Consider the following 113,461-nt stretch of genomic DNA (forward strand, 5'->3'; position numbering starts at 1 on the left):
ACCGGACGCCGCTGACGTCCGTCAGGCCCCGATCCGCGGCGCGCACCTGTCCGGACCGCGGGAGCGGCGGCCGGGCCTCGGGGCCCTGGCGCGGAACCCGGTGGGGCGCCAGGCCCGAGCCGCCCCACCGCCAGCCGTAACGCCGGGCGAAGCGGTCGGGGGTGGTGAGCGTGCCGATGTTGCCGCCCAGCCAGAGGACGGGTCCACGGCCGGCGAGCACGTCGTGGCGCAGGGCCGATGGGAGGCGCTGGACGTTCGACATGCCCACGTACACCAGGGCCCTGTGTCTGCCGAGCATGCCGGCCCGGTAGGCGCTCGTCCCGATCACCCGTACCGGGCCGAAGTGGGACACCAGGTTGGCGGCGCGGGTCGCGTACACCTGGAACGCGGCGGGGCCGTCGGCGTCGTCCACGGCGATCAGCGTCGAGGTCGCGGCTCTCCCGCCCGGGACGGGCCGGTGCACGCCCTTCCCCTCCATGCCGCCGCGCACCGCGGCGGCCACCGCCGGGACCGTGTCCTGGCCGCCCGGTGCTGCCGGGCCGTCCGTGCTGCACGCCGGCCAGGTACGGGGGCCCGGCAGGGTCGCCTGCTCCTTGCCGGAGAAGATCCCCAGGCTGGCGCCCGACACGACGAGGCCGCTCATCAGCAGCGCCGCCAGCCACCTGAGACCGGTGTGCCGCCGGGGCCCGTCCGGCCGGCCGTTGCCACCGCCCATCGCGTGATCCCTCGCCGCACGCCCCGGACCGCCCATCGCGTGATCCCTCGCCGCACGCCCCGGACCGCCCATCGCGTGATCCCTCGCCGCACGCCCGGGACCGCTCGTCTCCCGATCGCCCTTCGCGCGCCCCGGATCGCTCATCGGGCCACCACCCTTGAAGCGCTTCGGGCCGCCGCGGTCTCGGTCCGATCGTGCTGTTCGGGCAGCACGCCGAACGGAACCGGCCGCGGGCCGAGGCCGAAGAGGTGGGCCAGCGCCGCCAGCACCCGCTCGGTGGCCCGCCCGTCGCCGTAGGGGTTGCGCGCCCGCGCCATGCGCCGGTACTCCTCGGGCGAGTGCAGCAGGCCGCTGACACCGGCCACGATGCCGTCCTCCTCGGTCCCCACCAGCCGTGCCGCACCGGTGCGGATCGCCTCGGGACGTTCCGTGGTGTCGCGCATCACCAGCACCGGCTTGTCCAGGCTCGGCGCCTCCTCCTGGATCCCGCCGCTGTCGGTGAGCACGAGGTACGAGCGGCGCAGCAGGCGGGCGAAGTCGCCGTAGTGCAGCGGCTCGGTGAGGGTGATGTTCGGATGCCGGCCGAGGCGCGGGAGCAGGGTGCGCCGCAGCTCAGGGTTCGGATGCATGGGGAAGACGAGGCGCACGTCCCGCCGGCCGGCCGCCGCCAGCCGTGACAGGGCCCGCGCGATGCCCTCCATCCGGTGTCCCCAGGACTCCCGGCGGTGCGCGGTGACCACGATGACGCGCCGACCGTCGTCGTCCAGCCCGGCCAGCCTCGGTTCCCTGTACCCGTGAACCGTGGAGGTGCTCTTCAGGAGCGCGTCGACCACCGTGTTCCCGGTGACGACGACCGACTCCGCGGGCACGCCCTCACGGAGGAGGTTGCCCGCGCTGTCGGAGGTCGGCGCCAGGTGAAGGGTGGCGATCCGGCTCGTCAGGCAGCGGTTCGCCTCCTCCGGGAACGGCGAGAACAGATCACCGCTGCGCAACCCGGCCTCCAGGTGCACGACCGGCACCTGGTGGTAGAAGGCCGCGAGCGCTCCGGCCAGCGTGGTCGTCGTGTCCCCCTGCACGACGACCGCGTCGGGACGGCACGCGGCCACGAGCCCGTCCAGCCCGGACACCGCCCGGCTCGTCAACTCGGCGAGCGTCTGTCCCTGCCGCATGATCCCGAGATCGGCGTCCGGTTCGATGCCGAACGTCTCATGAACCTGGTCGAGCAGCTCGCGGTGCTGCCCTGTGACGACGACGACCGGCTCGAAGAGCGCCGCCTCGGCGAGCCCGACGACCAGGGGGGCGATCTTGATCGCCTCTGGCCGCGTGCCGTAGACCACCATGACGCGACGCACGCCCGGCCCCGCACGCCCGGCGCTCACGAGCCTCGTTGAGGAACACATAAAACGACATTTCGCACCCGAACGTTCAGCAATCCTCAAGACCACCTCAGCACTGCCTCAATTCCCGCACCGACACCCCGGACGTGGAACAGCAACGGCCCGGGACTGGGCGCGGGCCAGGGCCTGGGCCTGGAGCAGAGGCGAAGGCAGGACTCAAGGCCGACCGCTTGGGACGGGGCGGGGCGAGGAACAGGCTGGGCGCGCCTCAGGGGACCGGGCGTGCCTCGAAACCGGACGCAGCTCGAAGCCGCACATGCCTCGGGACGGAAGACCTAGGAGCGGGACGCACCTCGGCGCCGGGCGCACCTCGGACCGGACCCACCTCGGGAAGGGACACCTCGGAGCCGGAGGCGCCTCGGGACCAGACGCGCCTCGAAACAGGCGGAACGTGAAGCCAGGCGGATGCGAAGCCGAGCAGGACGCGGAGCCGAGCAGGACGCGGAGCCGAGGGAGACGCGAAGCCGGGCGGGGTGGGCGATGGGAGGACCGGGACGCGGATCCCTCGTCCTCCGGGATCGGTACGCGTTCGGGCGCTGCCGACGTGGAAGGCCTCCCGCAAGACCACGACGAAGCCGCGACCCCGACCTCCCCCTGGAAGCCGACTACGAGGTCAGGTCGAACACCAGCTGAGGCGCCACCGAGAACATCACCGTGATCGCGACCGCCAGCCCGACGGCCACCCAGGTGGCAGGGACCGCGCGCCTGCCGATCGGCGCCGGCGCCGGGGTCAGGACCCGGGCGGCCCACGCCACGTAGTAGTAGAGCCCGATCACCGTGTTCACGGCCATGACCACCGCCAGCCACCCCGCCCCGCCGTTGACGATCTCGCGGAAGACCACCACCTTGGCGAACAACCCAGCCAACCCGGGCGGCAGACCCGCCAGGCACACGAGGCAGAACGCCAGCGACAGACCCGCGACCGGGCTGCGATAGGCGAGGCCGCGATAGTCGTCCAACTCGTTGCGCGCGGACGTCCGGGACACGAGCATGACGACGGCGAACGCGCCGAGGTTCATGGCGGCGTAGATGACGAGATAGGCCAAGGACGCCCCGACCGGCCCGCTCACCAACACCTCACCCCCCTGCGCCCCCACCGACCCGAACACCCCGGCCCCCGGCACACCCGCCGCCCCGAACACATGGCCCGTCCAGGAACCTGCCCCGGGCACCTGCCCCACCCCGGACACCTGACCCGCCCAGGAACCCACTCCAGACACCGGACCCGCCCACGGACCCACCCCGGACACCTGACCCGCCCACGGACCCACTCCAGACACCGGACCCGCCCACGGACCCACCTCGGACACCTGTCCTGCCGCCCCCGTCCAGGAGCCGGCTGCGGACACATGACCCGCCACGCCCATCAAGGAGGAAGACCCCGACGACCCCGCCGCGGCGACTCTCTCGGTGGCCTGGGCGGCGACCGCCAGCGGGGCCAGGATGTACCCGGACTGGGCGACCGACGACCACGCCAGTAGGCGTACGGCGGAGCGCTGTCGCAGGGCCAGCAGGTTGCCCACCGTCATGGTGAGCGCCGCGATGACGGCGACGACCGGCGTCCAGGTCACGGACTGTCCGGAGAGCGCGGTGGTGAGCAGCAGGATCAGCCCCGCGAACCCCGCCGCCTTCGAGATCACCGACAGCAGCGCGGCGACCGGCACCGGGGCGCCCTGGTAGACGTCGGGCGCCCAGGCGTGGAAGGGCACCGCGGCGATCTTGAACGCGAACCCTGCCAGCACCAGCACGACCCCCACCGTGATGACGCCGGACGCCGGGGACGCCGCCAGGGCTTCCGGGGAGGACGAGCCCGCCAGCCCCGGCGCGGGGACGGCACCGCTGAAGATGTCCGCCAGGCGGGAGAGGTACACCGTGCCGCCGATGCCGTACAACAGCGACACACCGAACAGCATGATCGCCGTGGACACGACCGAGACGACGAACAGCTTGACCGCGGCCTCCGAGGCCCGCCCGTCGTACCGTTTCAGCGCCGTGAGCGCGAAGACCGGCAGCGACACCAGCTCCAGCGCGACCACCAGCATGACCAGATCGCGCGACGCGGGCAGCGTCACGGCCCCGATGATGACGCAGAGCAGGAGGAAGTACCACTCCCCGGCGGGTATCGCTCCCGCGGCCAGCTCCGACATGGACATCAGCACGACGACCAGCGCCGCGACCAGGACCAACCCGGCGACGACCAGCGTGAACCGGTCCGCCACGAACGAGCACAGGGCCGCGGCCTGCCGCGACGCCCCGGCCACCTGCGACGCGTCGCCGGTCTGGGACGCGCCGGTGGGTCCCGTCCCGGACACTGCCCGGACCAGGCTTCCGGGTACGCAGAACGTGGCCAGCCCCTGGCCGTCCTGTCCTGTCTGCCCGAGCCGTACGGACTGGGCCACGACGAAGCCGAGCGCCACGACCACGCCCCCGATGGCCGTCAGGCCCAGCCCCGTCCTGACCCTCGGACCGGCGGGCAGGAAGGCGTCGAGGAGAAGCACGAGCCCGGCCACGACCGCGAGCACGAGCGGCGGGGCGATGACGAAGTAGTCGATCTGCTGGATCATGACAGGGCTCCCAGGAGCGTCTGCACGGCCGGCGTCGTGAGCGACAGCAGCAATCCGGGCCAGAGCCCGAACAGCAGGATCAGGACGATCAGCGGCACCCAGGCGACCAGCTCGTACGGCCGGATGTCCCGCGGCGGCCCACCGCCCGCACCAGCCTCGTCACCACCGAACCCGCCGGTGACCGCGGGCCTGCCGCGGCCGCCACCGAGGGCGCCGACCTCTCCGCCGGGCCCCTCAAGTCCGCCGGGCCTCCCCTCAAGCCCGCCAGAGCCTCCCGCCGCCCCGCCTGAGCCTCCCTCCGGCACGTCCCAGGCTCCCACCGGCACGTCCGGGCCTCCCGCTGGCCCACCAAAAGCTCCTTCCGGCCCGCCCAAGCCTCCCACCGGCCCACCAAAGGCTCCCTCCGGCCCGCCCGGGTTTCCCGTCAGCCCGCCTTGGCCTCCCATCAGCGCGTCCGCATCCCCCGCCTGCGCCTCCGCGGCCAGGGCCGTGCTCTCCCCCGGGCCACCCGGGGCCCCCGCCGTCGCTCCCGCCCCCACCAGGACCGGACGCGGGCGGGAGGGACGGCCGTGGGTGACGCGCGAGAGCATGACGAGGAAGTACGCCGCCGTCAGCACCGCGCCCAGCCCGCCGATCACCATGTACGTCAGGAACAGCCCCCTCGGTAGCCCGTCCCCGGGCCGGAACGCCCCGAGCAGGGCCAGCATCTCGCCCCAGAACCCGGCCAGCCCCGGCAGGCCCAGCGACGCGATCGACGCGAACGTCAGCACCGCGCCCAGGTGCGGAAGCGTCGCGAGCATGCCGCCGCCCAGGGACGGCATGTCGGCTGTGCCGTACCGGTCCTTGATCGAGCCGGCGAGGAAGAACAGCAGGCCGGTGATCAGTCCGTGGGCGACGTTGGCGAACAGGGCCCCGTTGACGCCCACCGTCGTCAGCGTCGCGAACCCCAGCAGCACGAACCCCATGTGACCCACCGACGAGTAGGCGATCATGCGTTTCAGGTCGCGCTGGGCGAGGCAGGCCAGGGCGCCGTACACGATGCCGACCACGGCCAGCGCCCCGAGCCAGGGCGCCGCGGCCACCGCGCCCTCCGGCAGGACCGGGATGGCGATCCGGGCGAAGCCGTACGTGCCCATCTTCAGCAGCACGCCGGCCAGCAGGACGGAGCCGGCCGTCGGCGCCTCGGTGTGGGCGTCCGGGAGCCAGGTGTGCAGCGGCCACATCGGCGTCTTGACGGCGAGACCGAGCCCGACCGTCGCGAACGCGACGATCTGCGCACCGCGCGACATACCCGCGCCGTGCGCGCGGGCGAGGGCGACGATGTCCAGCGTGTCGGTCTGCGACCAGATGAACAGCAGGCCGACCAGCATCACCACGGAGCCGAGCAGGGTGTAGAGGATGAACTTGGTCGCCGCCCCGCGACGTCCCTTGCCGCCCCAGACGGCGATGAGGAAGTACATGGGGATGAGCACGATCTCGAAGAACACGAAGAACAGCAGCAGGTCGAGTGCCAGGAAGGTGCCGACCATGCCGACTTCGAGCACCAGCAGCGTGAACACCAGCGCTCTCGGCCGCGTCCTCATGAGTCGTCCGGGCCCCCGCCCCCGGCCCCACCCCAGGTAGGCGAAGCAGAGGAACGTGAGCAGGGCCGTCAGCGCGACCAGCGGCAACGAGATCCCGTCCACGCCGAGGTGGAAGCGCAGGCCGAGCCCGGGGATCCATGGCAGGTCGACGGTGTACTGCGGTGTCGCCGTGCGCCCGTAGTCGAACGCCGCCACCATCACCACGGCAAGCACCAGCGCGAGCCCCGAGACCGCCTGCCCGTACAGCGGCAGCGCCGGGCGGAGCGCGGCCGGGGCGACGAGCAGGAGCAGCGCGCCGAACAGCGGCACCGCGAGCAGCGTGACGGGAAGCCAGCCCATCATGGGGACACCACCGCCGCATCACCCCGACCAGCGACGCCGGATCCGCACCCGATCGGACGACCCGTCATGGGGACACCACCGCCGCATCTCGTCGGCCCGCGACGCCGGGTTCGACCTGGAGCCGGTCCATCATGTGAACATCACCGCCCCCACCGCGATCAGCAGCAGCCCGGCGAGCAGCCCGCTCACGTAGAGCTGGACGTTGCCGTTCTGGGCGAGGCGGAGCAGCCCCGACAGCCCGCGCGCCGCCTGGCCGGAGCCGCGTACGGCGCCGTCGACCACCACGTCGTCGGTCCTGACGACCAGGCGGGCCATGGCCAGCACGGGCCTCGCGAACACGGCGGCGTACACGGTGTCCACGTAGAACGCGCGCTCGCACGGCACGCGCAGCGGCCCCAGCAGCCGGGCCGGATCGGCGAGCGGCGCCGAGCGCCAGACCGCGTACACCACTCCGGCGCCGAGCACGGCCAGTGCCACCCCGACCGCCGCCACCCCGAGGTCGACGTGGACGCTGCCGGCGAACCCGAGCAGCAACGCCGGCACCGCGAGCAGCGCGACCGGCACGAGCATCGTCGGCGGCCCCTCCCGCACGTCGATGACGTGAGCCGTGCCCGGTTCGGGCTCGGGGAGGGCGACGACGGCTCTGCTCTCGCCGAAGAACGTGCGCAGCCACGCTCTGGTGGCGTACGCGCCGGTGACGGCGACGGTCGCGAGCGCGCAGCCGTACAGGAGCAGGGCGGCGGCGTCGGTGAGCCCGCCGCCGGCGAGCGCGCCGTCCATGGCCGCCAGCACGGCGTCCTTGCTGAAGAAGCCGCTGGCCGGCGGCAGGCCCATCAGCGCGGCGAATCCCACGGTCATCGCCGCGAACGTCACCGGCAGCGATCGCCGCAGGCCGCCCATCCGGCTCATCAGGTTGGAGCCGATGTGGTGGATGACGACGCCCGCGCACAGGAAGAGCAGCGCCTTGAACGCGCCATGGGTGAGCAGGTGGAAGATCGCGGCTTTCGCCGAGCCGGCCGCCAGGCCGCCCGCCATGTAGGCGAGCTGGCTGATCGTGGAGTAGGCGAGCACGCGTTTGAGGTCGTCCTGGGCGAGCGCCGCCAGGGCGGCGCCGAGCATGCCGAGGGCCGCCATGACGGCCAGCACGTCGAGGGTGGGCCGGGCGGCGAGGAACGCCGGGAAGAGCCGGGCCACGATGAAGATGCCGGCGGCGACCATGGTGGCGGCGTGGATCAGTGCGCTGATCGGCGTGGGGCCGGCCATGGCGTCGGGCAGCCAGGTGTGCAGCGGCACCTGGGCGCTCTTGCCCGCCACCCCCGCGAGCAGCAGCATGGTGGCGGTCACGAGCGTGGCCGTGGACATCTCGGGCACCCTGGACAGCACGTCGGAGACGCGGAAGCTGCCCGCGGCGACGCCGAGCGTGAACAGCCCGAACAGGAACCCGACGTCGCCGAGCCGGGTGACCAGGAACGCCTTGACCGCCGCACGGGAGTTGGCGCGCTCCTCCCACCAGTGGCCGATGAGCAGGTACGAGCAGAGCCCCATGATCTCCCAGCCCACGTAGAGGACGAGGAGGTCGCCGGCGTAGACGACGAGCAGCATCGCGCTGGTGAAGAGGCTGACGAACGCGCTGTAGGAGGGGTAGCGCGGGTCGTCGTGGAGGTAGCCCACGGAGTAGACCTGTACGGCCAGCGCGACCAGCGTGACCAGGACGCCCAGGACGGCGGAGAGGTCGTCGGCCTGGAGCGTCAGGGAGATGGGGATGCCGCCGGTGACGATCGTGCCGTAGGTGTGGCCCACGGGCCGTCCGGGAGCGGCGTCCGCGAGATACGCGAAGCCTGGGGCCCAGGCGAGCGCGATGGCCAGCACGGCGGAGGCGGCGGTGGGCAGCACGGCGAACCAGGCCGCCCGCCGATGCGCTCCCCGGTCGTCCGGCTCGCCGGCCTGGCCGATGGATGCTGTGCGGCGGCTCGGCCGACGGGCGCGGGAGAGGAGCAGGCCGGCCGCGGCGGCGACGAACGGCAGGAGCACGGCAATGAGCGGGAAGGTCGTCATCGGTTGCCTCCTCGCTTGGCGTCGCGTTCTTGCTGGGTTGCCGGGTCGCCGTTTTGCGGCGTGGCGGGCTGATCGGTCGGCCGGGTGGTCCCGTCAGCGTCTTCGGGCTCGGCGCTCGACGCGGCTTCCGAAGGGCGGGCGCTGGATGCGACCTCCGAAGAGGAAGAGTGCTGGGCGCTGGATGCGGCTGGTGGGGTGTAGGCGCTGACCGTGGTCTCCGGGGCGGCGCTCGCGGCAGCCTGCGGGTACTTTGCGCTCGTTGCGGCTGGCGGGGACTGAGCGGTGCGTGCAGCCTTCGGGGAGCCGGCGCTCTGTGCGGCTTGCGGAGAAGGGGTGGTCGGTCCGCCTTTCGGGGACGGGACGCTCTCCGCGGCTCCCGGGGAAGGGGTGGTCGGTGCGGCTCCGGGCGAGTTGGTGGATGGGGTCATGCCGTAGGTCGGCGGCTCGGACAGGTCGCGAAGGCGGTCGATGTCCACGGTTCTGCGGTTGCGGTAGAGCGCCAGGATGATGGCCAGGCCGAGGCCCACCTCCGCCGCCGCGATGACGATGACGAACAGCGTGAGCACCTGACCGCTGTGCAGCCGGTCGCGCAGCCACACGTCGAACGCGACGAGGTTGAGGTTGACGGCGTTGAGCATCAGCTCGACGGACATCAGCACCAGGATCGTGTTGCGACGGGCGAGCACGCCGTACACGCCGATGGAGAACAGGAGCGCCGACACGACGGCCGGGTAGACGATGTGCATCAGCGCTCCCCGGTCCGGTGCGTCGGCGACTCAGGGCTGCTGGACGGTTGGTCTGTCGCGTGGGGCTCGTTTCCGGGCCCGTGAGGGTGGAGCGGAGGAGAGCCGGGCGGTCGGATGGAAGCCTCCCGATCGGCGGACGGCGCCGCCGAGGACGGGGAGCCACCGCCCGGGATGTCCGTGCGGGACAGGACGATGGCGCCGATCAGGGCGGCCAGCAGCAGCACCGACAGCGCCTCGAAGGGCAGCACCCACGTGCTGAACACGCTGGCGCCGAGTTCCTTGGCCGCGCCCATGCCGGGCTTGAGGGGCGCGTAGGCCGTACGGAAACCGTCGATCACCACCGTCACCAGGACGGCGGCCGTGGCCACGGCGACCAGCGCGGCGACGAGCCGGTTGCCGCTGTCGAGGTCGGCGGAGCGGCCGATCGGGGCCCGGGTGAGCATGATGCCGAACAGCATGAGCACCACCACGGCGCCCACGTAGATGAGCACCTGCACCCAGGCGACGAACTCCGCCGTCAGCACGAGGTAGCACCCGGCGAGCGCGCCGAAGCAGACCACGAGCCACAGGGCCGCGTGGACGAGCTGGCGCGTCGTGACGACGAGCAGCGCCGATCCGACCGCCACCGCACCCAGCAGCAAGAACACGATCTCTTGCCCGGTGGGTGACAGATAGGAGGGCACCGCCTCGGTCACTACTCCTCCTCAGGCTCCCTTGGGTCGTCAGGGTCGAGACGCCCGGGCGGGCGGATGGAGCGAGGATCGGCCATCCGGCGCCTGCGCGGCCTCGGGCCAGAAGTCTGCTCTTCTGGATCGGGGTTCGGCTGCGGCTCGCCCGAGCCTGTGGACAACTCTTCGCCGGATGAAGGGGCTGTGGATGACGGCTCCAGGGCCGCCCCGCCTTCCCCTTGGGCGCCTTGGGCGGTTTCCGCGCTTGGACCGTTTTCTTCCGTCTGTGCGGGCTTTGGGGAGGCAGGATCATCGCTGCCCGACCCAGCAGACTTCTGGGGCTTCTGGGGGGTCGCTGCAGAAATGTCGCCCTCGGATGCCTCTGCGGGGTTCTCTTCTGGGATGGGTTGCGGGACCGGCTTGTCCGCAGGCGAGGGACGTGACGGCAGGGCGCCAGGCGGGCGGATGCCACGGATGTTCGCCATACGTGTTCTGCCCGCGGCTCGGGCCGGCCGCTCAGGGGCCCCCGCCGAGCGGCCCGGCTTGTCCGCTCCTGTTGCCGACTCGTCCGCTCCTGTTGTCTGTCCTGGCTCCTGGGTCTGAGACGAGGGTCCGGGGGTCCCGGGGGTCCCGGGGGTGGGCTGCGTCGATTCGGTGGCCGCGCGGGGCTCAGCCGTCGGAGCGCCCTGCGCGGGACCGGCGGAACTCGACTCGGGCGTCGGCGTGGTCGGCGCGATATCGGCGGAGCGCGACTCGGGCGTGGGCGTGGCCTGAGCGGGATCCTCGGAGCCGGACTCGGGGGTGAACGTGGCCGGCGAAGGTCCGGGACCCTGCGTCTCGGCGGTGCGGACGTCCTCCCTGGGGGCGTCTCCCCTGGCAACGTCCTCCCTGGAAACGTCCTCCGTGGTGGGAGTGGCACGTGACTCCGCAGTACGGGGAGCGGAGGGACGTTCCGATTCGTCCGAATCCTCCGCAACAGCCGGGGGTCGGACCCCCTCTCGGGCGGGGGTGCCGACGCCGAGCGCGTCCGACGGGCGGACTTCGGAAGGCGTGTCGGAAGGCGTACCTGCCGCAGAGGCTTCGGGCGACGTCCCCGGTGCTGGGGTGGTGGAGGTCGTGCCCCCTGTGCGGGCAGCGGCGGGCGTATCCCCCGTGCGGGGAACGGTGGGAGTGCCTGCCGCGCGAGGACCGGCAGGTGCGCCTGCCGCCCGGGGGCCTGCGGCGGGGCGGCGGGGGGCGGCGGCGAGTTCCTTGGGGGGTTCGGCGCCGAGGTCGTGGGCCGGAGGGGGCGGCACCGTGGGCACCCAGGCGGCGAGACGGTCCTTCTCGTGCAGCAGGTTGCGGATGTCGCCCTCTGCGTACTCGAACTCGGGAGACCAGAACAGCGCGTCGAACGGGCACACCTCGATGCAGATCCCGCAGTACATGCACAGGGAGAAGTCGATGGCGAAGCGGTCGAGGACGTTGCGCTGACGCGGGCGGCCGCCCTCCGGCGCCGGGAGGGTCTCCTTGTGCGAGTCGATGTAGATGCACCAGTCGGGGCATTCGCGGGCGCAGAGCATGCAGGAGGTGCAGTTCTCCTCGACCAGGGCGATGACGCCGCGGCTACGCGGAGGCAGATCCGGCTTGACCTCGGGATATTGCTGGGTGACGGATTTGCGCAGCATGTGCCGGAGGGTGACGGAGAGTCCCTTCGCCAACCCAACACCCGGTATCCGCGCCATGGTCATCATCATTGCGCACTTGGCCGCGCACGTGAATGCGCCGGTCGCGTTGTCCCCAGTTTTTCCACAGCTATCCACAGGTTATCGGGAGGTTATCCACAAGATGGCTCCACAGCCGATATGAGCCAGAGTGGGGCGATAGCCTTCCGGCATGTTGAACAGCCGGACGCGCGGTCCCAGCGGCCTGGCATGGGCCGCTGCGGTGCTGTGGGCCGCCCTGCCGCTGTTGACGTGCGGGATGCTGACGCCGCTCACCATCGGGTTCGCGGCGTTCTGGCTGCGCAGCTTGTGGCAGATGATCGCCGCCGCGTTCTACACCGTGTGCGCGGGCTCGTTCCTCATCTTCATCTTCGCGTACGACAACTTCGAGGACATCCCTGAGCCGATGTCCTCGCTCATCTCGCTCGCCCTGGTGGTGACCTGGCTGGGCGGCGTCATCCACTCCGCGATCCTCGTGCCGCGCATGGTCAGGGCGCGCCACCTGAGCCAGCCTCAGTTCATGGCCAAGACCCATCACCCCGGTCCGCCGCCCTCGTACATCCCTCCGCCTGACCTGCGACAGAGCCCGGCCTCACGCCATTCCGCGCCCGACCTCCACCAGAGCCCGGCCCCGCGTCAGACCCCGCCCGACCTGCGCCGGAGCCCGTTCGGGCACACTCCCGTTCCCGACATCCACCACCGCACCACCGCGCCGACGCACCATCAGCGGAATCCCGGGGAGCCGGAGTGGATCGGGCATTACCGCGTGCTGCGATCGCTCGGCCGAGGCGGGCAGGGCGCCGTCTACCTGGCGCAGGCGCCCAACGGCGCGCGTGTGGCGGTGAAGGTGCTGCACGACCTGGTCGACGAGACGGCTCGCGCCCGCTTCGCCCGCGAGGTCGAGGTGGCGCGGCGGGTCGCGACGTTTTCCACAGCCCGGGTGCTGGACGTGAACATCAGCGGGCAGCACGCGTACATCGTCAGCGAGTACGTGGAGGGGCCGTCGCTGGAGCAACTCGTGCGCAACCACGGGCCGCGCGACGAGGACAGCCTCACGCGGCTGGCGTTATCCACAGCCGGGGCGCTCGCGGCCATCCACAAGGCCGGAATCGTGCATCGTGACTTCAAGCCGAGCAACGTGCTGATCGGCAACGACGGGCCGCGGGTGATCGACTTCGGCATCGCTCGGGCGCTCGACCAGACGACGGTGACGTCGGGGAAGATGGTCGGCACCCCGCCGTACATGTCGCCCGAGCAGTTGACGGGGGCAGTGGTGGGGGCTTCGTCGGACGTGTTCAGCTGGGGGGTGACGATGATGTTCGCGGCCACGGGACGGCCGGCGTTCGGCGAGGACACGGTGCCGGCGGTTTTCCACAGGGTGCTGACGTTCCATCCGGACCTGTCGCCGTTGCCACCGGGCTTACGGAAGATCGTGGGGGCGTGCCTTCAGAAGGCTCCCGAGGATCGTCCGGTGGCTGCGGATGTGATGTTGGCGATCATTCATTGATGGAGTGAGCGGACATTCTCACCTCGTCAGCGATTGATCTGATCCGCAACCGCTTCCTGTGGGTCATCCGTTCCCTCCGGGTCCGGGTCCAGGTCCGGGTGCGGGTGCGGGTCGTCCGCGGCACCCACTTTCCTGTCGCACCCCAGGGCTACAGCGCGCGGCAGGTCGACGCTCTGATCAACCGGATCACCGCAGGGCTGGAGGGGCGGGGCCCCTGTCCGCGCGGGGACCTCCTCGAACGGAATCAAGATCTTCCCCAGATTCTCGATCACCTCCCCGAGCCTGGACACGAGCGCGGTCGACAAGTTCCTTGTGGAGCTGGACGACGCGATGGACCGGCTCTGAGCCGGGCGACAGCAGCCCGCCGGCACCGCCGCGTCCCCGGCCCGGAAAAGCACGGCCCGGAACAGGAGGCGCTCGGCGTACCGGCCATCGAGGTCGAACTCCTCCAGCCCGCCACCTGGCCCGTGTACCGCGTGGTCGCCGGAGGTCGATTCCTCCGCGTGGCCGACCACGCCCGTCGAACTCACGGTCAGAGGGGCAGGCGCCAGGTGTTCCACTCGTCCAGCAGCTCGAAGCCCATCGCCTCGTTGATCGCCAGCATGTGGGCGTTGGACCTGGCGTTCCATGTGATGACCCGCTCAAGCTGCGGTTCGCGCTCCCGCATGCACAGCAGGTTCGCCAGCTTGAGGAGGAGGCCGAGGCGGTGGCCGCGGTGCGGGCGGAGCACGGCGGTGTCGGTCTGGAGCGCCCAGCCGTCCTGCCTTTCCGCGTCGAGGAAGATGCGGGTGAACCCGGCCGGCGCGCCGTCACTGACTCGCCGGGCCATCGCGGTGTAGCAGTCGAGCCCACCCGGCACGATCTGTTCCTCATGGGCGCGGACGCGCTCCGTGTCGAAGTGGGCGTGCTCCATGCTCGCGTCCGTCGGGGCGTCGTTCATGCCGGCCATCACCGCGCCCAGGTCGGCCAGGCGTTCCGGCGCGGTCGGGCCGGTCCAGAGCTCGACCGCGTAGCCCTCGACCTGGGGCAGCATCCGCTGGAAGCCCGCCCAGTCGGCCGTACGCAGGTCGAGGGTGCGGCGGGCCTCCGCCACCGACACCGTGAAGCCGTGCGCCACGGCGAAGCGGGCACCGGACCCCTCGGTGGGAGTCTCCACGAACAGCAGGCTGCGGCCGTTGACGCGCACCCGCTCGGCCGCCTCGTCCAGCAGTCGGGTGCCGAGGCCGCGTCCGCGCCGGTCCGGCCGTACGAACAGCGGATCCAGCCAGGCGATGTGCGTGTTGTCGTACTCGGGGAACCGCAGCCGGTAGCAGCCCACAAGCTCGCCGTCCTCCTCGACCACGCGAATCTCCTGTCGCTGGCCGGGCGAGCCGTGGGTGAACATCCACTGGAAGCGCCGCCGGCCGAAGAGGGGGCCGGGTTGGTCGGCGAACGCCTGAAGGTAGGCGTCGTGGAGGCGGGCCAGGGTCAGGTCGTCGAGGATCGTCATGCGGGCAGGTGTCCCATCGTCAGCATGCCGGACATGTAACAGGACCGCGTCGGGTGGATGCGACGGATTTATCGCCGGGCCGAGGGAGGTCACGGGTCGAGGGACGGTGCAGATCAAGGCGGAGGGGGGCTGTCTCCGGGGGCGCATGTCCAAGAAGGGCGCGTTCCCGGGCGAGCGATCGCCTCCCCGGCGCCCGCCCGCCCGTCAGGTGAGGACCTTCACCACGCCCGTCAGCGCGAGCTGCACCAGGGCCAGCGGCACCAACCCCACCCAGGCCAGCTTCTGCAGCTGATCCTCCCGCAGCCGGGGAAAGCTGACCCGCAGCCAGATCACCACGAACGCCAGCGCGAACACCTTCACAAGGGTCCACAGCCAGCCCGGCAGCAGCGGGCCGTGCCAGCCGCCCAGGAAGAGCACCGTCGTCAGGAACGACAGCACCACGATCCCGACGTACTCCGACAGCATGAACAGGGCGAAGCGCATGCCGGTGTACTCGGTCATCGGGCCCATGATGATCTCGGACTCGGCGATGGGCATGTCGAACGGCGGCCTCCGCAGCTCGGCGAGCCCGGCCAGGAAGAAGACCACGCCGCCGATGGCCTGCCACGGCAGCCACCACCACTGCCACGCCTCGACGATCCCGGGCAGGGACAGCGTGCCGGCGGCCATCGCGACGGACGAGGCGGCCAGCACCAGCGGCAGCTCGTACGACATGAGCTGCGCGGCCGCGCGCATGCCGCCGAGCACGCTGTACTTGTTGGCCGAGGCCCATCCGGCCATGATCGAGCCGAGCACGCCGATGCCCATCACCGCGAGCACGAAGAACAGGCCGAGGTCCAGGTCCACCGCGACGCGGCCCCGGTCGATCGGGATGACGATCATCACGACGAGGTACGGCACCAGCGCCACCCCGGGGGCGATCATGAAGATGCGCCGGTCGGCGGCGGCCGGGATGACGTCCTCCTTCTGGGCGAACTTCACCCCGTCGGCGATGAGCTGCGCCCACCCGTGGAAGCCTCCCGCGTACATCGGCCCGAGGCGCGACTGCATGTGGGCCATCACCTTGTGCTCGGTCTGCCCCACGATCAGCGGCAGGACCAGGAACACGGCGAGGATCACGACGAAGCTGATCACCACGTCAAGCATCGGGCGCGCCTCCTAGTCGGACGGGTCGGGCATCACATGATCAACATCCGGCGACCGATGTCCCGGCTCGGACGTCGTCCACCGCTCTCTCCCCGCCTCGGGCGTCGCCCGCCGTGCTCCTCACGCATCAGGAGCCGTCCCCCAGTCGGCCGGCACCCCGGGCGGGAGGGTCCTGCGGCGGCTCGGCGCGCCGTGGCCCGACTCTCCCGGCTCCTTCGCCCCCGGCCACGCCTTGGCGACCCGGGCGGCGAGGATGAAGTCCTTGCGCAGCGGGTATCCCTCGAACCCGTCGGGCAGCAGGAGCGGCACCAGGTTCGGGTGGCCGTCGAAGACGATGCCGAACATCTCGTACGTCTCCCGCTCGTGCCAGTCGGCCCCCCGGAACACGCCGACGGCCGACGGCAGGTGCGGTTCGGCGCGCGGCACGCTCGTGCGCACGAGCACGCGACGGCAGGCGACCGGGTCGTACAGGTGAGCGACGATCACGAACGTCTCGGGCGGCTCGTCCACGCCGGTCAGCCAGTCGAAGAAGACGTAGCCGGAGTCCCTGAGCGCGGTCAGGACCTCGATCCAGTCGCCGGGGCCGGTGACGTCGAGGGTCGTCTCGCCGTACGACTCGGTGGTCCGGACGCGGTCGTCGCCGAAGCGCGCGGCCGTCTCCTCGGCGGGCCGGCCGGCGCTCACGCCTCCCCCTCCGAAGAGCCGGGCCTCTCCGCAGAACGGGGCCCTTCCGAAGAACCAAGCCCCTCCGAAGAACCGGGCCCCTCCGAAGAACCGGGCCCCTCCGTAGAACCGGGCCTCTCCGTAGAACCGGGCCTCTCCGTAGAACCGGGCCTCTCCGTAGAACCGGGCCTCTCCGTAGAACCGGGCCTCTCCGTAGAACCGGGCCTCTCCAGGGAACCGGACTCGGGCGCGCCGTGGGCGCGGGACCAGAGGTAGCGGTCGCCGAGCTTCTCTCCCGCGATCTTCTCCTGAAGCTTCATGATCCCGTACAGCAGCGCCTCCGGCCGCGGCGGGCAACCCGGGACGTAGACGTCGACCGGGATGATCTGGTCCACGCCGTTGGTGACGCAGTAGGAGTCCCAGTACGGGCCGCCGCTGTTGGAGCAGGCGCCGAAGGAGATCACGTACTTGGGGTCGGGCATCTGCTCGTACAGGCGCTTGACGGCCGGCGCCATCTTGTCGGTCACGGTGCCCGAGACGATCATGAGGTCGGCCTGCCGGGGGCCGTTGGCGAACGGGATGACCCCGAACCTGATGAAGTCGTGCCGGCTCATCGACGTGGCGATGAACTCGATGGCGCAGCACGCCAGCCCGAAGTTGAACACCCACAGCGAATAGCGCCGCCCCCAGTTGAGGACGAAGCGCATCGGCTTGGGCGCCAGCCGGGAGACCGGCCCCACGGTGGGCATCGGGAGATCCGTCGCTGCCATGTCTCCATTGTCCCGCCTGATCGGCCTCAGGTGTAGATCCGGCCCGCGAGCGGGTGGTCAGGTCCAGGTGAGGACGCGTTTGCGCCAGGCGTACAGGATGCCGAGCGCGATGAAGCCGAGGAAGACGAACATCTCGACGAGCGTGGTCAGCCCGAACCCGGGCGCGTCGAACACCGTCGCCCACGGGAACAGGAACACCGCGTCCACGGCGAAGACCACGTACAGGTACGTGAAGACGTAGTAGCGGACCTGCGACTGCGCCCAGCCCTCGCCCACGGGATCGACGCCGCACTCGTACGAGGTCAGCTTCTCGGGGGTCGGCCGGGTGGGCCGCAGCAGCCGGTTGGCCATGAGGGCGCCGGCCACGATGGCCACGCCGATCGCGAACAGCGCGGCGACCAGCGCGTAGGACCCGAAGTAGCCGTCCACATGCCGATCGTAACCCAGTCAAACCTCCGGACCTATCCCCCCAAATCGGTGTAAAAGGGATGATCGCCACCATAACCTGGCAGCTATGCACAAATTGCGCCTCCTTGGTGGACTCGCGCTGCTCGCCCTCGCGACGGGCGGGTGCGGCCTGAGCTCGGGCTCCCATGAGCGCAACATCGTCGTGCCCGCGGACCCCACCCTCCTCGACTACGTCAACCCCGCGACGGTGAACGGGCTCACCTCCCAGTCGCTGAGCGAGGGCGAGAGCGCACGCCGGTATGTGCACATCACCTATCCGCAGCTCAAGGACGCCCCGGCGCTCGGCACCGCGCTGCACAAGGAGGCCGAGCGGCAGCTGCACGCCTTCCGCGCCGTCGTGTCGGCCGCCTCCTCCGACGCCCTCCGCCCCCGCGACCCCGGCACGGGCTACAAGGACCAGGACTCCGGAGCCGGCTACCGGACGGGCTCCACCGGCCGCGGCGACGGCTTCAAATCGAGCCGGCCGCCGGCCAGGGGCTTCAAGTCCAGCCGGCCGCCGGCCAAAGGCTTCAAGTCCAGCCCGCCGCCGGCCAAGGGCGGCACCCGCGCCCTCTCCCTCGGCGGCCACCTCAGCGAGAGCGCCTTCACCAGCCCCTCCCTGCGCCGCCCCGAGCTGAACGTGCAGTGGGAGCTCACCGCCGCCTCCCCCGACGTGGTCGGGGTACGGCTGCGCAGCGGCGAGTACGTCGGCGCCGGCTGGGCCCGCTCCACCCGGACCTTCTGGTACGACCGGCACCGCGACCAGGTCGTCGGCGCGACCGGCCTGCTCGCGGGCAAGCCGGCGGTCCAGGAGGCGGCCCGGCTGGTCCGGGAGGGCCTGGAGCCGCGCGGCGCGGCCGTGGACCGCTCCGCCGTGACGGCCACCCCGGACCGGCTCGACTCGATGGCCTTCAACCGGATGGGCGACCTGGTCGTGGAGTTCGACGACTGCGAGATCGGGTCCTGCTCGCTCGGGCGTGTCGCGGTGGCCGTCCCGGCGTGGCAGGTCCAGCCGCTGCTGTCGCCGACGGGCCGGCTCGCCCAGGCCGCCGCCGTCGCGGCGTCCGGCAAGACCGCCCTCCCCCCGCTCGGTTCCGAGGACGGACCGGCCCAGGCTCCCCCGATCACGAGCCCCGCGCGGCCGGACGACAAGCCGCCGGTCGGCGCCGGGACCCGGGCCGGCTCCGGCGTCCAGGCCGCCGCCCCCGCGGGCCCGCCGTACCGGCACGTGGACTGTTCCAAGGCCAAGTGCGTCGCCCTGACCTTCGACGACGGGCCCGGCCCCCAGACGCCGCGCGTGCTCGACGCGCTGCGCGACGGCGGCGCGCGGGCGACGTTCTTCGCCGTCGGCACCAATGCCGAGGCCAACCCGTCCGTGCTGCGCCGCATGCACGACGAGGGCCACCTGATCGGCAATCACTCGTGGGCGCACCGCGACCTGACGAAGCTGCCGCTGAACCGGATCATCGACGGGCTCAGCCGCACCCAGGAAGTGATCACGGACGGCTCCGGGCGGATGCCCGCGCTGGCGCGCCCGCCGTACGGCGTGGCGAGCCCCGACGTGCTGGAGGCGGCGCACCGCGTGGGCGTGGCGCTGGTCGGCTGGGACGTGGACACGCGCGACACGCCCGAGGATCCGGAGGGCCGCGGAGAGGACCCGGCGACGATCACCCACCGTGCCGTCAGCGGCGCCCGGCCCAACGCGATCATCCTGCTGCACGACACCAACGGCGCGACCGCGGACGCGGTTCCGGACATCCTCAAGGAGCTGGGCGCGAAGGGTTACACCTTCGTCACCGTTCCGGAACTGTACGGCTCACCAGGCATGGAGCCGGGGCACTTCTACCGCTCCGCGACGGCCACCCAGGTGAACGGCCCCTGAGGCGGCGCACCCCCAGGGGCCACGTATAGTTGGCCCTCGTGACCCGAACAGTCCTCTTCGCCCGCCTGCACGTCGACCTCGGCAGGCTCGCGTCGGCGCTGTGTCACCCCTAGCGGTTCAACAACCTCCCCCTGAATCCCACCGCGTTTACCCGCGTTATGCGCTGAGGAAACGTGTTGAACCTCGCGAGGATCTAGCATGGAACTGAGAACGCGCCCCAAGCGACCGCGCATTGGCGCGTCGAGGAGGACTGAGCTGTGACTAAGCAGGTCCAGCAACTCGACCGCGTGATCATCCGCTTCGCCGGCGACTCCGGCGACGGCATGCAGCTCACCGGTGACCGCTTCACCGCCGGCACGGCGGAGTTCGGCAACGACCTGTCCACGCTGCCCAACTTCCCGGCCGAGATCCGCGCGCCCGCCGGCACCCTGCCCGGCGTGTCCAGCTTCCAGCTCCACTTCGCCGATCACGACATCCTCACGCCCGGCGACGCGCCGAACGTGCTCGTCGCGATGAACCCGGCGGCGCTGAAGGCCAACCTGGGCGACCTGCCCCGCGGTGCGGACATCATCGTCAACACCGACGAGTTCACCAAGCGCAACCTGCAGAAGGTCGGCTACGAGACCAACCCGCTGGAGGACGACAGCCTCGCGGAGTGGCGGGTCCACGCGGTCCCGCTGACGTCGCTGACGGTCACCGCCCTCGAGGGCTTCGACCTGTCGAAGAAGGACGCCGAGCGCTCGAAGAACATGTTCGCCCTCGGCCTGCTGTCGTGGCTCTACCACCGGCCGATCGAGCACACGATCACGTTCCTGCAGCAGAAGTTCGCCAAGAAGCCCGAGATCGCCAAGGCCAACATCGCGGCCTTCCAGGCGGGCTGGAACTACGGCGAGACGACCGAGTCGTTCTCGGTGTCGTACGAGGTCAAGCCGGCCCGGCTGGCCCCGGGCGTCTACCGCAACATCTCCGGCAACCAGGCGCTGGCCTACGGCCTGATCGCCGCCTCGGTGCAGGCGAAGCTGCCGCTGTTCCTCGGCTCGTACCCGATCACGCCGGCCAGCGACATCCTGCACGAGCTGTCGAAGCACAAGCGGTTCGGCGTGCGCACCTTCCAGGCCGAGGACGAGATCGCGGGCGTCGGGGCGGCGCTGGGCGCGGCGTTCGGCGGCGCGCTGGGCGTGACGACGACCTCGGGCCCGGGCGTGGCGCTCAAGGCGGAGACCGTGGGGCTCGGCGTCACCACCGAGCTGCCGCTGATCATCGTGGACGTGCAGCGGGCCGGTCCGAGCACCGGCATGCCGACCAAGACCGAGCAGACCGACCTGCTGATGGCGATGTACGGCCGCAACGGCGAGTCGCCGGTGCCGGTCGTGGCGCCGATGTCGCCGAGCGACTGCTTCGACGCGGCGATCGAGGCGGCCCGGATCGCGGTGAAGTACCGCACGCCGGTCATGCTGCTGTCCGACGGCTACCTCGCCAACGGCTCCGAGCCGTGGCGGCTGCCGGAGATCTCCGAGCTGCCCGACATCTCGCAGGCGTTCACCACCGAGCCCAACGGCGAGGACGGCGCGTTCCTGCCGTTCAAGCGCGACGAGGAGACGCTGGCGCGCCCGTGGGCGATCCCCGGCACGGCGGGCCTTGAGCACCGCATCGGCGGCATCGAGAAGGCCGACGGCACGGGCAACATCTCCTACGACCCCAACAACCACGACCTGATGGTCCGGCTGCGCGCGGCCAAGATCGCCGGGATCGACGTGCCCGACCTGGAGGTGGACGACCCCGACGGCGACGCCCGGGTGCTCGTGCTGGGCTGGGGCTCGACGTACGGACCGATCGCGGCGGCGGTGCGGCGGATCAGGAAGGCCGGCGGCAAGGTCGCGCAGGCCCACCTGCGCCACCTCAACCCGCTGCCGGCCAACACCGGCGAGGTCCTCAAGGGCTACGACAAGGTGCTGCTGCCCGAGATCAACCTCGGCCAGCTCGCGCTGCTGCTGCGGGCCCGCTACCTCGTCGACATCATCAGCTACAACCGGGTGCGCGGCCTTCCGTTCAAGGCCGAGGAGCTGGCCGGGGTGATCCAGGACGTGATCGACAGTGACTGAGCTGCTCAACGGGAAGGGCCTGTCCCTCATCCCCAAGACCGACGCCAAGCAGACCCTGAAGGACTTCAAGTCCGACCAGGAGGTCCGCTGGTGCCCCGGCTGCGGTGACTACGCGATCCTGGCCGCGGTGCAGAGCTTCCTGCCGGAGCTGGGGCTGCGGCGCGAGAACATCGTGTTCGTCTCGGGCATCGGCTGCTCCTCGCGCTTCCCGTACTACCTCGACACCTACGGCTTCCACTCGATCCACGGCCGCGCGCCGGCGATCGCGACGGGCCTGGCCGCGAGCCGGCCGGACCTCAGCGTGTGGGTGATCACGGGTGACGGCGACGCGCTGTCGATCGGCGGCAACCACCTGATCCACGCGTTGCGCCGCAACGTCAACCTCAACATCCTGCTGTTCAACAACAGGATCTACGGCCTGACGAAGGGGCAGTACTCCCCGACCTCCGAGGTCGGCAAGATCACCAAGTCGACGCCGATGGGGTCGCTGGACAAGCCGTTCAACCCGATCTCGCTGGCCCTCGGCGCCGAGGCGTCGTTCGTGGCCCGCACCATCGACTCCGACCGCAAGCACCTGCAGTCGGTGCTGCGCGAGGCGACCGCCCACCGCGGCACGTCGCTGGTGGAGATCTACCAGAACTGCAACATCTTCAACGACAACGCCTTCGAGCCGCTGAAGGACCCCGAGGTCCGCGACGACATCACGCTGCGGCTGGAGCACGGGCAGCCGATCGTGTCGGCGTCCAAGGCGGTCGTGCGGGGCGACGACGGCCGCATCGCGGTGGTGCCGCGGGCCGACGTCGCGGCCGAGCGGATCCTCGTCCACGACGCGCACTCGCCCGACCCGTCGCTGGCGTTCGCGCTGTCGCGGCTGGACGAGCCGGCGTTCGAGCACGTGCCGATCGGCATCTTCCGCCAGGTGGACCGGCCGGCGTACGACGTGCTCATGGCCGAGCAGCTCGATGAGGCCGTGGCGCAGCAGGGGCCGGGCGACCTGTCCGAGCTGCTGATGGGCGGCGACACCTGGCGCATCGGTTAACAGCGGCGGTGAGGGGGCGGCGGTGAGCCGCCCCCTTCGTCATGTCCGGACAACCTATCGGGGGATGTCATGTCGGGCTCACTGGTGACGGGCGCCACCGGCTTCATCGGCTCGCACCTGCTGCGGCGGCTCGGGGCGGCGGGCGAGGCGCACGGGGTGAGCCGTTCGCCGCGGCCGGAGGAGCCGGGCGTGGTGTGGCACCAGGTTGACCTGCGCGACGCGCGGGCGGTGGAGGAGCTGTTCGCCGCCGTGCGTCCGGAGGTGGTGCACCACCTGGCGGGCGAGGTGGACGGCGCCCGCGAGGTGGACGTGGTGCTGCCGACGCTGACGGGCAACCTGACGAGCACGGTCAACGTGCTGGCGGCGGCGGCCCGGTCGGGGAGCCGGGTGGTGCTGGCGGGGTCGAGTGAGGAGCCGCGGCCGGGCAACGGGCACGCGGCGCCGCCGTCGCCGTACGCGATGGCCAAGGCGGCCGCCTCGGGGTACGCGGACCTGTTCCACCGGCTGTGGGGGGTGCCGTGCACGATCGTGCGGCCGACGATGGTGTACGGGCCGGGCCAGCGTGACGCGACCAAGCTGGTACCCTACGTGACGCTGTCGCTGCTGCGGGGCGAGGAGCCGCGGCTGACCAGCGGCGCGAAGGTGGCCGACTGGGTGTTCGTGGACGACGTGGTGGAGGCGTTCGCCGCGGCGGGCGCGGGCGGGCGGGCCGTCGGGCACGCGCTCGACGTGGGCACGGGGCTGCGGGCGTCGGTCCGGGAGGTGGTGGAGCTGCTGTACCGGGTCGTCGGGGCCGGCGGCGGGCCGCGGTTCGGCGCGGTGGCCGACCGGCCGCTGGACGTGCCGCAGTCGGCCGAGACGGGGCCGGCGCGGGAGCTGCTCGGCTGGGAGGCGCGGGTCGGGCTGGAGGAGGGCCTGCGGCGGACGGTCGCCTGGTACGCCGCCCGTCAGGGTGTGATCTTGTAGATGTGGTAGGTGCTCTCCTCGGCGAAGGAGTCGGTGAAGGCGCCGCCGGTGACGGGGATCCGCCGGTTCTCGAAGAGCGCCTCGACGTGCCCGGCCGGGACGCCGGGGGGCAGCGTGAACGTGCGCGACCCGGGACCGCCGTCGGCGCCGGGCATGGCGAACAGGTAGAAGGCGCCGCCGTGCCGCTTGAGCATCGTGTCGACGCCCTTGCCGAAGTCGTGCCGGAGCGACTGGGTGTTGAGGACGGGGGCGAGCTCCTTGATCTGCCGGTTGACCTCGGCGACGGCGGGCCGGGTGGCCGCGCCGCAGGCGTCGCGCAGGACGTGCTGGCTCTGGCACCGGCCGCCGAAGCTGTGGTTGAAGTAGACGACGCCGCGGGCGCCGTGGATCAGTGAGCTCATGACGGCGCCCTTGAGCTGGTCGGGGCCGATCGCCCGCCGGTCCTCGGGCGCGGGCTGCCCGACCTCGACGAAGGCGTAGATGGGCTGCCGCTTGCCGTCGAGGGCGTCGAGCTTGCGCTGGCGGTCGATGAGCAGCCCGTAGTTGGCGGCCCTGGCGCACTGGTCGGCGCGGAACTTCAGCGAGTTCTGGGCGTCCAGGCAGGCGTAGTAGCTGGTGTACCAGTAGACGTCGAGGGAGACGAGGTCGGTGTAGTCGTTGACGAACCGGCCGGCCTGCCGGTCGTTCTGCCAGATCATGACGCCCTTGCCGTAGTTGGCGTAGTGGGGGCGGCCGTCGTTCTTGGGCAGGCGGTCCTTGAGGGTCCTCATCACGGTGTAGCCGCAGCGTTCCTTGTGCGGGTCGTCGGGGACGCACAGGGGGCCCTGGCCGGGGAAGTTGCCGGTCCAGCCGTCGTCGCCGGGGCCGGCCCACATGTCGGCCTCGTCGGTGACGAGCCAGGCGACGGTCTCGGGGCCGTACCCGGCGATCGGTTTGCCGGTGATGGCGAACATCCCGTTCTTCCTGATGAGCGCCATGTCGCTGGTCTCGGTCAGCTCGACGTAGGTGTTGATGCCGGCTTCGCGGTCCTTGTCCACGTCGTCCTGGGTGATGACGGACTCGTACCAGACGCCGACGGGGAAGAACGACGGGTCGGTCCAGCCGGCGGCGGCGGTGGCGGGGAAGCGGGCGTAGTAGGCGGGGCCGCCCTCCCAGTCGACGGGCGCGAGGGCCGGGGCGGACGCGGCCGGGCCGGGGGGCGGGGTCTCCCGCGGCCCGGACCCGGCGCGGCGCAGGTCGAGCACCACCCACACGAGGGCCGCCGCGGTGAGGAGGACCAGCGCGGCGAGCAGCGGGCGGGGGACCCGCATCAGCGCTCGCCCTCGGCCAGCGCCATGAGCTCGCGGGCGCGGGCGGACCAGGAGGCCTCGCGCACGGACGCGCGCAGCTCCTCGGGTGTCGCCGGGCCGCCCGTGTCGAGCGTGCGCCTGACCGCCTCGACGAACCCGGCGTGGGTGGCGGCGCTCCTGACCAGGTCGGTGTACGCGGCCAGCTCGGCGAACTCGGTGCTGACGACGGGCAGGCCGAGCGCGAGGTACTCCTTGAGTTTGATCGGGTTGGCGTGGCGGATCCAGGCGTTGTCCCGCCACGGCATGATCGCCACGTCGAAGCCCGACCCGTACGCGGGGATCCGCTCGTAGGGCCGGAAACCGAGCCAGTGGACGTTGGGGTACTTCGTCAACCGCTCCATGGGCGCGGTCGAGTCGCCGACGAGCACCAGCGACGCCTCCGGCAGCTCGACGGCGAGGCGTTCGAGCAGCTCGAAGTCCACGACGAAGTCGTCCAGGGCGCCGAAGAAGCCGATCCGGGGACCCGGTATGTCGGCCAGGTCGGGCGGCAGGTCGGCGGTCCTGGTGAAGTGGCGCAGGTCCACGCCGTGGTCGAGGAAGTGCGCCCGCTCGCCGGTGAGGGGGCGTTCCTCGGCCATGAGGGCGCGGCTGACGTAGACGACGCGGTCGGCGCGGGCGAGCAGGGCGCGTTCCATCGCGCCGATGGTGGCGGCGTCGGCCTCGGGGAACGCCGAGTGCCGGTCGGAGCGGTTGAACACCAGCGACCGCCTGGCCATGGGGCGCACCACGTCCCAGGCCGTGGGGAGGGTGACGACGACGGCGGGGCGGCGCATGCCGAGCGCCCGGCACACGGCCCGCACCTGGGCCCGGACGAGCGTCGCGTTCAGGGCGCGGAGCAGGGGCGAGCCGTAGAACGGCAGCGGCAGCGGCGACATGACGTGGAAGCCGGGCAGCGGCTCGCGCACGAGCTTGGCGACGCTGCGCAGCTTGCGCGCGATCCGGCGGGCCACCTGGGTGGACTTCCCGGGAGTGGGCATGCGCATGCCGATGCTGTTGACCACGAGCACCTCGCGGTGCGCGGCGATCGAGCGCATGAGCTGGAAGTCTGAGTGCGCCTGGTTGTGGTACCACCAGTCCTGGGCGGAGAAGCAGACGTAGCCGGGCGCCGGCCGCGCGGTCTCCCGAGGCCAGCGCGGCAGGGGCCACAGGGCGCGCAGGGCGGCCCGATGGCGCTCTCCCCCAGCCCGGCCGCGGGCGGCGGCGCGCAGCGCCTCGTTGAGCGTGACGGCCAGGCGCATGAGCAGGGCGCCGGAGAGGCCGTGGAGCTGGCGGTGGAGCCGGACCCGGTTGGCCGCGGACAGCGCCCAGAGGCGGCTGGAGGTGGACTGCTCCCCGCCGAGGTGGACGGCGCGGGCGGCCGGCACGTAGCGGACGGCGAAGCCGTGCTCGCCGGCGCGCAGCATGTACTCGGTCTCCTCCGAGTACAGGAAGTAGCGCTCGTCGAGCGGGCCGGTGGCGTCGAGGCACCGGCGGGAGACCAGCCAGGCGGCGCCGGTCGCCCAGTCGTGCGTGCCGGGCCGCTCGTACGCCTCGGCGGCGACGACCAGCTCGCCCAGGGCGGGGACGCGTCCGGCGCGGTGGCCGCCGAGCAGCGCCTCGCCGAGCGCCCGCAGCACGGTGGGGCGGCGCCGCAGCGAGAGGTGCCGGTGGCCGGAGTCGTCGGTGAGGCGCGGGACCGTGATGCCGGTGCCGGGCTCGGCCAGCGCCTCGCGCAGCGCCGTGACGGCGCCCGGGGCGAGCCGGATGTCGGGGTTGAGCACGAGCACGTCGCAGCCGGGTGCGGCGGCGATCCCGGCGTTCACGGCGGCGGCGAACCCGGCGTTGCGGCCCGTGGGGACGATCTGCACGGCGGGCAGCGCCTCGCGGGCGCGGTCGAGGGTCGCGTCGGCCGAGTCGTTGTCCACCACGATCACCCGGGCGTCGCCCGCTCCGGCGGCGGCCAGCGAGCGCAGGCAGTCGCCCACGACCCGCTCACTGAAGTAGGTGACGATCACTATCGCGAGCATGCGGGCACGGCCTCTCGGGAGCGTCGGGACTCAGGAGTGTCGGAACCGGCTGAGCAGGGCGCCGGCGAGCAGCGCGAGGGCGAAGGGGGCGTCGTCCCGGAGGTAGCGGCGGGCCAGGCGGCGCGGCTCCAGCGCGAGGCGGTGCAGCCACTCGCCGCCCGCGCGTTGCAGGGCGCGCGGGGCCCGGCTGAACTGGCCGGCGGCCATGGGGATGCCCGCACCGCAGCCGAGGAACCAGGCGGCGGGCAGGTCGGGGCGCAGGTCGCGGATGAGCCGTTCCTGCTTGGGGAAGCCGAGACCGACGAGCACGAGGCCGGGGCGGGCGGCGACCACCTGCCCGATCACCTCGCGGTACGCCACGGGGTCGGTGTCGAAGCCGTACGGCGGGGACAGGGCGCCCGCGATCCGCAGCGCGGGGCTGCGCGCCGCGAGCGCCTCCGCCGCGGCCTCGGGCACGCCGGGGTCGCCGCCCAGCAGGTAGACGGAACGGCCGGCGCGCGCGGCCCGCGCGGACAGGGTGTGGACGAGCGAGGAGCCGGTCACCCGCTCGGGGACGGCGGTGCCGGCCAGGCGGCCCGCCCACACCACGGGCATGCCGTCGGCGACGACCAGCTCGGAGCCGGCGACCAGCTCGGCGAGGGAGGGGTCGCGGGTGGCGGCCCGGACGATGTCCACGTTGGCGGTGACGATCGCGCCGCCCCGGCCGGCCGCCCACGCGCGGGCGACGTGCTCGGCGACGGCGGCCTCGGTGAGGGCCATGACGTGGACCGCGCCGACGCGCACCCGCGCCGGGGGATCGGTCGTGAGGAAGGGATCCGCCGGAATGGTGTCGCTCCTTCGCGCCGCCGACCTAACTTCACGACCTTTCACGAAATAATCGGCATAGGAGATAAACCCGTTACCCGGGATCCGGCAGAGGCCCCGCGCGGCGGGCGCCTGAGGGTTTCCGGCGCGCCGGTCGAGGATGGCTTGACCAGATCGGGCGAGGGCTTCCGGCAGGGCGGGCGGGCGGCGATCATGGGCGCATGAGAGTGGAGAGAGGCGCGTTCGACGGGGTCCTGATCTTCGTCCCGACCCCCCACCACGACGACAGGGGCTTCTTCACCCGCACGTTCGACACGGCCCTGGCCGCCGCGCACGGGCTCGACCCGGCGGCGTTCGTCCAGGACAGCCAGTCCCGCTCGCGGCTCGGCACCCTGCGGGGCATGCACTGCCGGCTGGGGCGGGGCGAGGCCAAGCTGGTCAGGTGCGCCCGTGGCGCGATCCACGACGTGCTGGTGGACGCCAGGCCCGGCTCGCCGACGTTCGGCGAGAGCTGGAGCGTGGTGCTCGACGACAAGGAGTTCGCCCACCTGTACGTCCCGCCGGGGCTCTTCCACGGCTACCAGGCGCTCACCGAGCAGGCCGACGTGTGCTACCGGATCGACCGGGAGCACGACCCGGCCGAGGACCTGACCGTGCGCTACGACGACCCGGACCTCGGCATCGGCTGGCCACTGCCGGTCACCGCGATCAGCGCGCGGGACCTGGCGGCGGGCTCGTGGAAGGAGGCGCGGGAGCGTCTGCTCGGCTGAGCCCGGCCTCCCCTGCGCCGCCGGCCGGCCGGGCGCGATCCGCCGGCCCACCGGGCGGAGCGGCCCGGGCGTCGCGGGCCTCGCGCAGGAGGGCGCCGGCCGCGCCCACCAGCAGGAACGACAGGCCGGTGATCACCGCGTACGCGCGCAGGTCGAACGTGGCGGCGCCGATCAGCGGCACCACCAGGCAGGCCGCCAGCGTGAGCCCGAGGTCGCGGGAGGCCGCGTCGGCCAGCAGGCGCCGGGCGCGCAGCGCCGACCAGATGCCGGCGGCGAACAGCCCCGCGAAGGCCAGCACGCCGATGATCCCGGTCTCGACGGTCGTCAGGATGTACTGGTTGTCGAAGACGAGGTACTTCGGGGCGTACCAGGTGCCGAGCCCGCGACCCAGCCAGGGGTGGCGGCCGATCTCGGTGGTGGCGGCGGCGTAGTCCATGGTCCGCCAGCGCAGGCTGGAGTCGTTCGAGATGTTGGTGAACAGCGCGACGATGGCCCCCAGCACGCCCGGCACCACGAGCTTCACGGCCCCGAGGAAGACCAGCACGGCCCCGGCCGCGAGCAGCCGCCGCACCTTCGGCCAGCCCGCGAGCAGCACCACGGCGGCGCCGGCCAGCCCGACGAAGGCCGAGCGCGACACCGAGAACACCATCCCGGCCCCGATCAGCCCCGCGCACACCCACCAGCGCAGCGCGGGCCCGCCCCGCTCCCGTGCCTGGAAGGCGAAGTGCAGCGCGATCGGCAGGATCATCGCGCACATCACCGCGAACTCGATGGGGTGCCCGGTGGTGGCCGCCACCCGGCTCAGCCCGTTGCGTTCCAGGATGAACAGCTCCTCCTGGGTGTAGCGCAGGCCGGGCAGCACCATGTACTTCGTCGGGTCGAAGGTGAAGAGGAACTGCACCGCGCCGACCACCCCGAGGACCGCGCCCATCACCGCGACCGTCTTCAGCACGAGGTCGAGCCGGTCGCGGCCGCGCACGCCGTCCACGACGAGCAGCACGACGCCGATCATGGCGAACGCGGTGACGAGCATGTGGTCGGCCAGCTCCACCTCGTCCCTGGGCAGCGGGCCGGCCGTCGCGTAGGCGTAGGTGGCCAGCAGCGAGGCGGCGTGGACGAACACCGCCGAGCGGACGAGCGTGCGGCCCTTGGCGGCGCCGAGCGTGCTGGTGAAGTGCGCGCACAGCCACCACACCAGCGCGAACAGGCCGATGGACTCGGCCGGGGTGATCGCGAACGACAGCCCCCGGTACACCAGCCGAGCCGGGACGATCATGAGGACGACCACGAACACGACGCCGACCGTGGCCCCGTCGGCGCGGTGCGGCCTCGGCAGCGCGGACGCCTCCAGCAGCGCCCGCGTCCGGGCGGCCGCCGCCCTGGAATCCGTCGCGGTCATGCCGGGCGCCGCCTCAGCCGCAGGCCCGGCAGCCCGTCGAGTCTCCGTCTCAACGCGGGGGCGACGCTCTCGGCCGCGAATCCGGCCGTCAGGGCGGCGAACAGGCCGAGCACCAGCACGGCCGCCGCCGACCGGCTCTTGCCGCCGCGCTGCTCCAGCGGCGCGGTCGGCGCGACCATCTCGGTGATCTTGATGTACGTGCTCGGCGGCGCCTGGAGCACCTGCTGGCGGGCGGCCATCTCCAGCTTGGCCCGCGCCACCAGCTTGACGACGAGCTCGTGCGCCGCCTGCGCCGACGGGCTCTTGGCCTCGATGATGACGAAGGGGCCGTTGGCCAGCAGCTCGGGGTTGGAGCTGCCGTTGTGGACCACGTACGAGGTGTCGCCGCCCGGAGGCGCGCCGAGCGTGGCCGCGGTCTCGGGGGCGCTGAGCGCCTGGAGCAGGATCGAGGCGGAGACGTTGAGCGCGCCGTCGTAGTTGAGCAGCGGGTTGACCCGGGGGTTCGGGTAGTCGGGGTTGGCTGGAACGCTCCCGCCCGTCACCGGGACGGTCAGGACGAGCACCGCGCTCGACTGGTAGACGGCCGGGATCGTCCGGTAGACGCCGAAGGCCACCGCGAGGGAGAGCAGAAGCGCGGGCAGCGTGACGTACCACCTGCGGAACACGACCAGGACCGTCCCCCAGAAGTCCAAGACGCTTTCCTTCCCGTATCAGAAAACGGGTGTCTCCCCCACAGATCATCGTTTTTCCCGGTATCCGGCGTTACCAGCTATTTGTAACGAGACAACGGTGCACCGCGATGTCACTGCCGGGCCATTTCGCCGACATTCAGGGTGGGGAGCACCGATGCAGCAAGCGCTGAGCTTTACCTTCCACCGCGACGAACTCCTTCCGCTCGCCGACAGTCACCGCGAAAGCTTCCTCAAGGCCACGCCGTTCCGCCACGTCGTCATCGACGACTTCCTGCCCGCCGAGGTCCTGGAGCCGGTCCTGGCCGAGTTCCCCGAGCCCCGCGACATCGAGTGGCAGCGCTTCGACAACGCCCGCGAGGTCAAGCTCGCGCTCGCCGACACCGAGCGGATGGGACCGGCCACCCGCCACCTGCTGGCCGAGTTCAACGGCCAGGTGTTCATCGACTTCCTGGAGCGGCTCACCGGCATCGAGCACCTGGTGTCCGACCCGCACTACGACGGGGGCGGCCTGCACCAGATCCGGCCCGGCGGGTTCCTGAAGGTGCACGTCGACTTCAACCGGCACCGCCGGCTCGACCTCGACCGGCGGCTGAACGGGTTGCTCTACCTCAACAAGGACTGGGAGGAGTCGTACGGCGGCCACCTCCAGCTCTGGAACAAGGACATGACCACCTGCGAGCACCGCATCCTGCCGGTGTTCAACAGGTTCGTGCTGTTCGCCACCACCGACGAGGCCAACCACGGCCACCCGGAGCCGCTGACCTGCCCCGACGACCGCGCCCGCCGGTCGATGGCGCTGTACTACTACACCAACGGCCGCCCGGAGGAAGAGGTGCTGGACGAGCACGACACCAAGTTCAAGCAGCGGCCGGGCGAGGAGTGGAAGACCTCCTTCCGGCAGACGGCCAGGCGCTGGGTGCCGCCCGCCCTGGCGGACCTGGCGAGCCGCCGTAAATAGGGCGACGCAAGTAGACAAGTAGCCAGGTCAGCGGCCGTTGAGCCGCACCGCGTCGATGGGGCCGGTCTCGTCCAGATCCTTGGCCGGGCCCGGCCCCGAGCCGTTCCCGCCTGCCTCCGGGGCCTGCGTGACCGGCTCGTCCTCGTCCTCGTCCTCGGCGTCGGGGACGGGGACGGGGACGGGGACGGGGGTGCGCGGGAACAGCCTGCGGCGCACGACCGCGTACGCCACCCCGAACCCGGCCACGAGGCCGAGCAGCAGCCCGCCGACGGCGCCCTGGAGCTTGGCCGACCCGTCGGCCTCCGGCCCGAGCCGCACGACGTCCTCGGCCTGCACGAACGTGATCGGGTGCGCCTTCAGCTCGTTCTGCCGGTCCTCCAGCTCCTGGCGCAGCCGCTCCTGGGTGGCCGACAGCACCTTGGCGGCCGTGCCCGGCGAGTCGCTCTCGACCTGGACGTAGATGAACGGGCCCGTGGTGCCGACGCCGAGCAGCGTCGGGTTGCTGCGGCCGTCGTCGATGGTCAGGTCGGTCGGCCCGTCCTCGGTGACGCCGACGGAGGCGAACACGTCCGAGGTGTTCAGGGCCAGGATGAGGATGCTGGCCGTGGTGCGCAGGTCGTCGGTGAACTGCAGCAGCGGGTTGGTCTGCGCGACGGGCTTGGTGCCGTCGATCGAGCCGCCGCCCGAGGGGGTGACGAGGACCATGGACGCGCTCGTCACGTACCGCTCGGGCATCAGGAGGTATCCGGTGAACGCCAGGGCGACGGCGAGGACGGCGACCGGGACGGCGATCAGCTTCTGCCGGGCAAGGCCGAGAATGGTCTTCCAGAATTCCATATATCCCCTGCCCGATACCCACAGCAAGGGGGCGCGATAATCCCCCCGAAAAACCGTTCCAAAAAGGCATCGCGCTTTCCCATCCACCCGTTACATCCGCTTTGTTACGCGGACCGGTGCTGAACCGATGAACCTCACGGTGGCCGGAAACCGGCCGGTGCGGGGGTGGGAATGGAACCGGGGGCCGCTGGTTTCCCTGAACGGTCGGCGCAGGTGGCCCCCGGACGGCCCGCGCGGCTGGGCGGGCTCGACGGCATCCGCGGCCTGGCCGCGCTGTTCGTGGTGCTGCACCACTGCCAGCTGCTGTCCTTCCCCGGCTTCCCCGCCGACACGGGCCCGGTCTGGGCGAGCTGGCTGCTGTACGGGCACTTCGCCGTCGTCGTCTTCATCGCCCTGTCCGGGTTCTCGCTGGCCGTCAAGCCCGCCCGGTCCGGCTGGCGGCTCGGCGGCCTGCGCCGCTTCGCCCGCCGCCGCGCCTGGCGGATCCTGCCGCCGTACTGGGCGGCGCTGGCGTTCAGCCTCGCGGTCGCGTGGACGCTGGTGCCGCAGCCGGGCCAGGGGCCGCCCACCGCCAAGAGCGTCGTCTTCTACGGCCTGCTCGTGCAGGACCTGTTCGGCTCGCCGAGCCCCAACGGGGCGTTCTGGTCGATCGCCGTCGAGGCGCAGCTCTACTTCGTCCTCCCGCTCCTGCTGCTGGTGGTGCGGCGGCTGGGCGCGGCGGTGATGGCGGCGGCCGTCACGGTGGTCGTGGTGGCGGTGGGCCTGCTGGCCGGCGGGGTGCCGGTGGTGGGGTTGCTGATGCGGCTGACCCCGCAGTTCGCGGTGCTGTTCGCGGTGGGCGTGCTGGCGGCCGGGGTGCTCCGCGCGCCGGTGCGGGCGCCCCTGCACTGGGCGGCGCTCGCCGCGTTCGCCCCCGTGGTGGTCCTCGTCGCCGTGCGCGGGCCGGCCTGGACGGTCGCGCACTTCTTCTGGGTGGACCTGGCCCTCGCCCCGGCCGCCGGGCTGTTCCTGGCGGCCGTGGCGGGCGGGCGGCCGCGGCCGCTGGTGCGCGTGCTCGACAGCCGGCCGCTCCGCTCGCTCGGCTCGTTCTCCTACAGCCTCTACCTGGTCCACGCGCCGATCGTGGTCGCGCTGCACCACTTCGTGGTCGCCCCGCTCCTCGGGCCCGGCGTGGCCGGATTCCTGGCGCTGCTCGTCCTGGCCGGGCCCGCCTCGGTGCTGTTCGCGTGGGGGTTCGCCGCGGTGTTCGAGCTGCCGTTCCAGCGTTACCGGGGGATGGCGGAGCTGCGCGCGGCGACCCGCTCGTGGGCGCCGGCCAGTAGGAGGTAGGCGGCGGCCGTCCAGGTGTAGGCGCGGTCGCGCAGCCCCGCCCCGGTGCGGGCGTCGAAGTTCTCGGCGAAGCCGGACTTCTCGCACAGGGCCCGGAAGCGCGCGCCGATCTCGTCGGCCAGGCCGGTATGACCGGCGCGGCGCAGGCCGTCCTCGACGAGCACGGTCGAGGGCGCCCAGATCGGGCCGCGCCAGTAGCCGTCGTCGCGGTAGTGCTCCGACGTGGGCGGCTCGGTGGCGAGCCCGTACTCCGTCAGGTGCGTCTCGATCCGCGCGGCCAGCGCCGCGCTGACGGGCTCCGGCAGCTCCTCCCCCAGCACGATCGGCATGAGGTCGAGCAGGCTTGAGCTCGACCAGGTACGTCCCGAGCGCACCCCCCGGGCGACGAACCGGTCGCCGCGCCACAGCTCGGCCAGCATCGCCCCGCGCATCCGGTCGGCCGCCGCCGTCCACCGGGCCGCCGCCGGCCGGTCGTCGAGCTCCCCCGCCAGGCGGGCCAGCTCGCGCATCTGCAGCACGAGGAAGGCGGCCAGGTCGGCGGTCTCGACGACCCGCTCGGGATCGAAGGTGGTGGCGTTGTCCCAGCCGCTGTCGTTGCCGTGCTGGTAGTGCGCCAGCTCGCGGCCGGGGGCGCGCCGGGCGGTCAGCCAGAAGGCGGTCCAGCGCTCCAGCAGCCGGTACGTCCCGGCCGGGTCGCCGCCGGCCGCCGGGCCGAGGCGGCGCAGCGCCCAGCCGTGGATGGGCGGTTTGACGAAGTTGTGCAGGACCTCGGAGTGCGCGACCGAGTCGGGCAGCGCGCCGGCGGCGTCCTGGTGGTCGAAGGGCAGCCGGAACTGGTCCCACGCCAGGCCGGGCAGGCCGTCGCCGAGCGCGAGGGCGTTGAAGCAGTGGTCCCAGCTCCACACCTTGTCCATCCAGTGCTTGGACATGAGCACGGCCTGCCGGGTGACGAACCCGGCCGGGCGGACCGTGGCCGACCACAGCACGTACGCCGCGAGCTCGGCCGCCGGAGTGCGCTCGCCGCGCCAGGGCGCCACGGCCCCGGCGAAGGCCGCGAACCGGTCGCGCGCCGCCTCGGCCACCTCCGGGAAGGCCGCCCGGCTCGCGTAGGGGGCGCGGGCGGTCTCGTACTCCTCGACGGCGATCTCCCACGCGTCGTCCGGCAGGACCACGCCGCGCTCGGCGGTGCCGAGCGCCTGGTCGCCGAGCGGTTCGGCGCACCCGCCGAGCGGCGTGATCCGGTAGCGGCGGCCGGTCTGGTAGACGGTGAAGACCGACGACCCGTCGGTGGGGTCCTGGTAGAAGTACGGGCCGCTGAACGGGGTGAGCACGGGATCGGCGGCCAGCACCCGCAGCCCGAGGCCGCGGCCGCGCACCCGGACGGTGTCCGGGCTCTCGTAGACCAGGTCGATCCGGCCGTCGCCGTGAGCCCAGGTCAGCCGGTGCGGCGTCGCGGTCACCGCGGCGCCGGCCCGCTCGTGCCCGGCGGTGGGGACGAGCCGCAGGACGGGGTGCATGCCGGTCTGGTGCGACACCAGGTGCACGTCGTCGGCCCAGACTCCCTCGGCCACGACGGGCGAGAAGCCGAACCAGGAGCCGGAGGAGCTGAACGGGATCTCGCGCGGGGAGAAGGACGTCATGGCCGCGGGGCCCCGTCCACGGGCAGCCACACGCGCATGCTCGTCGGCCCGCGGTGCGCCCACGAGTGGTAGGGCCGCAGCGGCACGTCGAACCATCCTCCTTCTTCCGCGAGTTCCGCGAGTTCCGCGAGTTCCGCGAGTTCCGTGAGAGGAGCCGGACGGGCGGGCGCGTAGGCCCAGCCGCGACCGGTGTGGGCGGGAATCCGGCCGCGCACCCGCGCGCCCCCGCCGTCCGGCTCCGGTCCTGTCCCGGCGTCGACCACCAGGGCGTCGAGCCCGCCGGGCTCGGGCAGGTCGCGCGACTCGGCGCACAGCACCTCCGGGCCGCGCTCGACGGCCACGCAGCCGCGCACGGCGTCGATGCGCGGGTCGGGCCAGGTGAGGCGGGGCCGCATCGGCAGGTCGAGGACGACGACGTCACCGGCCTGGAAGGCCCGCCGGACGGTGAGCATGCCGGGCTCCACCGGCCGCGTCCGCCCGTCCTCGGTCACGGTCGCGCCGTCCGCCCACGCGGGCACCCGCAGCGAGAGGGTCCACGGTGAGGACGCGCCGGCCGCGACCCGGACCCGGACGGTGCCACTGGCGGGGTAGTCCGTCTCGACGTCCACGGCCACCGGCCGCCCGTCCGGCAGCTCGGCGCGGATGGCGCACGGGGCGTACTGGTGGATCTGGAGGCCGTCGTCGTCGGTCGTGGCGAGGTAGCCGGCCAGGGCGGCCAGCGTGCGGGCGACGTTGGTGGGGCAGCAGGAGACCTCGAACCAGGCGGCCCGGGTGCCGCCCTCGGCGCGCGGGCTCACCTCGGACGGGTCCGCCGGGCGGCCGGGGCTGCGCTGGTGGAGGGGGTTGGCGTAGAAGAAGGCCCGGCCGTCGGGGCTCGGGGAGGCGGCGACGACGTTGTAGAGCGTCCGCTCGATCAGGTCGGTGTACCGGACGTCGCCCGTGGCCAGGTGGAGCCGCCACGACACCATGATCGAGGCGACGCCCGCGCACGTCTCGCAGTAGGCGCGGTCCGGCGGCAGCTCCCAGTCCTCGCCGAAGCCCTCGTCCTGGTGACGCGAGCCCATCCCGCCGGTGATGTAGGTCCGGCGCTCGACCGAGCGCTCCCACTGCCGTTGCACGGCGCGCAGCAGCTCGTCGTCGCCGCGTTCGACGGCCACGTCCACCGCCGCGGCCGTCAGGTAGAGCGCCCGCACGGCGTGGCCGCGCCACACCTCGGCCCGCCGGATCGGGACGTCGTCCTGGAAGTAGGCGCGTCCCAGCGGGATGTCGCGGAGCGTTCCATGGCCGCGACGGTCGAGGAACAGCCGGGCCTGCTCGACGTAGCGGTCCTCGCCGGTCGCCCGGCCGAACTCGGCCAGGCCCACCTCGATCTCGGGGTGCCCGCAGATGCCGGGCAGGCCGTCCGCGCCGAAGGTCCGGCACACGTGGTCGGCCGCCCGCCGCGCGACGCGCACCAGGTCGTCCTCGCCGGCCGTGCGCAGCCGCGCCACCGCCGCCTGGAGCAGGTGCCCCGTGTTGTACAGCTCGTGCCCCATCTCCAGGTCGCTGTAGCGCGGCTGCTGCCCGGCGTGCCCGAAGCACGTGTTGAGGTAGCCGTCCGGGTCCTGCGCCCGGGCCACGCGCGCGGTCAGCCGCTTGATCGCGGCCTCCGCCCCCTGGTCACCGGTACGGCCCGCCTCCCAGGCCAGGGCCTCCAGGAGCTTGTAGACCTCGGAGTCGGAGAACGACCAGCCGGGACGGTCGGGCGAGGTCGTGCCGTCGGCGACGCGGTCGAAGTTGGCCAGCCAGCCGAGGCGCTCCATCCACGACTCGCAGTGGGCCAGCGTGGCCGCGGCGTTCACGCTCTGCCTGACGCCCCAGAACCCGCCGGTGAGCGAGACCTGGCCGAGCCCGAGGGGGCGCACCGGCCCGCTCGTGGGCAGCACGGGGACGGCGCGGGCGGCGGCCGGCGCCTGAGGTGTGATCGTCACTGGCTGTTCAGTCCTTTACTGCGCCGGCGGTGACCCCGGCGGCGATGTAGCGCTGCGCGAGAACGAGCAGGAAGGCGGCGGGGACGGACGCGATCACCGCGGTCGCCATGATCGAGTTCCACTGGGTGGTGTTGTTGCCGATGTAGCGGAAGATGCCGAGCGTGACCGGGATCGTGTCGCTGCTGCGGTTGAGGGTCGAGGCGAAGATGAAGTCCGACCAGGCCCACAGGAACGCGAACAGCGACACGGTGATCACCGAGTTGCGGCTCAGCGGCAGGACGACCGACCGGAACGTGCGCCAGGTGCCCGCCCCGTCGATCTGCGCCGCAGCCATGATCTCCCCGGGGATGCCGGCCATGAACGCCCGGAACAGCAGCACCGCGAACGGCACGGCCAGCGTCGAGTCGGCGACGATCAGCCCCGTGACCGTGTTCAGCATCCCGAGCCTGATGTAGATCGCGTAGAAGCCCATGGCCATGACGACGGCCGGGATCATCTGCGCGACGAGCAGCAGGAAGTCGACCACGCCGGTGCCGCGCGGCAGCAGCTTCGCCAGCGCGTACCCGGCGGGCAGGGCCACCAGCAGGGTGATGGCGACCGTCCCGAGGCCGATGAACAGGCTGGTGGCCAGGGCCGGGAGCTGCTGGCCGAGCGCCGCCGCGTACCCCTCGAAGGTGGGGTTCCAGGGAAACCAGTGGGGCGGGTCGGCCCGCATGTCGCCGGTCCTGGTGAGGGAGACGTTGACCATCCAGTAGACCGGGAACAGCATCACCCCGGTCAGGACGACCCCGACGGCGGTCCTCCATCTGCTCACGAGATTCCCTCCTTCCGCTGCATCCGGACGTGGAGAAGGCCCGCGGCGAAGGCGATCAGGATGAGCAGGTTGCCGACGGCCGCCGCCGGGGAGAAGTCGGGCTGCCCCGTGCCGAACGCCTCGCGGTAGGACCAGATCGCCAGCGTGGTCGAGGCGTCCGCGGGCCCTCCCCTCGTCATGATCCAGATGATGTCGACGACCTTGAGCGTGTAGATGAGGCCGAGCAGCAGCGTGATCGCCGACACCGGACGCAGCAGGGGGAAGGTGATGCGCCAGAACCGCTGCCAGGCGTTCGCCCCGTCCAAGCCGGCGGCCTCGTACAGGGAGGCCGGGATGTTCTGCAGCCCGGCGTACAGGATCACCAGGTTGAACGGGACCCCGAGCCAGATGTTGGCGACGGTGACCGACAGCAGCGCGGTGCCCGGGGAGGTGAGCCAGTTGATCTGGCCGATCCCGAACGCCCGCAGGAAGGCGTTGACGATGCCGTTGTCGCTGTTGAGCATCCACGACCAGGTCGAGGCCGACACGATCAGCGGCAGCAGCCACGGCACGAGGAACATCGCGCGCAGCACCGCGGACAGCCGGAAGCCGCGCTGGAAGAAGACCGCGAGCGCGAGGCCGAGCGCGTACTGGAAGGCGATGGACACCAGCGTGAACAGGGCCGTGTTGCGCAGCGCCGCGAGGAAGGCGTCGTCCGACAGGACGGCGCGGTAGTTGGCCAGGCCGGTGAACTCGGGGTCGCCCTGGACGAACGCGCGCGGCGTGTAGTCGTGCACGCTGAGCTCGACGTTGCGGTACAGCGGATAGGCGTAGAAGACGAGCAGGTAGACGACCAGCGGGGCGAGGAAGGCGAGGGCCGTCCACCGCCCGGAGCGCCGGCGGCCGGGGGCGGGGCTCACCTTCGCCGCCGGCCTGCCGGTGGTCGCCACCGCGTCGGTGCGGGTGAATGCCATGGAAGGGTCCGCTCAGCCGCCGACGGCCTGCTTGGCCTTGGCCTGGGCGTCCTTGAGCGCGTCGGCGGGCGCGGCCGAGCCGCTCAGCGCCTTCTGCACCGCCGTCCACAGGGCTTCGGAGATCTTGGGGTACTTGGTGCCGAGGTTGTCGCTCGTGCGGCCCTTGGCCGACCGGACGGCCTCCACCCACGGCTTCAGGCTCGGCTCCTTGGCGAGGATGGCCTGCTGCCCCTCGGCGGTGGACGGGATGTAGTAGGCGAACGTCGTGCCCGTCTCGACCAGGCCCTCGGGCGTGGTCATGCACTCGACGATCTTCTTGGTGGCGGTGTAGCGCTTGGTGTCCTTCTGCACGGGGACCGTGATGAACTCGCCGCCCGTGGGGGTGGGGGCGCCGCCGCCGTCCTTGGCCGGGATCTGCACGATGCCTGTCGGGAAGCCCGCCTTCGCGGCGCTGTCGATCTGCCAGGTGCCGTTCTCGGCGAAGCCGAACTCGCCGGTGAGGAACTCCTCCCAGGTGGTGTTCTGCGAGTTGCTCAGCACCGAGTTGGGGGCCAGGCCGTCCTTGACCCAGGAGTTCCAGAGGCTGAGCGCCTCGGCCGCCTGCGGCGAGTCCAGCTCGGTGAGCTTCGCGCCCGCGCCCCAGAACCATGGCAGGAACTGGAAGGAGCCCTCCTCCGTGCCGATGGCGGCGAAGGTGATCGGCTTCTTGCCCGCGGCCTTGACCTTCTTCAGCGCCGCGCCGAGCGTGGCCCAGTCCTTGATCGAGGCCGGGTCGACGCCGGCGGCGTCGAGGATCTTCTTGTTGTAGTAGAGGGCGAGCGTGTTAGCGCCGATGGGGATGCCGTAGGTCTTGCCGTCCAGCTCGCCGGCGGCGATGAGGTTCTTGTCGAACCGGGCGGTGTCCAGGCCGAAGTCGTCCATCGTGGCCAGCATCCCCGCGTCCGCGAGGGTGGAGACGGCGGGGTTGTCGAGCAGGATGACGTCGGGGGCGTTGCCCTCCTGGCCGGCGAGCAGGGCCTGGTTGGTCAGCGCCGTGGTGTCGTAGGCGGTGCGCTTGATGGTGACGCCGGCCTGCTTGCCGCAGGTGTCCACCCGCTTGGCCCAGGCGGAGGAGGCGTCGTGCTGCGGGTACGGGTCCCACCACGTGTAGGTGCTCGCGTCGGCGGCGGGCGCGGCGGAGCCGGTGCCGGGGGTGGGCGCGGACGCGCAGGCGGCCAGGGCGGACAGGCTCAGGAGGGCGGTTCCGAAGGCCGCCGCGCGGGCGGGGAACGATGGACGAGTCACCCGAATCCTCCAGGTGTTAGCGCTAACAACGAGCGCCGGCGAATGGTCTGTGGGGTGCGCCCGGCGCTAGCGGGCGGGCGTACGCGGACGGGTGGCCCGCGGCGGCGTGGTGCTGCCGCGGGACACGAGCTCGGGGGAGATGAAGCGCACGACGAAGGGCTCGCGGCGGGCCGCCGCCGACTCCACGCGGCGCACGAGCTGGCGCACCGCCATGGAGCCGAGGCGGTCGGGCGCGCTCTCGACGAACGAGTAGGGCAGGGAGAAGGCCGCGGCGAACTCGGCGGAGTAGCGCCCGATGACCGACAGGTCCTCGGGCACCCGCAACCCCCGCTCGTGGGCGACCGAGGGCAGCGCCGCGGCGGCCGCCTCGTTGTTGACCAGCAGGCCGGTGGCCGACGGGTAGGTGTCCAGCAGCGTGTGGAGCAGGCGCCCGACGGCCGGCTGCCGGGACTCGCCGTACACGGCGTGCAGGGTGACGCCGCACTGGCGGGCCCGCTCCAGCGCGGCGTCCCTGAGGCGCCACACGTACGCGCCGCCCCGCTCGACCACGTGCTCGGGCTGCGAGATAAGGATCAGCTCGCGGTGGCCGAGCCGGTGGAGGTGGTCCACCATGGCCCGTCCGGCCTCCTCGAAGTCGAGGTCGAACACGTCGATCCCGGAGCAGTCGCCCGGCAGGCCGACCGTGGCGCCCGGTTGGGACGCCGCCCGCAGGATCGGCAGCCTCGGGTCGTCCTGCGCGATGTTCATCAGGACGACGCCGTCCACCATGCGGGAGTCGGTGATGCGCCGCAGCGCCCGCGCCCCGTCCTCATCGGTGACCAGCAGCGTGTCGTAGCCCAGGTCGCGGGCGGTGTCGGTGACACCCTGGATGTACTGCATCATCGCGGGCGCGAACTCGTCCGTGTAGAAGCGGGCGAGCAGACCGAGGACCTTGGTCCTGGACGTGGCCAGCGCCCGCGCGCCGGCGTTCGGCGTGTAGGCGAGCGCCTCGGCCGCCGCGAGCACGCGCCGGCGCACCTCCTCCGAGATGGGCCGCTTGCCCGACAGCGCGTACGACGCCGTGCTGCGGCTGACGCCGGCCTCCCGGGCCACGTCCCCGATCGTCGCCATTCTCACCTCCTTGATCGTCGAACCGGTTCGACGCTGAAGACCGACTGACTCCCGTACCGTCTCCCGGAACCCTGGCGAAGGCGCCGTTGTCGTCGGCGTTCGCAGGCCACAGCGAGCCGGGGCGCGGCACCGTCCCGGACGGGGGCCGCCTGCGAACCCTCGGAACAGGCGAACCGGTTCAACGATGTGCTCGACTGTCGCCCAGGCTCGGATCCGCGTCAAGGGCACGTTACGCCCGATACCGAATCGTGACATGTCGGTAAACGGGCGGGAACATACCCGCCGCCGGAGCATTGACGCGCCGCGACGCCGCCGCGTAACCTGCGCGAAACCCACGTGGCGCCGCCGATCACTCCCGGATCCGCCTGTTAACGCTCACATCGCATGGTGGACAGGGACGGCACTCCCTCCCGCAGGACGATCACCCAGGGAAGCCGTTGATGACACCGACGAACATCACCAAGGCCGCGCGAGCCGGGCTCCTCCCGGCCGTCCTCATCCTCGCGTTATCCACAGGAGTCCCGGACGCCATGGCCGCCGCCGACCCGCCCGCCCCCGCCCTCGTGTACGACTTCGACTGGCCGACCTGCGCGGGGCCCGCCTGTCGTACGACGTGCCGGGGAGCACGGGCTCCGGCGTGGCCGAGGTCCGCGAGGGCCAGTCGGTCACCTTCTGGGTCTACTCGGCCCGGGACGCCGCGGCCACCCTCGACCTCGGGCTGCTCGGCTCCGGCAAGGCGCTGGTGACCGTCAACGGCGTGGAGGTGACGGAGGCCCGGCGCGGCGACTCGACCGTGGCGGTGTCGATGTCCGGCGGCGTCAACAAGGTCACGGTGACCGGCCGGACCGGCACGTCGCTCGTCGACCGCCTCGACGTGCGGCCCACCCCCGACGCGCTGCCCGCCACCGTCCACCAGGCGGAGGCCGCCGCGCTCGCCGGGACGGCCAAGGCGGCGCCGTTCTCCCTGGCCGACGGCGAGGCCGCGGTGACCGGGATCGGCGGCCCGCCCGGGAACGCGAACACGCTCACGTTCACGGTGCGGGCCGACCGGGACGGCACGTACGCCATGCGCGTCCGCTACGCCAACCCCGAGCAGTCGGCCGCGACGCACTACAACCCCGACCCGCTCGCCCGGCACGCGGACGTCTCGGTGAACGGGGCCGCGCCGCAGCGGGTGCTGTTCCCGCACACCTTCCACGAGAACGACTTCTGGGAGCTGACCGTGCCGGTGCGGCTGAAGAAGGGCGACAACACGGTGCGCTTCGCCGCGCAGGAGCTGCCGAACTTCGACGGCACGACCTACGCGTCGCAGACCTTCCCCGGCGTGCTCCTCCGCTCGCGGTACGCCCCGGTGATCGACCGGATCACGGTGGCGCCCTTCAGCGGGAGGTGACCAGGCCGGCGAGCCTGCGTCCGCGCCGGGCGGCGACCGTGCCGTGCCGGCGCACGTACATCCGCGCCACCAGCGCGCGGCCCCTGCGGCGCTGGGCAGGAGTCAGCTCGACCTCGCCCAGCGCCCGCAGCAGCTCCCTGCACTGGATCAGCGTGGAGACCCGCACATGCCAGGCCGGCGCGCCCAGCTTGCGGGCGATGTCGGCCAGGCGCTGCGGCTCCCAGTCGCGGCCCGCCAGCACCTCGGGCACGTGCCCCCACGGCCCGGCCAGCGCCATCCGGGCGGCGAAGATCTCGTCCTCGCGCAGCAGGGCGGGCCCCCGGTTGACGGCCATGACCCGGGTGCGGCGCATCAGCGCGTAGAGCGGGTCCATGGCGAACGGGTCCTCGTTGAGCATGCGCAGCGACTCGGCGAAGCGGTCCACGGGGTCGTCGGACAGGTAGCCGGTCCCCGTGTACGGCGCCGTGCGCGTGGTGCCGTCCGGGCCGGTGTACGCCTGCTGGGTGGTGACCAGGAGCAGCCGCTCGTCCCGGGCGAAGACCTCCAGGCAGCGGGAGACGTAGTCGGGCGCCAGCCAGTTGTCGTCGCCGGCCCACCGGTAGAAGGCGCCCCGCGAGCGGCGGATCGCGTCGCTGAAGTTGGGGAGCTGCCCGATGTTGCGCGGCTGGCGGTGGTAGACGACCCGCGCGTCGGTGGCCGCCCAGTCGCGGCAGACCTCCTCGGTGCGGTCGGTGGAGGCGTTGTCGCAGATGACCAGCTCGATGTGGCGGTGGTCCTGGGCCAGCACCGAGGTGATCGTCTTCTCCAGCCGGTCGGCGCCGTTGTAGACGGGCAGCCCCACCGAGACCAGCGTGTCGTCGAATGCCATTCAGGCGCTCCTTCTCACCAGCTTGTGCATCGCGGTGCCCGGCACCGCGACCAGGACGAACAGCAGCAGCCCGGCGCCCCCGGCGACGGCCAGCCGCACGAGCGCGGGACCGCCGGCGGTCAGCCCGTCCAGGACGACCATCAGCGTCCCCGCGGCGAGCGCCGCCACGACGGGCCGGACCAGGGCGGGCAGCGCGGGCGTCACCCGCACGCCCGCCCGGCGCAGGAGGAACAGCGCGAACGGGACCGCGACCAGCGCAGCGACCAGCGCGTGCGCGACGGCGGCGCCCCTGATGCCGCCGAGGTGCGCCCCGGCCACCAGCGCGGGCAGCAGCGCGGCGGCCCACACGAGGTTGAGCCAGACCGTGGTCCTGGTGGCGCCCAGCCCGGTCAGGATGTCCACGGCCAGGAACGAGATGAGCATCCGCACCACCATGAGCACGGCCAGCCAGCGCAGCACGCCCGCCGCGGAGTCCCACCGCGCGCCGTACAGGAACGAGATGAGCGGATGGGCGAGGACCGCCATGACCAGCGCGGGCGGCAGCACGAACGTCACCATCACCGGCACGGACCTGCGCACGCCCTCCGACAGCGCCGCCGGGTCCTCGGCCAGACGGGAGAAGCTGGGCAGGGAGACGTAGCGCAGCGCCGTGCCGATGATCCCCGGCACCCAGCTCGACACGTTGAACGCCAGCAGGTAGTAGCCGAGCCGCTCGGCCCCGAGCACGTTGCCGACCACGACGTAGTCGGCGTTCATCAGCACGGCCTCCAGCCCGAAGCCGAGGGCCGACGGGACGCCGAAGCGCAGCAGCCGTCCCGCGACCTGCCGGTCCAGGCCGAGCCGGACCGGCACCCAGCCCCAGACGAAGATCAGCACCCCGGTCACCACCGACGCGGCGACCTGGCCCCAGGCGAAGCTGTAGGCGCCCGCCCCGCGCAGCGCCAGCGTGATCGCCACGGCCGCGTTCGCCACAAACCCGATCATGATGGCGCGGGTCAGCTTGTCCTGGTCGAAGCGGCGCAGCAGCGCGGCGCTGCGGACCGCGGTGAACGCCTCGATGAGGATGATCGAGGTGAGCAGCCGGACCACGCCCGTGGCGTCCTCGTTGCCGGCCATCCGGGCGAAGACCGGGGCGAACCCGTAGAAGAGGCCGTACAGGGCGGTGGCGAACACGAAGCTCAGCACGGTGGCCGTGGGCGCCATGTCCTCCAGGCGGCCCCGCCACTGCACGGTGGCCGCCTGGATGCCCACGTCCTTGACGTGCATGACGAGCTGCGTCGCCGCCAGCGCCACGGCGTAGGTGCCGAAGTCGTCGGCCGCGAGCACGCGCGCCAGCACCAGCCCCATCGCGAACGACCCGGCCCTCGTGACGAGGTTGCCGAGGATGCTCCAGCGCAGCCCGCGCCCGGCCTGGGCGCCGATCTCGGCGACGCGCCGCGTCTCGTCCATCCGTGCCTTTCCGATGGGGGGTGCCGTCAGGGGGTCACGCGTTCGAGCCAGATCTCCCGCCAGAACGGCACGAACTCGCGCGGGCAGTTGAGGCTGTGCACCCCCTGGCACACCACGTTCTCCAGCGTGATGCAGGGGGACTTCATCGTGAGCATGCGGCCGGAGCGCTCGTCGATGCACCGCTCGACGCGGGCCTGGACGCGCACCACCTTGCCGCAGTAGCGCGCCATCTCCTCCTCGAAGCCGAGGCCGCGGTTGAGCATGTCCTCGTTGAGGGTGGCGAGGATCTCGGCCTGCGACTTGACCCGGACCAGCTCGCCCGGCTTGAGGTCGAGGGTGCCGGAGGGCGTGCGCCCGCGCAGCCCCGGCCGCAGGAACCCCCACCTGCGTCCCTCGCGGAACCACAGCCTCTCCGGCAGGAGGCGCTTGCTGGCCGCCTGGAGCCGGTTGAAGATCCCGATGAGCAGGGCGTGGGCCGTGCGGGCCGGTCCCACGTTGCCGGAGCGCACGTCGGTGACGTACTGGCCGAGGCTGCGCACCGGCAGGCAGACCGGGGCGGCGCGCAGCAGCTCGGTGGCCTGGCAGGCGTAGTGCTCCGGCGCGCCGGGTTTGCGGGTGTTGATCTCCAGGAGGGGCAGGAGCCGCCCGTCGCGCGCGGGCGGCGCCTCCGGGAACGCCTCGCCACCGCTCCCGACCCGCTTCAGCCACGCCTCCTTCCAGTACAGCGAGCAGGCCGTCTGGCAGCCGCCGTGCGCCGAGCCGTCGCAGCGCGCCTCCGCCAGGTGCACCGCGCGCTCCATGCGGCGCAGCCCGCTGCGGGTCTGCGTGTCGCACAGCTTGTGCGCAACCTTGTGGACGGTCATCCGGCGGCCGCAGAACGCCAGCATCTCCGGCATGAACGGCAGCCCGTCGAGCTCGCCGCGCTCGTCCAGCGTGGCGAGGATCTCGGCTTCGCCGCGCACCTCCACCACGTCTCCGACCCTGAGGTTCAACCGATCTCCTTCACCAGTCCGGCAGTGGCCAGCGCCCGCGCGGCGGTCTCGACCGCCGCGAAGGGCAGCGCTGATCGTTCGGCGATGTCGAGCAGGCTGTGGTCCCCGTCGGACAGGTTCAACACCCATAACATCGCCATCTGAGCCTGTTTCGTGTCACTTCTCCCGCCGAGAGATCCGTAGAGTCCGCGCCGGCCGAGCTGCGGCTCGCCGTACGGGCTGAGGTTGAGGTACGTGCGCTCCCCCTCCAGGACCCCGACGGCCCGCCACAGGACGTCCAGGGTGTCGGCCATGGCCTCCGGCGTGACGAAGCCGGGGTCGTCGGCCGAGGTGTGGTACTCCGGGTAGCCCGCGTACGGGGTGCGGGTGAGGCCGCCGAACGGCAGATCGAAGCCCGGCGAGCAGAACTGCCGCTCGTCGTAGCCGTACGGCGAGAAGTCCAGCACGGTGTGCGGCCGATCCTTGAGCACGTGGGTGACGGCCCGGTCGACGCCGGCGTCGCCGCGCCTGCTGCGCTTGTACGTCAGCGGCCCCCGGTCGCCCGCGCAGGCGAGCGTGAGCCCGTGCCTGACGCGGCCGACGCGGTCCCGGTTGAGCGCCAGCCAGGTGATCGCGCCGATCGTGCCCGGCATGAACAGGAACCGGTAGGTGTACCGGCGGGTCCCCATCGCGGCCAGTCGGCCGGCCAGGGCCGTGGCCACCGCGACGCCGGCCAGGTTGTCGTTGGCCAGCGACGGGTGGCAGACGTGGCAGGAGATCACCACCTCGTCGGGCAGCTCGCCGGGCAGCACGTGCTCGGCGATGGTCAGCGACCCGTCGGCGAGCGTGGAGTCGACCAGCACCTCGTACGGCCCCTCGCCCAGCCCGTCCAGGACGTCCTGGCTGAGGCAGAAGCCCCAGGTCTCGGCGTAGTAGCTGGTGCGGTAGGGCACCAGGGACGGCTGCTCCGGCAGCGTGTGCAGGCGCGGGCGCAGCTCCTCCAGCGTGAACACGCCCGAGACCGGCACGCTGTAGCCGACGACGTGCAGGTTGGAGGCGCGGAAGTCGACCACCCGGCGCCCGGAGGGGTCCTTGACGTAGGCGTCGCGGATGTTCCACTCCTTGGGCACCGTCCAGTCGAGCACCGGCGTGCCCGTCGGCACCTCGGTGACGTCGAGCGCCAGCCGCTCCCCGATGACGGCGAGGGTTTCCCGGACGCCGTCTCCGGTGATGCTGCGGCAGATCGGGTAGAGCCGCTCCACCATCGCGTGCATCTCTTCAGGGGTCATGGGCGCAGCTCGGCGGAGATCTCGCCCGCGTCGCGGCGGTCCGACAGGCGGGCCAGGCGCGTGTAGCGGCGCTCGAAGGCGTGCCGGGTCAGCCCGTACGTGCGGTAGGCGTCGACCAGCTCGGCCGCGCCCTCCTTGACCGTCCGGCGGGCCTCGTAGCCGGGCAGCGCGCTCCGCACCCGGGAGAAGTCCACCCGGTACGAGCGCGGGTCGCTGCCGGTCTCGCCGGTGATGACCAGGGTCGAGCCGGGCACCGCCTCCACGACCTCGGCGGCGATCTCGGCGACCGTCACGTTGTTGCGCTCGGTGCCCACGTTGAAGGCGCGGGCGTGCACGGCCTCGCGGGGCGCGGTGAGCGCGCGCAGGAACGCCTCGGCGATGTCCCGGGCGTGGACCAGGGGCCGCCACGGGGTGCCGTCGGACAGCACCCGCACCTGGCCGCTGAGGTGGGCGTGGCCCACCAGGTTGTTGAGCACGATGTCGGCGCGCGGCCGGGGCGAGAACCCGAAGGCGGTGGCGTTGCGCAGGAACACCGGCGAGAAGTCGTCGTCGGCCAGCTCCACCAGGTCGTCCTCCACGCGGACCTTCGACTCCGCGTACGGGGTGACGGGCCGCAGCGGCGCGTCCTCGTCCACCAGGTCGTCGCCGCCGGAGGCGCCGTAGACCGAGCAGGTGGAGGCGTACAGGAACCGTTTCGCCCCGGCGTCCCTGGCCAGGCGGGCCAGCCGTACGGACGCGTGGTGGTTGATGGCGTAGGTCAGCTCGGGCGCCAGCGACCCGAGCGGGTCGTTCGACAGCGCCGCGAGGTGGACGACGGCGTCCACACCGTCGAGCAGCTCCGGGGTCACGTCGCGCAGGTCCACGGCGTGGGCGGGCGGCTCTTCCGGCAGGGGCCCGAGCACGCAGTCGGCGAACAGCCCCGAGTCGAGGCCGACCACCTGGTGCCCCGCACCGCGCAGCACGGGGGCCATGACGCTGCCCAGGTAGCCCTGGTGGCCGGTCAGCAGGATCCGCACAGTCAGTCTCCAGCCAGGTCGAGGGTGAGCTTGCGGGTGTGGAACGCCTCGGCGTAGCGGGCGCCGCACTCGACGCCGCGCACGCGGGCCAGCCCGAGGAACGCCTCCCGGTCGTACCAGGACCGCCGCCGCTGCGACGGGTAGTGCCGCTCCAGCAGGTCGGCCTTGGTCTCGGCCGTGCGCGGGTCCAGCGGCTGGTAGACCGAGGGGCGGCCGAGGTCGCCGTCCCACTTGACGATCTCGTAGCCGAGCGTGAGGTGGTCGCGGAAGACGGTGGGCACCAGCTCGGCCAGGCCGCGGTGGTCCTGGTGCGCGTCCCCCTGCCACGGGGCGAGGATCAGGTCGGGGCTCGTCTCGGCGCGCAGGTCCTCCAGCGCGTCCTTGGCCTGCTCCCAGTACGACGGCAGCCGCCCGTCCGGAATCTTGAGCACCGTGACGGCCAGGTCGGCGCCCGGACAGAACGCGGCCAGCGCGGCCCGCTCCTCGTCCTCCCGATCGGTGCCGCCGCCCGACAGCACGAGCGCGTCCACCCGCACGCCGGGCCGGGCCCCGCAGAGCGTCAGCAGCGTGCCGCCCGCGCCGATGACGACGTCGTCGCAGTGCGCGCCCAGCGCGAGGACCCGGGTCAGCGCGCCCGGCCGGAGGCCGATCATGCTTCCCGCCCCTTCATGCTTCCCACAGCGCCCACGGCCGCTCGCCCCGCTCCCAGGAGCGGTCGAGCTCCAGCCGCTGGTTGACGGTGTCGCTGGGCCGCCAGTAGCCGCGGTGCCGGTAGGCCAGCAGCCGGCCGCGCTTGGCCAGCTCGGCGCAGCCGTCGGCCACCAGGTCGCCGTTCTCCGGGATGTGGTCGAAGACCTCCTGGCGCAGCACGAAGAAGCCGCCGTTGACCCACAGCGGCATCGCGCTGACCGGGGTGATGGAGCCGACGACGTTCGCCTCGGTGACGTCCACCACGTGGAAGGTGTTGGTGGGCGGGACGACCATCATCGACGCGCCCGCGTCGGCGGCGGTGAAGCGGCGGATCATGTCGGTCAGCGGCGCGTCGGTCAGCACGTCGGCGTAGTTGGCCAGGAACATCTCCTCGCCGTCGAGATGGTCGCGCACCCGGCGCAGGCGCTCGCCGATCGGCGAGTCGACGCCCGTGTCCACCAGGGAGATCGACCAGCCGGAGATGTCGGTGGACAGCAGCTCCACGCGGCCGTCGCGCAGCACGAAGTCGTTGGAGGCGGTCTCGCGGTAGCCGAGGAAGAAGTCCTTGATGTGCTGCGCGCCGTAGCCCAGGCACAGGATGAACTCCTTGTGCCCGAAGTGCGCGTAGTAGCGCATCACGTGCCAGACCAGCGGGCGCGGCCCGACGAGCTGCATGGGCTTGGGCAGGTCGCCGCCCGGGATCTCGCTGCGCATCCGGGTGCCCCGCCCGCCGCAGAACAGCACGACCTTCATGACACCACCTCCAGCTCGGGGATCGGGAAGACCAGCCGGCCGCCCCACTCGCGGACGTAGGAGAGCTGCTCGACCAGCTCGTCGCGCAGGTTCCACGGCAGCACCAGCACGTAGTCGGGCCGGTCGGCGGCGATCCGCTCCGGCGGCAGCACCGGGATGCGCGAGCCGGGCGTGAACCGGCCGTGCTTGTACGGGTTGCGGTCCACCGTGTACGGCAGCAGGTCGGGCCGGATGCCGCAGTGGTTGAGCAGCGTGTTGCCCTTGCCCGGCGCGCCGTACCCGGCGACCGTGTGCCCGGCCTCCGCCGCGTCCACCAGGAAGCGCAGCAGGTCGCGCCGGACCTTCGCCACGCGCGCCGCGAAGTCGTGGTAGCCGGACAGCTCGTGCAGCCCGGCCGCCTTCTCCATGGCCAGCACGTCGGTCACCCGGGGGGACGGCTCGGCCGACGGGTCGGGCACCGCCCACAGCCGGATCGAGCCGCCGTGCGTGGGCAGCAGCTCCACGTCCACCAGCGTCAGACCGCCGCTCGCCAGCGCCCTGCGGGCCGAGGCGACCGTGTAGTACTGGAAGTGCTCGTGGTAGATCGTGTCCCACTGGTTGAGCTCCATGAGCGTCAGCAGGTGCTGCACCTCGATCGAGACCCGCCCGTGGTCGGCCACCAGGGCGCGCAGGCCCCGGGTGAAGCCGATGACGTCGGGGATGTGGGCGTACACGTTGTTGGCGACGACCAGGTCGGCCGGTCCGTGCTCGTCGCGGACGCGGCGGCCGGTCTCCTCCGTGAGGAACGCGGTGAGCGTCGGCACTCCGGCGTCCCGCGCGGCCTGGCCGACGTTGGCCGACGGCTCGATGCCCAGGCAGCGCACGCCGCGCTCGACCACGTGCCGCAGCAGGTAGCCGTCGTTGCTGGCCACCTCCACCACGAACGCGCCGGGCCGCAGGTCGCGCTCCTCGACGAAGCGCCGCGCGTGCTCCACCCACGAGGTGGAGTAGGAGGAGAAGTACGCGTACTCGGTGAACGTCTGCTCGGGCGTGATGAGCGGCGGGAGCTGCGCCAGCCAGCACTCCGTGCAGACCCGCAGGTGCAGCGGGAACGTCGTCTCCGGCTCGTCGAGCTGCTCGGCGGTCAGGAACGACTCGCACGGCGGCGTCGCGCCGAGGTCCACGACCCCGGCCAGGCCGGTGGAGCCGCACAGGCGGCAGGCGGCGGCCACGTCAGCGCACCCCGGCCAGGGTCAGGGACGCGGCCTCGGCCTCGTAGGCCGCCGCGAGCTCCTCCGGCATCCGTGCCAGGTCGCCGCACCGGCTGAAGTCGCGCAGCGTGGTGCCCGTGCAGCGGGCGTCCACGTTCGGCGCCCCCCGGCGCCCGCGCACGTCCCCGAGGTGCACGGTGCGGAAGTCGATGCTGAAGCGGGTCCGGCCCGAGGTGTTGGGCACCGTCGAGTGCAGGTGGGCGCCGGAGAACATGAGCACCCCGCCCGGCTCGGGCACGACCCGGATCTGCGGGTCGAGGTCGATCTCCTCCTCCGGCCGCGGCTGCACGCGGGTGTCGGTGCGCACGTGCTCGGCGGCGCTCCGCCTGCTCGTCCGGTTCCACTCCCCGTAGTCGTAGGCCGCGCTGCCGTTGCGCACCGGCGTGTCGAAGTAGCGCGGGTGGAAGGCCATCACGTTCTCCGCCACCACCCCGAAGACCGGGATCCACCAGTTGACCTGGTTGAACGGAGCGGAGTACCAGCAGTCGCGGTGCGCATGGAAGGCGTACGAGATGCCCGAGACCAGATAGTCGTCGGAGGTGGAGGTGCGTAAGCGGGGCACGTCGAAGTACGTCAGCGACGGATCGCAGCCGCGCTCCTCGATCAGCGCGGGCACCAGCTCCTTGCAGCGCGGATGGTGGATGAAGCGCGGCTTCAGCTCGGCCAGCAGCCGGGCGAAGTCCTCCACGGACATGTCGTGCTGCGCGGTCTCCGGGTCGAGCGGGCCGAACGCGTCGGCGACCAGCTCCCGGGCGAAACCCACCAGCGCCGTGGCCGCCGGAGAGGCGGAGTAGACGAACAGGTCACCCCGGAACAGCAGGTCGCGGCGCCGGTCGTCGGTCGCCGTGCTGTTGGAGAGGACGGCCGTCATGTGAGGATCCCTTTCTCGTGGTCTAGGTGCTGGGGCCGGACCGTGGCATCCTGCGATCATGGATGCCCTCTCGGTCGAAGGGGCGTGGCTGCACACGCCGCGTGTCCACGCCGACCTCCGCGGCTCGTTCTTCGAGGCGTTCCGCACGGCGGGACTGCCGCACCCTCTGGAGGCCGCGCAGGTCAACTGCTCGGTCTCCCGCCGGGGCGTGGTCCGCGGCGTGCACTTCGCGGCCGTGCCGCCCGGCCAGGCCAAGTACGTGCTGTGCGTGGCCGGCGCCGTGCTGGACGTGGTGGTGGACCTGCGCACCGGCTCGCCCGGGTTCGGCCGCTGGGACGCGGTGCGCATGGACGACGAGACGCCCCGGGCCATGCTGTTGTCCGAGGGGCTCGGCCACGCGTTCATGGCGCTGAGCGAGCGGGCCACGGTCGTCTACCTGTGCTCGCAGCCGTACAACCCGGCGCGCGAGCACGCCGTCCATCCCTTCGACCCCGCCATCGGGATCGACTGGCCGGACGAGGCGGAGCCGGTGCTGTCGGAGAAGGACGCCGCCGCGCCCACCCTCGCCCAGGCGGAGGCCGCGGGACTGCTGCCGGACTACGAGGAGTGCGCGAAGTTCTACGCCACGCTGCACTGAGGACCCGCCTCCCCCACCTGGGCCGGGGTCCTCGGCAGCTCGCCGGTCAGCGCGGGCCACGCGGCGCGCAGCGCGTCGCGCCAGTGACGGATCGGCGCGCACCGGGTGTGGGCGAGCACGCTGTTGCCCGGCCGGGCCGCCGGCCGGGGGTAGGCGGTGCTCGGCACCGGGCGCACCAGGCCGGGATCGGCCCCGCACAGGGCGTACACCTCCCGGGCCAGGCCCCACCAGGTCGTCTCCCCCGAGCTGGTGCCGTGGTAGACGCCGGGCGGCAGCCCGGAGCGGACCAGCCGCAGCACGAAGGCGGCCAGGTCGGCGGCCCAGGTCGGCTGGCCGCGCTGGTCGTCCACCACGGCCGCGGCCGTGCCCGCGCGGGCCAGGCGGGTCATCGTGCGCACGAAGTTGGGGCCCGCCGCGCCGTACAGCCAGGCGGTGCGCACCACGTGGTGCCCCCGCTCCAGCGCGGCGCGCTCCCCGGCGAGCTTGGTGCGGCCGTAGGCGTTCAGCGGGCAGGTCGGCGCGTCCTCCGGGTACGGCTCCCGGCTCGTGCCGTCGAAGACGTAGTCGGTGGAGATGTGCACCAGCCGGGCCCCGGCCGCCGAGCAGGCGTCGGCCAGCGCGGCGACCGCGTGCCCGTTGACCTCCAGCGCCTCGGCCTCGTGCGTCTCGGCGTCGTCCACGGCCGTCCAGCCGGCGCAGTTCACGACGACGGCGGGCCGGCAGGCGGCCACCATGTCGCGCACCGCGCGCCGGTCGGTCACGTCCAGCTCGGAACGGCCCAGCGGCAGCGCCGCCTCACCCGCGGCCACGGCCGCGCGTAACACGTCGGCGGCGAGCATCCCGCCGCCGGTGATCAGCCACCTCACGCGCCCTCCCACCAGTCGCGGTTGGCGGCGTACCACTCGACGGTCTCCTTGAGCCCCTGCTCGAACGGGACGCGCGGGCGGTAGCCGAGGGCCCGCAGCTTCGCGTCGTCCAGGGAGTAGCGGCGGTCGTGGCCCTTGCGGTCGGCGACCGGCTCCACCATGTCCCAGCCGGCGCCGCACGCCTCCAGCAGCCGCCCGGTCAGCTCCCGGTTGGTCAGCTCGGCGGTGCCCGCGACGTGGTAGACCTCGCCCCGCTCGCCCTTCTCCGCGACCAGGTCGATGCCGGCGCAGTGGTCCTCGGCGTGGATCCAGTCGCGCACGTTCAGCCCGTCGCCGTAGAGCGGCACCTTGCGTCCGCGCAGCAGGTTGGTGACGAACAGCGGGATGATCTTCTCGGGGTACTGGCGGGGGCCGTAGTTGTTGCCGCACCGGGTGATCGACACGTTCAGGCCGTGGGTGATCGCGTACGCGCGGGCGATCAGGTCGCCGCCCGCCTTGGACGCCGCGTACGGCGATCGCGGCTGGAGCGGCGCGGACTCGTCCCAGGAGCCGCTGTCGATCGTGCCGTACACCTCGTCGGTCGAGACGTGCACGACCCGCGGCACGCCGGCGTCGAGGCACGCCCGCATGAGCGCCTGCGTGCCCATGACGTTGGTGCGGACGAACTCGGCGGCGCCCTCGATCGAGCGGTCCACGTGCGACTCGGCGGCGAAGTTGACCACCAGGTCGTGGCCCGGCACCACCTCGGCGAGCAGACCGGCGTCGCACACGTCGCCGTGGACGAACGTGTGCCGCACGCCGTCCAGGTTGTCCCGCCGGCCCGCGTACGTGAGCTTGTCCAGCACGGTCACGTCGTCGCCGCCGTGCGAGCGGACGAAGTGCGAGCCGATGAAACCGGCGCCGCCGGTGACGAGGATTCTCATGAACTGATCTGCACCTTGCTGTGATCGCCCAGCACGAGGCGGTGGGCTCGGGGGGAGGTGGACGCGGGTGTCACCTCGACGTCGTGGCCGATGAGGGACGACTCGATCCGGCTGACGCCGCGGATGGAGCTGCGCGGTAAGACGATCGAGTACTCGATCTCGGCGCGTTCGACGACGCAGTCCGCCCCGATGGAGGTGAACGGGCCGACGTAGCCGTCCTCGACGCGGGCGCCCGGGCCGATGACGGCCGGGCCGACCACGCGGGAGCGCGCCACCACGGCGCCCGGCTCGACGACGACCCGGCCGATCAGCTCGCTGGCCGCGTCGACCGAGCCGCTGATCCGCGGTTCCAGCGACTCCAGGACGAGGCGGTTGACCTCCAGCATGTCGGTGACGTTGCCGGTGTCCTTCCAGTAGCCGGAGATGACCGAGGACTCCACGGGCAGGCCGGCCTCGATCAGCCACTGGATCGCGTCGGTGATCTCCAGCTCGCCCCGCCAGGACGGCTTGAGCTCGGCCACCGCCTCGTGCACGGCCGGGGTGAACAGGTAGACGCCGACCAGCGCGAGGTCGCTCTTGGGGCGGGCCGGCTTCTCCTCCAGGCCGACGACCCGGCCGGCGGCGTCGAGCTCGGCGACGCCGAACTGGCGCGGGTCGCTGACCTTGGTCAGCATGATCTGCGCCGCGGGCCGCTCGCGGGCGAAGCGGCGCACGAGGCCGTCGATGCCGCCGACGATGAAGTTGTCGCCGAGGTACATGACGAAGTCGTCGTCGCCCAGGTAGTCGCGGGCGATGAGCACGCCGTGCGCCAGCCCGAGCGGCGCCTCCTGGCGCAGGTAGGTCACCTCCAGCCCGAACGCCGAGCCGTCGCCGACGGCCGCCTCGATCTCCGCCTGGGTGTCGCCGACGACCAGGCCCACCTCCCGGATGCCGGTCTCCGCGATCGCCTCCAGGCCGTAGAACAGCACCGGTTTGTTGGCGACGGGGACGAGCTGCTTGGCGGAGGTGTGGGTGATGGGCCTGAGCCGGGTGCCCGCCCCTCCGGCGAGCACGAGTGCTTTCACCGCTAGTAAGCCCCTTCTCCGCGGGTGACGACGGACCAGGTCTTCCACAGGATCTGCAGGTCGAGGACGAGCGACCAGTTCTCCACGTACCGCAGGTCAAGTCGGACGGATTCCTCCCAGGTTAGGGTCGAACGTCCGCTTACCTGCCACAATCCGGTCATGCCCGGTTTGACGACGAGCCTGCGGCGCACGTCCGCGCCGTACTGCGCGACCTCCTCGGGCAGCGGCGGGCGCGGGCCGACGAGCGACATCTCGCCGCGGACCACGTTGAGCAGTTGCGGGAGCTCGTCGATGGAGTACCGGCGCAGGTAGGCGCCCACGCGGGTGATCCTTGGATCGTTCCGTATCTTGAACAGCACGCCGTCCAGCTCGTTGTCCTGGAGGAGCGACTGCCTGAGCCGCTCCGCATCCACCACCATGGTCCGAAATTTCACGACCCGGAATTCCTTGCCGCCCCGGCCGACCCGGGTCTGGTAGAACAGCGCCGGCCCAGGGCTGGTCAGGCGGACCAGCAGCACGATCGCGGCCAGCGGCACCGCCATGACCAGCAGCGCCAGGCCCGCCACGCACCGGTCGAACACGCTCTTGACCACCTGCTTGGCGCCGTCGAACTCGGGATGCTCCACGTGCAGCAGCGGCATCCCGGCCACCGGCCGGATGCTGATGCGCGGGCCGGCCACGTCCATCAGGGCCGGGGCCACGAACAGGTCGGTCCGCTCGGTCTCCAGGCTCCACGCCAGCCTGCGCAGCGCCACGCCGTCCATCTCGGGGCAGGTCAGCACCGCGACCGCGTCGGCGCCCACCCGCGCCACCGCCTCCGACACCTCGCCGAAGGAGCCCAGGACGGGGATGCCTTCGAGGTCGTCGTCCACGCGGTCGGGCGGCAGGCACGCTCCAACGACGCGCATGCCGTGGTGCGGCTGGCCCCTGAACTGCATCACCAGGTCGAGGATCGCCTCGCGGTGCCCGACCGCGACCACCTGGCGCAGGTACTCGCCGACCGCCCGGCGGCGGTGCAGGCGTTTGCGCATCCTGTAGCGGAAGTACAGCGTGGACAGCAGCGCCAGCGGGAGCATCGCCATGACGAAACTCCGCGCGACCGCCGTCTGCGTGGCGTAGGCGCCGATGGCCACGGCCGCCATCAGTGCCGCCCCGCCGTTGAAGACCGCCCTGAACTCCTCCATTCCCTCGCCGTGCGCGCGTTCCCGGTACGCGCCGCCCATCATCAGCGCGACGGGCCAGGCGACGACCAGCCCCGCGCCGAGCGCGTACTCTGCGACCGGGATGAACGCGCCGTAAAGGAGCCGCACCCCCAGCACGCACACGCACGCGCCGAACGCGCAGGCGACGTCACCTCCCCAAAGGATCCGCAGGTACGCCCGCGTCCATATGCTCGACGCGTGGTGCGGAACGGCCTCGAGGAGCGCGACATCGGACTCCCCAATCCCCACCCTCATAACACCACCCTGCAACTCTGTGCACCGCTTTACCCTGACGTTCTCCGTACACTTCCGGATGACATGTCTCGTTAGTACACATCAAGGGCGGCGACCCCCACTAAAGAGTAAAGATCAATTCTGTAGTGGGGAATAACGACATATGTCCACAAGTGGACGCCATTTGCGGCGTTCGAGGGGTTGACGACCAGATCAGTCCGTGTCAGTGCAGCGTGGGGTGAATTGCGATATTCAACGATTTAAAACGGCAATTACGGCGTAGTTACGGGCGGACCGCCATTGGGCGGTCTGGGGGGATGTAGGGCGTTCCGCGAACTCTTCGGCGATGGTGCACATCCAAGCTCCTGTGACTCTTGTTACGGGGGATCCCACGCGGATCGGGACGTACTGGCTCGCCGGACGCCTGGGCTCGGGCGGCCAGGGGGTGGTCTACGACGCCTACGACCCGGAGGGGCGCCGGGTGGCGATCAAGATGCTGCACGGCACCGACGTGGGCCTGCTCCAGCGTGAGGTCACCGCCGCCCAGCGGGTCTCCTCCTTCTGCACGGCGCGCCTGATCGAGGCCGATCTGACCGGGCCCCGGCCGTACCTGGTCAGCGAGTACGTGGAAGGACCCAGCCTGGGCGCCGCCGTACGGGACGGCAGGACCTTCGCCCCCGGCGAGCTGCACCGGCTCGCGACCGGCATCGCCACCGCCCTGACCGCCATCCACGACGCGGGCGTGATCCACCGTGACATGAAGCCGGACAACGTGGTGCTCGGCCCCGACGGCCCCAGGGTGATCGACTTCGGGCTCGCGCGGACGCTGGAGATGTCGCTGACCGCGTCGGGCCTGGTCTCCGGGACGCCCACGTACATGGCGCCCGAGGTGTTCACGGGCGAGCGGGCGGGGGCCCCGGCGGACGTGTTCGCGTGGGGCGGGATCATGCTGTTCGCCGCGACCGGCAAGGACCCGTTCAAGGCCGAGACCCTCGGCGCGGTCATGCACCAGGTCATGTCGGTCGAACCCGACCTCACCTGCCTGCCGGACCCGCTCCGCCCGCTGGTCCACGCCGCGCTGCGCAAGGACCCGATGGAGCGTCCCACGGCGCGCGCCCTGCTGCTCGCGCTGATCAGCGGCGACGGGCGGCTCGACACGGCCCGGCTGCTCGCCGAGGGCGGCCGGGCGTCCCACCTGGCCACGCAGGCGCGCGACCCCGGCCTCGGCCCGCTCGCGGAGGAGGCGTACGGCATGCTGAGCCCCGCCGACCGCGACCTCGCCGCGCAGGTGTTCCTGCGGCTGGTCACGGTGGACGAGGACGGCGAGCTGTCACTGCGGCGGGCCCGCCTGAGCGAGTTCCCGGACGCGCGGGGCGTGCTGCGGGTGTTCGCCTACCTCCTGGAGGTCAACGGCGACGAGGTGCGGCTGACCCGGCCCGCCCTGCCCCACGCGTGGCCGCGACTGCGCGGCTGGATCGAGGCCAACCGGGACGGCCTGGCCGCCCACCGGGACATCATGAGCGCCGCCCGGCGGTGGGACGACGGCGGGCGGCGGGACGGCGACCTGCTCACCGGGCGCTCGCTGGAGGTCGCACTGCAGTGGGCGGCCACCGGCCGGCGGGACATCACGCTGGTCCGCGCCGAGCGCGACTTCCTGAACGCGGGGGCCGCGCTCGGCCGCCGCCGGGCCCGCCGGACCCGGATGGTGTCGCTGAGCCTCGCCGTGCTCCTCGTGGCCTCGCTGGCCGCGACCGGGGTCGCGGTCCGGCAGAGCCGGGTGGCCGACGACCGGTTCCGCTCGGCGGAGGCGAGCAGGATCGCGACCGCCTCCGGGACGATCCGCGCCACCGACCCGCGCCTCGGCGACCTGCTCAGCGTCGCGGCCTGGCGGCTCGACCCGACCGCGCAGACCCGCAAGGCCATGAACGACTCCCTCGCCAAGCGCGAGAACGCCATGTTCCAGGACCCGGTGACCGGCCCCGACACGCTGCGCACCCTGAGCGCCGACAGCAGGACCCTGGTCAGCGTCAGCGGCGGCGAGGCCCGGCTGTGGGACGTGGTCCGCCGCGCCCAGGTCGGGAAGCTGCGGCTGGACGTCAAGGGGACGCCGATCGACGTGGCGCTGAGCCCGTCCGGCACGGTGCTCGCGGTCCTGACGAGCAAGGGTGCGTACGCCTGGGACGCGCGGACCGGCAAGGCCAGGGGCACGTGGCTCTTCGACAAGCCCATCGGCGGTGACGCCACCGACCGGGCCGCCGTCAGGTTCGGCACGGTCGACCGGTATGTCATGGTGCGCCGGGACGGTCCCGGCGACGTGTTCTGGGACCTGCGGACCGGCCGGAACGCGAAGCTCGGCGGCTTCTGGAACGGCGCGATGACGCCCGACGGATCGGCGATCTACACGCAGTACCGCGACACCAAGACGATCGGCAGATTCGCGCTGCCCGGCCTGAAGCTCACCGGGACGAGACCGGCGCAGGAGCCGTGCAAGTACTGCCCCGAGCCGCTGGCGGTCACCAAGGAGGGAGAATTGCTGGAGGTGCTGCCGAGGTGGCGCCTCGGTCTCACCGATCTGGCGGAGCCGGACAACTCCGCGGCCGGCACGGTGATCGACGACGGTCCCGCCACCTGGAACCGGGGGCGCGTGGTCTTCAGCCATGACGAGAGACTGCTCGCCTCCGCGACGGACAAGGAGATCCAGCTCTGGGGCGAGGGGACGCTCCTCACCACGCTGACCGTCCGCTCCGCGTCCGACGACACCTCCGACCGGGCGGCCGAGGCGATGTCACCCCAGCCGAGATTCGACCCCGGCGGGAAGGTACTGCGCTACCTCAGCGAGGACCGGGTGTTCTCCCTCGACGTCTCCGCGCTCGGCGGAGCGGGCGACCCGGAGTCCAGCACGATCGCGATGAGCCCGGACGGCACGACGACTGTGGAGTCCCACGGCGCCGACGTGTACCTGCGCGACGCCAAGAGGCGCGACCTGCTGCTGCGCGGCGTGAAGGGCGGCGACAACGTCGTCCTGTTCACCGGTGCCGCCTTCAGCCACGACGGCAGGATGATCGCGCTCACCACCTTCGAGCCCACCGAGACGGGCCCCGACGACTTCGCGAACATCACCCACCTGCGCATCCATGACGCCGCCACCCGCAAGGAGATCAAACAGCTCAAGGTGAGCGACGCCGGTGAGGGGTTCCTGGTGGGCTTCAGCCCCGACGGCGGCAAGATCGCGGTGCAGCTCACCGAGCTGGGGGACTCGACGAGGTCCACGCTCCAGGTCTGGGACTGGAAGGCGGGTCGCATCCTGTGGTCGGCCAGGATGACCAGGCTGAAGGACGTCGCCTTCAGCCCCGACGGGAGCAGGCTGGCCGTGGTCGGGCAGGAGTCCCGTCTCCTGGACGCGGCCACCGGGAAGCCCGCCGGCCCGGTCCTGCAGGCCGGCGGCCGCACGACCAGCCTGGAGCACGGCGCGTTCACCCGCTCCGGGGAGCTCGTCACCGCGGACAACCGTGGCCGCCTCACGGTCTGGAACCGCGCGGGCGCGCCTCGCACGGTCATCAGCGGCACCTCCGGCAGCCCGACGGCGCCGCTCGCCGTGTCACCGAAGGAGGACCTGGCCGCCCTCGTGGGCGGCGACGGCAAGGTCCGCCTCTACGACCTGGCGCGCGGGCAGTACGTCGGCGCCGTCCTGGACGACGACCGAGGCAACGTCCAGCGGGTGTCCTTCACCTCCGACGGCGCCCGTCTGGTCACCTTCGACCAGGTCGACCTGCGGCACGAGTATCCCGTCGCGCCCCCGGCCGTGGCCGAGGCCCTGTGCGCCCGCTTCGGACGCACCCTGACCGAGCGGGAGTGGAGGACCTACCTTCCGGAGGTGACGCCGGTCGCCGTGTGCGGGAGCCGCTAGACGAGCCCCGGCCCGCGGCCGCGGTCCTGGCTCGCGGGCGGCCCCTCAGGCTTTGACGTGTCCGGTCACGGTCGAGGTGGGCACGTTGAGGACGCCGTCGAAGGCGTCCAGGACGGGGGTGTGCACGTAGGCGCTCTGGATCCGGATGCGGTCGGGGCCCGCGGCGGCGCCGGCCTCCTGGCGTGCCGGGCGGAGGCCGGCGACGCTGAGCCCGAGCCCGGCCTCGGCGAAGGCCGCTTCGACGCTGCCCCGCTCGGGCGGCTGCAGCGGGGTGTCGTCGATGGCGAAGCCGAAGCGCGCCTTCTCGTCGGGGCGCATGTCGGCTGTCTGCCCGGTGGTGCTGGTCAGGGCGAGGGCGAAGTAGTCGTCGCCGAGGACGCGGTGCAGGTGCTGTCCCATCGGGAGCCCGGTGAGGTGACCGTCGAACGAGATCGGCACCTTCTGGATGTGGGCGTTGTGGGCCGCCAGCACCACCCGGGTCCCGGTTTCGAGGCGCTCCAGATGCCACAGGACCGATCCGGCCATGTAGACGTCGCGGGCCGAGGTGTCGGCGGTCAGTCCCGTTCCGGCGTACAGGCCGGCCATGGCGCGAAAGCCGTAGTCGGCGTGGCAGGCGCCTTCGAGGCGACGCAGGGCGATGTCGTAGCCGCGCTGGTCACCGCGGGCCAGGTACAGCGCTTCGACGGCGCGGAAGCGGATGAGCAGGCGCATCAGGGCCGCGCTGAGAGCGTCCTGTTCGGCGGTGGGCAGGCGGGTCCAGGCGGGTGCGGCCGAGGCCGCGGAGGCGCCGGCGAAGGATTCGGCGATCCGCGTCGCCGTCTGGAGCTCCGGCAGGGCTTCGGGGTCGATCTCGCGGAGGTATTCGGCGACCGGGGCCAGGGCGGGAACCAGGGACCCACCGGCCGCGGGGACGTCGATCCCGGCGAAACGCACCGGCTTCGACGCCGTGGCGTTGTGCCGGCGCATCCAGCGCAGGGGCTCTTCGACGCCCACGGGGATCGCCTCGGCGAGCAGGGCGGACACGTCATCATCCGTCCCTTCTCCCCGGGCCCAGGCGTCGAGCGGGAAGCCCTCGCTGAAGCCGTATTCGAAGGCCAGGACGGTGAAGCCGCAGTGTTCGACCAGGAACCGCAGGATGCGCCGGCGGATGAGCGAGAACTCGTCGATGAAGTGGGAGTTCTCGCCGATGGCGACGACGCGGGCGTCGCCGATGATGTCGCGCAGCGGCTCCATGTCGTCGAGCGGCGCGTCGGGGTCGAGGTGGGTCAGCGGGACGGCTTGGCCGCGGAGCCAGCCGGCGAACGGGTCGGGGTGGGACGGACCAGGCATGCTGTCAGCTCGTTTCATGGTGCCGGAAGGTGGAGGGCCGACGGTGTGGGGGCACGGGGCGACGCGCGCGGGACGGCCACCGGAGGGGCCGGCAGGACGGTGGAACCGCTCGGCTCGCCGCTAGGACCTGAGGGCCGCCGCCGCCTTCTCCAGGGCGTCGATGCCGCCGGACATGATCGTCCGGATGTGCTCGCCGATGTGCTGCAACGGCCAGTCCCACCAGGCCACGGCCAGGAGGCGGTCGATGTCCGCATCGCTGTGACGGCGGCGGATCAGCCGGGCCGGGTTGCCGCCGACGATGCCGTAGTCGGGGACGTCGTCGACGACGACCGAGCCGGAGGCGATGATCGCTCCGTGGCCGATGCGGACACCGGGCATCACCAGGGACCGGTAGCCGAACCAGACGTCGTTGCCCACCACGGTGTCCCCCCGTCCGGGCAGGCCGGTGATGAGGTCGAAGTGCTCGGCCCACGAACCGCCCATGATCGGGAAGGGGAAGGTCGAGGGGCCGTCCATGCGGTGGTTGGCGCCGTTCATGATGAACCGCACGCCCTCGCCCAGCGCGCAGAACTTGCCGATGACCAGTCTCTCCGGCCCGTAGTGGTACAGCACGTTGCGGGTCTCGAAGGCCGTCGGATCGTCCGGGTCGTCGTAGTAGGAGAACTCCCCCACCTCGATCAGCGGCGAGGTGATCAGCGGCTTCAGCAGCACCACACGCGGCTGTCCGGGCATGGGATGCACCACGGTCGGGTCGGCGGGGACGGACGACATCGTCAATCGTCTCCTTTCTGCATCCGACGACACTACTAGTGCGACAATTGCCGCATTAAGATGGTGGCATGCCGCCGTCCCCCTGAGCAAACCGGATGACCAGCGATGACCAGCGCAGAACCACGACCCGACGACTCCCGACCGGCGTCACCGCCACGCCGCCGCCCCGGCGGCCGTACCGCCCGTATTCGCACGCAGGTGCTCGACGCGGTGCTGGCGGAGCTCGGAGAGCACGGTTACGACGGGCTCACCATGGACGCCGTCGCCGCGCGCTCCGGCGTGCACCGCGCGACGGTGTACCGGCGCTGGGGCGACGTCGGCGGGTTGCTCGCCGACGTCCTGGACGCGGCGAGCGAGGACGACTGGGGACCTCCGGACACCGGCTCGCTGAGAGGCGACCTGGCGGCGCTGAACCACGAGATCCAGGCGGCTCTGACCGCGCATCCGCCGATCGTCATGGCCCTGATCGCCGCCTCGTTCCGCTCCGAGAAGGCCGACCGCGCCCAGCAGCGGCTCTGGGAGGACCGCTACGCCCGCTGCGAGCTCGTCGTCAGCCGGGCGATCGGACGCGGCGAACTCCCGCCGCGCACCGACGCCCGGCGGCTGCTCATCGCCGCCACCGCGCCGGTGTACCACCACCTGCTACTTCTCCGCACGCCACCCGATCCGCGCCTTCCCGAGCACGCGGCCGAGACCGCCGCCCTGGCCGCGTCCGCCGGCGCCTTCACCGAGTTCCCGCCGGCCGGCGACGCCTGACGGGCGGACGCACACGTCCGCGCCCGGCGCGGCCGGCCCTAGTCGTACTCGAGGTCCGGCAGCGCGGACGGCGGGTCGGGGCTGCGCCAGACGACCACCGCGCCGTCACGCGCCGCCTCGGTCGCGAGCTGGAGCCGGTCCAGGTCGAAGTCCGGCAGGTAGCGCAGGCGCGCCAGGAACGTCGAGTCGGTGGCCGACCTCGGCACCACGCAGCCCTCGCCGTCGCGGTCGAGCAGGATGTACAGGACATCGGAGTCCGTCTCGGCGGCGACGCGCACCTCGACGACGTCCTCCCAGGCGAGGGCCTCGACGCTTCCGTCGGCGTAGTGACGGGTCACGCCCTCTTCCGTGACATACACGTAGGAGTCCGGCATCGGGTTGCCGTGCATGGCCGCGATTCTCGCGAGTCGGAGGGGCGTACCGCAAGGGCTCGCGCTCAGCCGCCCCAAGTGTGCCCGAGATGGGCCGCCACCGCGGCCCGCGCCGCCTCCACCGGGCCGTCGGCGATCGCGTCCAGGAGCTCCCGGTGCTCGCGCACGAGCACCTCCCTGTCCTCATAGACCTCTCGCAGCCGCACCAGCCCGAGCCGGGTCTCCGCCGCCAGCGCCCCGTAGAGGCGGTCGAGGCGCGGGCTGCCCACGGCGCTGATCAGCGCCTCGTGCAGCGCCATGTGCTCGGCCACGGTGTCGGCCCACGGCGCCTCGGCGGGCAGGCCGTCCATCCGGGCCAGCGCGGCGTCGGCCTCGGGCACCCGCCGCCCGGCCATGGCCTGGGCCATGAGGTCCTCCAGCGGCCGGCGCACGTACATGAGGTCGTCGAGGTCGTCGAGGGTGACCTCGGGGACGTACGCGCTGCGGTTGCGCTCGCGCCGCAGCAGGCCCTCGTGGACGAGCGCGGCGAGGGCCTCGCGCACCGTGGGCCTGGCCACGCCGTACGCGGCGGCGATCTCCTGCTCGGGCAGCGGGGTGCCCGGCGCGATCTCGCCGGACAGCACCCGGCGGCGCAGCTCGCCGGCCAGGGCGCCGACGGCCGAGACGGGTCTGAGGGGCAGGGTCACGGGTCAGACTCTAACCGCAATGCCGGCCGGTCCCGCCCTGACGGATCCGCCGGCCGTTCCCCGCCCTGACGGATCCGCCCGGCTCAGGCACGGCGCGGGTCGCCCGGCATGGAGCTGATCGGCTCGGGGACCACGGGGTCGCCCGGCGTGGAACTGACCGGCTCGGGGACGGCGGGGTCGCCCGGCGTGGCCGGGGCCTCGGGCGCGCCCCGTCGGGAGCGCCGGTCGGGCAGGGCCACGACGACCAGCCCGACCGCCAGCAGGGCGAGCCCCGCCCACGACACGGGGGCCAGCCGCTCCCCCAGCACCACGAGCCCGAGCAGCGCGGCGACCGCGGGCTCGGCCAGCGCCAACGTGGAAGCCGTGGCCACCGGCGTGGTGCGCAGGCCCCTGCCGTACAGGACGTAGGACAGCGCCGTGGAGGCCAGCCCGAGGTAGAGGACGGCGAGCAGGGCCTTCGGCTCGCCCAGCCACCCCGCGCCGCGCCAAAGCAGCACCGGCAGCATGATCACGGCCGCGCCGCCGAACAGCACCCCCATCACCCCGTCGGACGGCGCCCCCTTGGCGATGGCGCGAGCGGCGCAGACCGCGTAGAAGGCGTAGACGAGACCGCCGAGCAGCGCGAGCAGCACCCCGGCCACCATCTGCCCGCCCGGCCCGCCGGCCTCCGCGCCGCCGCCCGCGATGAGGGCGGCGCAGCCGGCGATGGCGGCGGCGGTGGCCAAGGCCCAGCGTCCGCTCGGCCGCTCGCGGTGCAGCGCCCACGACAGCAGCCCCGTGAAGACCGGCCCGCTGCCGATCGCCACCACCGTGCCGACCGCCACCCCCGTCCGGCCGACCGCCGCGAAGAAGCAGAGCTGGTACGCGGCCACCGCGGCGGCGGCGAGCAGGGTGGCCGGGCTCACCGACCCGCGCACGGCCCTGCCCGCGAACAGGGCGAGGACGGCGCCGCCGATGACCAGGCGGGCGGCGGCCAGGGCGACCGAGTCGGCGGAGACGAGCAGGCCGGCGGTGCCGGCCGTGCCCCACAGCACGGAGGCGCCCACGACGGCCAGAGGTCCTTGCTTCATATGAACATTGTCAGACAATCAGACAATGCTGTCCAGTTCGATCAGTCCGCGGTCACACGAGCTCGTCCAGGAGCTGGTCGATGAGGCGGGCGGCGGAGGAGACCAGCTCGGCCGCGTAGTCGTCGAGGACGGCGACGCCGTCGCGGATGCCGGGCACCGTGCGGGCCGGCAGGTCGAGCAGCGCCTCCCCCTCGGCCGAGGCGGCGGCGTCCACGTGGAACGCCCCGCCGGAGGCGGCGATGGAGACGGCGAAGCTCACCTCGCGGCCGTCGGGCAGCGTGAACGCGGTGCCGGCCCGAGCGCCGGCCGGGGGGAAGAAGTAGCAGAAGGGCTCGCTGCGGACGAAGGGGTGACGTAACTCGGCGAGGCTCGCCGCCGCCCGGCTCATGGCCGCCAGCAGACCGGCGGCCGCCAGGCTCTCGCTGTCCACCCAACCGAGGGTAGATCACCCCGGCGACCACCCGCCAGCCACCTCCCCCAGGCCGGGAACCAGGCCGAGCCCCACGCCGCCACCTGCCGCGCCTCCGGAGACCCCGTCCGGGCACTCCGCGAGCCGCCCTCTCACGCCCCGGCCACCTTCCCGCCCCGAGGTCGCGGTTCGGAAGCGTCGCGCGGGCCGCCCGTCCGGGGAGCCGCCCCTCACATCCTGGGCCACCCTCCCGCCCCGAGGTCGCGGCGTTCGGAGGCGTCGCGCGGGCCGCCCGGCCGGGCGCGGAGGGTCGGAGGGGTCAGTCGGTGGCCAGGCGGGCGTGGCGCTCGACGTCGTGGCGGACCCCGTCGTAGACGAGCTTGCCCCGTTCGATCCCCTCGGCGAGGAAGCCGGCCTTGACGGCGACCCGGCACGAGGCGGGGTTGTCGACGCGGTGCCCCAGCTCCAGCCGGAAGAGCCCGCGTTCACGGAACGCCCACCGGGCCAGCTCCTCCACCGCCGCCGGGGCGACACCGCGCCCGCGCGCCTCGCGTACCGTCCAGTAGGAGACCCAGCCGTTGGCGTGGGCGTCGATGCGGGCCACCGCCACGTTGCCGACGACACGGCCCCCGAGCGTGACCGCGAACGCGTGCCCCACCCCGTCCCACGAGGCGATCCAGCCGAGCGCGTCCTGGAGCGTGACGACCGGCCAGGGGGCCTGACGGGACAGCTCAGGGTCCTGGAAGGCGGCCAGCACGGCGGGGGCGTCATCCTGGCGCCACTCGCGCAGCCGGATGTTCGTTGTCAGCATTAATGCCAGGTTATCCCCCGATGTGGTGGGCGGATTCGAAGGCCGTCACCAGGGTCTTGGGGGCGGTCAGGCACCACGCCTCGGCCACCAGCTCGAACAGCTCGTCGTAGTCGATGCGGTCGAGCCGGATCACCACCCACCCGAACCGCCCGGCGGTGAACTGCGGCTCGAACACCTCGGGCCGCTCGGCCACGAGCGCGATCTGCTCCTCGACGGTCGCCTTGACGCCGACGGTCTCGGTCTCCTCCCAGAGGTAGCCGAACCCCTTGCCGCGCACCTTGAAGCTGACCCAGGTCGCCATGCGGTCCATGCGGACCTCGGGCAGCTTCTCCACCAGATCGAGGAACTCTTCGACGCTCACACCCATGGCCCCTGTGTAGCAGCCGTCACCGACACAACCTCATCCGGGCCGTGCGGTCACAGCCCCGGCAGCAGCAGCCCCCAGTACAGCCCCCACGGCAGGAGCACCAGCCCCCCGGCCATCAGCGCGGCCAGCCGCACCCGCTCGCCGCCCGCGACGCCCGCGCGCCGCCGCCACCAGGCCAGGCCGGTGAGGGCGGTGGCGGCCACGCAGGCCACGGCCAGCGCCTGGAGCGCCAGCCACACCACCGGCCGGCCCGCCACGAGCGGTCCCGGGCTGCCCAGCTTGGCCCCCGTCATCACCGCGTACATCACGTAGCCGAACGACCCGAGCACCACGGACAGCCCGCCCGCGCTGAGCAGCCGCGCCGCCGCGCTCACCGGCCGCCGCGGACCGTCGGCGCCGTCGGCGCCGGCGTCGGCCCCGTCCCCGCTGAAGCGCCCGCGCACCCGGCGCACCAGGGCCACCAGCGGGTACGCGGCGAACCCGGCGAGCATCACCACCAGCGCCCCGGCCTGCACGTCGGCCGCCTCCCACCAGTCCACCGGCGGCACCGGCACGGTCGGGGTCGCCTGCACCGGCTCCGGCCCCGACGCTCCGCTCGCGGGCGGACGGCCGGAGGTCACGTCCGTCACCCAGGAGCCGACCAGGTCCGCGTAGCCGGGGGCCAGCTCGGGCAGCCGGGTGACGCCGCGGTCGGGGGTCCGGTGGGCGGCGTGGTCGGCGTCCGGGAAGTAGCGGACGGTGAGGTGGGCGTTGCCGCCGCGCCGCAGCGCCTCGGCGAACCCGGCGCTGCTCTCCCGGGCGGGGGTCAGCAGGTCGTGGACGCCCCAGACGGCGAGCACCGGCTGCCGCACGGCGGCGATGGTCGGGGCGGGGTCGTAGTACGGCTCGGGGAACAGCTCGGCGTCGGCCAGCACCCGGTACAGGTCGGGCTCCGTGCCGTCCACCAGCCGGCCCCTGACCCCGGCGGCGCGCAGGCCGGCGTGCACGGCCCACGCCTGCTGGAGCAGCGGCTGCTGGCTGTTGGCGCCGACGAGCACGACGAACGCGACGTCGCGGGAGCGGGCGGCGGCCATCGGCGCCACCCAGCCGCCCTCGCTGAGCCCCCAGACGCCCACCTTGGCCGGGTCCACGCCCGGCTGCCGGCGCAGCGCCGCCACGGCGCCCAGCGCGTCGGTCGCGAGTCGCGCGTACGAGCGCTCGAAGAGGGAGTAGCCGACGGACCGCTTGTCGTACACCAGCACCGACAGCCCTCTGCGGGCGAACTCGACGGCCTCGCCCATGAGCTTGGTCCGGGGCGTCCCCGTGCCGGCTCCGTGGATCAGCACGATCCCGGGCCGCGCGCCGCCGCCGCGGGCGGGCGACAGGACGGTCCCGCGCATGACGAGCCCTCCGTCGCCGCGGAAGGTCACCTCGGCCGCCTTCAGGTCACCGGGTACGGCCGGCGTCACCGCTGCCGCCGCAGCCCGGGCTCCGGGCGCGGCGAGCAGACACCACAGAACGGCGGCCAGTCCCGCCAGCAGAACACGTCTCATGTCTGCCGAGATTACTTTGCAGAGAAGTCTCGGCAAACAGATCTCGGCAGAAATCCCTCTGCGGGACTAGACTCCTCCTCATGACGGATGAGGCGGCGCCACCGGAGTCCTTCCTGCTCGACGACCCGGCCCGGCTCAAGGCCCTGACCCACCCGATGCGCCGCCTCATGCTCCGCCACCTGGGCGTCCACGGCCCGGCCACCTCCACCACGCTCGGCGAGCTGCTCGGCGCGAAGACCGGCACGACCAGCTACCACCTGCGCCAGCTGGAGAAGTACGGCTTCATCGAGGAGATACCGGAGCGCTCGACCGGCCGGGAGCGCTGGTGGCGCAAGGCCCCGGCGCCGCGCGACATGCGCCTGCCCACGCCCGACCGGCTGGCGCCGGAGGACCGTCCGGCCCTGGCCGAGTTCCACCGCCTGGGCCTGGAGGAGGACCTGCGGCTCCTGGAGGGGTTGCCCCGGCTGTACGAACGCGACCCGGCGCGCGTGAAGGCGTCCCGGGGGCTCGGCTGGATGACGGACGAGGAGTTCGAGGCGTTCTTCGAGGCGTACATGGAGCTGCTGCTCAGGCACAGCCACTCGCGCGAGGAGGCACCGCCGGACGCGCGGCCCCTGTACGTGCGCCTCTGGGCGTTCCCCGCCATGGCCGAGGAAGAGGCGGAAGGGCCGGCCGACGCCTGATGCTGCTGCGGCCCGAGGGGCTGCTTTGTGGGGTTTGCCCGGTTATGGTGACCGCAGAACAGCGGCGTCAGGCGGGAGGACGAGCGTGCCCATCTTCCTCACCCGCGTGCTGGCCCGGCTCGCCCTCCTCGGAACCTGGTGGACCCCGGTCCTCGTCTTCGCGCTGGTGTTCCTGACGAGCTGGCCGCTGATGGCGCTCGCCGAACCGGCCGGCAGCGAGATCGTCGCCCCGGGCAACTACTGGTGGTACTTCGTCGTCACCGCCTCGACCGTGGGCTACGGCGACCTGTACCCGGAGACCGCCGCCGGGCACGTCGTGGGCGCGTACGTCATCGCCGGCGGGATCGCGACGCTGACGACCGTCTTCACGCGGTTCGCGGCCACCCTGGAACGCGCCAGGGGACGAAGGATGCGAGGTGCCGTCACCGTGGACATGTCCGGTCACATCGTGCTGCTCGGCTACACGCCCGGCCGTACCGAGCAGATGGTGGACGAGCTGACCGCCGACGGGTCGTGCCGCATCGTGCTCTGCGCGTGGGACGAGGTGCAGACGCACCCGATGCCGGAGCGTGAGGTGACGTTCGTGCGCGGCGACCTGACCGACGACAAGGTGCTGCTGCGGGCCGGTGTCGACCGGGCGTACAGCGTGCTCGTCGACGCCCGCGACGACAACGAGGCGCTGGCCGTCGCGATCACCGCCGACCACGTGGCCCACGGGGCGCACCTCGTCGTGGCCCTGCGCGACGTCTCGCGGGTCCGCCAGCTCCGGTACGTCCGGGACACGCTGCGCTGCGTCCAGTGGCACAGCCCGTACATGATCACCGAGGAGTTGCGCGACCCGGGGATCGCCGAGGTGTACACGCAGCTCATGACGCACGGGGACGCCGAGACGTACTCGGTGCGGCTGCCCGAGTCGGTGGGGCCGGTGCTGGTGGACCGCTGCCAGCTCTCGCTCGGCCGCCGCTGCGGCGCCACGCTGCTGGCCGCCCGCACCGGCGACGAGCTGCTCGTGAACCCCGACTGGCGGACCGAGCTGCCGGCGGGCTCCGTGCTCTACTACGTCGCCTCCCGCCGCCTCACCCCCGACGAGCTCGCCGGCGCCCTCCGCGCGGAGGGATGAGCCGCGCCCCCGCGCAGGGATGAGCCACGCCCCCGCGCGGAGGGATGAGCCGCGCCGCCCTGCCGGAGCCGATGATTTTGCCGGCGGACGCGCGGGCGGCATGCTGGCGTGATGCGCCAACGCTCTGGCTCCCGCGTCTGGTTCTGGGCACTCGTCCTCGCCCTTTTCCTGGTGCCGATCACCGGTGTCGCGGTGGCGTGGTTGTTCCTGTCCGAAGGCAGGCAGAACGCCGACCAGTGGGCGAGCATCCTGAGCGCCGTCCTCGCGCTCATCGGCGGCTCGGTCGCGCTGCTGCGCTGGCTGCGGGCCCGAGCCGCCACGGCCGGCGCCCCCGGTCTCGACGAGCCGGAGGCGAGCGCCGAGGTCATGGCGGAGCGCGTCGCCCGGCTGGCCGCCAAGGTCCGCCAGGTCTGGGAGTCGGAGGAGCTGCGTCAGCGCCTGCTGGACCCGAGGCCCCTCCCGGTCTCGTGGCGGACCCTCGGCCCTCCGGTGAGCGACCACTGGCGGGTCATCCACGGCGGGGACGAGCCGCTCGACCTCGACGGCTCCCTCGACGAGCTCCACGACATCGTCCGGACCAGGCTCCGAGCCCCGCGCCTGGTGATCCTCGGCGAGCCCGGCGCGGGCAAGTCGTCGCTGATCATGCGGTTCGCCCTCGCCTGCCTGGCCCGCCGGGACGACGACTCCCCCGTACCGGTGATCTTACGATTGTCCACCTGGGAGCCGGCCGACAGCAGACGGCTCACGACGTGGATCAACGCGCGCCTGCGCGAGGACTACGGCTTCGGCGAGTTCGTGAGCCTGGACCGGCTGCTGCCGATCCTCGACGGCCTCGACGAGATGCCCGAGCCGCTCCGCCACCGGACGCTGCGAGAGATCAACGCCACCTTCGGCGCCACGTCCCCGGTCATCCTGACCAGTCGCAGCGAGGAGTACTCGGCCGCCGTCGACCATCCCGACGCGGACGTGCTGACGGCCGCCGCCGTCATAGAGCTCAACCCGCTGGACGCGGAGGCGATCCGTGACTACCTGACCATCACCACGAAGCCGGCGCGGCTGCCGCGGTGGGCGAAGGTGTTCGCGGAGCTGACGCGCGACGCCGGCGGCGAGACGGCGCGCGGCCTGTCCACGCCGCTCGCCCTGTCACTGGCGCGCATCACGTACGCGGAAGGCACAGCGGACCCCGACGACCTGCTCACGTTCGGGACCCGGCACGCCGTCGAGGCCCACCTGCTCGCGCACCTGGTCCCCACCGTCTACGCCGGTCGCGACGACTCCCCCGGGTCCTCGTGGAGCCGTCGCGACGTCCAGGCGTGGCTGTCCCATCTCGCCCGCAGTTTCCCCAAGCACGGGATCTCCCGGGAGACCCTGACCGACGCGGTCCCGTCCGCGGCCGAAGCCGTCATCTTCAGCGCGCTGGCCGGCCTGGCCGCCGCCGTGCCCTTCGCCGCCGCCGTGTCGCCCGTCGTGGGCCTGGTGCTCGGCCTGACGGTCGCCCTGGTCGTCTGCACGTACACCTTCGTGGGGGACCACTCGCTCTCCCCGGACTCCCTGAGCTCCGCGGCCCTGCTCAGAGCAGGGGGTCCGGCCCTGGCCTTCTTCGCCGCCGCCTACTGGGGCCTCGGCGCCATGGAGGGGTTCACGGCCGAGCAGGCGGCCGCGCTGGCCCTCGTGACGTCACTCTGGCTGTTCGTCGTGCTGAGCAGGGGCGTGGTCACCTTCGTCGCGGCGATCGTCGACTTCGCACTCACGCTGCTCGTCACGAACCAGGTGTCCTCGGCGTGGTCGCTCGGCCTCGCGGCGGTCGTCACGCTCGTCCTCGTGCCGCTGCCGGCCAACTCCTCGGTCCGGTTCCTCATCGCCCGTGCCTTCTTCAAGCTCAGGGGCGTACTGCCGTGGCGCGTCACGGCGTTCCTGGAGGACGCGCACCGGCGAGGGGTTCTCCGCAAGGTGGGCGGCACGTATTACTTCCGGCACGATCTGCTGAGAGAGCAACTGGCCGACCTCCCCTGATATATCTTGACGTCAAGATAATGGGAGGAACGCCGCATGCTTCACCACGTCCAACTCGCCTGCCCGCCAGGGAGCGAGCAGGCCCTTCGCGACTTCTACACGGGCGTCCTCGGCCTGGCCGAGATCCCCAAGCCCCCGGTGCTGGCGGCGCGCGGCGGCTGCTGGTTCCGCGGCCACGGCATCGAGCTGCACCTGGGCGTCGAGGCCGACTTCCGCCCGGCCCGCAAGGCCCACCCGGGGCTGCTCGTCTCCGGCCTCGACGCGTGGGCCGGGCGGTTGCGCGCGGCGGGTTACCCGGTGACGTTCGACGACGACTTCCCCGGCATGCGGCGCTTCTACAGCGAGGACCCGCACGGCAACCGCCTGGAGTTCCTGGAGCCGGTCGGCGCCTAGGAACCACCCGGCGCGGTGATCACCGCGACGACGTCCTGGACGCCGACCGTCCCTCCGTCGGGAGCGTCCCGGTGGGAGCGGGAGTCTCGCGCGACATCCCGGTTGTCGCTCATGACCCACAGGCGACCCGGGGGGATCCGCCTCTCGAAGTCCAGGGAGGAGGCGGGAGACTCCCCCAGATACGGCTCGTCCAGCGCCTTGCCGTCGAGCAGCAGCCGACGTTGCCCGTCGCAGCACCTCACCGTGCTGCCCGGCACGCCGATGACCCGCGAGATCTGCTCTTCCGACGTGCCCTGGGACCAGCCCTCCGGCTGGCGGAAGACGATGATGTCGCCGACGCGCGGGACGTACCCGTCGTCGGTCGGCCGCGCCGCCAGACGCGCGCCCTTCTTGAGGGTCGGCTCCATGGACTCGGAGGACATCCTGTAGTGAGACCCGTCGGAGAGCCCGGACGCGCAACCCGCGACCGGCGTCAGGAGCAGGGCCAGGGACAGGGCGGATAAGCGTTTGCTGATCATCCGGACATTGTGCGGGACAGGAGTGACAAGGGCGTCTCCTTTTAGACTTGGCCCCATGGCACGGATCCTGCTCCTGCACTCGCAGTACGGCCTGCGGCCCGCCGTCCACCAGGCCGCCGGACGCCTGCGCGCGGCCGGCCACGAGGTGCACGTCCCCGACCTGTACGACGGGCGCGTCGTCGGCACGCCCGAGGACGCCATCGCGATCAAGGACGAGATCGGCCGCGACGAGCTGCTGAAGCGGGCCGTGGCCGCCGCGGCCCCCCTGTCCGGGCAGGGCGTGGTCTACGCGGGGCTCTCCCTCGGCGGCGCGCTCGCGCAGAACCTCGCCCTCGCCGACGAGAACGCCCGGGGGCTGCTGCTGATGCACGGCACGTCCGACCTGCCCGAAGGGGCGTACCTGGACGACCTGCCCGTCCAGCTCCACGTCGCCGACCCCGACACGTACGAGCCGGTCGACTGGCAGAACACGTGGTACCTGCTGATGCGCCGGGCCGGGGCCGACGTGGAGGTGTTCCGGTACCCGGGCGCGGGCCACCTGTTCACCGACCCCGACCTGCCCGACCACGACCCCGAGGCCGCCGAGCGCGCCTGGACGACGGCGCTCGGCTTCCTCGCCGATCTCTGAGCCGATCTTCGAGCCGATCTCTGGCCCTCAGGTCGTACGCTTTCTGGCCCAGTACGCGCGCAGGTCCTCACCCCGCTCGAACAGGCCCGCCAGGACCGGCACGCACGGCTCGACGACCCGCGGGTCGGTGATCCGGCGGGCCCCGACGTGCCTGCCCGTCTCGTCGTACAGCACCTCGTACAGCAGCGTCGGGCGCAGCAGCACCAGCTCGGGCACGGGACCGCCGTCCTCGTACGGCCGCACCGCCGAGACCGGCACCACCCGGCCGTTCTCCCCCTCCTCGGCCCGCATGGCGAGCAACGCCAGCTCCCAGCGGAGGTACGGGGTGAGCGGCTCCTCCACCACCCTGATCCGCCGGAAGTCGAGCCGGGCGGGATTGTCGTCACGGAACCCGGGGCGCATCCGCTCGGCCAGCTCCATCGCCCGGCCCCAGTCGCCCTCGACCATCGCCAGGTAGCTGGGCAGGTCTCCCTCGTCGAAATGCTGCGCCCGTTCGAGCTTCCACACGACGCCGCTCGTGGCCGCGAGGGCCCCGGCGAAGTCGGCCCCGTACGCGGCGGCGTCCATCACCTCGGCGGGGACGGTGCGCAGACGGTTCAGAACGTCACTCATCCGGCCTCCCGAAGAGGCCCGGCGGGCCTCTCGACGTGACTCATCAGGCCTCCCGGCGTGCGGGCGGGCCACCCCCCGCCCGCACGCGGGTCAGTTCGAGTTGCCCTGGCTGGGCGCCCACGCGGTGGGCTCGACCTTGTCGAGCCGGCGGACGACGATCCTCTTGCGCGGCTTCCGCTCCTGCTGGGCTTCCGGGGCGGGGGTGTTGCTCATGACACTCCTCCTTACCGAGGTGAGTGGGGAACGGTAACCGAGAACGTACGGTCTTCCGGCTGCTTGATCAAGAACAGATGTCGCAGCCGGGGCGCGAGGGGTGGCGGGCGTACACGTGGCCGTCCGGGTCCAGCAGCATCACGCCGTGGAAGTAGCCCGGCGGCGTGGACATCACCCCGCTCACCAGGGCCAGGACGTCGTGCGCGACCAGGTGGCCGGACAGCCCGGCCGAGGCCCCGGTCACGCCGGGCCAGGCGTAGTCCGCACCGGGACACGGCGGTATGCCGGCGCGCACGCACTCGTAGCAGGGGCCGCCCGGGCCGAAGACGCCCACGCTGACGAGCGGGCCGTTGTACCCGCCGCTCACCCACGGGATCCCCGCCTCGGCGCACACCCGGTTGGCCCAGCTCTGGATCCCGGACGGCCCGCGGGGGCGGTCGGCGCACAGCGCGAGCACGTCGAACCCGTCGATCAGCCGGGCCAGCCGCGCGGGCCCGTCCACCGCGGCCGCCTCGGCGGTGATGCCGATCTCGGAGTTGACCTGGCGCAGCCGGTCGAGCGCCACCTCCGCCTTGAGCCGGCCGACGTCCGGCTCGGTGTAGAGGATCTGCCGGTTCAGGTTGGACAGCTCCACGACGTCGGGGTCCACCAGGTGCAGCCGTCCCACTCCGGCGGCGGCCAGGGTCCAGGCCACGTGGCTGCCGGTCCCGCCCAGGCCGAGCACCACGACCCGGGCGTTCTTGATCCGCACCTGCGGCTCCCAGCCGTGGTCGCGCGGGGTGAGATCGACCCAGCGGAAGTAGTCCCGGGTGCGGCTGTGGCGCTCCTTCTCCCGCTCGGTCAGCTCCGGGCAGGGCTCGGGCGCGGCGTCCTCCACGTGGCCGGACGACACGAGGGTGGCGACGATGTCCTCGGCCTCCTCGCACGTCAGGACGGGGTGGCGGGCGCGCAGCTCGGCGGCGATCTCCGCGGGGGCGCGCGTGCCGTCCATGAGGCCCAGAGCCGTCCAGGCCCAGCCGTCGGCGTCCACGATCTCGGAGGCGATACCGAACAGGGCCCCGCCGAGCCGGACGGTGCCGTCGCCGAGCCGGTGGGGAGCGTGCTCGGGTTTCACACGAGGCAGGCGCATCCCCCGATCGTCGTTACCGGCCAGTACCCCGGTCAAGATCGATTCATGCCGTCTCCTGAAGGGCGCCGCCCGGTGCCGGCCGGGGGAGGGCGCGGGACCGGGCGGCGGGCGGCTCACGGCCGGGGGTGCTCCTGGCGGCGGCGGAACTCCTCGAACGGGACCCGGTCGAACACGAACCTGTTGTGGACGATCTTCCCGTCGCGCACCGTCACGCACTCGGCCGCCGGCGCGCTCCTGGCCGGGATCGTCTCGGCGTCGTACATGATCAGGGCCGTCTCGTCGTCCCCGAACGCGGCGATCAGCTCCGCCCTGACGAGCAGGTGCTCGGCGAACGGCCCCAGGAACTCCCGGTACGCCTCGACGCCCGTGAGCCGCCCCGCCGGGGCGTCGCACACGACGTCGTCGGCGAGGTAGCTCATCGCCAGGTCGAGGTCCTTGCCGGTCCACGCGCGGTGGTGGGCCAGCGCGATCTGCAATGCTGAGCCGGTCATGGTGTCTCCTTCCGTTGTCGCCCGTTACGACACCGGGAGCGCGCGGAACGGAACGGTCGTGGCGGAAATCGGGTTCGAGCAGCAGGTCGCGGCGTACCGGCGCGAGCTGCTGCTGCACTGCTACCGCCTGCTCGGATCGCTGACGGACGCCGAGGACGTCCTGCAGGAGACGCTCCTCGCCGCCTGGCGCGGCCTGGACGGCTTCGAGGGCCGCTCGTCGCTGCGGTCGTGGCTGTACCGCATCGCCACCAACCGCTGCCTGAACGCGCTGCGCGACGGCGGGCGGCGCGTCCCGCCGGAGCCGAAGCCGCCGTTCGAGCCGCCGCCGCCGAGCCGCCGCGGTGACGTGCCCTGGCTGCAGCCGTACCCGGACACCCTGCTGGTGCCCGACGCGGCACCCGGCCCCGAGGCGCGCTTCGCGGCGCGCGAAGCGGTCGAGCTGGCGTTCGTCGCGGCGCTGCAGCGGCTCCCGCCGCGGCAGGCCGCCGTCCTCGTCCTCCGCGACGTGCTCGGCTACCCGCTCGGCGAGGTCGCGCCGATGCTCGACGTCACGCCGGCCGCGGCCAAGGGACTGCTGCAACGGGCCCGCGCCTCGCTCGCCCGGCAGGCCGACCCGGGCGGCGGGCGCCATGCCGAGGCGCCCGCGCCGGGATCGGCGCGGGAGCGCGAGCTGGTCCGCCGCTTCGCCGACGCCTTCACCGCCGGCGACATCGACACGCTGGTCGCCCTGCTCACCGACGACGCGTGGCTGGCCATGCCTCCGGCGCCGCACGAGTACCACGGCGTGGCGGCGATCGCCTCGTTCCTGCGGGCGAGCGCGGCCCGGAGCGCGGGCCGCCCCGTGCTGCTGGTCCCCACGCGGGCGAACGGGCAGCCGGCCTTCACCTGCCGCCTCGCCGGGGAGCCCGCGGGGGTGATCGTGCTCACCCTGGCCGGTGACCGGGTGCGGGGCATCACCCGGTTCCTCGTCCTCGACGACGGGTTCCTGACCCGGTTCGCAGCGGGATGTTAGGGGACTGTCAAATCCCCGATGGGGCCGATCACCGGCTGCCTAAGATCACGAACATGCCGATCAATCGAACCTTACGGACGATCACCGTCCTGACCGCGGCGTTCACCGTGGCGCTGACCGGGGCGGTCGCGGGAGGCGCGAGCGCGGCGACGGCCGACGAGGCCCAGCCGAAGACCGACCGTCAGCTGCTGTTCTACAACCACGCCTACAGCGTCGTGGACAAGGAGACCGCCGACGCGGTCGAGAACTCCGCCTACCTGAAGAAGTTCGCCAACTTCGAGGTCCGCACCGCGACCGGCGGCGGGATGACCTGGAAGGGCCGCTACCTGAAGGGCCGGGAGACCTACCTCGAACTGTTCTCGGTCGGCGACCTGCCCGGCCAGGACGCCGAGTTCGGCTCCGCCGGCATGGGCGTCTCGACCGAGCGCGCCGGCGACCTCGCCACGGTCACCGAGCGGCTGAAGGCCCAGGGCATCACTCCGGCCCCGTACCGGCAGACGCGCGACTTCGGCGACGGCGTCAAGGTGCCGTGGTTCGACACCATCCGCACCTTCAGCGACCAGTACGAGGCCTTCGACCCCTGGGCGATGGAGTACCTGCCCGAGTACTTCGCCGACCCCCGCAGCAAGACCGAGCCGGAGAGCTTCCCCGGCGACGTCGGCCGCGAGCGCTACCTGCCCGACGACTACCGCGACCGCCTGATGCGCGACATCACCGCCGTCCGCATGGGCGTCCCGGCCCGCGACCTCGCCACCATGGTGCCGCTGCTGCGCGCCGGCGGGTTCGCCGTCCAGACCCTCGCGAACGGCGGCGTCGTCGCGACGGGCGGCGGCACCCGGATCCACCTGGACTCCGTCCCGCGCGAGCAGGCCGGCCTGAAGCGGGTTGACTTCGTGCTCAACAAGTCGCTGGCGTACATGACCGAGGAGAAGATCGGCCGCTCGACCCTCGCCGTCGGCCCGGGCGCCCGCGCCGTGTGGACCTTCGACGCCCCTCAGTAGGGGCGCCCTCCCTGAACGTCGGACCGGACGGCGACGGCCGCGTGGCCGCCGTCGCCCGGTTCTCGCACGTCACGGCAGGAGCCTGGCGGCCTTGACCTTGTGCAGGTGGATCACCACGTCGAACGACCTGCCGAGCGCCACCTCGGTCGCCTGCTCCGGCGACCAGAAGCCGCCGCCGATCAGGCGGGTGGCCCGCGCCCGCGCCAGCCACACCCGCGCGGGCCGCGGCGCGGTGCGCGTGTCGAGGATGAAGTCGCGGTGGCGGACCTGGTCCAGCACGTACTCGTTGTACTCCGCCCCGGCGGCCGGCACCGAACCCTTGCAGGCCATGGGCCGCTCCGCCGGACGCGAGCCCGCCGGGCACTCCCCCTTGTCGATCAGGAAGTTGTAGCCGCCCTGGTCGAAGGAGGTGCCGACGGTGACGAAGCGGTCACCGAGGCGCCCGCGCAGGATCCCGCCCATCGGGCTGGGCACGAACATGGTGTCGATCGGGGTGTAGCTGATGTGCGCGTTCAGCCCCGACACCTGGATCTTGTGGCCGGTCGTCCGGTTCCACCAGACGACGTTGTCGGCCAGCGCGGTGTCCCGGTACTCCTGCGCCTGCCGGCGTCCCTCGGCGGTGGCCTGGTCGAAGGCGAAGTCGGTGAAGGTCTGCGACAGGGCGCGGGCGTGCTGCACCGCCCACCGGTAGTCCTCACCGCCGGCCTGCTGCCGCTGGAGGAGCTTGAGGGCCTCGGTGGCGCGCCGGGCGTTGTCCTGGCGGGTCGCCAGCGGCTGGGACAGCGCGATGCCCATGTACGCGCCGGCGTTCGGGGTGGTGGGCCGCAGCCCCTCGTACAGCTTGGTGAACTCGGGCGTCAGGTCGGGGTGGTGCTCGGCGACGTAGCCGAGCACCTTGTCGAACAGGACGTCGCCGGGGTAGAGCAGGTCGGCGCCCATGAACTGGACCTTGTCGTGGTGGGTGGCGTTGTAGGAGCGCATCCACGTGATCAGGCCGAGGAACTCCTGGTTGTCGAACAGGTCGTACGGGCCCTTGACCTCGTCGTGCAGGATCCTGCGCGGGTCGCCCGCGCCGTTGAGGACGTAGTCGTTGAGTCGCACTCCGGTGCTCCAGCTCAGCTCCCGGGCGAAGGTGGTGAAGCCCTTCTCGGTGACCAGGTAGCGGAAGAGCCGGTGGTTGAGGGTGTAGAACTCGGCGGTGCTGTGCGTGGCCTCGCCGACGCCGACCACCGTCGCGTCCCCCACCATCGCGCCGAACGCGTCCAGGTCGCGCAGGCCGCCCCTCGGGGAGGTGGAGGCGAGGGGCTTGGCCACGGCGTCGAGCGCCGCGACGACCTTGGCGTCACCGGGCTCGGCCGCGGTCGCGGAGGCGGCGGTGCCGGTGGTGGTCATGGCGATGGCGAGGGCCAGGACGCCGGCCCGGATCTTCGTGTTCACAGTGGTGTTCCGATACGTGAGGGGATCTCTGTTGACGGATCAGAGCCTTCTGGACCACGCTGTCAGCGCACTCGCCGTCCACTGACAGCCGTCCGCGGGGGTGTCAGCGCCTCGCCGACCGGGACTCTCCCCGCCCACGCCGACCGCATGACCGGGAGCAGCCGAACGCATGACCGACCGGGTACCCGACGACCTGCTGGCGATAGCCGACGCGCTCCTGCCGGGAGCCCCCCTCGGCGCGGCCCGGCTCGTCCGGGGCGGCATCCACGACGTCGTCCTGCTGCCCGGCGTCGCCGCCGTACGCGTCAGCCGGCGCCCCACCGGCGCCGAAGCCCTGCCCCGCCGTACCGAGGTGCTGCGGGTGATCGCCGCCGCCGGGCTGCCCTTCGCCGTCCCCGAGCCGCTGACCCCGGTGACGCGGTTCGAGGAGCGGGCGGCCGTCGCCGTGTCGTGGATCGACGGCGCCGGGCTCCCCGAGGGCGCGGGCGACCCGGCGGCGACCCGCGCCCTGCTCGGCGCCATCCGGGAGCTCCCCGTCACCCCGGAGCTGCGCGCCGTGCTGCCCGCGCCGCGCGAGCACGAGGGCCGCGACAACTGGGCCGCGATCCTCGCCGAGGAGGTCGTCCCGCGCTTCCCCGCCAGGTGGCGCGAGGAGGGCCGGCGGCGCCTGGCGGCGGCGACGGCCCTGGAGCCGGTCCCCGACACGCTCGTCCACGGCGACCTCGTGGGGACCAACGTCCACTGGGGCGAGGACGGCCGGCTGATCGGCGTCCTGGACTGGGACCGGGCTCACCTGTTCGACCCGGCGATCGACGCCGCGTTCATGGCGTGGCACGGCTGGGACAACCTCCGCCGGGCCGTCGACCGCGAGACCTACCGGCGCGCCCGCGTCTGGGACCGCACGTTCGGCGTGGACCACCTCGTCGCGGTCCTGGAACTCGGCGGCAAGCCGCTGGTGTACGTCGACAGCTACGTCGAGCACATCGTGGCCTGGCTGGAGCGCTACGCCTGACTCTCCTGACAGGTCATTCGCCGGGTGCGGCCGGGGCCGCCGGCGCGATGTACAGCAGCCGGTTGGGCGAGCCGTTGCCCGCGTTGGTCACCTTGCCCGTGGTCGCCGCCGCCACGATGGCGTCGGCGATCTGCTTCGGGGTGGCGCCGGGATGAGCGCCCAGGTAGAGCGCGGCGGCGCCGGCCACGTGCGGCGAGGCCATGGACGTGCCGCTGATCGTGTTGGTGGCGCTGTCACCGGTGTGCCACGCCGAGGTGATGTCCCCGCCGGGGGCGAACAGGTCCAGGCACCTGCCCCAGTTGGAGGTGCTGCGCCGGCGGTCGTCGCGGTTGGTCGCCCCGACCGTGATGACCTCGGGGATGTTGGCCGGTCCGACCTTGCAGGCGTCGGCGTTGTCGTTGGCCGCCGCGGCCACGTAGGTGTACCCCTTGGCCACCGACGCGCGGATCGCGTCGGTCAGCGCGGAGCTCGGCGAGGCCTTCACGCTGACGTTGACCACCGCGGGCCCGGTGGTGTGGGCGGCGATCCAGTCGACGCCGCCGAGCACGCCGGAGTTCGGCCCCTTCCCGTCGCACCCGAGCACGCGCACGGCGATCACCCTGGCCTTCTTGGCCACCCCGTGGCGGGTGCCGGCGATCGTGCCGGCGACGTGGGTGCCGTGCCCGTTGCAGTCGCTCGCGTCGTCGTCGTTGTCGAGCACGTCCCTGCCGAAGGAGGCGCGCCCGCCGAAGTCGGTGTGGGTGGCGCGGATGCCCGTGTCGATCACGTAGACGCGGACGCCGTCGGCGGTGCCGCCGTAGGTGTACGAGCGCGACAGCGGCAGGTCGCGCTGGTCGATGCGGTCCAGGCCCCAGCTCGGCGGGTCGTCCTGCCGCTCGGCGACCGTCGCCGTCGCGTCCTGCTCGACGTAGGCCACGGACGGGTCGGCGGCGAGCCGCCGGGCCTCGTCCTGCGACATCGCGGCGGCGAAGCCCTGGAGGGCGGCGGAGTAGGTGCGGGTGACCGCTCCGCCGTACCGGTCGGTGAGGTCCTTGGCCGACGGCTCGACGCCGCGGGAGCGTAAGCCGCGTGTGTCCTTGAGGACGACGATGTAGTGGTCCTGGACGGCGAGGCCGGGGTCGGCGGCGCGGATCGTGCCCGGCGTGGGCGAGGGGGGCTCGGCGAGGGCGGTGCCGGTCGAGGCCGCGAGTGTCGCGGCGGCGAGGGCGCCGATGGCCAGGGGGTGGCTGAGTCGTCTCATGGGGTGACGGTCGTGCCGGACGCCGCCGTTGTGGGGGAAGGTGTGCCACTGGCAGCAATGCGCCACGTTCCCATCCCCAAATACCCATAAATCTCCGTAAATGGGGTTATTGCGGGTGGCGCTGTCCCGTCAATTCGCGGAACGGCACGTGTTGGCCGACGCGCCCGCCAGGCACGACTCGGGCTGACCTGCCCGCGCGCCGCCCCGCCATTCACTGAATGCTGTCAGCCCGTCCGACACCGCCATTGACTGCGCACGTGCGGCGGGTAACTTTCCGATCACCGTGGGGCCCACGGAGACACCGCACCCGAACCCCACTCGAGAGGAACACCGTCCGTGATCCGTCACCACGAACGCCGCCGGATGCTGTCCGGTACGGCGGGCCTGGCGATGCTGGCCGCGCTCGGCGCGGGACCGGCACAGGCCCAGGCCGCCGCCTCCCCACCCGTCCAAGCCCCCGTCCCCGCCTCAGCCGCCTCCGCCCGTACGGCGGCGCAGGAACCGCCGGCCGCGGCCGCCGTGCCGCAGCTCGCCGAGGGCGGCGCCGCCACGGCCGCCGTCACCGTGTCCGGATCAGCCGCGGGCGCCGCGGCCCGCCAGGTGTGCGGCTCCGGCGCGAGCTGGCTGCGCCTGCGCTTCACCCGGCTCGACCTGCGCGGCGACGACAGCCTGACCGTCACGGGCTCCGCGGGCGGGGCCTTCCGGTTCACCGGGGACACCTGGCGCGACCGGACCTTCACCACCCGGGCCCTGCGCGGCGACTGCGTCACGGTGCGACCGCACTTCAGCGACCCGTCCAGCGCGTACGCCGTGGACGGCTACCAGGCCGGCACCCAGTCCCTGGAGGCGGCCGAGGTCGTGGTGGCCGGAGCGGGAGACATCTGCGGCAGCGCCTGCGCCGACACCGCCAAGCTCATCACCGGCACCATCAAGCCGGCCGCCGTGTTCACCGCCGGCGACAACGCCTACGAGAGCGGCAAGCTCAGCGAGTACAACGGCGACTACAAGAAGACCTGGGGCGCCTTCTTCGACAAGACCTACCCCACCCCGGGCAACCACGAGTACAAGACCTCCGGCGCCTCGGGCTACTTCGACTACTACGGCGCCCGCGCCGGAGCGCGCGGCAAGGGCTACTACAGCTGGGACATCGGCGACTGGCACTTCGTCGCCCTCAACAGCAACATCTCGATGAGCGCCGGCTCCGAGCAGGAGAAGTGGCTGCGCCAGGACCTCGCCGCCTCCACCAAGCCGTGCACGGCGGCCTACCTGCACCACCCGCTCTACAACGTCGGCGAGCACGGCGCGGCCACCAACACCAGGCCGCTGTGGAAGGCCCTGTACGACTACAAGGCCGACCTGATGCTGGCCGGCCACGACCACAACTACCAGCGCTGGGCCCCGCAGGATCCCCAGGGCAAGGCCGACTCGAACGGCATCAGGGAGATCCTCGTCGGCACCGGCGGCCGGAGCTTCTACGCGCTCGGCTCCGGCGGCTCCGCCAACCTCCAGGCCAAGAACTCCAACACGCACGGCGTGCTCAAGCTGACCCTGTCCAGCACCGGCTACCGGTTCGACTTCGTGCCGATCGCCGGCCGCACGTTCACCGACAGCGGCACGGGCACCTGCCACAAGGCGGGCTCGACCACGCCGGACTTCGCGCTGAGCGCCCAGCCGTCCTCGCTGGACGTCGCCCCCGGCGCCTCGGCCACCTCGACCGTGCAGGTGGCCGGCCAGAACGGCTTCTCCGGCACGACCCGGCTCACCGTCTCGGGCCAGCCCTCGGGCGTCACCGCGACGATCTCGCCCGCCTCGGTGACGGTCGGCTCCGGCGGGACGGCGAACGCCACGCTCACCGTGTCGGCGGCCGCGGGCACCCCGGCCGGCACCCATCCCCTGACCGTGACCGGCACGTCCGGCTCGCTCACCAGGACGGCCACCGTGCAGCTCTCCGTCGGCGGCGGGGGCGGCGGCACGACCGTCTTCTCCGACGACTTCGAGACCGACCGGGGCTGGACCGTGAACCCGGCCGGCGCCGACACCGCCACCGGCGGCCGGTGGGAGCGCGGTGACCCCGAGGAGACCCAGGAGGAGGGCGTCAAGCAGCTCGGCAGCACGACCAGCGGCGTCAACGATCTGGTCACCGGCCGGCTGGCCGGGTCGGGCCCGGGCGCGAACGACGTGGACGGCGGCGTCACGACCGTCCGCTCCCCGGCCGTCACGCTGCCCTCCGGCACGTCCACGCTGAAGCTGTCGTACACGTTCGCGCACCGCGACAACTCCGGTCCCGACGACTACCTGCGCGTCAAGGTGGTCGGCGCCTCCTCGACCACCACCGTGCTGGAGCGGACCGGCACCGCCGCCACCGACCTCGACGGCGCCTGGAAGACGCTCACCGCCGACCTGTCCGCCTTCGCCGGGCAGAGCGTCCGGATCGTCGTCGAGGCGGCGGACGCCGGAACGGCGAGCCTCGTCGAGGCCGCGATCGACGACGTGCAGATCACCTCGTCCTGACCGTCCCGTCCTCCGCCGACCTTCTGAAACCGGTGGGGCGGGGCCGCGGACGGCGGCCCCGCCCGCCGGGTCCCCGCTCCCCAGGAGGGTGAACCGTGTACCTGTCCACTACCAGGGCCGCCGGGAGGCCGGCCGGGGCGACCGGGCGGCTGGGCTCCGCCCGCGTGCCCGCCACCGTGGTCGCCCTCGGCCTGGTGAGCTTCTTCACCGACATCTCGGCCGAGATGGTGACCGCGTTCCTGCCGATGTACCTGCTGTACGGCCTCGGCACCGGCCTGCTGAGCCTCGGCCTGCTCGACGGCCTCTACACGGGCGCGGGGGCGCTGCTGCGGCTGGCCGGCGGCCACCTGGCCGACCGCTCCGCGCGGCCCAAGGCGGTGGCCATGGCGGGCTACGGCCTGTCGGCGGCCGGAAAGCTGCTGTTCCCCCTCGTGGGCGGGGCCGTCACGGGCATCGGCGCGGCGGTCGCCGTCGACCGGGCCGGCAAGGGGCTGCGTGCCGCTCCCCGCGACGCCCTCATCACGGCCGCCACGCCCGCCAACGCCCTGGGCGCGGCCTTCGGCGTGCACCGGGCGCTGGACACGGCCGGGGCGCTGCTCGGCCCGGTGCTGGTGTTCGCGCTGGTGGCCGCCGTCGGCGACGCCTACGACGCGGTCTTCGTCACCAGCTTCTGCCTGGCCATGATCGGGGTGGTGATCCTGGCCTGCTTCGTGCGCGACCGGCGGGTCGCGCCGGGGACCCGGCCGAGGGTCTCCCTGCGGGACGGCCGGCGGCTGCTGGCCCGGCGCCCGCTGCGGAGGGTGGCCGTGTACGCGACCATGCTGGGGCTGGTCACGGCCGGCGACGCCTTCCTCTTCGTCGGGGTGCAGCGGCAGACCGGGCTCGGCGCGGCCACGCTGCCGCTGCTGCCGCTGGTCACCTCGCTCGTCTTCCTCGTCGCGGCGGTCCCGCTGGGCAAGCTCGCCGACCGGGTCGGCGGCTGGAAGGTCTTCGTCGCCGGCCACGTGCTGCTGGCGGCGGCCTACGCGCTGCTCGCCGCCGCCTGGCAGGGGCCGGTCGCGGCCCTCGGCGTGCTGCTGCTGCACGGGCTGTTCTACGCGGCCACCGACGGGGTGCTCATGGCGCACCTCGCGCCCCGCGTACCCGAGCACCTGCGCGCCAGCGGCCTGGCCATCACCCAGACCGGCCAGGCGCTGGCCCGCGCGGGCGGCACGATCGTCTTCGGCGCGCTCGCCGCGGGCTGGGACCTGCGGGGCGCGTTCGCGGCCTTCGCCGCGCTGCTGGTCGCCGGCGTCCTCATGGCCGGCGCGTTCCCGCCCGACCCGCGCCGCGTGAGGGAGGCGTCGTCGTGAGCACTTACCGTGGAGCAGACCATCGCGCCGGGGGGGCGTCGTCGTGAGCACTCATCGTGGAGCGGACCACCGCGCCAAGGGGACGTCGTCGTGAGGGCGGACCGCCGGCGGATCCTCGCCGGGATCTGCTCGATCACGGCGCTCGTGGGGGCCGGCGGCGGCTACGTGGCCTGGGCGATCGCGGAGCGACCGGCCGCGGTCGCCACAGCCGCCCCGGCCGCCCCGGCCGCCGCCGGGCCGGGGACCCTGGTGTTCCTCGACCACGGCCGCGCTCTCGCCCAGGTCCCGGTCACGGACCCGGGCGCCGCGCCGGTCCGCCGCGCCCCGGTCTGCCTGCGCTCCTACACCGCGGGCGGCACCACGGTCTGCCTGCGCACCGTGGCGGTGCCCGCCGGTTTCGAGGCGGCGTTCCTGCGCGGCGACCAGGAGATCGCCGAGCCGGTCCGCGTGGACGGCACGCCCAGCAGGGCGCGCGTCTCCCCCAGCGGGCGGCTGACCGCCTGGACGGTCTTCCGCACCGGCGACTCGTACAACCCGGGCGCCTTCGCCACCACCACCGGCATCTACGACACCCGCACCGGCACCCTGCACGGCTCGCTGGAGGACTTCACCGTCATCGTGGACGGCAAGCCGTACCAGCGGGAGGACCGCAACTTCTGGGGCGTCACGTTCGCCGCCGACGACCGGACCTTCTACGCGACGATGGGCTCCGCCCACCGCATCTGGCTGCTGCGCGGCGACCTGGCGAGCCGCACGCTCACCGCGGTCGGGCGCGACGTGGAGTGCCCCTCGCTGTCGCCCGACGGCACGCGCCTCGCCTACAAGAAGCGGGTCGGGACACGCTGGCGGCTGCACGTCAGGGACCTGCGGACCGGCCGCGAGACCCCGCTGGCCGAGCGGGCGGAGGTCGACGACCAGGCCGCCTGGATGGACGACGCGACCCTCGCCTACGCGCGGCCCGACGGCGGGGGCCGCGTCTCGCTGTTCGCCGTCCCGGCCGACGGCACGGGCGCGCCCCGCCTGCTGCGCCGGGACGCCTCCTCACCCGCGGTGGTCCGGTCCCCGGGTCAGTCCCACTCCCAGGCGACCCCGTGAATGCCGGGCTCGGGGTCGAAGACGGTGTGGGTGGCCGTGCCGGTGCCGCCGATCCACAGCTCCTCCGTGGTGGTCCTGGGGTGCGCGACCGACGGCTGGTAGAAGGCGCGGCAGAGCGCGGGCAGCGCCGCCCGGTCGAAGACCACCTCCACGGTCAGCTCGCGCGTGCCGGGCACCACCCGGTGGGCGGTGTACGGGTCGAGGTGGCCGGGCGGGAAGGCGAGCACGTACTCCGCCACCGTGAGCGCGCCCTGCGGGAGGATCCGGTCGAGGATCATCTCGTGCACCTCGAAGCCGGTCTCCGGGTCGCCGCGCACCCTGCCGGTCCGCCAGCCGCGCGCATGCTCGATCGCCGGTCCCGGCACCCCGGCCATGTGGAAGTGGTGCACCATGAGCGCGCGCCGCACCTGCGGACGCCGCGCCTCCAGCACCACCTGCACGGACATCGAGCGGATCTGCCGGTGCGCGTCGAGCCGGACCAGCGTGCTGCGCCGCCGCTGGAGCAGGTGGTCCAGGCCGTCCGGGGTGGCCTCCACCTGCGCCAGCACCCGCACCAGGCCCTCCGGCCTGGCCCACGACCGGTCGGGCCGCGCCGGGCGGGGCGCCTGGTGGCCGGTCCACCGCCCCCGGGGCCGCGGCGGGCCCAGCAGGCCGACCAGCGACCCGGGCGGCACGTGCAGCACCTCCTCCAGAGCGCGCAGCGCCCGCAGCGACTCCTCGCGTTCGGGCTGCGTGCGACCCGACTGCCAGTAGCTCAGCGCGGTCCTGCTCACGGAGATCCCCTGCTCGCGCAGGCGGTGCTGGAGGCGGTCGAGGCTCAGGCCGCCGGCCTGGATGGCCAGCCGCAGCGCGACGCTGAACGGCCCGGAGTCCAGCGCCTCGTCGAGGGACCTGCGTAACTCCTCTGGCGTCTGCTGGTTCACCGCTGCGTCCCTTCCGCCGGGGTCCGGGCTACAACCAGCCGCGCTGAGCGGCCGCGACGGCGAGCTGGAACCGGGTGGTCGTCGCCGTCAGGGCCATGAGCTGCTCCAGCCGACGGTAGAACGTCCTGCGGCTCATCCCCAGGCTCTCGGCCGCCCTGGAGTCGCTGACCCCCGCGTTGAGCAGGACGAGCAGCCGGCGATCGGCCGCCCTGACCGACGGTCCGGTCCCGGTCGCCAGGTGCAGGGGGATCGCCGTCTTCCAGCAGCTCTCGAACAGGCCGGCCAGCGCCTCCAGCAGGCCGCCCGAATAGACGATCGTCAGCGTCGCGTCCCGCCCGTCCTCGGGCCTGGTCAGCCACGCCAGGTCCTTGTCGAGGATGGTCATGTTCACCGGCAGGTCCGCCGCGGCCCGCGCCTGCTCGCCGGCCTCCACGCACGGCGTGACGTTCTTCTCCAGGTAGCCGGGCAGCTCCAGCGACTCGCGCGCGTAGACGACCCGATAGGCGACGCCCCGGGCGAGCTGCTCGATCTCGGCCCTGTTGACGGCTCCGAACAGGTGCGGCGGGCGGTCCAGCCGCCGGATCTCGTGCCGGGCGCTGTTGACGAGCTGGCGGATGCGCAGCTTCACCGCCGGGCCGGTGACCACCTCGACCGGCGACTCGACGGCGCCCCTGCGGGCCGAGCGGCGATGGGTCTCGAAGGCGTTGCCCACGGCGATGCGCGCCCGCTCGACGTCGGCCTGCCGCCGCCGGGCCAGCGCCTCCAGGCCCACCTCAGGGACCACCGCCCGGAAGCCGTCGCCGGCGTCGTGCCGAGCCACCAGGCCCCAGGTGGTGAGCTCCTTGAGCGCGGAGCGCGCCCGTTCGGGCCGCATGTCGAGCGCCTCGGCGAGCGCCGTCTCGGTGGTCTGCTGCGTCCAGAGCATCTGTACGTACACCCGGGCCGTTTCCGGCCGCAAGCCGAGAACGACCAGGTGACTGGACAGATCATCCGGTTCCACCGGATCACTATAAGAAGGCCACGGGCTATTTGTCGGGAATTTCTGACTTACGCGTAGGCCCGCCGAACCAGGTCGTCCGGCGGGCCCGGCGGCCGGGCGCTACCCGGTCGCCACGACCTCACCCGCCGTGACCTGAGGAGGATTCGGCAGCAGGGAGGAGAGGCCCTCCCGCACGTACTCCGCGGCCCGCTTGGTGGACTCCTCGGCCCCGGCCTCGTCCTCGAAGACGCTGGTGGACAGCATCACCCCGCCCCCGGCGTCGACCCAGTAGTAGGCCACGAACCCAGGGACGTCGCGCAGGATCGGCAGGAACTCCTCGTTCACCCGGCGTCCCGCCTCGGCGGGATCGGTGACTCCCTCGTATCGCCGTACCGTCGCGTACATGACCGTCTCCCCTCCGGGGCCGGAAGATCGCCCCATGTGGGAGGACGTACCCCCATCGCCCGCGCCCGGACGCCAAGGGCCGGCAAAACGTCAGGACGGCCATTCCGGGCGTGGCCGATCCGGTGGGAGCGGCTCCGTCGAAGCGGAACGGTGATGATACAAAGAGCCCCGTGTCAGTTGATCATGCTTCGTCGTTCGCGGCCGGCGCCCCGTCCTTGGTGAGCCCGTGCCCGCACACCCCCGCCTGCCCGCCACCCGCCTGCCTCCCGCAGAGCCTGCGCGCGCAACCGGCGCGGGCGATCTCCGCCACGCAGAGGCCGACGCCGGACGAAACGGGCCGCGGCCCCGGCGGCTCCGGCGGCTACGACGTCAACGGGGGATACGTACGGAAGTTCGCCGGCACCATGGACAGCTCGGCCACCGGCGTGGACACCGTCAAGCACTGGACTCCCCGCTTCGAGGGCTGGCAGCTCATCCCCATGGCCGGCGTGCCCATAGCCGGGTTGTTGTTCGTCGACCGGTTCAACACCGTCTCCGACACCTGGCGGGACTGCGCCGGCATCCTGTCGGAGCTGTTGCGCGCCGACAGCGGCAAGGTCTTCCAGGCCGCCGACAACTACGCCGCCGCCGACCACCACAGCACCCCCGCGTGAGGAGGAACCCGCGATGACGGTTCCCTCGGGCGAACCACCGAAGCTGATCCTGCCGGGCCACACCGCGCCCACGGGCGACCGGCAACTGCACGTCACCAACGCCCACGGCACCGTGCAGCGGACCATCACGGTCAGCCCCACGCCGCGTACCGACCCCGGCTTCTACCGGCGGCTGATCCAGGGGCTGGACCCGCTGCGCCAGAGCAACCGGGCCGCGATGGCGGTCTCGGGGCTCGGCACGGCCGCGCTCGCGCTCGACGTGGCGGCCACCCTCAACATGGGCAACCCGTTCCTGTTCTACCTGCGGCGCGAGCTGTGGAAGGAGATGTCCGGGACGCTGGAGGGCAGCCGATCCGACCTGTGGCGCTCGTTCTTCGACGACATCACCCCCAACTGGAAGGGCCTGGCGCAACAGACCCTCCAGCAGTACGTCCGGTTCAACATCAACGGCCTGTACGGCCAGCTCGGCAAGATCTCCGGCGCGATGAGCAGCACGATGCACAGCCAGTACAAGGAGGTGATGGAGTACGACCTGTCGGTGTTCGGGTTGTACGCCGCCTCGGCCCCCATCCTGCGCACGATCGCCACGATGAGCACGCACCCCGTCGGCAGGGCCGCCCTGATGACCCAGGTCGGCCTGTTCATGAGCGCGGCCGGCAACCTCGTCAAGCAGTTCGCCGACGTCTTCAACAAGCACGAGAGCGAGCTCAACAAGCTGGAGCTGAAGCTCAACGACCTGAGAGGCGCCTTCTACCGCTCCGGTGACCCGGCGCGGGGCGCGCGCGACCTGCACCTCACCGACGCGATCGCGGACCCCCGCCTCGTGGACGAGTACTGGGTCCCCATGAACGAGAGCGACGCGCCCAAGAGCGGCCCGCCGTCCAAGAATGCCTCATGAGGGACGCCGAGACGTTCGCCGTGAACGGGCCGGAGGACGTCGCCGGCCTGCTGCGCGCCGCCGACGGCTGGACCCGCGCCCTCGACGAGGCGTTGGCCGGGCTGGAGGAGGAGCGGCTGGCGGGCGCCGACCCGTCGGGGGTGGTCCGCGCCGAGGTGACCGGCGGCGGGCGCCTGCGCGGGCTGTCCATCGATCCGCGCGGCCTGCGCGGCCTCGACCACCTCCAGCTCGCGCATGCCGTCCAGCAGGCGATCGCCGCGGCCCACCGCACGATGGGCGAGCGGCTGACGGAGGTCGTCCAGGACCTCGCGGGCCCGGCGGGGAGCACCGCGGGCGCGGACGCCGCCGACCCGCTCGACGGCTACATCCGCAACGTGCTGGGAGGAGACTGAGCGATGGAGGCTTCCGACGAGGCGTGGGAGGAGTTCGAGGAGGCGCAGGCGCGGCTGGACGCGATGGTCTCCGCCGCCGCGCGGGCGGAGGAGAGGGTGGACGAATGGAGCGCCGCCGAGTTCTCCGGCCGGGCCGACGACGGCGGGATCACGGCCGTCACCGACGCGCTCGGCGTCCTCGTACGGCTGGAGATCTCCCCGCGGAGCCGGCGACGGCTCGACGCGACGGGCCTGGCCCACGCCATCCTGACGGCGGTCACGGCGGCCGAGGACGCCGCGGCGGCCTCCAGGGACGCGCTGTTCGCCGATCTGCTCCCGGCTCCGGGGAGCCGTCGATCCGCGTAGCCCGGGCTCGGGGCCGTCGCCCCTGCCCGGGCCTCACTGCCCGGGCCTCAGGTCGTACGCGGCGGCCACGTCGCAGGCGAGCTCCACCTGCCCCCGGAGCACCTCGTCCACGACACCGCGCACCTCGACGGAGACCACCGCCCCGCCCACGGCCCGCGCCAGCCTGAGGTCGAGCCGGGTCACCTCGCCGACGAGCGGGTAGCCGTACCAACCCGCTTCCCGCTCGTCGTCGGTGTGGGGCAGCGCGGCCTCGACCGCCTGCCAGTCGAGGTCGTCGAAGTCGTACCGGACGAGTGACGCGACGATCTCGCAGAAGGCCCGCGCGTTCCGCTCCCTGATCCACCCCGCGTGGACCAGGTCCGACCGGCCCATGGGCGCCTGCATGACGATGGTGTACCACGCGTGCCAAGACGCGTGAGCCGACGGCCGGTCCGATACGTCTAAGAAGCATGAGGATCAGGCAGACAGCGCTCGCGGCATCGTTCGCCGTGGCCCTGAGCGCGACCCTGGCGCCGCCGGCGCAGGCGGTGACCGTGCACAAGAAGGTGCTGGTGGAGCTGCGCGAGGAGGGTGGCTTCGCGGGGTTCAAGGACCGAGTGATCGTGTACACCGACGGGTGCGCGCGGGTGAGCCGCCGTACGGGCCCCACCGTGGACAAGTGCCTCACCGGCAAGGAGATACGGACGTTGCGCGGCCATCTGAAGCACCTGCGCGTCGGACGTTCGGAAGGACCGCCGCAGGGGGCCGACTTCCTGATGTACACGCTCGCCTACCGGGGCCACCGCGCCACCCGCCACACGCTGCCCGGTTCCTGGAAGCCGGTGGTCCAGCAGCTTGAGCAGGTGCGCCAGAAGTACTGGGCGCCGGACTGACGTACCGCACCCAGAATCAGCGGCGGAACAGGGCGTCCAGCTCGCCGAAGCCCAGGGAGCCGTCCAGCGCTGTGAGGCCCCCCGTGCCGAGCAGCTCGGCGGCGGCTCTCCGGGCCGCGGTGTAGGCGGCCTGGGCCAGCGCGGTGCCCAGGCTGACCCGGCGTACCCCGGCCTGCGCGAGCTCGGCGACGGTCGGCCCGCCGGCGACGGCCATCGCGTTGACCGGCAGCGGCGAGGCCGCGCAGAGGGCGTTCAGCGCGTCCAGGTCGAGCAGGCCGGGAACGAAGATCCCGTCGGCTCCGGCCTCGGCGTACGCCGCCGCGCGCTCCAGCACCTCACCCAGCCGGCCGTCCGGTGCGCCGATCCCGAACAGGTAGACGTCGGTGCGGGCGTTGACGAACAGCTCCGGCAGGCCCGCCTCGGTCGCGGCGTCCCTGGCGGCGCGCAGCCTGGCGGCCTGCTCGGCGACGTCGAACAGGGGGCCGCCGACGGCCGTGGAGTCCTCCAGGTTGACGCCCACCGCGCCGGCCCCGACCACCGCCCGCACGGTCGCGGCGACGTCCGCCGGAGCCGGCCCGTACCCGCCCTCCACGTCGACCGTCACCGGCACGTCCACGCAGTCCACGACGCGCCGCGCGGCCTCGACCATCTCGTCCCGGCCGAGCCGCTGCCCGTCCCCGCTGCCCAGCGACCACGCGACGCCGCCGCTGGTGGTGGCGATCGCCGTGGCGCCGGCGGCGGCGATGACGGCCGCGCTGGCGGCGTCCCAGGCGTTGGGCAGCACGAGCACGGGCTCGGCGCTCAGCGAGCGGAACAGCCGGGCCTTCCGCTGGGTCGCGGCGTCGGCGGAGGTGAAGCTGTCTACAGACATGCGCGTGACTGCCTTTCGGTTCTGCGTGGTCGGCACCTGCTCCCGGGATGCTGCTGGACGGAGGGGCAGGGGTCCACTCATTAAGCTGTGACCGAATCCTGGGACCACAGCGGAGGCGGCATGAGGACACGGCTGGCCTTTTCGGTGCACGATCTGGCCGAGACCCGGTTCGCCGTCTCGCCCATGTGGGAGGTCGTCACCAGCGTCAGAGCACTGGCCGCCGCCGTGGTGCCGCGCCCCCACCGCGCCTGGGCGGACCAGGTGCGCCCCCGGCTCGCGGCCGCGGGCCTCGATCGCGGCTGGCTGGCCGACATGATCCCGCCCGCCGGCCACCTCCCCGACTTCCTCAACCCGGCGCCGGCGACCCGCTCCCCCGGCCTCGCCGACGAGCTGGCCGCCATCGCGGCCACCGACCCCGAGCAGGTACGCCTGGACCTCGACCACCTGGCCGCCGAGCGCGACGGCGTCCTGTCGCCCCGGCTGCGCGGCCTTCACCGGAGCCCGCGCACCTGCCTGCCGCGGATCGTCGCGGAGATCGAGACCTACTGGGCGCTGGCGATGGCGCCCTACTGGGCCAGGATCCGCGCGGTCCTGGAGGCGGACCTGTTCCACCGCGGCCGCCAGGTCGCCGAGCAGGGCACGGCCCAGGCGCTGGACGAGCTGCACCACACGGTGCGCTGGGCCGGCGGCAGCCTCCACCTGGCGGAGCGGCACTGCGCCATCACCCGGATCGACACCGGCGCGGGGCTGCTCCTGGTGCCGTCGGTCTTCGCCTGGCCCCGGGTGCTGACCCGGTCCGTCCCGTCCGAACCGCCGCAGCTCGCCTACCCGGCGCGCGGGATCGGCACGTTGTGGGCGCGCCGGACCCATGCCCACCTGGACGCCCTGGCCGCCGTGATCGGCCGGTCCCGGGCGTTGATCCTGGCCGAACTCGACACACCCGCCTCGACCACCGAACTCGCCCGGCGCTCGGGCCTTTCGGCGGCGGGCGTGTCCCAGCACCTCACCGCCCTGCGGGCCGCCGGCCTGACCAGCACCCACCGGGCGGGCCGTTCGGTGCTGTACGCGCGTACCGGCCTGGCCGACGCCATGCTCACGGCACAGCCGTGAACGATGGCGATGTCAGCGGTCGAACCAGCGGGCCGCCGAAGGCGTGACCAGGGCGACGATGACCGCGAGCGGCAGGACGGTGCCCAGGCTGATCAGGGTCCTCCAACCGAACTCGCCGTCGAGCACCGGTCCGGCCACGGCGCCGCCGACCATGACCGCCTCGACGGCGACGGCGCACCAGCGCACCCACTTCCGGCGTGACGACCAGCGGAATGCCAGCCATCCCAGGGCGACCACGACGAGGAGGAGCAGGAGCAGCACCACGAGAAGCATCGGGGCACCGGAGCCGGCCACCGCCGCCGCCATCAAGGCTAAGCCGAGAAGACCGAAGCCCGACTGCAGGATCATGGCGCCTCTGGCGGTTCGCACCGCGCCCGGCATCGGCTCGGTGGGAATGACGTCCGTCACACGATCATCGTGCCTCACGGCGAAGGCCTTGTGGAGCTCGGCGGCGGAAAAGGCGCCGGCGATCCCGCGAATGGCACTGCGGGCGCGTGACTCGCTAGCCTGAGCCGCGATGAACCATTTGAGCACGTCGAGCGGCGAGTTCGCGCTCACCCGATTCCCCGAGGACCCTCGCGACCCGCTGCGCGCGTGGGACGCCGCCGACGAGTACCTGCTGCGGCATCTCGACGGGATCGACGGCGAACCGGCCGACCTGTCGGGCACCGTGGTCGTGCTCGGCGACCGCTGGGGCGCGCTGGTCACCGCGCTCGCCGGCCATCGCCCCGTGCAGATCACCGACTCCTACCTCACCCAGCAGGCGACCCGGGCCAACCTGAGCCGCAACGGGGTCGCCGAGGACACGGTACGGCTGCGCACGACCATGGACCCGCCACCGCCCCGGATCGACGTGCTGCTGATCCGGGTGCCCAAAGGGCTGTCGCTCCTGGAGGACCAGTTGCACCGCCTCGCGCCGCACGTGCACGCGGGCACTCTGGTCGTCGGCGCCGGGATGGTCACCGAGATCCACACCTCGACGCTCCAGTTGTTCGAACGCATCCTCGGGCCGACCACGACGTCGCTGGCGGCGAAGAAGGCGCGGCTCATCTTCTGCTCCCCCGACACCGGGCTGTCCCGCGGCGCGAACCCGTGGCCGCGCAGCTACGCGCTGCCCGGCGGCATCGGGGCGGTCTCCGGGCTCACCGTCACCAACCACGCGGGCACCTTCTGCGCCGACCGCCTCGACATCGGCACCCGGTTCTTCCTGCAGAACCTGCCGCCGCTGCGGGGCCGCGGTCATGTCGTGGACCTGGGCTGCGGCAACGGGGTGATCGGGCTGGCCGCGGCGCTGAGCGACGACGACGCCGAGGTGACGTTCATCGACGAGTCCTACCAGGCGCTGGCCTCGGCGGAGGCGACGTTCGAGGCGAATGTGGGCGCGGGCACGGGCTCCGGCGCAGGCACGGACTCCGGCGCGGCCGGCAGGGCGACGTTCCTGGCGGCCGACGGCATGTCCGGCGTGCCGGCGGGCACGGTCGACCTGATCCTGACCAACCCGCCGTTCCACACGCACCGCGCCAGGACCGACGCGACGGCCTGGCGCATGTTCAACGGGTCGCGTGCGGCGCTGCGCCGCGGCGGCGAGCTCTGGGTGGTCGCCAACCGGCACCTCGGCTACCACGTGAAGCTGCGCCGGCTGTTCGGCAACTGCGAGGTCGCCGCGAGCGACCGCAAGTTCGTCGTCCTGCGGGCCGTCAAGCGCTGACCGGCGCGACGTGAGTGGTGTCACTCCGTCAGGGTGCGCAGGAACGCGCCCGCCACGGCGCGCTGGCCGGCGAGCGTCAGGTGCAGGCCGTCGTCGAGGTGCGGCGAGTCGTCCGCCCGGGCGCCGCTGGCGGCGCGGGTGTCGACCGTGGGCTCGGGCTGGGCGTTCAGGTGCTCGGCGATGTGGTCGAGATCGCTGTTGAACCACCTGAGCCGGGCCCGCTGGAAGTGCGGGTACGCGGCGGTCCGGCCCTCGTCCACGGCGGACGGCGTGAGCCACACCCACCGGGCCTCGGTGCGCCGGACGGCGAGGTCCCGCAGCGCGAGGAGGTTGCGCAGGCTCTCGGACGGGCTGACGAGCGTGGGCCCGTGGTCGGACCCGAGTCGCTGGACGTCGTTGCCGCCGAGCATGCACAGCACCCAGTCCGGGCGGTGGTACGACAGGGCGGGCAACTGGGCGAGCGCCTGGGTGGTGGTGCACCCCGTGACGGCCAGGTTGGTCAGCCTGACGGCGTCCGCGGGCCGGCGCGACGCGAGCAGCTGACGCAGGATCTCGAACCAGGACAGGCGGTCGGCGGTGGTGCTCTCACCGATCGCCACCACGTGCTGGCCCGGCCGGAACGGCAGCCGGTCCACCTGCCCGGCGATCACCGGGTCGGCGAGCATGTCCGACGCCACCTGCCGCACCGCCGCCTCGCAGCCCTCCACCAGGTCGTGGTACGCGGCGGTGTCGAGGCCGAACAGGGCGGCGATGCGGGTGTCGTCGAGCCCTCCGAGGTAGGTCAGGGCCTTCTCGGGCTGCTGGAAGCGGACCAGCCGTTCGGCCACAGCTGCGTTCATGGGTTTCCCTCCGGTGGTTATTCATTCACATGAGTGAACCGTTCTCTGCTATGAATATATACGGCGGCGCGGCGGAGCGACTCGTCCGATGGACAGCCGTGACGTGAATCACCGTCGCCAATGCCCCGTCGGTGTCACAAACTCCGGCCCGCGCTTGTCTTGTGAGTAGGCAACGTAAGGGGGCCCACATGCGTTCGTTGACGGCCAACCGCCGCTCGTTCCAGTTCTCCCACTGGTCTTTCATGTTCGCCGAGTTCGCCGTCTGGTCGTTCGTCGTGCTGGCGGTGACCGGGGCGGTGCTGATGGTGTTCTACGAGCCCGGCATGTCCCAGGTGACCTATGACGGCTCGTACGGCCCACTGCGCGGACTGTTCGTCAGCAAGGCGTTCGACTCGACCATGCACCTCAGCCTGGAGGTGCGCGGCGGCCTGCTCATCCGCCAGGTCCACCACTGGGCGGCGCTCGTGTTCGTGGCGGCCGTCGTGCTGCAACTGCTCCGTATGTTCCTCACCGGCGCGTTCCGCCGCCCGCGCACCGGACAGTGGCTGATCTGGGTGACGCTGCTGGCGCTCGGCATGGCCGCCGGCGAGACCGGCAACGCCCTGCCCGACGACATGCTGTCGGGCGGCAGCCTGTGGCTGATCGTGTCGGTGGTGCAGTCCATCCCCGTGGTGGGAAGCTGGGCGCTGTCGCTGCTGTTCGGCTCGGGCTTCCCCGGCGACAGGGTCATCCCGGTCATGTACGGCGGGCACCTGCTGATCCCGGTCGTCATGGCGGCGCTGCTCATCGCCCGTGAGGTGCTGACCCGGCGGCACGGCCACTCGCGGTTCGTCGCCTCGATGCCGACGCGGCGGAGCGCACGCCCGATGATGGCGCTCGCGACGGTCGGCATGCTGATCATCCTCGGGTTCGGCTTCCAGATCGCCCCGATCTGGCTGTACGGCCCCGCCAGCCCGACGCAGATCTCGGCGGGCTCGGTTCCCGACTGGTACATGGGCTTCCTCGACGGAGCCCTCCGGATCATGCCCCCGTGGGAGCTCACCCTCGGCGACTACACCCTGAGCCTCGCCGTCCTCGTCCCCACCCTGGTGGTGCCCGGCGCCTTCTTCACCGCCCTGGCGGCCTACCCGACGGCCGAACGCCTCCTCCTCGCGCGACGCGGCCGCCGCGACGCGCTGGGCCGCCCCAAGTCCACGAGCCGCGTGGCCCGCGAGGCACCCGCGCGCGACGTGCTCGACCGGCCCCGCGAGACGCCGGTGAAGACGGCCGTCGCGGTCGCCGGCATCACGTTCTACGGCCTGCTGTGGGCGGCCGCGGCCAACGACCAGATCGCCCACCAGTTCCACATGACCGTCAACGCCGTGACGATCTTCTTCAGGTACGTCGTGGTCATCGGCCCCGTCATCGCGTTCGTCGTCACCCGGTGGATCTGCCTGGCGCTCCAGCAGGCGGACCAGGAGGTCGCCGAGCACGGCGTGGAGACGGGGGTCATCGTGCGCTCCCCGGACGGCGGCTTCCACGAACGGCTGGTACCGGCGCGGCAGGAGCCGGCCGCCCTCTCGGGCGCCTCAGGGAGGTGACCGTGACACCGAACAGGCCCCAGGTCGTGATCGTCGGAGCCGGGGACGCCGGATACCAGGCGGCGCGCACCCTGTCGCGCAAGGTGGGCGACGGCGCGGAGATCGTCCTGGTCAACCCGACCGGCGTCGCCCAGCATCGCGAGCTGCTCCCGCAGGTGATGACCGGCGTCCTCAGCCCGGACCGGATCAGCGTGCCGCTGGCCGAGACCCTGCCCGGTGTGCGGGTGGTGCTCGGCACGGTCACCCACATCGACGCCGGCGCCCGGCGCGTGCTCTACGACGGCGGCGTGCTGGCGTACGACCGGCTGATCGTCGCGGTGGGAGGCGTGAGCGAAGTGGCAACGGTCTCCGCGGTCTCGCCCCACAGCGTCGGCTTCCACGACGTCGACCAGGCCCTGCACCTGCGCGACCACATCCACCGGCAGCTCGCCACGGCCGCCGCGAGCACCGATCCCCTCGAACGCGCGGCATGCTGCACGTTCGTCGTGCTCGGCGCGGGATACGCCGGCGTGGCGGCGGCCTCGGCCGGCCAGTCGCTGTCCCACTCGATCGCCTGCCGCGACCCGCGGCTGCGCGACCAGCCGATCCGCTGGATCCTGGCCGATCCCGCCGAGTGGCTGCTGCCCGACGCGCGGCACCGCCTGTCCCGGACCACGGCACGGACGCTGCGGTCACGAGGCGTGGAGGTCCGCACGCAGACCTCGCTCGGCCAGATCACCACCCGGGGGCTGCGGCTCACCGACGGCGAGTTCATCCCCACCCGCACGATCGTCTGGAGCTTCGGCGTCCGCCCGGACCCGCTCGTGACCAACCTCGGCCTGCCGGCCGAGCAGGGCAGGATCCGGGTGGACGAGCACCTCGCCGTGCCGGGCCACCCGGAGATCTACGCCTGCGGCGACGCGTCCGCCGTCCCCGACCTCACCAGGACCGGCAAGCTCACCCCGATGAGCAGCCGGCACGCCGTACGCCAGGGCATGCTGGCGGGCGCCAACGTCGCGGCCTCCCTCGGGTTCGGGTCGCGCCGGCCGTACCAGCACCGGCTCCGCGACTCCATCGCGGACCTGATCCCGACGTCGGAGCGCCCGCTGAGCATGGCATGAGCCGCCTCCAACGAGGCGGCCCTCCTTCTCGCCTCCGGCAGCGGTGCCGTGAGCCTGGCGACGATCACCGGTCGATGACCAGGTCGACCCGCATGTTGCCGCGGGTGGCGTCGGAGTACGGGCACACCTGGTGGGTGGTCTCCACGAGGTCGTGAGCCTCTTCGGGGGCGAGGCCGGCGGGCAGCCCCACACGCAGGACGGCGTCCAACTGGTAGCCGCCCTTGCCGTTGGGCGACAGCCCCACCTCGGCCATGACCGACGCGTCCGTGACGTCGAGGTTTCTCTGCGCCGCCACGAGTTTCAGCGACGTCGCGAAGCAGGCGGCGTAGCCTGCCGCGAAGAGCTGCTCGGGGTTGGTGCCGTCGCCGTCGCCGCCCAGTTCCTTCTGGAGCGCGAGCTGAACGTCCAGCTTGCCGTCGGAGGAGACCGCCCGCCCGTCACGGCCGGCAGAGGTGGCGACTGCGGTGTAGATGCGCACGTGTGTTTCCTTTCTCGTACTGCTCAGTGGACTGCCCATAACGGACCGATCAGTCCGGACCGATCGGTCCATTGTTGGAAGCGGAGCGCTACTGTGTCAACAGGCGACTTTCCGAAGACCCCGAGACCGTGGAAGGAACAGACGACGGTGACGCGTAGACCGGCGCCCGGCACCAGGCAGCGCATCCTCAAGACGGCAGCCCGCCTGTTCGGTGAGCGCGGCGCTCGGGCGGTGGGGATGCAGGAGGTCGTCGAGGAGACGGGGCTCGGCAAGAGCGTGCTCTATCGGGAGTTCAGCAGCAAGGACGACCTGGTCGCCGCGTGGGTGCGCGAACTCGACGCCGAGACGTGGTCGCACATGGACCAGGCGCTGGCCCCCTACGAGGGCGACCCCGCCCGCCAGCTCCTCAAGGTCGTGGAATTCGCGCAGGCAAGCGTCCAGGCCCCCGGCTTCTACGGCTGCACCTTCTACAACACCTCGGCGGAGTTCCGCGACCCCGCGCACCCCGGCCGCCAGGAGGCCGTCGCCCATCTCGACCAGCTGCGCCGCCGCCTGCGCGACCTGGCTCTGGCCGCGCGCGCCACCGACGCGGACGCCCTGGCCGACATGCTGATGCTCATCATCTCCGGCCTCTACGCCAACGCCGCCACCCTGGGCTCGTCCGGCCCCGCCGGCCGCGCCACGGCCGCCGCCCGCATCCTGATCGACCAGCACATCGCCCCTGCGCATCAGGTCGGCCGGGAACGCGAACGGGACTCCTGCTGAGGATCCTCTTCCCGGCCCGTGGCGGCGTCGCCCTCAGCACCAACGGGTGCCGGCTCGTTCCTCGACCCCGTACCGCTCCGAGGTCATCGCGGGTGCCGGAACGGGGCTATCGGGGCGATTGGGGCGAAGCCGAGATCGGCCAGCGCGGCCGCGCCGCGCTCGGCATGGTCGCCGCCGGCGAGCACCATGGTCCGTGCGGACTGGTAGCGGCAGCCGGCGGCGTCGAACGCGTCTGTCGTGGCGAGCAGCCCCTCCTGGTCGCCGACGAGGAGGGCTCCGGCTCGCTCCACCAGGGCTGTGGCGACCGGGTTGCCGGCGACGATCGTTCGGGCCTCGGCCAGACGGTCGCGGGCGTCGGGGCTCCCGGCGAGCACGGCGGCCTCGGTGCGCAGCGCGACATACCAGTGGTGCCAGATCCAGGCGACCCACTTCCACACCTGCCCGGGCTCGGGGGTCATCCGCTCCAGCGCCTCCGAAGCCTGTCCGCGGTGCAGCAGGAGCATCGCGTCGAAGACCGCCCCGTAGCCGTAGGTATGCCCTGTCGGGGTGCCGAGCTGATCCAGGACCTCCTGCCATTCGCGCCGGGCGTCATGCTCGTCGCGGAGGCCGTGGACCATCGCCACAGCGGCCACGGCCGGGCGGAGGAGCGACCGGGCGGGACGGCCCGCCCGCCGCCACGCGTCGAGGAACCGGACGCTGCCGGTGAGCACCTCGTCGACGTTCCCCGCCAGCGCGTCGACCATCAGCAGCCGGCACGTGGCGCGGTGACCGACCTCCGCCAGCGACGGATGGTCGGCCAGCCGGCGTGCCCATCGGCGGGCACCTGGCACGTCCCCCGCGCCGAGACATGCCTCGGTGACCATGCCCAGCGCGTCGATCAGCTCATGGGTGCCGGCCGGCGAGATCGGCGGCGACGACGACAGGAGCGTGATCCGGCGCCGGGCCGTGGCCGCGGCGGCGAACGTGTCGCCGGCCCAGCTCTGGGCGCCGGTGAGCGCGTCGAGCGCGGCCGACTCGGCGAGCGGGTCACCGGTCCGGCGGGCGAGCTCGACCGCGTGCCCGGCGCGCGCGATCGTCTCCGGTACGGCGTTGCCGGGCGGGCCCTGGGCCGCGCCGAACGCGTCGGTGAGCACCGCGGCCTCGGCCAGCGCCACCGCGGCCTGCGCGGCCGGATCGTCGCCGGCCAGCTCCCGCGCCTCGGTGATCAGCGCGAGCACCTCCTCCCGGGGCGGGAGCCGCACGAACGTGGTCGAGAACCGGAACGCGATGACGGCGGCGGTCGCCAGGTCGGCGGCGGCGCCGGCGCCGTCACCTGAGCCGCGGGCGGCCTCCGCGGCCGCGCGGCGGAGGCGGTACATGTCATCACCGATGGTCCGGCAGCCGGCCACGGCCGCGGCCTGCCGGAGCTTCGACGCGCCGTCGGCGGGATCGGTCGTGAGCGCGGCCGCCTGCTCGTAGCGCCGCTGGGACTCGCCGGTCAGGTTACGGGTGAAGGTCAGCTCCGCCAGGCGCCGGGCGAGATCGCAGGCGTCCGTGCGCTGCTCCGGACGGTCGGCCGCCCACGCCAGGGCCGCGCGGAGGTCGTCGGCCACCAGGTCGAACCGGGCCCGCCAGTCCGCTCGTACCACCGCCAGGCCGGCGGCCTCGGCCAGGCACCAGCGAAGGTGCCGGGACCGAGCGTCGACCAGCTCGCCGGCCTCGGCGAGCCGCTCCATGCCGTACTGGCGGATGGTCTCCAACGCCCGGTACTCCGTCCCGCCCGGCGACGCGGTCACCACCAGCAGGCTCTGTGCGGCGAGCCTGGCCAGCCCGTCGGCGACGAGGCCCTCCTCGGACCCGGCCACCTCCGCCGCCGCGGCTGCGGTGAACGGCGCCGCGAACACCGACACCCGGCGCAGCAGCGCCCGATCGGCCGGCTCCAGCAGGGCGTGGCTCCAGTCCAGCGCCGCCCGCACCGACCGGTGCCGCTGATCGGCACGAGAGCCGCCGGTCAGCATCCGCAGCGGATGGGAAAGGGCGGCGGTGATGCCGTCCAGCCCGAGCATGGGATACCGGGCGGCGGCCAGCTCGATCGCCAGTGCCATTCCATCCAGCCGCTCACAGATCGCGGCGATCTGGTCGCGCGGTGGAGGGTCGAGTGGCCGGCCGACCGCCGCCGCCCGCTCCATGAACAACGCGACCGCGTCCGACTCACCGGCGACGGGCAGCGACAGCGGCGGAACCTCATACACCCGTTCGAACGGCACCATCAGCCGTGCCCGGCTGGTCACCAGCACCGTCACCCGAGGGCACGTCGCCAGCAGCCGCTCGAGAAACAGCGCCACCCCGTTGACCACTTGCTCGCAGTTGTCCAGCACCAGCAGCGCGTGACGGTCGGCCAGCGCGGCGACCACGGACTCGGTCATGTCGCGTCCGGGCTGCTCGCCGAGGCCGAGCGCCCCGGCGACCGCAGTGGCGATCATGCCGGGGTCGGCGACCGGGACCAGGTCGACGAACCACGCCCCGTCGGAGTACTCGCCGGCTGCTTCCGCGGCCACCGCCAGCGCGAGCCGGGTCTTGCCCACTCCGCCGGGACCGACCGCGGTCACCTGACGGCACGCCTTGATCATCCCCGCCAGCTCGGCCCGCTCGCGCAACCGGCCGACGAACGAGGTCAGCGGGGCCGGCAGAACCGCTGCCGGCTGCGACGGGGCAGCACCGGCCGGCTCGGGCGCACGCCGGGCGAGCGCCCGCCGATCCGGAACCCCCAGCTTGCGCAGCAGCGAGGAGACATGGCTCTCGACGGTACGCACCGAGATGACCAGCCGCGCCGCGATCTCGGCATTGCTCAGATGGGCCCCGACCAGTCGCAGCACCTCGGCTTCCCGCGGCGAGATGTCCGCTCCTGCTACCACCGCCCCAGTTTGCCGTACCCCCCATCCGCGGTGGCCACCGTGGGCGATCCGTGCCGTCGATCCGTGGCGGGATCCGTGGTCACCACGGATGTGGACCAGCCAGGCCGGGAGAAAGCTGTGAACGCCGCGAACAACGGGTCGAGGTGACCCACGACCACAGGAGTGACCATGACCGGCTCTTCCGCCCGGGGAATCAGGACCGTACTGCACCCCGTGTCCGACCTGGCCAAGGCCAAGGCGGTGTATGCGGCGCTGCTCGGCGCCCCGCCGCAGCACGACTCGCCCTACTACGTCGGCTTCGATGCCGAGGGCCAGCACATCGGGCTGGTCCCGGGCGGTGGACCGCAGGGCATGACCTCGCCGGTGGCCTACTGGCACGTGCCGGACATCGAGGAGAAGCTGGCCGAGGTGATCGCCGCGGGGGCCACCATGAACGAGGCCGCGCACGAGGTCGGCGGCGACCGCCTCGTGGCCACCGTCATCGACCCCGACGGCAACGTCCTCGGGCTGATCCAGGACCGGTGAGCAGCGGACCCGTCCCCGCCGCATCCGCCGCCGACGCCACGACGAACCCCCCCTCGCTCAAAGGACCTGCCATGACCTCCTTCGCATCCGTCACCCTGGAAGTTCCCGACCCCACGGCCTCGGACGCCTTCTACCGGGCCTGCGGGCTCGGATCCTTCGTGAAGGTACGCGCCTCGGACGCACCGACGACGGGCTTCCGTGGGTTCGCGCTGTCCATCGTGGTCTCCCAGCCGGGCAACGTCGATGCCCTTCTCGGCGCCGCTCTCGACGCCGGCGCCACGACGCTGAAGCCGGCCACGAAGGGATTCTGGGGCTACGGCGGCGTCGTACGCGCCCCTGACGGGACGATCTGCAAGATCGCGACCTCGAAGAAGAAGGACACCGGCCCTGCCGCCCGGCAGATCGACCAGGTCGCCCTCCTGCTGGGAGTCGCGGACGTCAAGGCGAGCAAGCGGTTCTACGTCGAGCGCGGCCTGGCTGTGGCGAAGAGCTTCGGCGGCAAGTACGTCGAGTTCGACACCCCGTCATCGGCCGTCACGCTGGCGCTCTACCCGCGCCGCGCCCTCGCCAAGGACACCGGCGTCCCCCAGGAGGGCACCGGATCACACCGGATCGTGATCGGCAGCGACGCCGGGCCCTTCACCGACCCCGACGGGTTCGCATGGGAAACGGCATCCGCCTGAGACACGAAGATCAAGATTTTCGAGGAGGAAATTCGCCATGAGCAGCACGGGAAGCAGCACCTACCAGGGATTCACGGCCGAGGAGCGGGCCGCGATGAAGGAGCACGCCCAGGACCAGAAGAAGGCCGCGCGCCGCAGCTCACGCGCGGACAAGGCGGCGCAGGAACAGCGGGACGTCCTCGCCAAGATCGCCGAGATGCAGGAACCGGACCGGACCATGGCCGAGCGCGTCCACGCCGTCATCACCGCCGGCGCCCCGGCCCTCACGCCGAGGCTCTGGTACGGCATGCCCGCCTACGCGCTGGACGGCAAGATCGTCTGCCACTTCCAGCCGGCGGCGAAATTCAAGACACGCCACGCGACGCTCGGGTTCAGCGACCAGGCGAACCTGGACGACGGCACCATGTGGGCTGTCGGTTTCGCCCTGACCGAGGTGACCGCCGAGGTGGAGGCGCGGATCAGCGCGCTGGTGAAGCAGGCGGTGAGCCGAGGACCGCACACCACGATCTGATCAAGTGTCTGCCGAGATGGTCGATGGCGGTACGTCGGCGATCTGGCACTGATCGAGTCACTGTCCCGCCTGACACACGGGGTCCCTGCTCCTGCCCGCGATGGCCTGGTCGCTGACGCGACAGCGGGCAGGAGAGGGCCTTCATGAGCCCCCGGGCGTCGAGATGCGTCGCCGTACGAACTGCGGCGACGCCCCGCGATCAGCCGGTGTAGGCCGGCTTGACGACGACGGGCTCCTTCGGGCTCGGCGTCGGCTGGGCCGTGGACCGGTGGTCGGCCGGCGCCGCGGAGGGCGCCGCGGAAGGCGCCGCGGAGGGCGCCGGCTGCTTGGGCTCCGCCGCGGCCGTACCCGAAAGGCCGGCGAGGCCGGCGGCCAGAGCCAGCGCCGCGCCGAAGCCGATGAGCGTGACCTTGAACTTCATATGGATTCCCCTGTTCATTCGAGTCGGGCCTCAGCCCTTGACGACGACCGGAGTACCGATCGCCAGGTTCTTCGCCATCCAGGTGATGTCGTCGTTGCTGAGCCGGACGCAGCCGTGGCTGGCCCGCGTGCCGATGGCGGACGGCTTGTTCGTCCCGTGGAGCGCCAGCTGCCCCGGTCCGCCGGCGAAGCTCTTGAGCACGGGCGAGAAGCCGCTCAGCCCGAAGGCGTAGGCGCCGTAGGCCCCGCCGTCATCGGCGGGCTTCACCAGCTCGGTGAAGAAGTAGCGACCTGGCGGCGTCGGCGTCCCCGCTTCGCCCGTCGCGACCTTGCCCGTCCTGACGGCCCGCTCACCGTCGTAGACCGTGAACCTGAACGCCCCGCGATCGATCTCCACCCGGTAGGAGGTCTCCGCGAGCGTCACGTCGGCGGCCCTGATCCAGCCCTTGCTGCCGTTCGGCCGGATCGGCAGCAGCACCTGAAGCCACTCACCCTCGTCACGTTCCACCAGGAAGACCCGCGTCGCGCCGTAGCCGTTGGGGCTCGTGATCGTCCGCTGGGCCTCCCCGTCCTTGTTCCGGTAGACCGTGATCCGAGACCCCTTGACGCTCGCGATCTTCGATCCGGCGCTGCTCGCCGGCTCCGACCGCGCGCCACTGCCCGAAGGCTCATGCCGCGCGCCACTGCTCGAAGGCTCATGTCGTACGGCACCACGCGCGCTGACCGCACAGCCCGCCAGCAGGAAGACGAGTGTCGCCGCGGCAGCCGTACGGAGCAGGTTGGTTCTCACCCACCGCAGCCTGGCGACAGAATGTGTGAAACCTGTTTGGTTGTCATGCGGATCCGATATGCACCCCCGGCATGCACATAGCCTCAGGCCATGTGCGCGCACGTACTGGTCGCGGAGGACGATCCCAAGCAGGCCGAACTGCTCCGGCGGTATCTGGAGCGGGAGGGCCACGATGTCCTCGTCGTGCACGCCGGGCGTTCCGCGATCGACGAGGCGCGGCGGGCGGAGCCCTCCCTCGTGGTGCTCGACGTGATGATGCCGAAGGTCGACGGGCTGGATGTCTGCCGGGTGCTGCGTGCCGAGTCCGATCTGCCGATCCTGATGCTGACCGCCAGGTCCACCGAGGATGACCTGCTGCTGGGGCTCGACCTCGGCGCTGACGACTACGTGGCCAAGCCGTACAGCCCGCGCGAGCTGATGGCCCGTGTGCGGACGCTGCTGCGCCGGACCCGCAGGTCCCAGGACGCCGATCGGCGGCTGTTCCAGGTGGGCGACCTGGTCGTGGACCCGGTCAGGCACACCGTCACCGCCGCGGACAGGCTGGTGGAGTGCACGCTCGCGGAGTTCCGGATCATCGAGACGCTGGCTGCCGAGCCGGAGCGGGTGTTCACCAGGAAGCAGTTGCTGGAGCGCATCCACGGCTTCGACAGGTTCATCACCGAACGCACGGTCGACGTGCACGTGATGAACCTGCGCAAGAAGATCGAGCCTGATCCGCGCCGCCCGGTCCGACTGCTGACCGTGTACGGCGTCGGCTACAAACTGACGCACGCATGAGGTCGCTGTTCGTCAGGTTGCTCACGAGTTCGGCCGTCGTGGCGGTCTGCTCGATCACCGCCACGGCGTGGCTGGCCGCCAACAGCACCTCCGGCGCCATCCAGCGCGAGCAGGGTCAGACACTGGCCAGCGACGCCCAGATCAACAACAGCCTGCTCGGCTACGCCTCCCGCCATCCGGACTGGTCGGGCGTCACCGCCACCGTGCGCGACCTGGCCGCCCGCAACGGCCGTCGCATCGCGCTGACCAGCGAGAAGGGCACCCTCATCGCGGACTCGGCGACCCCCGGCACCCCCCTGCCCGCCAGGGTGTCGGCCGTGGTCGACCCGCTGACCGTGGATGTGACCCTGGTGCCCGGGGCGGCCGGGGACCGTATCGATCCACGCGCGGTGGGTCCTTTCCTGCTGTCCGCCCGCGACAGCGCCCGGCTGGTCAAAGCCGCCGGCGCCTACGCCGCCTGTGCCGGCCGTACCGGTCAGACCGTGAAGATGACCGTCTCGAACACCGGCCGCCCCGTCGTGACGACGACCGGCAAGGAAGACGTCCCCCAGGAGCCGCGCCCGATGCCGAGCACGGCTCCCACGGTGATGAGCCCCTGCGACGCCACGACCTTCAGGACGCCGACGCGCACCGAGAAGGCCGCGTTGAAACAGCTCAACCTCCTGGTGAGCAGGTGCCTCGAGGGCAAGAGCGCGGAACGGGGCTCGGTCGGCCTCGACCTCGCCTGGGTCTCCAAGGACAAGCAGCCTCAAGGCGCGGAACCCGATCAGACGATCTCGTCCTGCATCGTCACCGCCCGCAAGGAGCAGCTCGACCCCTACGTCGCCCCCGCGGCCTACCTGTACATCGGCTCCCCCACCGAGGCCGCCGGCCAGCGCATCCCGCTCCCCTCGATCGCCGGCGCCGCCCTGCTCGTGCTCCTGCTGACCGTGGGGGTGAGCGTCATGGCGGCCCGGCGCCTGGTCAGGCCCGTCAACGCGCTCACCGACGCCGCGCGGCGGATGCGTGACGGGGACAGCTCCGCCCGCGTCATGGTGAGGACGACCGGCGAGATCAGTGAGCTCGCCACGGCGTTCAACGAGATGTCGGAGCACCTCCAGCGCATGGAGGAGCAGCGCAAGGCCATGGTCAGCGACGTCTCCCACGAGTTGCGGACCCCGCTGAGCAACCTCAGGGGGTGGCTGGAGGCGGCCCAGGACGGCGTCGCCGAGCTGGACCCGGCGCTGATCGCCTCGCTGGTCGAGGAGATCCTGCTGTTGCAGCACATCGTCGACGACCTTCAGGAGCTCGCCCTCGCCGACGCGGGCAAGCTCCGTCTGCACGTCGAACCCGTTCACCTCGGCGACCTCCTCGACCAGGTGGCCACCGCTCACCGAGGCCGGGCCGAAGCCGCGGGGCTCACGCTGACCACCGTGATCATGGATGACCCCTCGCTGACCGCGGATCCGGTACGGCTCCGCCAGGCCGTCGGCAACCTGGTCACCAACTCCCTGCGCCACACGCCACGCGGCGGGCACATCACGCTGGGCGCCCGCCAGGATGGCGACCAGGTCGTCGTCGAGGTGACCGACACGGGGGTCGGCATCCGCGCCGAGCACCTGCCCCACGTCTTCGACAGGTTCTGGCGCGCCGAGAAGTCCCGCAACCGGCGGACCGGGGGCAGCGGGCTCGGGCTCGCCATCGTGCGCAACCTGGCCGAGGCGCACGGCGGCACAGCCACGGCCACCAGCGTGCCAGGCGTCCGCACGACGTTCGCCCTGCGCCTTCCGTCGTAGCGAGACCCCTGAAGGCCAGGGTGGCCTACGCCTCGCCGGACGTCAGCCCCACCGGACACGGCGCCAAGGCCCGACGAAAGAGGGCCGCGGCAGCGATCGCCCCAGCCCGTCCGGGAGCACCGAAGTCAGCGATCGTCACGACTCCAGCCACTGTGACATATGGGGCAGGCGGGCGAAAACCAGGTGTCGGCGGCGGAACAGATCGTTTAGCCTCCGGGGATGAAGCTTCGTGAAGAGCGGCCGGACGATGCGGGCGCCGTGCGTCACGTCCATCGGCGAGCGTTCGGCAACCATGGCGAAGTCGTGGCCGACCTGGTCGACACCCTGCGCCACGGCATCAGCTCCTGCGGAGGGTTCGCGCTCGTGGCCGAGGCTGCCGGGCAAGTCGTCGGGCACGTCATGTTCACTCGCAGCCTGCTCGACGCCCCGCGGCGGCTGATCGACGTGCAGGTGCTCAGCCCGCTGGGCGTGCTGCCCGAGCACCAGCGTCAGGGCATCGGCTCGGCCCTGGTCCGCGCCGGGCTCGCGACTCTCGCCGAAGGTGAGTGTCCCGTCGTCTTCCTGGAAGGCGACCCCGGCTACTACTCCCGCTTCGGATTCACTCCAGGGGCCGAGCTAGGATTCCGCAAGCCGTCTCTGCGCATCCCTGACGCCGCCTTCCAAGCGATCAGGCTTCCGGCGTACGAGCCGTGGATGACGGGGACGCTGGTCTACTCCGAGCCGTTCTGGCGCCACGACGCCGTCGGGCTCCGCGACATCAACGCCTGACGACGCCAGCAAGGCGGTGTCGGCCTGACCTGGGGTCCTCACCTACGCGGAGTCGCCCTACGCCTCGAGCGGTCTGCAACACCGCAAGCTCAGCGCTGGTGAGGTTCGTGCGCGCCATCCCCTGCAGAGCCTCGCAGTCCTCTCCCAGACCATCCCGAACAGTCAGGTAGTTGAGGACCATGTACCGGTTCTGGCCACGCCGCCCCGCTTCCATGGCGCGGATCAAGCCCTCCCACATCCCGAGAGAGCCCCCTCTCCACGGCGAAGCGCTGAAGATCGAGGAAACGGATCATCTGACGCTCTTCGGGAGTGAGACTTCCAGCCAGAGCCTGCGCCTCACTCCCGCTCCGGGGCTGCGAACCACGACTACCCATCGCTGCTCGTCAGACCGACGGGGCAGGCGACGCCCGTGCCGCCGATTTCGCAGTACCCGTTGGGCACCTTGTACAAGTACTGCTGGTGGTAGAACTTGACTCTCCGCAACAATTGATGTGAGGAGAGTTACATGACCGATGTCCCGGTCGTCTCCTACGCACGCATTTCCGCCGACACCAGGCGAGACGAGCACGGCGTGCAGGACCAGCACAGACTCAACCGGGAGACGGCGGAACGGCAGGGGTGGACGGTCGTCCACGAGTACACGGACAACGACAAGTCGGCCGCGAAGGCCGACGTCGTACGCGACGACTTCGAGGCCATGCTACGAGCTCTGCGCGCCGGCGAACTCCCCAACGGCACGGCGGTGCAAGGCGTGGTGATCGTCGCCGAGGGCCGTCTCGCCCGGCGTCCCGGCGACTACGAGCGCTTCGTCGAAGCGATCACGTACCAGGACGGCCGCCTCATCCGCGACGAACACAGTACGCCAGTTGCACGAGGGCAAGCGGACGGGCTGCATGGATATGGTACTTAGCGGGCAAAAAAGTGCAATTCCATTAGTAGCCTCGAACTGACGGGGTACATCGACATCGGCCGCAGTCAACTACGCCGATCAGCACACGTCCTTAGGTTTCGAGCATCGGAAGGCGATTCCATTGAACAACCGACCTGAAATTCCGCTCAACATCCCTCCTGGCTACAAGATGGACATCGCCAAAACCTGTAGTTTCATCGTCAACGTAGCCTGCGACATGTGCCATCAATGGATCGCCGACAACAAGCCCAAACCCGAAGACTTTTCCTGGAACCCTACAGACAGCTGCCCCATCACCAACTCAACCTTTCCTATCGGCGACTGGAGTTTCCAAGCCCTCCTATGGAGCACTTTTAGTCTCGAGAAGGTCACCGAACCATTCGCGATAATCGCCTATGGATCCGACCCTAAAACGGCATTTCTGGCCTTTCGAGGAACCCAGACACCCGAAGATGCCGCCATGGATCTCCTAACCAACCTGGTGACCTACAAGCCGCCAACACAGACGCCTATCACAAACGCCAAGGTGGCAGATGGATTCTATGCCGTATTCAATGGTTTTGATACCTTGAAGGCTAAGTTGTCAGAGATCGCCAGCAAAGGCCACAGTCTCGTCGTGACCGGACACAGCCTCGGTTCGGCCCTGGCGACCTTGACCGTACCGCTGGCATGCTCCGTAGGAATCCCCAGCACGAACATCTTGCACTACAACCAGGCCAGCCCCAAGGTCGGGGAAGTGAACTTCCGAAACTACTATGACAGATTGGACGTGCTGCAGACATTCCGGCTGAGGAACAAATACGACACGGTACCGGACTGGCCAGATAAAGCGGAATATGTACCAGTCGGCGTCGAGGCCGAATATGGTGCCGATTATTCGAGCGAACCCAAAAACCACAATCCCTGCTGCTCGTACTCCTACGCCCTGTTCAACCCCACCGCACCCTACAACCGGAATCTTGATAAATGCATGAGTCAATTTAAGCCTACGCTATACACCCCCTAACCATCTGCGCTCTTTAAGAGTACGATGGGCCGTTGCAGAAAAGGAGACGGCCACGGCCCGAGGACCGGAAGCGGCGCGTCAGCCGATCGCCGAAACCCCGTGACACCGGGCTACGTGGCGGCAAGAGCGTGCCGGAGGAGGTCAGTCAGCATCCGCGCGTCTTCGCCGCCTTCACCGCTCCAAGCTTCGGCGCGGTCCACGCTCACCGGCAGCGGGCCGGCCAGACGCTCCCCTGCCGCCCACGACGGGGCCGCCCGGTCTGTGAGCACGGTCGGCCGCAGGGTTGCGTACTACGGCACCACCGAGATGACGCCCAGGTCGGACAGCCGATGTGCGTGGACTGTTACGACTACATCGGGGCCGTCCTCTGGAATGCCCACGCCGGGGCGCTCTGGCGCGAATTCACGAAGACTATGCCGAGCGTCCTGGCCCGCCTGCTTGGGTGTGCGCTTAAGGACCTGCGTCGGACGGTCCGCCTGTCCTACGCCAAGGTCGCCGAATACAAGGCGCGCGGCTTGGTCCACTTTCACGCCGTGATCAGACTCGATGGACCCGACGGACCCTCCGACCGCCCGCCGGGGCACATCACGGTCGAACTGCTCGACCAGGCCATACGCCAGACCGCCGTGCGGGTGACGGTCCAAGCACCGGACGAACTGCCGTCCGCGATGCTCCGACGGGGCGATCAGCTCGACGTGCGACCGGTCTACGTCTCAGCCGAGCTGGACGGCATGAGCGATCAGCGCGTGGCCAGGTACGTCGCCAAGTACGCCACCAAGGGCGCCGAGTCAGCCGGAACCGTGGACCGCCCCATCCGGCAACCATGGGAGATCGCGCGGC

The 113,461-nt window shown here is 72.3% G+C and carries 108 protein-coding genes and 2 pseudogenes (2 of these 110 only partly in view); 43 read left to right on the forward strand and 67 right to left on the reverse strand.

The genetic code is table 11. The features are described from left to right. From HD595_RS13875 to HD595_RS13910, 8 genes and pseudogenes are all read right to left on the reverse strand, one after another. Window positions 1-715, reverse strand: partial view of a DUF2334 domain-containing protein gene (locus HD595_RS13875; RefSeq protein ID WP_253769028.1) — the start only. 1,094 nt of this gene lie to the left of the window's left edge; the window shows 715 of its 1,809 coding nt (coding positions 1-715); its start codon is at window positions 713-715; its stop codon lies off the left edge, out of view. A gap of 140 nt (window positions 716-855) precedes the next feature. After that, window positions 856-2,094 carry a non-hydrolyzing UDP-N-acetylglucosamine 2-epimerase gene (wecB, locus tag HD595_RS13880; protein WP_308211136.1) on the reverse strand — a complete coding sequence of 413 codons (1,239 nt, stop codon included), beginning with the start codon at window positions 2,092-2,094 and terminating at the stop codon, window positions 856-858. Between the two features lie 623 nt (window positions 2,095-2,717). Continuing rightward, on the reverse strand, window positions 2,718-4,676 hold the full coding sequence (locus HD595_RS13885; RefSeq protein WP_253769030.1) for an NADH-quinone oxidoreductase subunit N: 1,959 nt from the start codon (window positions 4,674-4,676) through the stop codon (window positions 2,718-2,720). Continuing rightward, window positions 4,673-6,598, reverse strand: a complete 1,926-nt coding sequence (locus HD595_RS13890; RefSeq protein WP_253781156.1) for a complex I subunit 4 family protein — start codon at window positions 6,596-6,598, stop codon at window positions 4,673-4,675. The genes HD595_RS13885 and HD595_RS13890 overlap by 4 nt, the downstream gene beginning before the upstream one ends. A gap of 132 nt (window positions 6,599-6,730) precedes the next feature. Then, window positions 6,731-8,656, reverse strand: coding sequence for an NADH-quinone oxidoreductase subunit 5 family protein (locus HD595_RS13895; RefSeq protein ID WP_253769038.1), 1,926 nt, complete (start codon window positions 8,654-8,656; stop codon window positions 6,731-6,733). 464 nt (window positions 8,657-9,120) lie between these two features. Beyond that, window positions 9,121-9,402, reverse strand: a pseudogene (nuoK, locus tag HD595_RS13900) (NADH-quinone oxidoreductase subunit NuoK); the annotation flags it as partial. After that, window positions 9,402-10,097, reverse strand: coding sequence for an NADH-quinone oxidoreductase subunit J family protein (locus HD595_RS13905; protein ID WP_253769041.1), 696 nt, complete (start codon window positions 10,095-10,097; stop codon window positions 9,402-9,404). The pseudogene nuoK and the gene HD595_RS13905, both read right to left, overlap by 1 nt. Further along, entirely contained in the window at window positions 10,097-11,806 is a 1,710-nt protein-coding gene (locus HD595_RS13910; RefSeq protein WP_308211139.1) for a NuoI/complex I 23 kDa subunit family protein, read from the reverse strand. Before HD595_RS13910 ends, HD595_RS13905 begins: the two co-directional genes overlap by 1 nt. A gap of 139 nt (window positions 11,807-11,945) precedes the next feature. On the opposite strand from HD595_RS13910, the gene HD595_RS13915 reads away from it, so the two are divergent. Continuing rightward, complete coding sequence (locus HD595_RS13915) at window positions 11,946-13,280, forward strand: serine/threonine-protein kinase (protein ID WP_253769044.1); 1,335 nt, start codon at window positions 11,946-11,948, stop codon at window positions 13,278-13,280. 26 nt (window positions 13,281-13,306) lie between these two features. Here the strand turns inward: HD595_RS13915 and HD595_RS13920 are convergent, their stop codons facing one another. The 6 genes from HD595_RS13920 to HD595_RS13945 all read right to left on the reverse strand — a co-directional run bounded on the left by HD595_RS13920 (window position 13,307) and on the right by HD595_RS13945 (window position 17,777). Further along, the gene (locus HD595_RS13920) at window positions 13,307-13,810 is read right to left on the reverse strand and encodes a hypothetical protein (protein WP_253769046.1); all 504 of its coding nucleotides are present in this window, start codon (window positions 13,808-13,810) and stop codon (window positions 13,307-13,309) included. Window positions 13,811-13,812: 2 nt separating this feature from the next. Then, complete coding sequence (locus tag HD595_RS13925) at window positions 13,813-14,769, reverse strand: GNAT family N-acetyltransferase (RefSeq protein ID WP_253769049.1); 957 nt, start codon at window positions 14,767-14,769, stop codon at window positions 13,813-13,815. Between the two features lie 204 nt (window positions 14,770-14,973). Continuing rightward, on the reverse strand, window positions 14,974-15,915 hold the full coding sequence (nuoH, locus tag HD595_RS13930; RefSeq protein ID WP_253769052.1) for an NADH-quinone oxidoreductase subunit NuoH: 942 nt from the start codon (window positions 15,913-15,915) through the stop codon (window positions 14,974-14,976). Between the two features lie 120 nt (window positions 15,916-16,035). Continuing rightward, entirely contained in the window at window positions 16,036-16,599 is a 564-nt protein-coding gene (locus tag HD595_RS13935; protein WP_253769054.1) for an NADH-quinone oxidoreductase subunit C, read from the reverse strand. Continuing rightward, a complete protein-coding gene (locus HD595_RS47365; protein WP_308211140.1) occupies window positions 16,596-17,348 on the reverse strand; it encodes an NADH-quinone oxidoreductase subunit B in 753 nt (250 codons plus the stop codon). The genes HD595_RS13935 and HD595_RS47365 overlap by 4 nt, the downstream gene beginning before the upstream one ends. A 57-nt stretch (window positions 17,349-17,405) precedes the next feature. Beyond that, window positions 17,406-17,777, reverse strand: coding sequence for an NADH-quinone oxidoreductase subunit A (locus HD595_RS13945; protein WP_175604426.1), 372 nt, complete (start codon window positions 17,775-17,777; stop codon window positions 17,406-17,408). A gap of 85 nt (window positions 17,778-17,862) precedes the next feature. Here HD595_RS13945 and HD595_RS13950 point away from each other — a divergent pair, with 85 nt between their 5' ends. The 5 genes from HD595_RS13950 (at window position 17,863) to HD595_RS13965 (ending at window position 23,784) form a co-directional block, all read left to right on the forward strand. Then, window positions 17,863-19,677 (forward strand): polysaccharide deacetylase family protein, encoded by a 1,815-nt coding sequence (locus HD595_RS13950; protein ID WP_253769056.1) that lies wholly within the window; start codon window positions 17,863-17,865, stop codon window positions 19,675-19,677. Window positions 19,678-19,715: 38 nt separating this feature from the next. Further along, on the forward strand, window positions 19,716-19,790 hold the full coding sequence (locus tag HD595_RS47225) for a putative leader peptide (RefSeq protein ID WP_355437855.1): 75 nt from the start codon (window positions 19,716-19,718) through the stop codon (window positions 19,788-19,790). Window positions 19,791-19,934: 144 nt separating this feature from the next. Further along, window positions 19,935-21,779, forward strand: coding sequence for a 2-oxoacid:acceptor oxidoreductase subunit alpha (locus HD595_RS13955; RefSeq protein ID WP_253769058.1), 1,845 nt, complete (start codon window positions 19,935-19,937; stop codon window positions 21,777-21,779). After that, window positions 21,772-22,818 carry a 2-oxoacid:ferredoxin oxidoreductase subunit beta gene (locus HD595_RS13960; RefSeq protein WP_253769059.1) on the forward strand — a complete coding sequence of 349 codons (1,047 nt, stop codon included), beginning with the start codon at window positions 21,772-21,774 and terminating at the stop codon, window positions 22,816-22,818. The genes HD595_RS13955 and HD595_RS13960 overlap by 8 nt, the downstream gene beginning before the upstream one ends. 69 nt (window positions 22,819-22,887) lie before the next feature. Further along, window positions 22,888-23,784 (forward strand): NAD-dependent epimerase/dehydratase family protein, encoded by an 897-nt coding sequence (locus tag HD595_RS13965; protein ID WP_253769061.1) that lies wholly within the window; start codon window positions 22,888-22,890, stop codon window positions 23,782-23,784. On the opposite strand, the gene HD595_RS13970 is transcribed toward HD595_RS13965, so the two are convergent. The 3 genes from HD595_RS13970 to HD595_RS13980 are packed head-to-tail and all read right to left on the reverse strand — an operon-like array spanning window position 23,766 to window position 27,922. Next, a complete protein-coding gene (locus HD595_RS13970; RefSeq protein ID WP_253769063.1) occupies window positions 23,766-25,094 on the reverse strand; it encodes a hypothetical protein in 1,329 nt (442 codons plus the stop codon). The genes HD595_RS13965 and HD595_RS13970 overlap by 19 nt on opposite strands. Beyond that, the gene (locus HD595_RS13975; protein ID WP_253769065.1) at window positions 25,094-27,139 is read right to left on the reverse strand and encodes a glycosyltransferase; all 2,046 of its coding nucleotides are present in this window, start codon (window positions 27,137-27,139) and stop codon (window positions 25,094-25,096) included. The genes HD595_RS13970 and HD595_RS13975 overlap by 1 nt, the downstream gene beginning before the upstream one ends. A gap of 30 nt (window positions 27,140-27,169) precedes the next feature. Continuing rightward, window positions 27,170-27,922 (reverse strand): WecB/TagA/CpsF family glycosyltransferase, encoded by a 753-nt coding sequence (locus tag HD595_RS13980; RefSeq protein ID WP_253769067.1) that lies wholly within the window; start codon window positions 27,920-27,922, stop codon window positions 27,170-27,172. 242 nt (window positions 27,923-28,164) lie between these two features. On the opposite strand from HD595_RS13980, the gene HD595_RS13985 reads away from it, so the two are divergent. Further along, window positions 28,165-28,713 carry a dTDP-4-dehydrorhamnose 3,5-epimerase family protein gene (locus HD595_RS13985; protein ID WP_175604418.1) on the forward strand — a complete coding sequence of 183 codons (549 nt, stop codon included), beginning with the start codon at window positions 28,165-28,167 and terminating at the stop codon, window positions 28,711-28,713. Here the strand turns inward: HD595_RS13985 and HD595_RS13990 are convergent. Both HD595_RS13990 and HD595_RS13995 read right to left on the reverse strand, forming a co-directional pair. Continuing rightward, window positions 28,652-30,112 (reverse strand): O-antigen ligase family protein, encoded by a 1,461-nt coding sequence (locus HD595_RS13990; RefSeq protein ID WP_253769070.1) that lies wholly within the window; start codon window positions 30,110-30,112, stop codon window positions 28,652-28,654. The two genes, HD595_RS13985 and HD595_RS13990, sit on opposite strands and share 62 nt — an antisense overlap. Continuing rightward, the gene (locus HD595_RS13995) at window positions 30,109-30,804 is read right to left on the reverse strand and encodes a hypothetical protein (RefSeq protein ID WP_253769072.1); all 696 of its coding nucleotides are present in this window, start codon (window positions 30,802-30,804) and stop codon (window positions 30,109-30,111) included. Before HD595_RS13995 ends, HD595_RS13990 begins: the two co-directional genes overlap by 4 nt. 154 nt (window positions 30,805-30,958) lie before the next feature. On the opposite strand from HD595_RS13995, the gene HD595_RS14000 reads away from it, so the two are divergent. Further along, window positions 30,959-31,762, forward strand: a complete 804-nt coding sequence (locus HD595_RS14000; protein WP_253769074.1) for a 2OG-Fe(II) oxygenase — start codon at window positions 30,959-30,961, stop codon at window positions 31,760-31,762. 27 nt (window positions 31,763-31,789) lie between these two features. On the opposite strand, the gene HD595_RS14005 is transcribed toward HD595_RS14000, so the two are convergent. Further along, window positions 31,790-32,599: a hypothetical protein gene (locus HD595_RS14005; protein WP_253769076.1), complete on the reverse strand. Its 810-nt coding sequence runs from the start codon at window positions 32,597-32,599 to the stop codon at window positions 31,790-31,792. A gap of 213 nt (window positions 32,600-32,812) precedes the next feature. On the opposite strand from HD595_RS14005, the gene HD595_RS14010 reads away from it, so the two are divergent. Continuing rightward, on the forward strand, window positions 32,813-33,928 hold the full coding sequence (locus HD595_RS14010; protein WP_253769078.1) for an acyltransferase family protein: 1,116 nt from the start codon (window positions 32,813-32,815) through the stop codon (window positions 33,926-33,928). Here HD595_RS14010 and HD595_RS14015 read toward each other — a convergent pair. The 6 genes from HD595_RS14015 to HD595_RS14040 all read right to left on the reverse strand — a co-directional run bounded on the left by HD595_RS14015 (window position 33,865) and on the right by HD595_RS14040 (window position 41,699). Next, window positions 33,865-35,568 carry an amylo-alpha-1,6-glucosidase gene (locus HD595_RS14015; RefSeq protein WP_253769080.1) on the reverse strand — a complete coding sequence of 568 codons (1,704 nt, stop codon included), beginning with the start codon at window positions 35,566-35,568 and terminating at the stop codon, window positions 33,865-33,867. The two genes, HD595_RS14010 and HD595_RS14015, sit on opposite strands and share 64 nt — an antisense overlap. Beyond that, on the reverse strand, window positions 35,565-37,538 hold the full coding sequence (locus tag HD595_RS14020; RefSeq protein ID WP_253769082.1) for a glycoside hydrolase family 127 protein: 1,974 nt from the start codon (window positions 37,536-37,538) through the stop codon (window positions 35,565-35,567). Before HD595_RS14020 ends, HD595_RS14015 begins: the two co-directional genes overlap by 4 nt. Before the next feature lie 7 nt (window positions 37,539-37,545). Then, window positions 37,546-38,352, reverse strand: a complete 807-nt coding sequence (locus HD595_RS14025; protein WP_253769084.1) for a carbohydrate ABC transporter permease — start codon at window positions 38,350-38,352, stop codon at window positions 37,546-37,548. Continuing rightward, entirely contained in the window at window positions 38,349-39,305 is a 957-nt protein-coding gene (locus tag HD595_RS14030) for a carbohydrate ABC transporter permease (RefSeq protein WP_253769086.1), read from the reverse strand. Before HD595_RS14030 ends, HD595_RS14025 begins: the two co-directional genes overlap by 4 nt. A gap of 12 nt (window positions 39,306-39,317) precedes the next feature. After that, window positions 39,318-40,589 (reverse strand): sugar ABC transporter substrate-binding protein, encoded by a 1,272-nt coding sequence (locus HD595_RS14035; protein WP_253769088.1) that lies wholly within the window; start codon window positions 40,587-40,589, stop codon window positions 39,318-39,320. Between the two features lie 66 nt (window positions 40,590-40,655). Beyond that, window positions 40,656-41,699 (reverse strand): LacI family DNA-binding transcriptional regulator, encoded by a 1,044-nt coding sequence (locus tag HD595_RS14040; RefSeq protein WP_253769090.1) that lies wholly within the window; start codon window positions 41,697-41,699, stop codon window positions 40,656-40,658. Window positions 41,700-42,312: 613 nt separating this feature from the next. Between HD595_RS14040 and HD595_RS14045 the strand changes: the two genes are divergently transcribed. After that, window positions 42,313-43,092, forward strand: coding sequence for a carbohydrate-binding protein (locus HD595_RS14045; protein WP_253769092.1), 780 nt, complete (start codon window positions 42,313-42,315; stop codon window positions 43,090-43,092). Here HD595_RS14045 and HD595_RS14050 read toward each other — a convergent pair. From HD595_RS14050 to HD595_RS14090, 9 genes are read right to left on the reverse strand one after another with little or no spacing between them, the layout of a single operon-like run. Next, on the reverse strand, window positions 43,079-43,960 hold the full coding sequence (locus HD595_RS14050; RefSeq protein ID WP_253769094.1) for a glycosyltransferase family 2 protein: 882 nt from the start codon (window positions 43,958-43,960) through the stop codon (window positions 43,079-43,081). The genes HD595_RS14045 and HD595_RS14050 overlap by 14 nt on opposite strands. Next, window positions 43,961-45,409, reverse strand: coding sequence for an oligosaccharide flippase family protein (locus HD595_RS14055; RefSeq protein WP_253769096.1), 1,449 nt, complete (start codon window positions 45,407-45,409; stop codon window positions 43,961-43,963). It lies immediately after the preceding gene. A gap of 26 nt (window positions 45,410-45,435) precedes the next feature. Continuing rightward, window positions 45,436-46,401: a hypothetical protein gene (locus HD595_RS14060; protein WP_253769098.1), complete on the reverse strand. Its 966-nt coding sequence runs from the start codon at window positions 46,399-46,401 to the stop codon at window positions 45,436-45,438. Continuing rightward, window positions 46,398-47,669, reverse strand: a complete 1,272-nt coding sequence (locus tag HD595_RS14065) for a DUF4910 domain-containing protein (RefSeq protein ID WP_253769101.1) — start codon at window positions 47,667-47,669, stop codon at window positions 46,398-46,400. The genes HD595_RS14060 and HD595_RS14065 overlap by 4 nt, the downstream gene beginning before the upstream one ends. Next, window positions 47,666-48,685: an NAD-dependent epimerase/dehydratase family protein gene (locus HD595_RS14070; protein WP_253769103.1), complete on the reverse strand. Its 1,020-nt coding sequence runs from the start codon at window positions 48,683-48,685 to the stop codon at window positions 47,666-47,668. Before HD595_RS14070 ends, HD595_RS14065 begins: the two co-directional genes overlap by 4 nt. 2 nt (window positions 48,686-48,687) lie before the next feature. Beyond that, window positions 48,688-49,338 carry a PIG-L deacetylase family protein gene (locus HD595_RS14075; RefSeq protein ID WP_253769105.1) on the reverse strand — a complete coding sequence of 217 codons (651 nt, stop codon included), beginning with the start codon at window positions 49,336-49,338 and terminating at the stop codon, window positions 48,688-48,690. A 13-nt stretch (window positions 49,339-49,351) separates the two neighbouring features. After that, on the reverse strand, window positions 49,352-50,128 hold the full coding sequence (locus HD595_RS14080) for a glycosyltransferase family protein (protein ID WP_253769107.1): 777 nt from the start codon (window positions 50,126-50,128) through the stop codon (window positions 49,352-49,354). Further along, complete coding sequence (locus tag HD595_RS14085; protein WP_253769109.1) at window positions 50,125-51,339, reverse strand: methyltransferase domain-containing protein; 1,215 nt, start codon at window positions 51,337-51,339, stop codon at window positions 50,125-50,127. The genes HD595_RS14080 and HD595_RS14085 overlap by 4 nt, the downstream gene beginning before the upstream one ends. A gap of 1 nt (window position 51,340) precedes the next feature. Beyond that, entirely contained in the window at window positions 51,341-52,249 is a 909-nt protein-coding gene (locus tag HD595_RS14090; protein WP_253769111.1) for a 2OG-Fe(II) oxygenase family protein, read from the reverse strand. Between the two features lie 58 nt (window positions 52,250-52,307). Here HD595_RS14090 and HD595_RS14095 point away from each other — a divergent pair, with 58 nt between their 5' ends. Next, window positions 52,308-52,886: a dTDP-4-dehydrorhamnose 3,5-epimerase family protein gene (locus tag HD595_RS14095; RefSeq protein ID WP_253769113.1), complete on the forward strand. Its 579-nt coding sequence runs from the start codon at window positions 52,308-52,310 to the stop codon at window positions 52,884-52,886. Here the strand turns inward: HD595_RS14095 and rfbD are convergent. From rfbD to HD595_RS14115, 4 genes are read right to left on the reverse strand one after another with little or no spacing between them, the layout of a single operon-like run. Further along, entirely contained in the window at window positions 52,868-53,752 is an 885-nt protein-coding gene (gene rfbD, locus HD595_RS14100) for a dTDP-4-dehydrorhamnose reductase (protein WP_253769115.1), read from the reverse strand. The two genes, HD595_RS14095 and rfbD, sit on opposite strands and share 19 nt — an antisense overlap. Beyond that, complete coding sequence (gene rfbB, locus HD595_RS14105; protein ID WP_253769117.1) at window positions 53,749-54,675, reverse strand: dTDP-glucose 4,6-dehydratase; 927 nt, start codon at window positions 54,673-54,675, stop codon at window positions 53,749-53,751. Before rfbB ends, rfbD begins: the two co-directional genes overlap by 4 nt. Next, a complete protein-coding gene (locus tag HD595_RS14110; RefSeq protein WP_253769120.1) occupies window positions 54,672-55,739 on the reverse strand; it encodes a glucose-1-phosphate thymidylyltransferase in 1,068 nt (355 codons plus the stop codon). Before HD595_RS14110 ends, rfbB begins: the two co-directional genes overlap by 4 nt. 2 nt (window positions 55,740-55,741) lie before the next feature. After that, a complete protein-coding gene (locus HD595_RS14115) occupies window positions 55,742-57,196 on the reverse strand; it encodes a sugar transferase (RefSeq protein ID WP_253769123.1) in 1,455 nt (484 codons plus the stop codon). A 346-nt stretch (window positions 57,197-57,542) separates the two neighbouring features. Here HD595_RS14115 and HD595_RS14120 point away from each other — a divergent pair, with 346 nt between their 5' ends. Beyond that, on the forward strand, window positions 57,543-61,082 hold the full coding sequence (locus HD595_RS14120; RefSeq protein WP_253769125.1) for a protein kinase domain-containing protein: 3,540 nt from the start codon (window positions 57,543-57,545) through the stop codon (window positions 61,080-61,082). 45 nt (window positions 61,083-61,127) lie between these two features. Here the strand turns inward: HD595_RS14120 and HD595_RS14125 are convergent, their stop codons facing one another. Next, window positions 61,128-62,411 carry an erythromycin esterase family protein gene (locus HD595_RS14125; RefSeq protein ID WP_253769127.1) on the reverse strand — a complete coding sequence of 428 codons (1,284 nt, stop codon included), beginning with the start codon at window positions 62,409-62,411 and terminating at the stop codon, window positions 61,128-61,130. Window positions 62,412-62,531: 120 nt separating this feature from the next. Next, entirely contained in the window at window positions 62,532-63,182 is a 651-nt protein-coding gene (locus HD595_RS14130; protein ID WP_253769129.1) for a CatB-related O-acetyltransferase, read from the reverse strand. Between the two features lie 105 nt (window positions 63,183-63,287). Between HD595_RS14130 and HD595_RS14135 the strand changes: the two genes are divergently transcribed. Next, a complete protein-coding gene (locus tag HD595_RS14135; RefSeq protein ID WP_253769131.1) occupies window positions 63,288-63,938 on the forward strand; it encodes a TetR/AcrR family transcriptional regulator in 651 nt (216 codons plus the stop codon). A 38-nt stretch (window positions 63,939-63,976) separates the two neighbouring features. Here HD595_RS14135 and HD595_RS14140 read toward each other — a convergent pair whose 3' ends face one another. The 7 genes from HD595_RS14140 to HD595_RS14170 all read right to left on the reverse strand — a co-directional run bounded on the left by HD595_RS14140 (window position 63,977) and on the right by HD595_RS14170 (window position 69,184). Next, on the reverse strand, window positions 63,977-64,327 hold the full coding sequence (locus HD595_RS14140) for a hypothetical protein (protein ID WP_253769133.1): 351 nt from the start codon (window positions 64,325-64,327) through the stop codon (window positions 63,977-63,979). A gap of 47 nt (window positions 64,328-64,374) precedes the next feature. Then, on the reverse strand, window positions 64,375-64,995 hold the full coding sequence (locus HD595_RS14145) for a GntR family transcriptional regulator (RefSeq protein ID WP_253769136.1): 621 nt from the start codon (window positions 64,993-64,995) through the stop codon (window positions 64,375-64,377). A gap of 83 nt (window positions 64,996-65,078) precedes the next feature. Then, window positions 65,079-66,065, reverse strand: a complete 987-nt coding sequence (locus tag HD595_RS14150) for a DMT family transporter (protein ID WP_253769139.1) — start codon at window positions 66,063-66,065, stop codon at window positions 65,079-65,081. Between the two features lie 52 nt (window positions 66,066-66,117). Beyond that, entirely contained in the window at window positions 66,118-66,495 is a 378-nt protein-coding gene (locus HD595_RS14155; RefSeq protein ID WP_253769141.1) for a hypothetical protein, read from the reverse strand. Between the two features lie 298 nt (window positions 66,496-66,793). Next, window positions 66,794-67,285 (reverse strand): GNAT family N-acetyltransferase, encoded by a 492-nt coding sequence (locus HD595_RS14160; protein WP_253769143.1) that lies wholly within the window; start codon window positions 67,283-67,285, stop codon window positions 66,794-66,796. Between the two features lie 10 nt (window positions 67,286-67,295). Then, window positions 67,296-67,652: an MmcQ/YjbR family DNA-binding protein gene (locus HD595_RS14165; RefSeq protein WP_175591192.1), complete on the reverse strand. Its 357-nt coding sequence runs from the start codon at window positions 67,650-67,652 to the stop codon at window positions 67,296-67,298. Between the two features lie 50 nt (window positions 67,653-67,702). After that, complete coding sequence (locus HD595_RS14170; RefSeq protein WP_253769145.1) at window positions 67,703-69,184, reverse strand: alpha/beta hydrolase family protein; 1,482 nt, start codon at window positions 69,182-69,184, stop codon at window positions 67,703-67,705. 80 nt (window positions 69,185-69,264) lie between these two features. Here HD595_RS14170 and HD595_RS14175 point away from each other — a divergent pair, with 80 nt between their 5' ends. The 4 genes from HD595_RS14175 (at window position 69,265) to HD595_RS14190 (ending at window position 73,393) form a co-directional block, all read left to right on the forward strand. Further along, complete coding sequence (locus HD595_RS14175) at window positions 69,265-69,867, forward strand: ArsR/SmtB family transcription factor (RefSeq protein ID WP_253769148.1); 603 nt, start codon at window positions 69,265-69,267, stop codon at window positions 69,865-69,867. Window positions 69,868-69,952: 85 nt separating this feature from the next. Continuing rightward, entirely contained in the window at window positions 69,953-70,987 is a 1,035-nt protein-coding gene (locus HD595_RS14180; RefSeq protein WP_253769150.1) for an ion channel, read from the forward strand. A 111-nt stretch (window positions 70,988-71,098) separates the two neighbouring features. Continuing rightward, complete coding sequence (locus HD595_RS14185; RefSeq protein ID WP_253769152.1) at window positions 71,099-73,000, forward strand: NACHT domain-containing protein; 1,902 nt, start codon at window positions 71,099-71,101, stop codon at window positions 72,998-73,000. 36 nt (window positions 73,001-73,036) lie between these two features. Further along, complete coding sequence (locus HD595_RS14190) at window positions 73,037-73,393, forward strand: VOC family protein (RefSeq protein WP_253769154.1); 357 nt, start codon at window positions 73,037-73,039, stop codon at window positions 73,391-73,393. Here the strand turns inward: HD595_RS14190 and lepB are convergent. After that, a complete protein-coding gene (lepB, locus tag HD595_RS14195) occupies window positions 73,390-73,911 on the reverse strand; it encodes a signal peptidase I (protein WP_253769156.1) in 522 nt (173 codons plus the stop codon). The genes HD595_RS14190 and lepB overlap by 4 nt on opposite strands. A 55-nt stretch (window positions 73,912-73,966) precedes the next feature. Between lepB and HD595_RS14200 the strand changes: the two genes are divergently transcribed. Next, window positions 73,967-74,539, forward strand: a complete 573-nt coding sequence (locus HD595_RS14200; protein WP_253769159.1) for a dienelactone hydrolase family protein — start codon at window positions 73,967-73,969, stop codon at window positions 74,537-74,539. Between the two features lie 27 nt (window positions 74,540-74,566). Here HD595_RS14200 and HD595_RS14205 read toward each other — a convergent pair whose 3' ends face one another. From HD595_RS14205 to HD595_RS14215, 4 genes are all read right to left on the reverse strand, one after another. Then, a complete protein-coding gene (locus HD595_RS14205) occupies window positions 74,567-75,151 on the reverse strand; it encodes a DUF6879 family protein (protein WP_253769161.1) in 585 nt (194 codons plus the stop codon). Between the two features lie 90 nt (window positions 75,152-75,241). After that, window positions 75,242-75,364: a hypothetical protein gene (locus HD595_RS45800; RefSeq protein ID WP_301309506.1), complete on the reverse strand. Its 123-nt coding sequence runs from the start codon at window positions 75,362-75,364 to the stop codon at window positions 75,242-75,244. Between the two features lie 67 nt (window positions 75,365-75,431). Beyond that, on the reverse strand, window positions 75,432-76,493 hold the full coding sequence (locus HD595_RS14210; RefSeq protein ID WP_253769164.1) for a HesA/MoeB/ThiF family protein: 1,062 nt from the start codon (window positions 76,491-76,493) through the stop codon (window positions 75,432-75,434). A 113-nt stretch (window positions 76,494-76,606) separates the two neighbouring features. Next, on the reverse strand, window positions 76,607-76,984 hold the full coding sequence (locus HD595_RS14215) for a nuclear transport factor 2 family protein (RefSeq protein ID WP_253769165.1): 378 nt from the start codon (window positions 76,982-76,984) through the stop codon (window positions 76,607-76,609). A gap of 58 nt (window positions 76,985-77,042) precedes the next feature. Between HD595_RS14215 and HD595_RS14220 the strand changes: the two genes are divergently transcribed. Together HD595_RS14220 and HD595_RS14225 are read left to right on the forward strand one after the other, a co-directional pair. Then, window positions 77,043-77,996 carry an RNA polymerase subunit sigma-70 gene (locus HD595_RS14220; protein WP_253769167.1) on the forward strand — a complete coding sequence of 318 codons (954 nt, stop codon included), beginning with the start codon at window positions 77,043-77,045 and terminating at the stop codon, window positions 77,994-77,996. Between the two features lie 53 nt (window positions 77,997-78,049). After that, window positions 78,050-78,997 carry a DUF5829 family protein gene (locus HD595_RS14225; protein ID WP_253769168.1) on the forward strand — a complete coding sequence of 316 codons (948 nt, stop codon included), beginning with the start codon at window positions 78,050-78,052 and terminating at the stop codon, window positions 78,995-78,997. A 69-nt stretch (window positions 78,998-79,066) separates the two neighbouring features. Here the strand turns inward: HD595_RS14225 and HD595_RS14230 are convergent, their stop codons facing one another. Beyond that, window positions 79,067-80,434 (reverse strand): erythromycin esterase family protein, encoded by a 1,368-nt coding sequence (locus HD595_RS14230; RefSeq protein ID WP_253769169.1) that lies wholly within the window; start codon window positions 80,432-80,434, stop codon window positions 79,067-79,069. 169 nt (window positions 80,435-80,603) lie between these two features. Here HD595_RS14230 and HD595_RS14235 point away from each other — a divergent pair, with 169 nt between their 5' ends. Then, window positions 80,604-81,446 (forward strand): phosphotransferase family protein, encoded by an 843-nt coding sequence (locus HD595_RS14235; protein WP_253769170.1) that lies wholly within the window; start codon window positions 80,604-80,606, stop codon window positions 81,444-81,446. A 13-nt stretch (window positions 81,447-81,459) separates the two neighbouring features. On the opposite strand, the gene HD595_RS14240 is transcribed toward HD595_RS14235, so the two are convergent. Beyond that, window positions 81,460-82,686: a S8 family peptidase gene (locus HD595_RS14240; RefSeq protein ID WP_253769171.1), complete on the reverse strand. Its 1,227-nt coding sequence runs from the start codon at window positions 82,684-82,686 to the stop codon at window positions 81,460-81,462. 336 nt (window positions 82,687-83,022) lie between these two features. On the opposite strand from HD595_RS14240, the gene HD595_RS14245 reads away from it, so the two are divergent. The 3 genes from HD595_RS14245 (at window position 83,023) to HD595_RS14255 (ending at window position 87,644) form a co-directional block, all read left to right on the forward strand. Further along, window positions 83,023-85,197, forward strand: a complete 2,175-nt coding sequence (locus HD595_RS14245; RefSeq protein ID WP_253769172.1) for a metallophosphoesterase — start codon at window positions 83,023-83,025, stop codon at window positions 85,195-85,197. Window positions 85,198-85,292: 95 nt separating this feature from the next. After that, the gene (locus HD595_RS14250; protein WP_253769174.1) at window positions 85,293-86,549 is read left to right on the forward strand and encodes an MFS transporter; all 1,257 of its coding nucleotides are present in this window, start codon (window positions 85,293-85,295) and stop codon (window positions 86,547-86,549) included. 90 nt (window positions 86,550-86,639) lie between these two features. Continuing rightward, a complete protein-coding gene (locus tag HD595_RS14255; RefSeq protein ID WP_253769176.1) occupies window positions 86,640-87,644 on the forward strand; it encodes a TolB family protein in 1,005 nt (334 codons plus the stop codon). On the opposite strand, the gene HD595_RS14260 is transcribed toward HD595_RS14255, so the two are convergent. From HD595_RS14260 to HD595_RS14270, 3 genes are all read right to left on the reverse strand, one after another. Next, on the reverse strand, window positions 87,617-88,567 hold the full coding sequence (locus tag HD595_RS14260; protein WP_253769178.1) for a hypothetical protein: 951 nt from the start codon (window positions 88,565-88,567) through the stop codon (window positions 87,617-87,619). The two genes, HD595_RS14255 and HD595_RS14260, sit on opposite strands and share 28 nt — an antisense overlap. 28 nt (window positions 88,568-88,595) lie before the next feature. Continuing rightward, a complete protein-coding gene (locus HD595_RS46725) occupies window positions 88,596-89,567 on the reverse strand; it encodes a TrmB family transcriptional regulator (RefSeq protein WP_253769180.1) in 972 nt (323 codons plus the stop codon). 99 nt (window positions 89,568-89,666) lie between these two features. Then, the gene (locus tag HD595_RS14270) at window positions 89,667-89,987 is read right to left on the reverse strand and encodes a hypothetical protein (protein WP_253769182.1); all 321 of its coding nucleotides are present in this window, start codon (window positions 89,985-89,987) and stop codon (window positions 89,667-89,669) included. A gap of 134 nt (window positions 89,988-90,121) precedes the next feature. Here HD595_RS14270 and HD595_RS14275 point away from each other — a divergent pair, with 134 nt between their 5' ends. From HD595_RS14275 to HD595_RS14290, 4 genes are read left to right on the forward strand one after another with little or no spacing between them, the layout of a single operon-like run. Next, the gene (locus HD595_RS14275) at window positions 90,122-90,604 is read left to right on the forward strand and encodes a hypothetical protein (protein WP_253769183.1); all 483 of its coding nucleotides are present in this window, start codon (window positions 90,122-90,124) and stop codon (window positions 90,602-90,604) included. 13 nt (window positions 90,605-90,617) lie between these two features. Next, the gene (locus tag HD595_RS14280) at window positions 90,618-91,502 is read left to right on the forward strand and encodes a hypothetical protein (RefSeq protein WP_253769185.1); all 885 of its coding nucleotides are present in this window, start codon (window positions 90,618-90,620) and stop codon (window positions 91,500-91,502) included. After that, window positions 91,499-91,894 (forward strand): YbaB/EbfC family nucleoid-associated protein, encoded by a 396-nt coding sequence (locus tag HD595_RS14285; protein ID WP_253769187.1) that lies wholly within the window; start codon window positions 91,499-91,501, stop codon window positions 91,892-91,894. The genes HD595_RS14280 and HD595_RS14285 overlap by 4 nt, the downstream gene beginning before the upstream one ends. A 3-nt stretch (window positions 91,895-91,897) precedes the next feature. After that, window positions 91,898-92,239 (forward strand): YbaB/EbfC family nucleoid-associated protein, encoded by a 342-nt coding sequence (locus tag HD595_RS14290; protein ID WP_253769189.1) that lies wholly within the window; start codon window positions 91,898-91,900, stop codon window positions 92,237-92,239. 33 nt (window positions 92,240-92,272) lie between these two features. On the opposite strand, the gene HD595_RS14295 is transcribed toward HD595_RS14290, so the two are convergent. Further along, window positions 92,273-92,623 carry a hypothetical protein gene (locus tag HD595_RS14295; RefSeq protein WP_253769193.1) on the reverse strand — a complete coding sequence of 117 codons (351 nt, stop codon included), beginning with the start codon at window positions 92,621-92,623 and terminating at the stop codon, window positions 92,273-92,275. 65 nt (window positions 92,624-92,688) lie between these two features. On the opposite strand from HD595_RS14295, the gene HD595_RS14300 reads away from it, so the two are divergent. Beyond that, complete coding sequence (locus HD595_RS14300; protein ID WP_253769196.1) at window positions 92,689-93,111, forward strand: hypothetical protein; 423 nt, start codon at window positions 92,689-92,691, stop codon at window positions 93,109-93,111. Between the two features lie 16 nt (window positions 93,112-93,127). On the opposite strand, the gene HD595_RS14305 is transcribed toward HD595_RS14300, so the two are convergent. Further along, window positions 93,128-93,982, reverse strand: coding sequence for an isocitrate lyase/phosphoenolpyruvate mutase family protein (locus HD595_RS14305; protein WP_253769199.1), 855 nt, complete (start codon window positions 93,980-93,982; stop codon window positions 93,128-93,130). A gap of 120 nt (window positions 93,983-94,102) precedes the next feature. On the opposite strand from HD595_RS14305, the gene HD595_RS14310 reads away from it, so the two are divergent. After that, complete coding sequence (locus tag HD595_RS14310; RefSeq protein ID WP_253769200.1) at window positions 94,103-95,092, forward strand: ArsR/SmtB family transcription factor; 990 nt, start codon at window positions 94,103-94,105, stop codon at window positions 95,090-95,092. A gap of 12 nt (window positions 95,093-95,104) precedes the next feature. Here the strand turns inward: HD595_RS14310 and HD595_RS14315 are convergent, their stop codons facing one another. Beyond that, window positions 95,105-95,650 carry a hypothetical protein gene (locus HD595_RS14315; protein WP_253769203.1) on the reverse strand — a complete coding sequence of 182 codons (546 nt, stop codon included), beginning with the start codon at window positions 95,648-95,650 and terminating at the stop codon, window positions 95,105-95,107. Here HD595_RS14315 and HD595_RS14320 point away from each other — a divergent pair. Next, the gene (locus HD595_RS14320; protein ID WP_253769205.1) at window positions 95,610-96,800 is read left to right on the forward strand and encodes a methyltransferase; all 1,191 of its coding nucleotides are present in this window, start codon (window positions 95,610-95,612) and stop codon (window positions 96,798-96,800) included. The genes HD595_RS14315 and HD595_RS14320 overlap by 41 nt on opposite strands. 20 nt (window positions 96,801-96,820) lie before the next feature. On the opposite strand, the gene HD595_RS14325 is transcribed toward HD595_RS14320, so the two are convergent. Then, on the reverse strand, window positions 96,821-97,639 hold the full coding sequence (locus HD595_RS14325; protein WP_253769208.1) for an SGNH/GDSL hydrolase family protein: 819 nt from the start codon (window positions 97,637-97,639) through the stop codon (window positions 96,821-96,823). A gap of 188 nt (window positions 97,640-97,827) precedes the next feature. On the opposite strand from HD595_RS14325, the gene HD595_RS14330 reads away from it, so the two are divergent. Both HD595_RS14330 and HD595_RS14335 read left to right on the forward strand, forming a co-directional pair. Further along, window positions 97,828-99,219: a cytochrome b gene (locus HD595_RS14330; protein WP_253769210.1), complete on the forward strand. Its 1,392-nt coding sequence runs from the start codon at window positions 97,828-97,830 to the stop codon at window positions 99,217-99,219. A 2-nt stretch (window positions 99,220-99,221) separates the two neighbouring features. Further along, entirely contained in the window at window positions 99,222-100,319 is a 1,098-nt protein-coding gene (locus HD595_RS14335; protein ID WP_253769212.1) for an NAD(P)/FAD-dependent oxidoreductase, read from the forward strand. 64 nt (window positions 100,320-100,383) lie between these two features. Here HD595_RS14335 and HD595_RS14340 read toward each other — a convergent pair whose 3' ends face one another. Continuing rightward, a complete protein-coding gene (locus HD595_RS14340; protein ID WP_253769214.1) occupies window positions 100,384-100,797 on the reverse strand; it encodes an organic hydroperoxide resistance protein in 414 nt (137 codons plus the stop codon). Window positions 100,798-100,944: 147 nt separating this feature from the next. On the opposite strand from HD595_RS14340, the gene HD595_RS14345 reads away from it, so the two are divergent. Then, on the forward strand, window positions 100,945-101,562 hold the full coding sequence (locus tag HD595_RS14345; RefSeq protein ID WP_253769216.1) for a TetR/AcrR family transcriptional regulator: 618 nt from the start codon (window positions 100,945-100,947) through the stop codon (window positions 101,560-101,562). Between the two features lie 83 nt (window positions 101,563-101,645). On the opposite strand, the gene HD595_RS14350 is transcribed toward HD595_RS14345, so the two are convergent. Then, entirely contained in the window at window positions 101,646-104,456 is a 2,811-nt protein-coding gene (locus tag HD595_RS14350) for an ATP-binding protein (protein ID WP_253769219.1), read from the reverse strand. A 168-nt stretch (window positions 104,457-104,624) separates the two neighbouring features. On the opposite strand from HD595_RS14350, the gene HD595_RS14355 reads away from it, so the two are divergent. The 3 genes from HD595_RS14355 to HD595_RS14365 all read left to right on the forward strand — a co-directional run bounded on the left by HD595_RS14355 (window position 104,625) and on the right by HD595_RS14365 (window position 106,175). Further along, window positions 104,625-104,981, forward strand: coding sequence for a VOC family protein (locus HD595_RS14355; RefSeq protein WP_253769221.1), 357 nt, complete (start codon window positions 104,625-104,627; stop codon window positions 104,979-104,981). Window positions 104,982-105,052: 71 nt separating this feature from the next. Continuing rightward, on the forward strand, window positions 105,053-105,664 hold the full coding sequence (locus HD595_RS14360; RefSeq protein WP_253769223.1) for a VOC family protein: 612 nt from the start codon (window positions 105,053-105,055) through the stop codon (window positions 105,662-105,664). A 37-nt stretch (window positions 105,665-105,701) separates the two neighbouring features. Further along, window positions 105,702-106,175: an iron chaperone gene (locus tag HD595_RS14365; RefSeq protein WP_253769226.1), complete on the forward strand. Its 474-nt coding sequence runs from the start codon at window positions 105,702-105,704 to the stop codon at window positions 106,173-106,175. A gap of 199 nt (window positions 106,176-106,374) precedes the next feature. Here the strand turns inward: HD595_RS14365 and HD595_RS14370 are convergent, their stop codons facing one another. Next, the gene (locus HD595_RS14370; protein ID WP_253769228.1) at window positions 106,375-106,596 is read right to left on the reverse strand and encodes a hypothetical protein; all 222 of its coding nucleotides are present in this window, start codon (window positions 106,594-106,596) and stop codon (window positions 106,375-106,377) included. A gap of 30 nt (window positions 106,597-106,626) precedes the next feature. Beyond that, on the reverse strand, window positions 106,627-107,385 hold the full coding sequence (locus tag HD595_RS14375; protein WP_253769230.1) for a L,D-transpeptidase: 759 nt from the start codon (window positions 107,383-107,385) through the stop codon (window positions 106,627-106,629). A 90-nt stretch (window positions 107,386-107,475) separates the two neighbouring features. On the opposite strand from HD595_RS14375, the gene HD595_RS14380 reads away from it, so the two are divergent. From HD595_RS14380 to HD595_RS14390, 3 genes are all read left to right on the forward strand, one after another. Further along, window positions 107,476-108,162 (forward strand): response regulator transcription factor, encoded by a 687-nt coding sequence (locus HD595_RS14380; protein WP_253769232.1) that lies wholly within the window; start codon window positions 107,476-107,478, stop codon window positions 108,160-108,162. Beyond that, on the forward strand, window positions 108,159-109,937 hold the full coding sequence (locus HD595_RS14385) for a sensor histidine kinase (protein ID WP_253769234.1): 1,779 nt from the start codon (window positions 108,159-108,161) through the stop codon (window positions 109,935-109,937). The genes HD595_RS14380 and HD595_RS14385 overlap by 4 nt, the downstream gene beginning before the upstream one ends. 219 nt (window positions 109,938-110,156) lie before the next feature. Further along, window positions 110,157-110,705: a GNAT family N-acetyltransferase gene (locus HD595_RS14390; RefSeq protein ID WP_253769235.1), complete on the forward strand. Its 549-nt coding sequence runs from the start codon at window positions 110,157-110,159 to the stop codon at window positions 110,703-110,705. 366 nt (window positions 110,706-111,071) lie between these two features. Here HD595_RS14390 and HD595_RS14395 read toward each other — a convergent pair. After that, window positions 111,072-111,170, reverse strand: a pseudogene (locus tag HD595_RS14395) (peptide-methionine (S)-S-oxide reductase MsrA); the annotation flags it as partial. A gap of 40 nt (window positions 111,171-111,210) precedes the next feature. Between HD595_RS14395 and HD595_RS14400 the strand changes: the two are divergent. From HD595_RS14400 to HD595_RS14410, 3 genes are all read left to right on the forward strand, one after another. After that, complete coding sequence (locus HD595_RS14400; protein ID WP_253769237.1) at window positions 111,211-111,615, forward strand: recombinase family protein; 405 nt, start codon at window positions 111,211-111,213, stop codon at window positions 111,613-111,615. Between the two features lie 121 nt (window positions 111,616-111,736). Further along, window positions 111,737-112,621, forward strand: coding sequence for a lipase family protein (locus tag HD595_RS14405; RefSeq protein ID WP_253769240.1), 885 nt, complete (start codon window positions 111,737-111,739; stop codon window positions 112,619-112,621). 32 nt (window positions 112,622-112,653) lie between these two features. Then, window positions 112,654-113,461 carry the 5' portion of a replication initiator gene (locus tag HD595_RS14410; RefSeq protein ID WP_308211141.1) on the forward strand. Its footprint extends 389 nt past the window's final position, so only the first 808 of its 1,197 coding nucleotides appear in the window; the start codon lies at window positions 112,654-112,656; the stop codon falls past the right edge of the window.

The organism is Nonomuraea roseoviolacea subsp. carminata (assembly GCF_024172185.1).
Classification (GTDB): Bacteria; Actinomycetota; Actinomycetes; order Streptosporangiales; family Streptosporangiaceae; genus Nonomuraea; species Nonomuraea roseoviolacea.

Coding starts and splice junctions, on each gene's coding strand:
- HD595_RS14305 (WP_253769199.1), bottom strand. CDS start 93,982: ATGTCTGTAGACAGCTTCACCTCCGCCGACGCCGCGACCCAGCGGAAG.
- HD595_RS14200 (WP_253769159.1), top strand. CDS start 73,967: ATGGCACGGATCCTGCTCCTGCACTCGCAGTACGGCCTGCGGCCCGCC.
- nuoH (WP_253769052.1), bottom strand. CDS start 15,915: ATGCTTGACGTGGTGATCAGCTTCGTCGTGATCCTCGCCGTGTTCCTG.
- HD595_RS14380 (WP_253769232.1), top strand. CDS start 107,476: ATGTGCGCGCACGTACTGGTCGCGGAGGACGATCCCAAGCAGGCCGAA.
- HD595_RS14050 (WP_253769094.1), bottom strand. CDS start 43,960: ATGGCATTCGACGACACGCTGGTCTCGGTGGGGCTGCCCGTCTACAAC.
- HD595_RS14030 (WP_253769086.1), bottom strand. CDS start 39,305: ATGGCATTCACCCGCACCGACGCGGTGGCGACCACCGGCAGGCCGGCG.
- HD595_RS14385 (WP_253769234.1), top strand. CDS start 108,159: ATGAGGTCGCTGTTCGTCAGGTTGCTCACGAGTTCGGCCGTCGTGGCG.
- HD595_RS14190 (WP_253769154.1), top strand. CDS start 73,037: ATGCTTCACCACGTCCAACTCGCCTGCCCGCCAGGGAGCGAGCAGGCC.
- HD595_RS14015 (WP_253769080.1), bottom strand. CDS start 35,568: ATGACGTCCTTCTCCCCGCGCGAGATCCCGTTCAGCTCCTCCGGCTCC.
- HD595_RS14215 (WP_253769165.1), bottom strand. CDS start 76,984: ATGACCGGCTCAGCATTGCAGATCGCGCTGGCCCACCACCGCGCGTGG.
- HD595_RS13910 (WP_308211139.1), bottom strand. CDS start 11,806: ATGATGATGACCATGGCGCGGATACCGGGTGTTGGGTTGGCGAAGGGA.
- HD595_RS14185 (WP_253769152.1), top strand. CDS start 71,099: ATGCGCCAACGCTCTGGCTCCCGCGTCTGGTTCTGGGCACTCGTCCTC.
- HD595_RS14140 (WP_253769133.1), bottom strand. CDS start 64,327: ATGCACGGCAACCCGATGCCGGACTCCTACGTGTATGTCACGGAAGAG.
- HD595_RS14240 (WP_253769171.1), bottom strand. CDS start 82,686: ATGAGACGACTCAGCCACCCCCTGGCCATCGGCGCCCTCGCCGCCGCG.
- HD595_RS14005 (WP_253769076.1), bottom strand. CDS start 32,599: ATGGAATTCTGGAAGACCATTCTCGGCCTTGCCCGGCAGAAGCTGATC.
- HD595_RS14160 (WP_253769143.1), bottom strand. CDS start 67,285: ATGCTGACAACGAACATCCGGCTGCGCGAGTGGCGCCAGGATGACGCC.
- HD595_RS14000 (WP_253769074.1), top strand. CDS start 30,959: ATGCAGCAAGCGCTGAGCTTTACCTTCCACCGCGACGAACTCCTTCCG.
- HD595_RS13950 (WP_253769056.1), top strand. CDS start 17,863: ATGCACAAATTGCGCCTCCTTGGTGGACTCGCGCTGCTCGCCCTCGCG.
- HD595_RS14325 (WP_253769208.1), bottom strand. CDS start 97,639: ATGAACGCAGCTGTGGCCGAACGGCTGGTCCGCTTCCAGCAGCCCGAG.
- HD595_RS14065 (WP_253769101.1), bottom strand. CDS start 47,669: ATGACCCCTGAAGAGATGCACGCGATGGTGGAGCGGCTCTACCCGATC.
- HD595_RS14125 (WP_253769127.1), bottom strand. CDS start 62,411: ATGCCTGGTCCGTCCCACCCCGACCCGTTCGCCGGCTGGCTCCGCGGC.
- HD595_RS14170 (WP_253769145.1), bottom strand. CDS start 69,184: ATGAGACGTGTTCTGCTGGCGGGACTGGCCGCCGTTCTGTGGTGTCTG.
- HD595_RS13925 (WP_253769049.1), bottom strand. CDS start 14,769: ATGACGATCCTCGACGACCTGACCCTGGCCCGCCTCCACGACGCCTAC.
- HD595_RS45800 (WP_301309506.1), bottom strand. CDS start 75,364: ATGAGCAACACCCCCGCCCCGGAAGCCCAGCAGGAGCGGAAGCCGCGC.
- HD595_RS14365 (WP_253769226.1), top strand. CDS start 105,702: ATGAGCAGCACGGGAAGCAGCACCTACCAGGGATTCACGGCCGAGGAG.
- HD595_RS14370 (WP_253769228.1), bottom strand. CDS start 106,596: ATGAAGTTCAAGGTCACGCTCATCGGCTTCGGCGCGGCGCTGGCTCTG.
- HD595_RS14175 (WP_253769148.1), top strand. CDS start 69,265: ATGACGGATGAGGCGGCGCCACCGGAGTCCTTCCTGCTCGACGACCCG.
- HD595_RS13975 (WP_253769065.1), bottom strand. CDS start 27,139: ATGCTCGCGATAGTGATCGTCACCTACTTCAGTGAGCGGGTCGTGGGC.
- HD595_RS14210 (WP_253769164.1), bottom strand. CDS start 76,493: ATGCGCCTGCCTCGTGTGAAACCCGAGCACGCTCCCCACCGGCTCGGC.
- HD595_RS14280 (WP_253769185.1), top strand. CDS start 90,618: ATGACGGTTCCCTCGGGCGAACCACCGAAGCTGATCCTGCCGGGCCAC.
- HD595_RS14055 (WP_253769096.1), bottom strand. CDS start 45,409: ATGGACGAGACGCGGCGCGTCGCCGAGATCGGCGCCCAGGCCGGGCGC.
- HD595_RS13985 (WP_175604418.1), top strand. CDS start 28,165: ATGAGAGTGGAGAGAGGCGCGTTCGACGGGGTCCTGATCTTCGTCCCG.
- HD595_RS14390 (WP_253769235.1), top strand. CDS start 110,157: ATGAAGCTTCGTGAAGAGCGGCCGGACGATGCGGGCGCCGTGCGTCAC.
- HD595_RS14205 (WP_253769161.1), bottom strand. CDS start 75,151: ATGAGTGACGTTCTGAACCGTCTGCGCACCGTCCCCGCCGAGGTGATG.
- HD595_RS14235 (WP_253769170.1), top strand. CDS start 80,604: ATGACCGACCGGGTACCCGACGACCTGCTGGCGATAGCCGACGCGCTC.
- HD595_RS14115 (WP_253769123.1), bottom strand. CDS start 57,196: ATGAGGGTGGGGATTGGGGAGTCCGATGTCGCGCTCCTCGAGGCCGTT.
- HD595_RS47365 (WP_308211140.1), bottom strand. CDS start 17,348: ATGGCAGCGACGGATCTCCCGATGCCCACCGTGGGGCCGGTCTCCCGG.
- HD595_RS14330 (WP_253769210.1), top strand. CDS start 97,828: ATGCGTTCGTTGACGGCCAACCGCCGCTCGTTCCAGTTCTCCCACTGG.
- rfbB (WP_253769117.1), bottom strand. CDS start 54,675: ATGAGAATCCTCGTCACCGGCGGCGCCGGTTTCATCGGCTCGCACTTC.
- HD595_RS14400 (WP_253769237.1), top strand. CDS start 111,211: ATGACCGATGTCCCGGTCGTCTCCTACGCACGCATTTCCGCCGACACC.
- HD595_RS14135 (WP_253769131.1), top strand. CDS start 63,288: ATGACCAGCGCAGAACCACGACCCGACGACTCCCGACCGGCGTCACCG.
- HD595_RS14225 (WP_253769168.1), top strand. CDS start 78,050: ATGCCGATCAATCGAACCTTACGGACGATCACCGTCCTGACCGCGGCG.
- lepB (WP_253769156.1), bottom strand. CDS start 73,911: ATGATCAGCAAACGCTTATCCGCCCTGTCCCTGGCCCTGCTCCTGACG.
- HD595_RS14270 (WP_253769182.1), bottom strand. CDS start 89,987: ATGGGGCGATCTTCCGGCCCCGGAGGGGAGACGGTCATGTACGCGACG.
- HD595_RS14290 (WP_253769189.1), top strand. CDS start 91,898: ATGGAGGCTTCCGACGAGGCGTGGGAGGAGTTCGAGGAGGCGCAGGCG.
- HD595_RS14310 (WP_253769200.1), top strand. CDS start 94,103: ATGAGGACACGGCTGGCCTTTTCGGTGCACGATCTGGCCGAGACCCGG.
- HD595_RS14300 (WP_253769196.1), top strand. CDS start 92,689: ATGAGGATCAGGCAGACAGCGCTCGCGGCATCGTTCGCCGTGGCCCTG.
- HD595_RS14040 (WP_253769090.1), bottom strand. CDS start 41,699: ATGGCGACGATCGGGGACGTGGCCCGGGAGGCCGGCGTCAGCCGCAGC.
- HD595_RS13895 (WP_253769038.1), bottom strand. CDS start 8,656: ATGACGACCTTCCCGCTCATTGCCGTGCTCCTGCCGTTCGTCGCCGCC.
- HD595_RS13915 (WP_253769044.1), top strand. CDS start 11,946: ATGTTGAACAGCCGGACGCGCGGTCCCAGCGGCCTGGCATGGGCCGCT.
- HD595_RS14150 (WP_253769139.1), bottom strand. CDS start 66,065: ATGAAGCAAGGACCTCTGGCCGTCGTGGGCGCCTCCGTGCTGTGGGGC.
- HD595_RS13965 (WP_253769061.1), top strand. CDS start 22,888: ATGTCGGGCTCACTGGTGACGGGCGCCACCGGCTTCATCGGCTCGCAC.
- HD595_RS14165 (WP_175591192.1), bottom strand. CDS start 67,652: ATGGGTGTGAGCGTCGAAGAGTTCCTCGATCTGGTGGAGAAGCTGCCC.
- HD595_RS13990 (WP_253769070.1), bottom strand. CDS start 30,112: ATGACCGCGACGGATTCCAGGGCGGCGGCCGCCCGGACGCGGGCGCTG.
- HD595_RS14130 (WP_253769129.1), bottom strand. CDS start 63,182: ATGTCGTCCGTCCCCGCCGACCCGACCGTGGTGCATCCCATGCCCGGA.
- HD595_RS14355 (WP_253769221.1), top strand. CDS start 104,625: ATGACCGGCTCTTCCGCCCGGGGAATCAGGACCGTACTGCACCCCGTG.
- HD595_RS14285 (WP_253769187.1), top strand. CDS start 91,499: ATGAGGGACGCCGAGACGTTCGCCGTGAACGGGCCGGAGGACGTCGCC.
- HD595_RS14080 (WP_253769107.1), bottom strand. CDS start 50,128: ATGAAGGTCGTGCTGTTCTGCGGCGGGCGGGGCACCCGGATGCGCAGC.
- HD595_RS14360 (WP_253769223.1), top strand. CDS start 105,053: ATGACCTCCTTCGCATCCGTCACCCTGGAAGTTCCCGACCCCACGGCC.
- HD595_RS13885 (WP_253769030.1), bottom strand. CDS start 4,676: ATGATCCAGCAGATCGACTACTTCGTCATCGCCCCGCCGCTCGTGCTC.
- HD595_RS13970 (WP_253769063.1), bottom strand. CDS start 25,094: ATGCGGGTCCCCCGCCCGCTGCTCGCCGCGCTGGTCCTCCTCACCGCG.
- HD595_RS14075 (WP_253769105.1), bottom strand. CDS start 49,338: ATGATCGGCCTCCGGCCGGGCGCGCTGACCCGGGTCCTCGCGCTGGGC.
- HD595_RS13890 (WP_253781156.1), bottom strand. CDS start 6,598: ATGGGCTGGCTTCCCGTCACGCTGCTCGCGGTGCCGCTGTTCGGCGCG.
- HD595_RS14320 (WP_253769205.1), top strand. CDS start 95,610: ATGAACCATTTGAGCACGTCGAGCGGCGAGTTCGCGCTCACCCGATTC.
- HD595_RS14090 (WP_253769111.1), bottom strand. CDS start 52,249: ATGACGGCCGTCCTCTCCAACAGCACGGCGACCGACGACCGGCGCCGC.
- HD595_RS14095 (WP_253769113.1), top strand. CDS start 52,308: ATGGATGCCCTCTCGGTCGAAGGGGCGTGGCTGCACACGCCGCGTGTC.
- HD595_RS14295 (WP_253769193.1), bottom strand. CDS start 92,623: ATGCAGGCGCCCATGGGCCGGTCGGACCTGGTCCACGCGGGGTGGATC.